Source organism: Maribacter sp. Asnod2-G09 (genome assembly GCF_045063795.1).
In the GTDB taxonomy this organism is placed as follows: domain Bacteria; phylum Bacteroidota; class Bacteroidia; order Flavobacteriales; family Flavobacteriaceae; genus Maribacter.
In genome coordinates, this window is the sequence record NZ_JBEFOA010000002.1 from 757,461 (window position 1) to 840,200 (window position 82,740).

Genomic DNA, 82,740 nt, shown 5'->3' on the forward strand with positions numbered 1-82,740 from the left:
CAAAAGACAAAAGCCAAAAGCCAAAAGCCAAAAGCCAAAAGCCAAAAGCCAAAAGCCAAAAGCCAAACGCCAAAAGCCAAAAGCCAAAAGCCAAAAGCCAAAAGCCAAAATAAGAAGTACAAAGTATGTTTTAACTTGAACTTGAACTTGAATTTGATTTTTGAGTTTGAGTTTGTATTTTAATTTTCCAACAACCAACAACCAACAACCCACAACTAGCCAATGAGTTTCAAAAACCAGATAGAATTTCTTAAAGAATTACAGAAAAATAATTCTAAAGAATGGATGGATGCCAATCGTAAATGGTACAAACAAGTACGCGATGAATATATCGATTGGCTTGATAGTATGAATAGAAGACTATCTGCTATTGATGATGAATATTATGATACGCCCGGTAAAAAGGGAATAAATCGTATTAATAATAATCTAATGTTTCATCCAAATAAACCGGTGTACAAAGACCATTTCGGAGCGGGATTTGACAAGAAACCAAAGACGGCAGATTTCTATTTTGAACTGGGAATTGAACGTTGCATTTTTGCAGGCGGATTATGGCGACCTGAGTCAAAAGTATTACGAAGTGTTCGTGATGCTATTGATTATGATGGCGAAGACTTTGTCAAAATATTGAATAAGAAGTCCTTTAAAACTCGTTTTGGCGGACTCTTTGAAGATGCGAAACTAACAAACGCACCTAAAGGATTTGCCAAAGACCATAAACATATTGAATTACTCAAAAACAAAACCTTTGCAGTTTTTCATGAGTTTGATACCAAGGAAACTAATAGGGCTAATTTTGAAGACGAGTTAATAAACGCCTATAAAGAAATGCTTCCATTTAGGCGTTATTTGAATAAAGCGATTACAGTTTAATTATTCAGCATCTGCAGCAGGTATCCACCTTGCTTTTAAATCTGGTTGAGTCATTAAACTATCTAAAGGAAACATTGGTCTCTTAATTCTTTTATATCCTAAACGATTAAGGTCTTGATCCACTCCGCCAGGAGTAAGAGCCATAGTCCAATCGCCACGCATGTTGTATAATTCTGGCACTAGATACCCGATTTTAACCACAACAACATCAGAATTTTTTGGGTCTAATCTTAAATTAGTAAAATCACTCAAGTGGTGATAAGGCTTCCGTTTTTTGGTAACGATAACATCAATATTTCCAACCTTAACGACTACTTCAACTTCTGCATTGGTATCACCTTCTTTGATGGCGGTAATAGTTCCATCTAACAAAAGAGGACCAGCAAATCTATGATCTACGGCTGCACCGGCTTCCGCTTTAATTTTTCCGCCAACACCTATTTTCATTGCTTTTGCTACGAATTCTGGTCCTGGTATAGAGGCATAGATTAACGACTTTCCATTTTTAGATTTAAATTCTGGTCTAGCCAAGAGCTCTTTCAAAGTCCAAGTTACATCACCTGAACCACCAGCGGTTGGGTTATCGCCCATATCACTAATCATATATGGTTTTTTATCACTTGCCAAGGCAAGTTTTAAGCTTTCATCTAATGTCGTTGTAGGTGCTACAAATTCAAATTCATTACGAACATCCCAAAAGCTTTGAGCCAATTTCTCGGCACCTTTTTCAACCTTTTCTTTATTATCACCGGTAACCATAACGACTGCATGGTTACGAGGTTCATCCGCCCAAGCATAACCGATCCAAATAGCGGCATCAATAACGCCGTCTTGATCGGCAACTGTAGGCACTTCTGCATAAAGACTTTTACCAGGTTCTATACGGGTACTTGTTTTCTCTCCGGGTAAAAGTATCGGTACAGGAACCCACGCTTTAAAAGCAGGTTTCCCTTTGCCACTTTCTAATCGTTCAATTAAATTGGTTACTGCTCTCTTTTTAGATTCTATTGCATCTTCATGTGGCGCCATACGGTAACAGGTAATTAAATCGGTATGCTGAGCAAGTCTTTCCGATACATTTCCATGCAAATCCATCGACGTAGAAATTAATACATCATCACCAATAACTTCACGAATACGAGCAATCAAATCACCTTCGGGATCATCTAAACCAACAACACTCATTGCCCCATGAATATCAAAGAAGAGTCCGTCATACGGCATATTCTCCTCAAGCATTTTCAAACTTTTAGTCACCAAAGACTCATAAGCTTCACGTGTTACGGTGCCACCAGGTAAAGATTTACCAACAAGCGTAGGTACCCATTTGGCTCTTTTTCTATTTAAAGAATCTGGTTGTAGAAAAGGGTATCTTGTAAAAACAGAATCTCCCACTTTTGCGTGAAAAGCCTCTTCTGTAGAAAGGGCAGGTGAGAAGGTGCTACTTTCAATACCTAAACCGGCAATAGCAATTTTTGGTAGTTTTTTGCTTTCTTCTGATGACTTATCGTCTTTACAAAAAGTTGTACATATTAAAAGTAAAATGACGTAAATGTAGAATTGTTTCAAGGTATTCGAAGTTTATGTTAGCATTGAAAAGATAAATAAAAAGAGTTTTAAATAGCAAGAGTTTTTGCCGGATAACCGTTTTCAGGCTATTAAGGTGATCTTATGGAACATGTAATCAATTTATTTACGATTTTCATTGCACTAGTTTATCTTTATAAACGAATTTAAAATTCAATTGAATTGAAAAACGGAAGCATAAAAGACGTAGAAAAAAAACTACTTTCTGATAATTGGTATACGCTAAATAAATATACGTTCAGCTATCAACGACCTGATGGCACTTGGGAAAAACAAGAACGTGAAGCTTATGATAGAGGTAATGGAGCTGCTATTTTGCTGTATAACTCTAAAAAACGGACCGTTGTGCTTACCAGACAATTTAGAATGCCCACGTATGTAAATGGTAATGAAGACGGAATGATGATTGAAGTTTGTGCGGGACTTCTAGATGGTGATAACCCTGCAGATTGTGTTCGTAAAGAAACGGAAGAAGAAACAGGTTATAAAATCAGTAACGTACAAAAAGTATTTCAAACTTATATGTCGCCAGGTTCGGTGACCGAGATAGTGTATCTTTTTGTGGGGGAGTATGATGAAAGTATGAAAGTCAGTGATGGCGGTGGTGCAGACGATGAAACCGAAAATATTGAGGTATTGGAGTTAGATTTTAATGAGGCTATGAAGATGGTGGCTAGCGGAGAAATTAAAGATGCAAAAACCATTATGCTGCTACAACATGCAAAGTTAAATTCGTTAGTTTAAAGCTTGGTAACCGACTCTTCTACTATGGATAAAATCTCTAAGGTCGGATTCGGAGGTGGCTGTCATTGGTGTACCGAAGCAGTGTTTACGGCACTTAACGGTGTAGAGAAAGTAGAACAAGGCTTTATTGCTCCAAAAGAAAATACAGCAGATTTTTCTGAGGCTGTAATTGTTCATTATAAAGATGAGGTTATAGCGTTGAAAGATTTAGTAGCTATTCATTTAGATACGCATAGAAGCACCGAAAATCATTCTATGCGGAATAAATATAGGTCCGCAGTTTATTTCTTTAAACAGAATGATGAGCTTTTGTTAATGGGAATTATGACTGATTTACAGCAATATTTTGATAGTCCGTTAATAACGGTAATACTTCGGTTTGGGGAATTTAAATCATCTGAAGAACGATTTCATAATTATTATTTTAACGATACCGAGAAACCTTTTTGCAAAACGCATATAACCCCTAAAATTAAAATGTTGAAAGAGAAATATGCCCAACATGTGTCACCGCAAGTTCAATAGTTAATAGGTATCTCTAAGTGTTTGAAGCATTTGTTCAAGTCTATTTCGTTCTTCTGATGTAGATTGTTTAAAGTGATTGTTCATAAAACTGAAAATCAACACTTTTCCTGAGTTTGCAATCAAGTATCCGCTAAGGCAATAGTTATTACTTAGGCTTCCAGACTTTGCAAATACATAAGGTTTCTCATCTCCGGCAAACCTATTTTTTAAAGTACCCGATAATCCCCCGGCAGGGAAAATAGAAAATAAACGTTCTTGAGGCACCAGTGTATAAAGTTGGTCTAAAACCGAGACCATGTTCTGCGGTGTAAACAAATTGTATCGCGAGAGTCCCGATCCATCTACCCACCTAGGTTCTTGATTTAAATTTTTTAGTTCATTTTCTAAAATATAACTTCTAGTTAGTTTTCCATTTAAGGTGTCCGTGAGAACACCTGCAGATACGAGTAAAAGTTGTTCTGCAATAAAATTATCGCTTTCGTGCATCATGCGCACATAAAGCGAATGGGTATTACTACCGTACAATGTTTGCTTTTCGCCTACAGGCATTGTTGTAGCGATACCAACCTTTTTGGAAAGCAAATTCTCTAAAATTGATTTTGTAGTCTGATTACTTGTAATAAACGGAGTTTCTAATGTATCCTTTCTTGTCGGTGGATAATAAAATAAATTTGAAGTCTCATTTCTATGGTTCTTATGAGTCAATTCTAAAACACTGTCCTTGAAATAAGGAGGAGATACGATGAGCTTTGGATTCTTATAAGTCATTACCACATTACCATTTATAGGTAATGCACTTTTCTCTGCAGAATAATACCATTGGTAATCGTCCCAAGCCCAACCTGGTCCGTACTTTTCATCTTGAAAATTGTTCGACGCAAAAACTAGATTACTTTGATTCTGAAGAAAATTTAAAGCCGTTGCGTCTTTTATATAAGGATGTAAAAACGACGGATCACCAGTACCTTCAAAATATAAGGTATCATTTGTGGCAATATATTTTAAAGCCGGTATTTGAGCTGGCAAGGTTTTAAGTGCTGCGAAAAGTGTGAAAATTTTGGTGTTACTTGCAGGTATAAAATACTTATGACTGTTATTGGTGTATATCGTGTCTTTAGTTTCAGCATCGACAACCAAAACACCTGTAAACTGATTTTTATAAAACGCTGATGACAACTGTTTGTCAAACGATTTTGAAACCAAAGACTTCTTTGAACTACAGGCAGATAGTAGCAAAAAAGTAACTGCTAAAAAGTGAAAATTCTTCATGAATTCGAAATTACAAAATTGCATACTTACGAATGCGATAAAAATTTAACATGTAAGTAATTACTTTAACTTTTTGTATACAATATTACACTTGCATTTCTGTTTACCTTTATACAACAACAAATCTATTAATCTAACAACAACATGTCTAAGTCTATGCTAGAGTATAGTAAAACAGTACTTAAAAAGGTTAGTTTTGATACCTTACTATTTTGTAAAGAGTTGAAGAAAGCCTTAACGACGTTACTACCCGAAGAGGTGGAAGAGTTAAAAGTCTGGTTAGAAAGTTTTATAACCGATAAACCAGAATTACATCAAAGTTTAGTTTATTTAAAAGCATAATAAAGAGCCACGTAAAGTGGCTCTTTTTTTTTACGCAACCTATAGCTTTATTTGCATCTTATATTAAAAGATACGATGGCTATTAAATTTACGGTTGCGATATTTTTGTTATTCTTAATGCAATGTCAAAATGACGACATGCCTTTTGATGACACACCTATTGACGATACTAGTTTGGTAGGTGAGTGGTTGTTGACAGAATCATATGTGAGTCCTGGTGGTGCCACAGAGTGGAAAGATGCTGAGGAAGGCTATCGCTATTTCTTCGATGAATTCGGTAATTATGAAAGAACTGATTTTAATAGAAGTCTATTAGATTCAGGCGATTATGAAATTACGGACAAAGAGCTTTATCTATACTTTGTAATTGAAGGTGAAAAAGATACCTTAGGATATAGCGCAGACTTCAATAAAAGTAAAACCAGATTAACAATATCAGCATCATACCCAGCTATATGTATAGAGGGTTGCTTGTACCGATTTAAAAAGCAATAGGTATTACTTATGTAACGGACTTATAATCTTTACATCTTGAAAAGCAATTGCACCACGAACAATACCGGTAATTACATCTCTTAAAGCTTCTGTAATCTGAACCTTTAGTTCTTTTTTGTGGTAGATAAGACTTACTTCTCGTGCAGGTGAAGGTTCTTTAAAGTACTTCAAGTTTTTCTTTTTGACATCGTCAAGCTCTAACGTATTTAAATAGGGTAGAAGTGTCATGCCTAAGCCTTCATTAGAAAGGTTGATAAGTGTTTCAAAACTTCCACTTTGTAAGCTAAAATGTTCACCACCAATTTTCGGTGTTTTACAAAGGTTCAAAACACCTTCCCTGAAACAGTGCCCGTCTTGCAGTAGTAATATATCTTCAATATCTAAATCATCTGGCGTAATTTGAGTACTGTTTCCTAAACGATGTTCTTTAGGTACGTAACCAACAAATGGTTCGTAATACAAAGGTCTTTCAGTAATAAAATCTACCTCTAGCGGAGTTGCGGCAATAGCGGCATCAATGTGACCGTCTTCAATATTCTTGATTAAACTCTCTGTATTTTGCTCCTTAATTATCAGATTTACTTTCGGATATTTCTGAATAAAATTCTTCAAAAACATCGGTAATAAGGTGGGCATTATGGTAGGGATGATCCCTAATACATAATCCCCACCAATATATCCTTTTTCTTGCTCTACGATATCTTTAATACGTGCCGCCTCATTTACAATATTCTTAGCTTGCGCTACAATTTTTTTACCGACTTCGGTAATAGTAATTGGTTTTTTACTACGATCAAAAAGAAGTATATCTAATTCATCTTCAAGCTTTTGAACTTGCATGCTCAACGTTGGTTGCGTTACAAAACTCTTCTCGGCAGCGAGTGTAAAGTTTTTGTATTCGGCAACGGCAAGCACGTATTGTAATTGGGTAATGGTCATGTATATAGTATAAGGCTATAAAATTACTAAAAACCATTATTATAACCTATTGACAATGCTTGTTCAGTAGTTAATTAACCATTAAAATCGAAGGGTCAATTGCATATCTTCTTTTTCGACAGTGAACTTCGCATCGCTAAATGTCGGTGGACCCATTGGCATAGAATTACCGCTCATAGCATAATCTTCTTTTGGCATTCCGTTGGTTTCAAAATCCATCGAATTATTATCATTCGCATCATGTAGAACAGAAAACGCGTAATCACCTGGTTGTATGTTTTCAAAGGTTAATATTAACTCGCCAGCTTCAGCTTTATCATGGCTGGTTTCAAGTCCTTCAGCTTTCATGAAAGTCGCTTCGTTATGTAATGCACTTAATACGTGCCCTTCATCATTCAGTACATTTTCAATAACAACAGTCAGTGTAATGCCTTCTTTTTCTTGAGCGTTCATAGTAATGGTCATTGCGAATACAGTAATAGTAAATAGTAACTTTTTCATTTTATAAGGTTTTAAAGATTAATTGATACTTCAAAGATGCCTTATGAATACGCTTTTTGAAAAAGGAACTAACTCAATTGTAGAATTGTATTACTGAATTGTAATAGATCAATGATAGTGCAGTAAAGTAAATAGTTTAAAAGGAGTACAGGGGTGTTATCTTCTTTTGGTGATAAAATAATCGAGACCGAATTTACCCGAACCAAAACCCATAAAGAAGAGACCTAAACAGAAAAAAGTAAATGTGGGCATAATACTCCATGAATTATCCCAAGGTCTAAATACTATGGTAGTAAACATAGTTACGGTAACAAAGAAGGCTGTTATTCTCGTATTTAAACCTAAAATTAATAAAATACCACCTAGTGCTTCTGTAAACCCTGCAGACCAAGCAAAGAATTCGGGCATATAAGAAAATGGTATACCGAATTGTTTGACCAATTCAACAAACCAATCAGATACTTCTAAAAATCCGAGACCCGTAGATTTTGGAGTCCAAGGCGTTCCAAATTTATTGACGGCAAAAACAAAGGCAAGTAAGTATCCGGTAATTAATCTAGGTATTAGTACTAGAATATTTGGCATCAATGCATCTATCCTAAAAGGGGTAATCAACTTTTTTAAAGGAAGTAGTTGTTGATAGTACATTGATTTGGTTTTTGGTTACCTAAACTTAAATAAAATAGAAGTTTCCAGAAATGATAAATATCAATGTTTAAGATATCAAAATTTAATATTTTAAATGGGAGGTTTGATTTATTTTATCTTAATACTCTCAATTTCAAGAGTAAAGTCTTCTTTAACACCGTTCTTAATGATAATGGCAATTTGAGCCAGGTAATCCCCATGATAGTTGGGCAGCTTTAATTCTTCACCTCTAAAAACAGCTTCCATTTCAGTAAACGGAATTTCAATAGTTTGCCACTCTTTACTCGATTTGAAATCATAACTATAAGTGTGTCGTTGATGCTCGCCAGATTTACAGCGGAAAGCATATTTTTTTCCGTCGCCTTTAATGCGAATTACGAAAGCCGAAAAAGCATCTACAGGTATACGTTCCACATCATGTCTTACAAGGCAGAATCCGCCATTATTATCTAAAGAAACATGTCCGCTGAAAACACCGTTACCTTGCATATTAATTTGCATGAGTCCCATTGACAGACCTCCCATAACATCATCATTGACAATATGCCATTGTTTGATATTACACTTTTTATTGAATTCAAAAATTGATTTTAATTCGCTCATAATTGCAAGTGTTTATAAGGTATACCTGTGCAATTAAAATTAGTGGTAAAGCAGCTATAATAAACACTCTAAGCCTATTTATTTTAGCTGATATGAAAAACAATTAGTCCATTCGTTTTTTCATCTCATCTGCAACCGCTTTTTCAGGAACGCCTTGTTTTTCAAGTTCAGATATAATTTTAGGGTGATCATGGCTTCTTCCTTGAGATAGTTTATTTACAGCTTGTATATCATTGACTAAAATTTCAAATCCTATAATACCATTTACTTGACTCATGGTTTTTTTAGACATATCATTCAATGAAATAGGATGCTCAGATTTTTGCTCGTATTTATCAACAAGTGCATGTAAAGCGGTAAGTAACTCTTCTGAAGTTTGAATTTTTACGGTACCATAAACATGAACGGCTATATAGTTCCATGTAGGTACTTCTTCATGTTGATACCATGATGATGAAATATAGCCATGCGGACCATTAAAAATACACAACACTTCATCACCATCAATCAAGTTTTTACTTTGCAAATTCGCTTTGGCAATATGACCGATTAACACATCTTTACCGTCTGAATTCTTTGATAGTTCTAGTGGAATATGCGTGCCCCAAGGTTTCCCTTCAATAGTATTGATCAAGATACCGAAACTATTATTTTTTAAAAAGTCGTGAATCTCTTTAATGTCATTATTTTTATAGTGTTCAGGTATAAACATGTGGTCTGGTTTTCTATGTAAATATAACCGTTTTATACAAATGGTTTTAGAACCAATTTTTTAATGTTTCGTGTTACATAATTAACGAGATACTGATTAACTTGTGTAGGAATTTAAAAACAAGAATATGCCCTTTATAACAAATACAAAAGCAAAAGAACAAGTAGATATATTTTACGAAGACTACGGAAGCGGACAACCAGTGATTTTAATTCATGGATGGCCTTTAAGTCGTAAGTCTTGGGAACAACAAGTATGGAAGATAGTAGAGGAAGGCTATCGCTGTATATCGTACGACCGTAGAGGATTTGGAACATCATCTTCGCCATGGGATTCTTACGATTATTCTGCCTTGGCAAGTGATTTAAATACAATCATAGAAGAACTAGATTTGAAAGATGCTGTTATCGTTGGTTTTTCAATGGGTGGCGGTGAAGTAGTTCGTTATTTAACCGACTATGGTTCTAGTAGAATAGCTAAAGCAGTACTTATTAGTTCTATTGTTCCACTAGTAAAACAAAAACCAGATAACCCCGCGGGAGTACCAGAAGAAGCTTTAGACGGAATTATTGATGCTTTACAAAAAGATAGGGTTGGCTTTTTGAAAGAGTTCAGTAAAGGATTCTACAATTTTGAAGAAAACAAGGGAAAAAGAATTAGTCAGGCGCAATTAGATTACGATTTTACTATCGCTTCTTTTGCATCGCCTAGAGCAACCATACAAGCAGCATTGGCTTGGATGCATACTGATTTTAGACCAGAGCTAAAGAATGTAACTGTACCAACGTTAATAGTTCATGGTGATGCTGATGCCACAGTGCCAATCGAAACTTCAGCTAAACAAGCACATGAAGGTATTAAATACAGTACTTACGAAGTAATTAAAGGAGCACCACACGGACTCAATGTTACGCACCCCGATGAGTTAAATGAAATATTGATTTCTTTTTTGAAGAAGTAAGTAGAAGTTATAATGAATTAAAAAAATCCCGATTGTGATTCACAATCGGGATTTTTTTTATGAAATTGTGAATCTATTCGGCATCTTTATACTTTTCGAACCAAGCTAATACACTTGCAATTTTAGCAATTAAATTACTAGGTCTGTTGGCAATACCGTGTCCCGCGCCAGGTATACGCACCATAGCCGTTTCTACACCTTCTAATTTTAATGCGGTATAGAATTGTTCAGATTCTGCAATTGGTGTTCTGTAATCTTCTTCACCAGTAAGCAACATTGTTGGCGTAGTAACATTCGCAACGTACATTAACGGTGAACGTCTAAAATAATTTTCTGGATCTTCCCATGGTTTTTTGCCGAACCAGTATTTAGAGAAAAATGCAGCACCATCAGCATAAAGCACAAAGCTTGTCCAGTTAATTACTGGCTTGGCAACTACGGCAGCTTTAAATCGGTCTGTTTTACCAACTATCCAGGCAGTCAGTACTCCGCCGCCACTACCACCGGTCACGAAAAGATTATCGGTATCCACATATCCTTTTTCAATAACAGCATCAACACCGCTCATTAAATCATCATAATCATGGTTAGGGTAGTCATGGTGTATCAAGTTGCCAAATTCTGCTCCGTAACTCGTACTTCCTCTAGGGTTGCTGTACAGTACTACATAACCTGCCGCAGCGTAAGCTTGTATTTCTGCACTATACACAGAACCATAGCTCGTAAATGGTCCGCCATGAATTTCTAGAATAAAAGGGTACTTTTTATTCGGATCAAAGTTTGGCGGAGTTACTACCCAACCTTGTATTTTTTGTTGGTCAAAAGAAGACTCCCACCAAATCTCTTCAGTTTTACCTATATCTCTAAAAGAATAAAGGTCATCATTTACAAAAGTCAATCGTTTAGAACCTTTTTTATCGCCAACCCCTAAATCAGAAGGGTGCTCTGTATTACCTAAAGTATAGGCGAATTTTGAATTATTAGAAACCGTAAAATCACCGGCATTGTATGGTCTACCTAAAGAGAGTCCGCCAAGACCTTCAACAAGAGTAGTCACTTTTCCATCCAACGTTATATGTGCTATTTTTGTAGCTCCTTCCGTATCATATTGAAAATAAAGTCCCTTACCATCATTAGCCCACTGTGCATTGGCAATGTCCCTATCAAAACTGCCAGAAAGTAATTTTGAGTTGCTACCATCGGTGTTCATTACATAAAGGTTCGTAATTTGGTAGCCTTGCAATTTGTCATCATTACCGGTGTAGGCAATCATTTTACCATCAGGAGAAACTTTAGGAGAACCATCAGGTCCATATCTAGATGTTAATGGAGAAACTTCTGCTGTAGCAATATTTAAAGCATAGACCTCACTATTTGCAGGTTCAAAAGCCTCATCAGGGTTAAAATTTGCCGAGAAGTATAAAGTTCTATCATTTTTTGCCCAAACAGGAGCACCGTGGTCAAATTTTGTTGTCGTTAATTGTTTTGGAGTTCCGCCATCAATAGACAATGTAAAAATTTGACTATGACCGCCTTTTATATAACCTTGTCCGTCACCTCTGTAATTTAATTTATCAATATATGTCGGTGGAGTATTCCATTTTGCGCCTTCAGGCTTTGCAGGTAGTTTTACTATAGACTCTTCAGCTTCTGGTACAAACATGGTAAATGCTAAATAGCGATCATCATTAGACCAGCTAACAGCGCCTGGTGCTTTTGGTGTATTTGTTAGCGGAGCAATTTCTTTTGTATCCATCCACATGACATACAACTTCATCTTCTCATCTTCTTTATTCGATTTATAGATGATTTTTTTACCGTCGTGAGACCAACGTGGGTAATAATCGTTTTGGTTGCCAGTAGTCAATGGTCTGTTTTGTGAACCATCGTAATTAACCATCCAAAGGTTCGATAAATTTCTGTCCGTCATGATATCCTTAAAATTTCGAACATAGATGATTTTACTTCCATCTGGAGATATCTGAGGGTCAGATACATACTCCATATTAAAAATATCGGTCAGCTCAAGATTCGAAGAAACCTGTGCAGTTGCAGATACTGTAAACAATAAGAGAAACAGTGTTTTAATAATAATTTTCATAGTGTTAAATTTGGTTTGAAATGATGCTATGAAGATAGCGAAATACTTAAAAAAATGAATCGCTATTTTGCAGAATTGAGTAAGTATTAACATTCAGTTTTTTAATCCTTTTTGTATTTTCACAATATGGAAGAAAAAGGATTTTTACATCAAATTCATCCTGTACTGCCGGTTTGGGATGTTGTTGAGGCGCTAGACTTTTATGTGAATAGATTGGGCTTTAGAATTGCTTTTGCCGATGATGCTAAAAACCCTAAATACGCAGGTATATTAAGGGATGATATTGAAATTCATTTGCAATGGCACGATAAAAAAATGTGGGAAGTGGAAATGGACAGACCATTGTTACGTATTGTCTCTCAAAATATCGAAGCCTTATATAATGAGTATTCTAGGGTAGATGTTTTTCATGCACATACCCTGTTACGGGAAACAGCCTGGGGTACGCGTGAGTTTGCTTTTTACGACCCATTCAAAAACGGATTGACATTTTATAGAGATGTGTAGCGTGTTATTAAATTGAATATCAGGATAAAAATATAAAAATGAAGGTATTATTTATTGGAGGAACGGGAAATATAAGCACACCAAGCAGTAGATTGGCAGTAGCTAAAGGAATAGAATTATATGTATTAAATAGGGGAAAAGCCAAAGTTGAGATTGAAGGTGCACATTCTATTATTGGAGACATTAACAAACCGGAAGAACTTACAGAACTTAAGAAGCACGACTGGGATGTTGTGGTGAACTGGATAGCTTTTACTCCCGATGATATTGAGCGCGATATTGAATTATTCAAAGGGAAGACCAAGCAATATATTTTTATTAGTTCGGCATCTTGTTATCAAACCCCTTTAAGTTATCCTGTAATTACGGAATCTACTCCGCTATATAATCCGCTTTGGGACTATTCTGAGAATAAAATACTATGTGAAGACCGATTACAAAAAGCGTATAGAGAAGAAGGATTTCCAATCACGATTGTTAGACCTTCATTGACCTATGATACTGTAATACCAATTGCAATTGGAGGATTTGATAAATACAACACGGCACAGCGAATTTTAGATGGAAAGGAAATTATTGTTCACGGGGATGGTACATCGCTATGGACGGTTACCCATTCAGACGATTTTGCAAAAGGTTTTGTGGGATTATTAGGATTACAAACAGCAATCGGTCACGCATTTCACATTACTTCAGATGAGGTTTTAAGCTGGAATATGATTTATAAAATCCTAGCGGATGCCTTAGGAAAAGAAGCAAATGTAGTACACGTAGCATCAGATTTTATATGTAAAGTTGAACCATCATTTACAGGAACGTTATTGGCGGACAAAGCAGAAAGTGTTTTGTTTGATAATACTAAGATTAAAATCTTTGTGCCTGGTTTTAAAGCAACCATTCCGTTTTCCGAAGGAATTAAAAGAACTATTAAATGGTTGAAAGAGAATCCTAAGCATCAGAATATAGATGAAGAGACAGAAGCTAAGATTGAGAATGTATTAAAGGTTTATAAGGGGTTGTAGCGTTTGAAGTTTAATTTTTAGAATAATTCATCATCCGTATTACCCACCCCTTAATCCCCTCCAAGGAGGGGAGGTTTTCGTTTTTGTTTGTGAGTTTCGACCAAATTTTGAAGTCTAAAGGTATGTTGATGATTTTAGTAATAAAGTTTAATTCAAGCAAGAACTATTCCCCTCTCGGGAGGGGCTAGGGGTGGGTGTCGAGTGTACGATTTCACAACCAATCAGTAATAATTTCAGAGGCAAGAATATAATTAAACCTCTTTATTTTGACTTATCACTTAGACTAATTCATCATTCGTATTACCCACCCCTTAATCCCCTCCGAGGAGGGGAGAGTTACGTTTTTGATTACGAACTAGAAGTGCCTTTAAATCTAGGGTTACAGTGTCAATTTTGTAAATATTTTAAAATGTCAGCAGGAGCTATTCCCCTCTAGGGAGGGGCTAGGGGTGGGTTCCTAAGTGGTTACATATGCCTTAGACTGGGGTATGGTAGCTACAGTTTAAAATATTCTCTAGACTATAGTTTAATTTACTTTCTCTTGCATATAGAATTTTAATCCTTAGATGATTCTAAGTACCCCATAATAAACTGCTGTTAATAGCAGTAGTATAAGACTAATTGCTAAAAACCGAATAGATCTTTGCACGTTTCTAAATTTCCAAGCCGATATTTTAGAATTGATGTATATCTGTTCCCCTAATTGCTCAAAAACCTCTTCTTCATTGATACTGACATCATAAAACTTCTTTGAAAATTCTTTGATGGTACCAAACTTGGTAATGACATCACCAAAATAAAACACATTATCACTGTAGTTCCCTTCAAGTTTCGGAATAAAGCAACGTACACTGTAAAAGATAGAAATTACAGTAGCTATAAACCATAGCCCAATTAGTATATAGAACAATATGGCATTTGAAACAGAATGCATTACTGGAGCAGCACTTTGGTAGATGAAGTTTAGAATAATACCGTAGAAAGAGAGTATAAGTCCCGCCTTCAATTCCGAAGCCTTTATGAGTCCCGATACATAATTAATGGTGCCCCAATAATGATCTACTAATTCTTCTGCATGTCCCTTAGATTTTAATTCATCTAACAGCCCTTTCTCGAAAGCCGTTAAGGTATTTTGAACTTCCACTTTTGTAGTTTTTTCCTTTTTATTGTGTGTTGGTTTAGTCATGGCTTTTCGTTTAATATCACAAGCTATTCTATCACATTGTATACGGTAAGCGGTTGCGATTTGTTTTTCATATTGATACTTCCTAAGTTTTCACATTTAAAGGCTTCTTTCACTTGCTCATAACAACTTTCACAGATAATAATTTGATTTTCTTTTGCCGCATCTTGCAACCTGGCGGCAGTATTTACCGAATCTCCTATAACGGTGTAATCTAGACGCTTAAGAGTAGCCGAACCAATATTTCCCGAAATCATTTCACCACTTTTAATACCGATAGAAACTTTTGGTTGGTACGTTTCTTTGCCTTCTTCTTTAGGTAGGCTATTGACTTGATTTCTAATGGCCAATGCGGCATCAATGGCACGATCCAAATGGTATTCTCCTCTAAAAACGGCCATAACAGCATCACCAATAAATTTATCTATGATTCCGTCCTGCTCCATGATTTCTTTTACCATGGCATCGAAATAGGTGTTGAGCATGGTCACTACGACATCGGGACTCGTGGTTTCGCTAATTTTTGTGAATCCGCATACATCAACAAACATTACGGTACCCTCAATACTTTCGTTAGCCATTATTTTAGACTCGTACTCTTGACCTCCCATAAAATTGAGTACATTCTCATCTACATACATTCTAAGAATATTATTCTCTTTTATTGCTTGTAAAGTCTTTCGAATTTCCATGGCATGTTTCAAGGTTTTCTCCATGGTCAATGTAAGATCTTCAAAATTGATAGGTTTGGTAATAAAATCGAAAGCACCACGATTCATGGCAACACGAATATTTTCCATATCTCCGTATGCAGAAACAATGACCGCTTTAATTAGCGGACTAGATTCATGTAACTCAGAGAGTAAGGTTAGACCGTCCATCTCTGGCATATTAATATCGCTCAAAACAATATCTATTCCGGGATTTTTATCCAGCTTTTCTAGTGCGTCTCTACCATTAATAGCAAATACAAACTCGTATTCGTTTTGCCGTATTTGCTTTCTAAATTTCTGTTTGATGAGTATTTCTAAATCTGTCTCATCATCTACTACCATTATCTTTGCCATAGTCTTAGGTTAAGGTTATCAGCTTATCTTTTAATAATGAAAAATCTAAAGGTTTGGTTAGAAAATCATCGGCACCCAAGTTTTTTGCCATTGTTCTATTTTCATCATCGCCGTAAGCGGTAATCATCATAACCATTGGTGGTGGTTTTACATAATTCTTTTTAATGTTATCCAATAACTCTAAGCCACTCATCCCGGGCATATTTATATCAGATAATATAAGCACAGCTTCATGTTCCATTGCTTTCATTAGGCTTAAAGCTTCCTCTCCAGAGAATGCGAAAACAAATTCGAGCTCCTCTTTTTTTATTTCTTTTCTAAAACGCTGTTGAAAAAGCACTTTTACATCTTGTTCATCATCTACAACTAATATCTTCATAAGTTGGTCTTTTTGTTATTTTCAAATAATTTTAATGGGGAACATTAAATCATTTATTTCATTGGTAACGCGATAGTAAAGGTGGTACCTTCTCCTTGTTTGGTATCAACAGTTAATTCACCGCCGTGAGCTTTTACAATATCATAACTTAATGATAGTCCAAGTCCAGTGCCTTCGCCAGAAGGTTTGGTGGTGAAGAAAGGTTGAAATATTTTGTCCATTACCTCTTTAGGTACTCCGTTACCATTGTCAGATACTTTGATGAGTACCATATTATCCTGTTTTTCTGTACTTACAGAAACGGTAGGATTGTAGACTTTTGGGTTTTCTTCTTTTTTCTTTTTAACAACATAAAAAGCATTGGTAATTAGATTTAAAATTACCCTACCCATATCTTGGGACACGATATTTAACTTACCGATGGAGTCATCAAAATCGGTATTCAATGTAGCATTAAAGGTTTTATCTTTTGCTCGCAAACCATGGTAGGCTAGGCGAAGGTATTCATCTGATAAATTATTGATATCGGTCATTTCTTTTTGACCGGTACTGCTTCGGCTATGTTGTAGCATCCCTTTTACAATACCATCGGCACGTTTACCATGAAATATAATTTTGTCTTCGTTGGCAGAAACATCTTTTGCCAGGGCTTTTACTTCATCATAATTTCCATTAACTATTTCTTCCTCTAGTTCTTCAAGAAGTTCTTTGTTTACTTCAGAGAAGTTGTTTACGAAGTTTAGCGGATTTTGAATTTCGTGTGCAATACCAGCGGTAAGTTCACCCAAACTTGCCATTTTTTCGGATTGTATTAATTGAGATTGGGTGGCTTTCAGTTCTTCTAAAGATTGATTTAATTCTAATGTTCTTTCTTTAACTAGTTGCTCTAAAGTATCTTTTTGTTGGGATAAAATGGATTCTTTTTCTTTAGATAATTTTTGAACACGTTCTAAATTTAACCTTAGATCTTGGCTACGTTTTCCAAAAGCATAACCTAAATAAATAGCTAAAACAACATTGGTGAGCATAAAAGCAAAAGGAATAAATTTCTCTATGCGCTGCTCTACTAAACCCATATATAAACATAGTATTAAAGTCCAAAAGACAAGTTCAATACAGCTAGAACTCAAAAATAAAAAGCTGGCAATTTTATTTTTATTCCAAGATTTTAAACTTAAACGTATTATAGCAGCATAAAATAAAATTGACCAGATTGGAGCCAACACGTCAGGGTCATATAAAAAATAACAACCTATAGTTAAAAAACATAAAACACTAATAGTTTTAAAAACAATGTCTATAGGCTGTTCTAAAATTTTATAAAAACAGAATAAAAGAATAAGGCATGATATAAGAATGCAAGTGTCAAAATAAAACGTTAGCCAAAAATAAGTACCAGTGTTAGGATAGAATGACAGTACTCCTAAAGTAAATAGAATTAAGAATAATAAAGAAGCAGCAAAATAACCGTTAATTCTCTCTTTAGGAAAGAAGATGAAAAACGATAGGAAAATAATAAACATTAAAATAGCAAGACCTAGTGAGATATTATAATTATTGATAAATTGTCGATAAAAAGCTACACGGTAATTCTTTACAAGGTCAGTTGAATTGGCATTACGCAAAGACGATAAATAAATTCTAAATAGTCCGTTATAATGGAAATAGATAGGGTATTTGAATTGGGCATTGACAAAACGTACAGCTAAAATTTGTTCTTTGCTTTTCTCTATAGGTATATGAAGTATTTGTCGAAATGGATTATTGTAAATAACTTCATCTTTGTTTGAACTTACGTTACCCAATTGGTGAATTAGTTTGCCATCTAAATAAATTTCTGAAGCTCCTTCTTGATATATATTTAAGACTAGAGCATCATTTAACGACTGGTCTGCCATAATACGTTTACGAAACCATACAATCTCACCTCTATCTGCAATAACGTTTTTACCATCAAGAAGATTTAAGTTTCTACTAGAGAATTCATTCCAGGTAGAATCATCAAATTCTGGGTTAGCCCATGACATATTATCTCCTTTTTGATAACGCCAATTGTCACCAAGAATCATCCATTTATCAGCAACAGTAGTATCTGTAATGAGTAACACTTTGTCTTCTTGACTAAAAACTGTCAACGGTAGTAGAAAACCAATAATGTATAATATATGTTTCATTATCATTTAAATTATGGGAAAAATGATTTTAAAAGTGGTTCCTTCACCTTGTTGTGTTGTCATCAGCAATTCACCACCATGTCCCTTAGTAATAATATCGTAGCTCATGCTTAATCCCAAGCCGGTACCTTGCCCAGTAGGTTTGGTGGTGAAAAAGGGTTGGAATATTTTCTCTTTGACCTTTTCTGGAATACCATCACCATTATCAGAAACACTAATGGTGATATATTCATCAGACTTTTTGGTACTGACAGTAACTATGGGTTTAAAACTATCATCTCTTTGTTTTTTCTCGTTTACCGCATAAAAAGCATTGGTAATCAAATTGAGAATTACCCGCCCCATGTCTTGTGGTACAATGTTTACTTTTCCAATGCTCTTCTCAAAATCGGTTATGAGTTCGGCATTAAATGATTTATCCTTTGCCCGAAGACCATGATAGGCCAAGCGCAAATACTCATCTGCAAGGACATTGATATCAGTTGGTTCTTTTGTGCCGCTGCTGCTACGACTGTGTTGTAGCATACCTTTCACAATATTGTCCGCGCGTTTACCGTGATGGTTTATTTTTTCTAGGTTTTGTTTGATATCCAACGAAATAGCCTTCACTTCTTCAAGATCTCCTTTATCCAATTCCTCGTTCATTTCATCAATAAGTTCATTACTTACTTCAGAAAAATTATTGACGAAGTTTAGCGGGTTTTGAATCTCATGGGCAATGCCGGCTGTGAGTTCTCCGAGACTCGCCATTTTCTCTGATTGGATGAGTTGAGATTGGGTGGCTTTTAATTCTTCTAAAGATTGATTTAATTCTGATGTTCTTTCTTTAACTTTTAATTCTAACTTTTCATTTTGAGAAGTAGTAAGCGCACTCTTTTCAGCTTCAACCTTTACAAGTTCCATTGCATTTTTACGCATATTCTCATTTTTCTCTCTCATGCGATAAGCGACAAATGCCAACATTCCAAAATAAAAAATTCCCTTACCAATTAAGTCACTATTTACAGAAACTAATCTTAAACTAAGATGATCACCAGAAGCGAGCCATCTAAATATAAGTCCTAGAAAAGAAATAGTAAAAGATAAAAATAAACTAAACATGACTACCCTGACAGACATTACTTTTTTTCTGGATTTTAATGCGAAAATGAGTAAAAATATGGCAATCCCTATTACCGTAATTAGGTAGGAATAAGAACTGAAATACATTGCTAAAGATGCTATTATACAGAATAGAATCAGCCATTTTTGAAGGTTTCCATATAACATCCTATAGCCCAATAAAAGACATAATATAGGGAAGAAGAAAAATAAAATATTACTTACATAATCTAATGTAATCATGATGTTAGAAGGTAGGGTGAAAAATAAACTATCTCCACCAAAGAATGCCGATGCAATGGTTTCTAGTAACATTACAGTGCAAAAAAGAGCTATAATTAATAACTCCTTTTCATCTCTAATTAGAATATAGAGAAGCCAGAAAAGAATTGAGAATATAAAAGAGCTGATCAAGTCAAATAAAGCTTTAAAACTCAATAAACTCATATAGTCAAAATACGCGTTGGATACAATTCTTGTTGAACCCACTAGAGCTTTGGTTATGTTTCCATAAGTGCTATAGTCAACATAATGTATCGTTAATGTATGTACTGTATCAGGTTCTAAAAATACTGGGGTTCTTATTTCAAAATCTTGAATGTGTTCTTTAAATGAGGCTCTATCGTTCCCTTTTTCGCCAAATTGGCGGAACAACTTTCCATTTAAATAAATATCCTCTGCAGCATGATCTTCTTTATCTAAATAGAGAGGAAGCTTTGCTATAGCACTATCAATAGTAAACTGCAATCTGAACCATCCTTCCAATTTTCCAGAATTATCTACCATATCATTAGTTATCTCAGAAGGACTTAATCGTTCCCAGCCAGCTAAATCAATCTCTACAGGAGATAAATCTTTTTCATTGCCCGATTTAAAAATCCAACCTTCTCTATTTTTCAACGTTAAACCAAATAGTGGATCTACATCTGCTTTCGTAAAATGTATAATGGTATCGAGTGCCAATCCATTATTATCTACCGGGTTTTCTTGCCCACTTGCCGTAAATAGCATACAGAATAATAGCGTGATGAATAGTAGGGATTGTCTAATCATTGATTTTTAAATTATTAGTTGAACCTAGTTCAAAAATGGTTCTAAAGAAATTAGAGGTAGAAGAACGAATTAAAAACACCTCTTTAACCGAGGTACCGTTAAAACAAGTGTTATAATTAAAAATGGTAGCATAGGATTTTACATCGTCATTTAAATAACTTGGTAACCATGTGTTATAATCTTCTACGATTTGTTTTTCCCTTTTTACAGCTAATTTCATGCACAAATTGGTGGTTGGTTTAATAAAATAGCGCTGATTACAACTTCATACTCGTATTTAATTTTTTTGAATTAAACACAAGCCAAATAAGGCTACACATCAGGGGGTGATGAGCAACATATTGTAAATCAGAAAAATAAAGGGGAATTTTACACCCTTAAAGTACGTAATAACTTTTACTTTCAGAGTATTTTATTGAGAATCTTAGATGCAAGAGTTGAACTAGAATCCTAAATAAGGAAATTAGCATGTAAAAGATACTACTAGATTGAACTTATGTAATAACAGTACTCGGTATCAACTCCTCAACAATTTCACCATTTTTTAAATACACGTAATAAGAGTGGTTTTCTTCATTCAAAGAAACGGAGGTATGAACTTCACCATCAATGAAATGAACAGCAGAATGGTCGTCGCAGGCGTAACCATCCGATAGTTTACCTGTTTTAATATTATCGAAATACAAAGGTCTACGTGAAGTTTCAGAATTGTAATGTGGACAGTGGCTTTTGTCAATAAACGCCATACCACCAACAATACTTAATTCTTTAGGTCTAGAATCTGTGGTTCCGCCATTAAACCAACATAAAGATCCTGCACTACCGCCTCCCATGACAACTCCGTTATCATAAGCTTTTTTAAGGGCAACATCAATACCTTGAGCTTTCCAGATGGCCAACATATTTAAGGTGTTGCCGCCACCAACGATAATGGCATCCATTCGAGAGATAATTTCCTCGAAAGAATCTTTTTGGTCGTATGAATTAATCCATACAGATAGTACATGCGGAGTAACATCTATTTGAGAGCACACATCATAGAAAGAAGCAATATATTGTTCATCTTCACCGCTAGCTGTTGGTATAAAGCAAATATTTGGTTTTTCCTTACCTGTAGCTTTTGCGATGTAATTTAAGAATGGCACGGTATGACGACCGCTGCCATAAATAACCATTTGCTTTTTCATAATGTAGTGTGTTAGTATAAATGAAATTCTAACAGAAGCTATTCGCTTCTGCTAGAGTCATTTCTTTTTTTAGGTCTGCTTGTGTTTCTATTGTTCTTTCCACGAAAGTTGTTACCACCAGGTCTGTTACGATTTTTGTTACGAGAATTGCCTTGCTTTTTTTTAGGAGGCATTGGTTGGTCATCAGAAGGCGTATCCTCATCCGTAAATTGATGCTCTGGCATGCGAGGTATAGGTTGCTTTATTAGCTTTTCAATATCACGTAAGTAAGCTCTTTCTTCTTTATCACAAAACGAAATTGCGATTCCGCTTGCATTTGCCCGTCCTGTTCTACCAATACGATGTACATAGGTTTCAGAGACGTTAGGTAAATCATAATTTACCACCAATGATAAATCTTCAACATCAATACCTCTTGCAGCAATATCTGTAGCTACCAATACTTTCAACGAACCATCTTTAAAACTACCTAAAGCTTTTTGTCTTGCCGTTTGCGATTTGTTACCATGTATTGCAGCAGAACGAATACCAGCTTGGTCTAATTTCTTTACAATTTTATTAGCACCGTGTTTAGTTCTTGAAAATACAATAAGCGTATTCTCAGGTTTTTCATTAATAAGGTGAATAAGAAGTTTAGGCTTATTCGCTTTACTAACAAAATATACACCTTGCTCAACCTTCTCTGCGGTTGCTTGTTCAGGTTTAATAGTAACACGTTCAAAATCACCTAGCATTTTACGAGAAAGCTCTACGATATCTTTAGGCATAGTTGCCGAGAAGAATAGCGATTGTCTTTTAGCTGGTAATTTTGCAATGATTTTTTTGATGTCGTGAATAAAGCCCATATCCAACATTTGGTCGGCTTCATCTAAAACTACATGCTCTAAATCTTTAAAAGAAATAAAACCTTGGTTCATTAAATCTAATAAACGACCAGGAGTAGCTATTAAAATATCAACGCCACCTCTAAGTGCATTTACTTGTTTACCTTGTTTTACACCGCCAAAAATAACAGTATTACGTAAGCCAGTATATTTACCGTAAGCCGTAAAGCTTTCAGCAATCTGTATGGCAAGTTCACGAGTAGGAGTAACAATCAGTGCTTTTATCTTTCGTTTGTTTTGGCTTAAACTGATTCCTTCATATAATTGATGAAGTATTGGAATACCAAAAGCAGCTGTCTTACCAGTACCTGTTTGTGCAACACCTAAAAGATCTTTGCCTTTAAGTAATATAGGAATTGATTGTTCTTGAATTGGAGTAGGGTGAGTATAACCTTCGGCTTCTAAGGCCTTTAGGATTGGTTCGGCTAGGCCGAGTTCTTTAAATGTCATAAAAATTTTAATAAGTTGCAAAGGTACGCTTTAATGTGGAAGAAATAATATAGTGGTTGGAGTTGGTATTTAGTCTCAAGTAATAAGTATTAAGTAAGAAGCTAGAAAATAGAATATAGAGAATAGATTTTTTTTGGATGGATGCTGGTTGAAAGGTTGTGGTGAGAAGTAATAAGTGCAAAGTATTAAGTAGGAAGTTAGAAAATTGAGAATAGATTTATTTTGAATGGATGCTCATTGATGGGTTGTGGTTAGAAGTACAAAGTATTAAGTACAAAGTATAAAGTGGGAGGTACGAAGTTGAAAGTACAAAGTGGAAAAGAGAAAATAGAGTAGAGAGGAAAGATTTTTGAAAATGAAAATTTAGCAAAGCTAAATTTTTCCAACAACCAACAACCAACAACCAACAACCAACAACCAACAACCAACAACCAACAACCAACAACCAACAACCAACAACCAACAACCAACAACCAACATCTATTTTCTAATCTCTATACTCTCTTTTCTGTTTTTTAAAACTTCTTTTGTCGCTTAACGACACCAATTATCGGTAAGTTGTTTTTAGGTGTGATGTCGTTTATCGATGCGATTTTACACTTTACCCGAACTTGTGTCAAGTAACGATTATTAGGGGTTTTTCAGCGATTCACGACCTAGCAAAACAAGGCCTGCGGCGTTCTATTATTGTAACAAACGCAAGTCATGAAAACAATAATAGCAACAATCTTTATCATCTTTTTAAGCTTCACAGCTCAAGCACAAAACAATACTGAAGAAGTAAAGGTTGAAACTATTGAAATGAGTATTGTTACAGAAACTGTGAATGAGGTAAAAGCTGAATCTAATACAGAAGTAGCTAGACTATACAAATTCAAAAACTCAAGAATCAAAAGAGATTTGAACTTTTTGACTAAAGCTAACAAGCCTAAGATGGCTTAATTTCAGTATTCAGTATTCAGTATTCAGTGTTCAGTGTTCAGTTGCCAGTTACAGTTTATAGTATTAAGTATTAGCTACAAAGTACAAAGTATAAAGTAAAAAAGAGAAAATAGAGTAGAGAGGAAAGACTACAGGCAATAACAATTTAGCTACGCAAAATTTTATTTTCCAACAACCATCAACGGACAACCAACAACCAATTAAAGTCCTGCCATTGCAGCTTCGGCACAGCGTTCTCCGTCCATAGCGGCAGATACTATTCCACCAGCATAACCACCACCTTCACCACAAGGAAAAAGACCTTTGATAACAGGGTGCTCTAATTTTTCATTTCGTGGAATACTTACGGGAGATGAGGTTCTAGATTCTACTCCTACAATATTGGCTTCAGCCGTATAATAGCCATGCATTTTATCTCCGAAGGCTTTAAAACCTTGGCGTAATCTACTACCTATAAGTTTTGGTAATAGTGAATGTAGTGGAGCAGAGTTGAGTCCGGGTTGATACGAAGTCGGATTTAAATCTACAGATAGATTTCCTTCTACAAAATCAGTTAATCGTTGTGCGGGTGCGGTTTGTGTTCTTCCGCCAGATGTAAATGCTAATCGTTCCAAAGCCTTTTGATATTCTAATCCTTTTAATGCTCCGAATTTCTCGTATTTAGGAATGTCTTTATCCACATTTATTTCAACTACGATACCCGAATTTGCATACAGGTTATTTCGTTTCGACGGAGACATGCCATTAACGACAACCTCACCAGGAGCTGTTGCAGCGGGAACAATGAATCCGCCAGGGCACATACAAAAAGAGTACACTCCGCGATCTTTCACTTGTTCCACCAAACTATAAGATGCCGCAGGGAGCAATTCGCTACGATCACCAGAACAGTGGTACTGAATACTATCTATAATATGTTGCGGATGCTCTACACGCACACCCATGGCAAATGATTTTGCTTCAAGTGCAATATCTTTTTTATGTAGTAAATCGAAAATATCACGAGCGGAATGTCCTGTAGCAAGAATTACTCGTTCCACAGCCATTTCATTTTTCTCGTTTAAAACAATTGCTTTTAGCGTATTATCTTTAATAACGAAATCTGTCACTTTAGTATTAAAGTGAATTTCACCACCATGATGCTGAATTACTTCACGAATATTCTGAACAATTTTAGGGAGTTTGTTTGTTCCGATATGCGGGTGTGCATCTACCAGAATCTTGTCGGTAGCACCATGAAAAACCAAGCTTTCAAAAATGCGACGTACATCGCCACGTTTAAGACTGCGTGTATATAATTTTCCATCAGAATACGTGCCAGCACCACCTTCACCAAAGCAATAATTGCTTTCTGGGTTTACCTGATGGTCTTGATTTATAGCTTTTAAATCTCGCCTACGATCCTTGACATTGTTACCACGTTCCAAGACAATAGGTTTGTAACCCATTTCTAAACAACGTAATGCAGCCCACATACCGGCAGGTCCGAAACCTATAATGTGAATTGGTTTTGCATTCGATACATCTTTGTATTTAAAGTTTAGCGTATCGCTTGGGGCAGGCTCATTAATATAAATAGCCAGTTTGTAATTAAAGAAAATTTTAGGCTTACGAGCATCTATAGACTTTCGAAGCACCTTAATTTTAAACGTACCATCTTCGAGTCCTAAGTACTTTGCCGCGCGAATTTCTAATCCGTTAGGTGTGCCTTCTTCTTTTAATGTTAACCGCAACTGTACATTTCTGACCATGCTGCAAAATTAAACGAAATTATATTAGTGATTTCATAATCCGTACATTCCTTTTAAGGTAATTTGAATCATAGTTTTATTTGGATATTTCTTTCAATGCCTGTTTAAATGAGTTTGTGGAGCGTGTAATATCAGATGCTGTTGTTGCCCAAGAGCAGATGCTAATTCTAATCACTTTTTTGCCTTTCCATACCGAACCGCCAGCCCAACATTCTCGTAATTCTTGAACCCTTTGTAGCACCTTATCGGTTAGTGTATTTGTTTCACATTGAATCAATACTTGATTGAAAACAACATCATTAAGAACTGAGAATCCGTCTACAAGTGTAATTTCATTGGCAAATTGGTTGGCTCTTGCGTGCATCGTATATATCATTTCATCAATACCATTTTTGCCTAAGTATTTCATTGTTGCCCACAGTTCAATAACTCTAGCTCTACGTGACATCTCTGGGGTGTAGAACATGCCATCTCGTTTTTCACCTGTAATAATATAGCTTCCGGTCATATGTAGGGCAGACCTTAAAGCCGCCTCATCTTCACAAAGTATAATACCACAATCATACGGAGTATTAAGGGTTTTATGTCCGTCAACTGCCCAAGAGTTGGCGCCTTCAATTCCATAAGTCAAATGTTTTAATTTGTCTACGGCACCGGCCCATAGACCAAAAGCACCATCAATATGTACCCATGATCCTGCCTTTTTTGCAATTTTACATAGCTCGGAGAAATTATCAAACGAGCCGCTATTAACGTTACCGGCTTGTAGAATTAAAATAGTTCTATCATCTAATTGAGGTAAATTATTCAGCTCTAATCTACCTTGGTCATCAACATCTACCCATTCAATATTTTCTTTACCAAAACCTAAAAGTCCTATAGCCTTAAGAATAGTCGAATGTGCATGCCTACCTGTAACAATTCTCAGTTGAGGAGCATTGAACAATCCTTTATCGTTAATATCCCAATTTAGGTTAGATAGTAATCTAAAGCGAGCAGCTGCTAATCCGCATATATTAGCTGTAGATGTTCCGCTTACAAAACCGGCAACTGTACTTTCAGGAAGATTGAATATATCTTTTAGCCATTTTTCTACAACAGTTTCTAATGCTGAGCCAATAGGGGAGAGCACATGCATAGCTGGGGCTTGATCCCAAAAGGTGGATATAACTTTTGCCGCTAAACTTACTGGGATAGCTCCGCCAGAAACAAAACCAAAATATCTTGCTCCCGTTGTGGTCACCGTTGCAGGAGAACCGTATTCATTTAAAAACTGGATTACATCATTGGCATTGGAAGAATTTTGCGGCATAGATTCATCAAATTTATCTAAGTCAGCTAATGCCTTTTCTGTTGGATATACATTCCTTTCAAAAACACTTTCCAAGTATTCTTTTCCAAATTCTTGTGCTTTTTCAAAGATGATTTTCTCGTCCAATTCTTTATACATCTGGTTTTGCTGTAAGCTTGTAGTGTGCATTTTTATATGTTTTTAGAATAGTTACTGTTGATATAATTCAAAGTTGAGCAAAATAAAAATACCATAACAGATTCAGTTTTTGTAAATTTAACCAGTACAGATAAAAACTACTTTGAAATCAATAGCCGGTAAAAGTTATAAATACATTGAAATTGCCACTAGCATAGAACAACAAATTTATGACGGAGTTCTTAAGGTAGGCGATAAGTTGCCTTCTTTGCGTGTATTGCAGCAAGAATACGGCGTTAGTATAAGTACCGTATTACAGGCGTATTATCATTTAGAGGCAAAAAGCTTAATTGAGCCGAAACCAAAATCTGGATATTTTGTTATTTTTTGTTCGGCGGATATTCTAAAGAATCCTGCGAAGAGTAATCCGAATCAATCATCTGTACAGAGTAGCGCAACCGAGATAATTGTTGATTTTTTTCAGAACCTAACAATTGAAAAGGGTGTTGATTTCTCATTGGGTGTACCATCAAAGGAGTTATTGCCTGTTGCCAAATTAAACAAAGTAATGCATGAAGCAATTATCTCGTTGCCACAAGGAGGTAGTGCACAAGGCGATATTTTAGGTCGTGAAAATTTACGAAGACAAATAGCTAGAAGATCCATTTTATGGGGAGGGAAGCTTACCAAAGATGATGTAATTATAACATCTGGCTGCACGAGCGCATTATCATTTTCTTTGATGACCGTAACAAAACGAGGAGATACCATTGCAGTGGAGAGTCCTGTATATTTCGGACTGTTACAACTTGCAAATACTTTGGGCTTACGGGTTCTAGAACTACCAACAGGTCCCCTGTCAGGTATAGATTTAAAAGCTTTAAAAAAAGCAATTGAAAAGAATGATATTAAGGCAATTGCGATAATTTCTAATTTTAATAACCCTATGGGGAATACTATATCTGATGATGGTAAAAAGGCATTGGTAAAAATTATTCAGAAACATCGTATTCCGCTTATTGAAGATGATATTTATGGAGATATATACTATGGGGATAGTAGACCAACCACATGTAAAACTTATGATGATAGCGGTCTTGTAATATTATGTGGGTCTTTTTCTAAAACACTGGCTTGTGGTTATAGGGTAGGTTGGGTAGTACCGGGTAACTATTTTGATGAAATAGTGAAACTAAAACTCTATTTATCATCTACAAGCTCAACAATTACTGAAGAAGCTGTGGCGTTATTTTTAGAAAAAGGTAGATATGATCATCATTTAAGAAAGTTGAGACATACGTTACATTCAAATAGTTTAAAATTTTTGAAAGCCATTATTACTTATTTTCCGAAAAATACACGTGTTAGTAAACCAAAGGGAGGATTTCTATTATGGGTAGAACTATCGAATAGTATTAATACTGAGGTACTCTATAAATTAGCTGAGTCTGAAGAAATACGATTTTTTCCAGGAAAAATTTTCACACTTCAAGACCAATACACCAATTGCTTACGACTTAGTTACGGGTTAGTTTGGAATGAAGAAATTGATAATGCTTTGTACCGTTTAGGGATGCTCGTTAAAAACTATGAGAAATTAAAGAATTAAGCGTTTATTTGTTTGTTGTTGATCTGTTTTTCCACAATAGTTCTAAAAGTCAAATTCACTCTTGGATTCTTGCTTTTAGTTGTAGGTGGCAGTCGGTGAAGCCAATTCGTTTGCGTTTCATCTTTCATAATCAACAAGCTGCCATGTTCTAAAACCAATTCTACTTTTTCTTTAGTTTCTTTATGTTTAAAAGCGAATTTACGTTCATCTCCAAAACTAAGAGAGGCAATGGCTCCGTTCTTTTTTAAGTCCTTTTCGCCGTCACTATGCCAAGCCATACCTTCGCTACCATCATGATATAAGTTTAGCAGACATGAGTTGAATGTTTCTCCCGTTTCTTGTTCTATTTTATGTTTCAGTTCTAGCAATTCCGCCGTCCAAGGTAACGCCTGTTTTGTAGTATTAGAGTAGGTGTATTCGAATGGCTTTTCACCATACCATGCAACTTTACGTTTGGTAATAATCTTCTTTCCAAAGATGATAGCTTCATCATTCTTCCAAACAATGTTATTGAGTAGTATGTCTAGGTAATTTTCAGCTTCCTGTTGGGTAAGTATTTTTCCGTAGTAATTGACAGTTCCGCCCTGCGGAAGCAAATTTTTACTGTGGTCAACCTTTATATCAAATAATTTCATTTTCTAATTCAAACTGATGTAGTATTACAAGCTAATAAAATTTTAACGCTTTAAAAAACAAAAGCGAATAGCTAACCTTTTTTAATAGGATTATCTACTCGCTTTTATAATTAATGAGAACTCTGTTGATATATACTAATTGCTTTTAAGTAAGTTCTTAATCACCTGGTTCCATTTTTCTATAGACTGAAACTCTCCGCTCAATTGATAGTTTATTTCAGCATTATAGAATTCAAAAACGGTATCGGCTTCATTTGCTTTTTTCGAAAAAAGATTCAAAAGTAAACGCTCGGTTATTTTCTCTTTTCTTGCATACGATTTGCCGATGTTGGCAATTTCAGACGTTTTGATAGTAGATAAATCGGCATATTGCTGATTTAAAACTTCGCCGGATTTTGAAATAAAGAATACGAACTTTTTTTGTGCATCAACGCCTATGGCGTAGTGACCAAAAATTTCATGTTCTGTAGTTTGACAATTATGTTTGTTAGCGATATCATTTAAAGATGACATCATTTCCTTTTCTTTCGTTTTTCTGCTTCTGCTTGTTACAACAAAAGGCATTGCACAAAGTGCAACAGATGCTAAACCAATAGCGGCTATTCCTAATTCCATTTTATAATTTTTTAAATGAACTCATCTTGACTTTTTGTTTGGAACCGAGAATTAAGGCTTTTGTGCCGTAATGAAGTCATTTTTTATTTACATAGCCATAGCTATGGAACTCAAAAATGACAAAATTAGGGTGCAAAATGTATAATTCGTAGGTAAAACAAAAAGTCAAGATGAGTTCAATATGATATATTGATTTCTGTATGATGTTTTAAGTAGCATCATATCAAGCAGTTATATGTGGTTATCAAAACCATAACCTTTAAAAAAATGGATTACCAGAAACTATGAAATGGGAAGATGAGGTCAGACTTTCTATGTCTGATCAATAACGTATTCGCGTATAGTTGGTATTGCTTAAACCTTGCTACAAAACCTAATTCACTATAATTTATTTGTGAATTAAAACTTGTAAATGGCAGCTTGTAATTAGGTGATGATACTTCGGCAACATCAGAAACTGAAATTTCAGATTGCTGTGCATGCGGAGATAAAAGCTTTGAAGACTCAGAAAAGTAGGTTCTCTCATCACCATTGTCACTTAAAACAATCTCATTAGAAAACGGTAACGTATTGGCAGAACTATATATACCGAAACAATAAATTGTAACGAGTAATAGAACTTTGAATATGTTATTCGTACTTTTCATATTATGCAATAACCGCTTGGTCGAGAATTAAATTTACTTCTTTCAAACTTTCTTCATTATCTAAAAGCAAGACTAAAGTATCATTCGCTTCAATAATTGTTGATCCACCAGGTCGAACAAAGGTTCCATCTCTTTTGATCATAACAATGAATGCAGCTCTTGGAAAATGCAAATCTATTATACGTTTATCTACTGCGAAACTATTTGGCAAAATTATAACTTCTTCCATAGCAGATTTTGGCAGATTAAGAATATACCTATCATTTTCAGCTATAGGTTTTACTTCATCGGGCAAAGCTACATTCAGCCATTTTGCAAAAATAGACAACGTAGTACCTTGAATTAGTACCGAAGAAACCGATATAAAAAATACAATACTGAATATTATGTTCGCCTTGTCAATACCTGCCAATAGGGGATAGGTGGCAAATACAATTGGTACGGCACCACGCAAACCCACCCAAGAGATATAGAATCTTCTGCCTATTTTCATTTTAAAGAACATTAAGCTGAGAAAAACACTTACCGGTCTTGCGATAAGTATTAAGAATACTGAAATCAGTAATCCGATACCTAAATATGGCACGATTTGAGATGGGAAAACCAGTAGTCCCAACGTAAGGAACAATACAATTTGCATTAGCCAAGCCATACCATCAAACATCTTTAAAATGGTTGATTTATGTATTAAATCTTGATTACCTAAATACACCGCACAGATGTAAATCGCTAAGAATCCGTTACCGCCAACAGCATCTGTTGCTGAAAATGTAATGAACATAAGCGCGATCACCAATACCGGATATAGGCCTTCAAAGCCTAGTTTAATTTTGTTGATGATGATCTCGCTCAATTTTCCGAATGCGAATCCGCCGATTCCACCTAAAATCATTTGTTTTAAAAACAGCGGGATAATAGATAGTACGCTTAAATCTTGATTTATTACCAGCGTTAAAAATGCTAGCGTCAGCACATATGCCATTGGGTCGTTACTACCACTTTCAAGCTCTAAAGTAGGTCTAAGGTTACTCTTTAGTGCCAAATTTTTGGAGCGTAAAATAGAGAATACCGCAGCAGCATCAGTTGAAGAAACAATGGATCCCAGCAGCATACTTTCATAAATGGTAAAATCGGTTACATAGTATACAAATGTTCCCAGAGTTAGCGCTGTAAGCAATACACCGAGAGTAGAAAGCATGATGCCTTCTTTCAAAATTGGTTTTACGGCTTTCCAATTGGTATCTAATCCACCAGAAAATAGAATAAAGTTTAAAGAAACGATACCGATAAATTGAGCAAGCTTAGGATCGTCAAATTGAATGCCGCCAATGCCGTCAGAACCTGCCAGCATACCAATAGCCAAGAAAAGAATTAATGTGGGTACACCAAATTTGTATGATGTCTTACCAACTATAATACTGATAAACAGCAAAATAGAACCTACAAGAAGTATGTTTTCGATGGTAAGATTCATTGGTGGTTATTAATCTTGAATTTAACGCAGTAAAGTTAAATCATTTATCAAAAAACCAATGCGAATGTTAAGGTTTGGCACAATGTTAACATGTTGTGCTAATACCCGAGCTTCATTGGGAATTTAATTAGTTTTTCTAACTAGGGCAGTTGTAATATTTATGAGGTAAAATAACTGTATGAAAATGACCAAAAATAAAGTACTAATTACAATTTGCTCAAGATCATGATGAAAAACAAAGTGAGAACCTGGGCTGTCTTGATGTATGTCAGGTGATATAATCGGAATTAACAGAAGAATAAGAAACCCGATAATTGTGATTAATAAATGTATCACGGTCAGCCAATTTAAAAGTTTTCTGTTTAACTTAATTATTACCCAGTAACCAAAACCAAGAATACCGAAAATAATAGAAATCGACACAGCTAAATTGATTAAATCGATTACTAAATAGGTGTCATGAATATTGATGTCGAGTGTTTTATCAGGTTTAATAAATCCGATTAATAGTATTACGGGAATAAGAACCCAGAATACTAAATGTGGTGATTGAGTGATTTTCTTCATTTATCAAATGTAGTATTAATCTTAAGGTCAAGTTAATGATTATAAAGGTCTTCCCAATTTGTGTTATAAATCGATATTTATAAATACATTTGCATGTATCAATATATTAAACACATCATGGAGCTAAAACAAGTAGAGAAAATATCAAAAGCGTTAAGTGATGTAAATCGTTTGAAATTATTGCAGTACATGCAAATGAACCAAGGTAAGGTAGAGTGTACTAGAGCCTGTAATTTGTTAGATTTAGCACAACCTTCTATTAGTCATCATATTAAGAAATTAGTAGAATCAGGATTGATAAATCAACATAAAATTGGTCGTAATTATAACTATTCACTGAATCATGAGGTGTGGGATAATTATATATTACGCTTGCAAAATCTGTAGTTTTTTCAATAGATATATAGATACTTTTAAATATATAAATGAATTTAATAGTATGAAAAAAATAAAATATTCCATATTAGATTTAGCCATAGTATCTCAGGGTAGTACATTGAAAGATACTTTTGATCATTCGGTAGCTTTGGCGCAAGCTGCTGAAGAAGCTGGCTATACACGTTTTTGGTTGGCAGAGCATCACAATTCCGTCGCCATAGGTAGTAGTGCAACATCAATTTTAATAGGTAAGATAGCTGAAGAAACGAAAACCATTCGTGTAGGTTCTGGCGGAATAATGTTGCCTAATCATTCCTCTCTAATAATAGCAGAACAGTTTGGTACTCTGGGTATTCTATATCCTAACCGAATAGACTTAGGCTTGGGTCGCGCGCCAGGAACAGATCAGTTGACGGCACAGGCTATTCGATCAGATTTTTACCAGGCGGCACAGTCATTTCCTCTAGAGGTTGAAAAAATACAACGTTATTTTTCTGTGGAAAATGCCGATGCAAAAGTGCGTGCTACTTTGGCAGAAGGGGTAGAAGTACCAATATACATATTAGGTTCAAGTACCGATAGTGCTCATTTGACGGCTAAAAAGGGATTGCCCTATGCATTTGCGAGTCACTTCGCAACAACACATTTAATGAATGCGTTGAAGATTTATCATAATGAATTTCAGCCGTCCAAGGATTTAGAAAAACCATATACGGCTGCGGGAGTGAATATCATTATTGCAGATACTGATGAAGAAGCAGAACGCATTTCTACATCGTTATATAAAATGATTATTGCCCTTTTGACGGGTAATAGAACATTTATGCAACCACCTGTTGAGATGACAGACGATTTGCGAGAATTAAGTCAGAACCCAGCTGTGCAGCAAATGTTGAAATTCTCATTTATAGGTAGTAAAGAGACCGTTAAAAAACAAGTACAGCAATTTATATCAGATACTCAAGTAGATGAATTGATTGCGGTGACTAATATTTATGACGGACAAGACCGTATAAAATCTTATCAAATGTTTGCAGAGATTATGAAAGAATTGAATGGAGAGAACAGTTAAGTTCTCTCCATTTTTAATCATTTATTTCAACGGTAGACTGTCTTTCTCTATTAACAGTAAGCTTTGTAACATCTGGTCTAGAATAATGCCCTACAGAATCAAAGTTTTGGCGTTCTTCTAGCACTCTATTAAAATCGATGGTTGCGGTAATGAGTCCTTCTTTATCAATTACCGGAGGTAAAATCCATTCTCCATCAGGTCCGGCAATACAAGAGCCTCCGTTTGCCAGAGTATCTGGGCAGTTTTTAAGAATAGTATCTAAATGTGGTGTGTCTTTAGGGAAATCGGTTTTGCTCATTAAACTAGAAACGGAAACTACGAATGATCTTGATTCCCTTGCAATAAATCGTGTAATATCAGCGGTATTATAATCGGAACCCGGCCATACGGCTATATGCAAATCTTCTCCCAAACCATATAAAGCGGTACGTGGAAGAGGCATCCAATTTTCCCAACAATTGAGTCCGCCAACAGTAAAGTTTTTTAGGTCGTGAACCCGTAACCCATTACCATCACCAGGTGCCCATGTTAATCGTTCTTCATAGGTTGGTTGTAATTTTCTATGAACCGATTTAATTTCACCATCACTATTGATATAAACTAGCGAGCAGTAAATACTGTGTCCGCCTCTATTTTTTGCTCGTTCCATTAATCCTAAGTAGATGGCAATCTTATGTTGCATTGCAAGAGCACAAATGTCATCTAATTCTCCCGTTTCAATTTGAATGGAATTTTTGATATAATGGGCATGAATTTCTTTCTGAACTTTAGAATCAAACTGAGCACCATCGGTCATGGAAACCCAAAAAGGATAGCCAGGTAATAGAGCTTCACCAAAAACTACAAGCTCACAATCATCTTCACCAGCTTTAATGATATAATCCTTGATTTTATCAATAGTCTTCTCTTTATTTAGCCAAACCGGTGAGATTTGAGCCATACCTATTTTAAGGTTGTTTTGTTCTGGAGTATCTATAATTTTAGTCATTACTGCTATTAGTGTTTAATTTAGTTTGAAGCTGTTTTTTAAATCGTTGTGCGAAAATATGATTAGGGTCTAATTCAAGTGCTTTATCAAGGTTTGAAGTTGCTAAAGACAAACTATCCATTTTTAAATAAATACTACCGTATAACACATAAGGTTGAGGTATATTCGGGTCATTGATCTGGGCATTAAATTGGTCGGCAATAGCGAGTGCTTTTTTGAAATTCCCTAAATCAGATTCCAAGGTAGCTGCATAGCTAATAAAAAATGGTATTCTCTTTTGTTTGGGTGTAGTAAGAATGTGTAACGAATCTAAGGCTAATTCAGGTCCGTAAATAGCATTCAATACCTCAATGTATTCTGCCTTTATATATGATTCGTTGGGGTGTTTATGTATAAAAGTTCTATAGTTTTTTTCGGCTGTTGACAAGAAATTTGATAAAAAATCTTCATCTAATTTTACGTTTTGTCCGCGTGCATTAAATAGCTCTAGCGTAATCATGGTAACTTCTAAAATCAGTTGGTCGTCTTCACGAACCTTAATTTGAGAATTGTTTAGGTCGTTTAAAATTTCAATTCTTTCTTTGAGATCTGTAGTATTTTTACCAACCAACGCCTGCCCAACAATAAAAGTAGAATCGAATGCTATGGCTTTTCTAAATGCTTTTTCAGATAGCGTCCATTGACCATAATCTAGAATATGCTTCCAACCTTTATTAAAGTAAAAAACAGCAGAATCGTTTTTAGCGCCGTAAGTGTAAACGGCTGGTTGGTTAGATGATTTATTTTGTTTTTGCTGACATGAAGTAAACAATACAAAAGCTAGTACATAAAGGGAATACTTCAATGACATGGAAAATAGGTTTAATCGAAAATATTGTTTTTAATTTCATTCGAGCCATTCCAAGATCTAAAATATATTACCGAATCGGCTTGACCTACAATTTTTATTAAATCATCAATAGCTTCTGGTATATATTGAGATTTGTGGCAATCTGATGCGGTATGCCCAAGCAATAAATCTTCCTCATTGAATGGTATTCTATAGGTTAGAAATCTCTTTTGAGTTCTTTTTAAATTATCGTTTAACCATTGTACTAAATCAGTATTAAAGTTGACATTCGTGTTACTTATTTCTTTCGGATACCCGTAATACAAAAGGTTTTGTAAAGATTCTGATGTTTCTCGTTGAAAAACCTCGGTAACCACGTTACTAACAATTCTATGGTCTGGGTGACCGTATTGGCCACCAGGTCCAAAACTAATTACAGTATTGGGTCGGTATTTCGTAAAAAGGCTATCAATTTTTTCGTCTAAAGAATTAATGTTCTCTTTTTGCGCTAAATCTCCGTCTATATAACTAAGAAATATCGGTGGATTAATTCCTAAGGTTTTTGTAACGCATAAGGCTTCTTCTGCACGTATTTCTGCCAATAATTCACCCGCAGGAATATTTGCATGAGGTGTAACTCCTTTTGAGCCATCGGTAACAATCACCAAGTGAATATTTACCCCTTCTTTTTGATACTTCGATAGAATAGGGGATATAACAATCTCATCATCTGGATGAGCAAATATCGCCATTAGGGTTTTGCCGTTATTGGAAGAGATTTTATTTTTAATTGATTTCTTCTCATGATTACCACAGGAAGATAATAGAAGAATAGTTAAAAGAATTGGTAATAGTTTTCTCATTGTGTTGGTTAAGAATGATAACGTTCAATTAACGAATTAATTCAATCAACTTCAAATTTAATTCCTCTGTCAATTCGGGTATGGTACTTATATGATCCGTATTGGTTTCCCAAAATATTTTTGGCTCTTTAGCTGCTTTAAATATGCTCATACCTCTTTCGAAGGGTACGGCTCTATCATTAATACTATGTATAATAAGTTTAGGAGTATTCGTTATTTGAGTAATATCACTAATGGCGATATAATCTTGATTATAGTTATTAGGGTCATTTGTAAATGATTTTAAATAAAACGCTCGAAAATTATCTGTAATAAAACTATGTGCAGATTCTAAAGATCCGTCGAGTACTAAAGCGTCAATTTTAGTCTGGTTGTCTTTGGTCAACTTAACAGCTAATTGACCACCCAAAGACATGCCATATACTATGGTTTTAATACTGTCGTTTTTTGTCCGGTGCAAAAAGTCAACAAAAGCCGTTTCTGTGTCTTTCATTACACCTTTATAGTTCGGAATGCCATTTGACTTTCCGTAACCTCTCCAGTCGGTCGAATACACTCTAAAGCCATTTTCAATTAGTGGTTTAATTAATTCTTGACCTTGACTGGTATTTCCGCTATTTCCTCGGATTAAAAAAATATTTGCTTTAGCTTCTGATGAAGGGTTGAACACATAGCTATGAATTTTAATAGAATCATCTACGGTAAGTATATGTTCTGAATAGTCAAAATTATTCAAAAGTTCAATTTCTGTAGAAGGCCTATAGAAAAGTTTAGACTCGTTATTTTGTACTAATGCCTTTATATAGGGGTCAGATTGATAAAGAAAAAGTCCGTAAGCAGTTACTACAATTAGTAGAACTAGAAGTGTTCGAATGATAATTTTGATTGGTTTTTTCATATTGGGTGCAACGTATTTGTAGATGTTTTGTTGTTATCGAAAGAAGTTTTTTAGATTCCTAATGGTCATAGATATAGGGTATATTCAATTGTATTGTAGTTTTACCTTTTTTGATATCAATTTAGTCCTTCGGTAAGCATTAAATTTTTACATCAATTTTTACTACTTTAACTGACTACTAAATAATAGCTACATGAAGTGTTTAAAGTATTTGATGGTATTTGTATTGTTTACGGCATGTAAATCATATGAAATAGGTAAAATAGACACTCCAAAAGGAGAAATTTTGATATGGTTGCATGAAGAGACTCCCAATCATAAAGCAAGTTTTATAGAACTAGCGAATTCAGGTTATTGGGATTCGCTGACTTTTAATAGGGTGATTCCAGATTTTGTAGCACAAGGTGGTTGCCCAGATACTCCTGAAGGTTTTAATGATCCCGAATATTTATTAGCGCCAGAATTTGATTCAAAACTTACACATACCTATGGTGCAGTAGGAGCAGGGCGAGATGGAAATGCTGAAAAATTATCGGCTCGTTGTCAGTTTTACATCGTACAAAATAAAGATGGTCTACATCGCTTAGACGGTGACTACACAGTTTTTGGTAATGTTTTAAAAGGAATGAATGTTGTAAACGAATTAGTAGGTGTACCAAAAGATTCTACTGATACACCGATTACACCATTACCATTAGATATTTCAATAGTAAAGATTTCTGCGAAAAGGCTAAAAGAGCTACGGCTAAATAATAAATAATAGAAGTTTAAAATATTGTAAGTTTCTGTCTTCGCCCGAAGCTCAAGTTTCTTGCCAGCGCGGATCACTTAGATATGTTCGGGCGGGTTTTAATCTATGTTTCTTGTTCAGAGATAAATCCGTTCCCGATAGTTATTGGTATTGGCGACTCCACACACACACACAGCTTAGCTTTAAAGCCATAGGTCAGCATTAGGTATAGCTTGTGTTACTACTAGTTTTTAATCGAAATTAGACCAAGTTCCTCGATTCAAATTCCCTCTTAACTTCTCATCGTATAATCTATTAGCTACGAATATTGTCACCCAAAATCTATCTTGCTTATAAAATTGGTCATATGTCTTTTTTGGGTGTATTTGAATAACTCTATCTTTATCAAACCATGTTAACCTAGTTCCTTCAGCAAAAAGTTTTTCTCTACCTGTTGAATTAGAAGAATCCTTTATAATAGGATTTCCGTATAATGAATTAAGTTTCGAAATCATTTTATTATAAGCAATACTATCGGTATTCTCATTTTTAGCATAAAAGATTAAGAATTCATTTTTAGAATTGGTTAAAGCTCCAACTTTCGAGAAATATAAATTGTAAAAAACAGCTAACTTATCAGCAGAAGAAGACCTTTCATGAGTGTATTCAGAAATTTCTTCTAAATCACCTCTAATATCATATTCATATTCTCCAATTTGATAATGCTCATAATTTGCATCATCAATATCAAAAAAAGAATCTACATTAAAGTTGTTATTTAGCTTTTCAAGATTTAAAATATCTTTTTTGAATTTAAAATTAGTTTGTCCATTACATCCAGTAATAATGGATAACATTACAAAACTTAAGAATATTTTTTTCATTTTTTAAATTATTGGTGGCATAAAAATATATAGACCTTTTGGTAAAGATCGAGACCCTTTTTACGTAAAGCTTTTGCTTGGCTTAGTTTATTTATGACGGAATATTCAAAGCTCTATTGATGATAATTACTTCTTTGTTATTTATTCCTCTTTCTGTAGAAGGGTAAAGTATTACCGCATAGTTGTTTTCAGTAGTTTTGTTAACGCTAGATATAATAAGTCTATCGTTAGGCATATGAAGTATTTTATTAGAAACTAACTCTTTAAAACCGTTGATGTCTTTACTATAGAAGAATTCTAATAATTTATCTTTTTTAGTCGTAAACCAACCATTACCAAACTCACCGTTAAACACCGTAACATAAGTGTCATCTGCTATTTTTACAGGTCTCCAAGTGTTATAAAAACTATTTTTAATGTCAATTAATTCTTGAGAGGTAATAACACCAGATTTAGATATGGTCTTAATAGTAACGACTCCTTTTTCATTGTATAAGAGATAAGAATCATCATTAAAAGATAGATTTAATATTTGATTAAAATATTGAGGAGCTATTTTTATAGTTCTTTTTTGTAGTTCATTTCCTTTTGCATCTATTAATCTATGCAACCAACTATTATCTTCATAAGCTAAAAGATGAATTTCATTATCATTAATAAATATGTTATTATTTCGGGGAAGAGAAATTTTTACATTGTGTTTTTTCTTTATTAAACCTTCTTTAAACTCCATCGAAAGTAGCTTGTCAGGTTTAGTATCTGACCATAAATCTGCAAAATGAAAAACTGAATATTCATTTGATATCCCTATAAAATCACCTACAAAAGGTCTATTACCTTTTTTGAGTACAATTTCTTCTCTATTAAATATAGGAATACTAATTTCTAGCTCTTTGTCTGGATGATATGGTATAATGGAAACATAATTTTCTAATGCAGGACTATGAAATAATGTGGGTAAAATACCATCATCTTCTTTGTAATTTTCATCGCTACCATCAATGTCTATGACACTATATATTAAACTAAATAGACCCTCGTCATCACTATCAACGTAGTTGGCTAAAAGACTCTTTTCTTTATAATTAATACTCTTTTTTGCCGAAATGCCATATTCAGCGGTTAGGGTAGTTATTTTACCGAATTCAGAATCTTCAGTCACGTTAGAAAAACAATTCGTTTTTTTAAGATTTTCCATTTATTTCCTTTATTAATGCCAATGGTTAAGATATGAAAAGTTAAGATGTTTTTTAGTGATGTATTTCAACTTGGTCACAAGCCAATCTATTGAATTTTGTTTTACCAAGCCAAATTCATTTAAGTCAAAGGCATTGCTAGTCTTCGATTTTCGTTGGGTTGTTTTGCACTATTACAAAAGATAATTATATAGTAAGGTGTTTAGAAAATTTTCTTTCTACTTATTACACGAAAACCAATAGCTTTATTCATCTTCTTTTAATTCAATTTTACTAGTAGTTGTAACTGTGGTTTTAATTCTGTCATTAATACTTTTTTCAATTACAAATACTAGCGTATCTGCGACAGCTAAGTTATTCTTCTCTTCTTTGAAACTAGTCATATAATCTTCAGATAATCGATAAGATTTTCTGTCATCTCGTTCTGTTTTGTTGATGTCAATACGGTGAGGAACACCTTGGTAAACTAATTGTTTAGCACCATTGCTATTTTCGAACCGATTAGCTTCTTCATTAAAGCACTCTAAATCTACAGAAGTAACCTCATCAGAAAAACCAATTATCTGAACATAATACTGGTACTTTTTTGAAAAATTTTTCCATTTTTCCATTTCTGGCGGAATGTTATTTTTTATGATACTATCTGTTTCTTTACTATTAGAATCAAAGTCTTCAGGTAAAGAATTTAAGAGTTCATCTCCAAAGGCATTCCAATCATAACTATCAAATTCTTTTGCTTGATACGTAGCAATCTCTTTTTGAAAATAATATTTACCCGAAGCCCAAAGTGTCACCATACCACCAGGCGCAATACCAACTCCAAATTCATAACCATAAACATCAGATCCACCATATGGACTAAATGAGTGCATTTTTGATTTTTCTAACTTAAATAAACTATCTATTGTTTTATGCGGAAGCTCAAAAGTGCCTTTATATATTTTACGTTCACGAAGAGAAACCCAATGGCAGGATAAGGTATATGGCGGAGGGAAATTTTCAAATTCATAATTACCTGCAAACCCCCAGTATGCATTATCTTCTTTATAGTCCTCGGAAATAGTTATAGATTGATTTTTATTTTCAGTCATAAGTTCAAATCTGCCCATAATAGGGTGGTGCTCTGCCACACCAATACTAAAAGAGTAATTTTCTCGAGAGTAGGTTTGGTATGATATCATTCTCCATACATGTAATGCAATAAGAATAACGGTAATGACCAAGAACGATAAAGTAAGTTTGTGTATTCTCATAATTAATGCTGAAAAGCTGCTGCAAGCCCTGTTAAAAATGCTATACCTAGTGCCACTAGTAATGAAATTACTACGGCTATAATACCAAGAATTTTAAACACTTTTTTATTTTTAGAAGTATCGAAATATGCTATCAAAAACAGCTGAATTGCAACTACTACCCAAAATAAATTGAAAAAATACAAGAGCTGGTTTTCGTGGTTTTTCATTTCTAATAAAAGCGTAAAAAGCAATATGGTGTTTATAGTAGCGATTAGAAATGTCAAAGAGCTATTAAATTTTGGTGTGGTTTTAGTCATATTTTTAATTAAAATAGGTATGTTCTTATTTACTTATAGATTAAATTTCGACATATTTTTTGTAAAATTATTTTAGTTCACATTTTACGTCTGCCATATATCCGGCTTTCTGCTCTATCCATTCGTTTAAGTCTAAAGTATCATTTTTAGACTTTATAAAAACCCTATTCCAAGATTTTTTTAGAATTTGCCCTTGGGCAATATGTTCTTCGGTAGTTCTATCTAAAATTATAACCGTATCATTTTGTTTACCATTAAAAAAGACATGATTATTTCTCCCATAATAATCTTCAATATCAAGCATACATAGAAAACTGCCTATAATCCCAAAAAATAGAATTAGAAAAATTATCGTTAATTTTAAAGAGCGTTTATAAATCAAAAATATTATTAATAAAAGAAAGAGAACCAATGCAACTATTGACATTAATGATATGTATTAGGGTTGTGCTTAAAACCATTTTTTTTATTTAAAAGTAATTATAGAATACTAATCTCCATCCAATAAGTATATTTCAGAAAGCAATAAATGCTCATTAGAATTGATAAAGCATAATTTTTTTATGTAAATAGAATTATGCGCTATTGATTCGTTATTGAATTCGTAGCAATTTCCTTTAACATCAAAATAATCAGATTTCCTTCTTGTACTTTGGTTTGTATAAGTCTCTGGGGTATTAAAGAAGTCTATTTTTTGATTTCCACTTAAATAGAATGTATTTACGTTATTCTCTATTGAATGATTAATAACAACCTTAATACTATCTCGTTCTAAAAATTGAGCTACGTATTCAATTAATGAAGGGTCTTGCTCACTAAAACCTTCATTTATTCTTTTTGATGCAAAGTATATATTAGAATCATTTTGTTCGTTTTTAAAATTTGTTTGTAAAGCGTTATTGTCGATACTGTTTTTACACGACAATATCGATACTAATAAAATCCCTAAAAGTATCTTTGTTACATATCTCATTTGAATGTATTTTCAATAGTACGTTTGCATTTCAAAAGTTAGTAAAGCATATGCAAATTGTTGTAGCATATATGCTTAATGCTTTAAGGTATTGAGTTTTATTTCTTCTAAGGTTTTTTGGTATTCAGCAAGATTTTTATGGTCACTATCAATAGCCAGTTGGATCGCTTTAGATTCTAATTCAATGGCGCTATCCTTATCACCTAGTAAGTATGCTAAATGGGCAAGCGTATCGACGTAAAAATGGCTCTCAGGCGATAATTCAATTGAAATTTTTGACCATTTTTGTGCTTTCAGAAGTAAGCTCTTATCGGTATTTCTTTTTGTTACCACATCCCAAGCCATTGCATTACCTAAAGTCGATAAAAGATACTTCATATCATCGATGTAAATACATTCGCATGATTTGTAAAATGTCATTAACTGTTCCGTAAAATTATCTTCTAAAGGAGCTACTTCATTTACCAAAGCATCAAATTTCTCAATACTTAATTTCTGATTATTATATAAATAGATATAATAGTAGAAAATGGAATAGTATTTTTCAGATGCTATGTTATTCAAATTCTCATAAATGGCGGTTACCAAAGCCGGATGCATATCTTCATCTCCATGTCTACTTTTAAGTATTTCTCTAATAGTAGCATATTGGTTTTGACTAAACCGCTCTGAAGATTTAGTATGAATTTTTGATGTTTCAACAGGAAATCTAGAGAGGTACAAACAAAATTCATAATATATTTTGGTAGGCGCATAGTTTCCTTTTTCACCCGCTATATCATCGAAAAACGACTCTACAGTTATGAAATCAAAAGCTAGTTTAGCATAATCAAAATCAATAGCGGTATCATTTTTATGCTCTTCTACCAGTCTATCTAACTCTTGTCTAATATCTTTATAATCAATTTGCGGATAGAAGTATTGAACATTTGTCTTAAACCCAGGATAAGCATTTTTATTTTCCCCAATTACATGTATTTGTGATTCAATGATACTCTCATCAGCACTTTTTACTCTCTTGGTAATGGCTACATCAATTATATCATGATAGCGCTGCTTACCTAAATCTAAGAAGTCTTTGGCAGTTGTACTTTTTGCTTTTAATTTTCTTTCTAGTTTATTTAATTCTTTGATAGCTAAAAGATTTTCTGATAATTCTTGATCTATACCATGGTACTTGTAGTAGAAACTTTCAGTATTAACATCTTCGGTATATATAATATCTAAATCGCTATTTAGTGCAAATACTTCATCAGTACTCTCTGGTCTATATTTCGAAAGTTCAGTTAAGTCTTCTGGCTTTATATAATAAACTAAAAACTTATCATAATTATGATCACTTAAATATGACTTTTCAGCACCACTATAAATGCCATCAAAAATGTCATGAAAATAGGCGACATCGTTATTTCTGAGTAAAGAATTAAAAACTAATAATACTTTAGATTCGTCTGCTTTTACAGCTGCAACAGCTTCCTTTAAATGGTTGAATTCATATTTCTTATATTCTTCATTTCTAGGCGCAGGACTAATGGTCATTACAGGCTTGTAAACATATTTAGGATTATTAAACTTTTTATAAACTTCTTTTTTAACCTCTGCAGGCACTTTCCAATTAGGAAAAGAGTCTATTTTAGTACGTTTTACATATGTTGAAGGTGTAAAAATTGAGGAGAATGCTTTACTGTCTATGTCAAGTATCTTTCGAGTACTCCCATATATTTCTGCCACGGCAAATTTTGAGTTGAAGATATTATTTTTATCCCGTATAGTTCGGTGGTCTACATAAGCATTGGCCGCATTTTTTGAAAGCGTAAATTGATTCATGAGGTATGTTGCTTTTTTCTTTTCGTTATTAGCGGTTACCTCTTCTTTTAAAATAAATTGTATTTCTGTTATTCTTGGTATTTTTACACTTAAATAACCGTTAAAAGCAAACGGTTCAACATTTTCAGTATTAAAAAATAGTGTTTCGAAACTTAAATTTAAATAGGTGAAGTTTTCATCTCCTTTGGCTTTATAGCCCAGGTAATAATTTTCATCTTTTGACTCTAAACCTCGTCTGTAAAAATTAACGGTAATACTGTCTTTAATATTCTCAGAATAATCTTCTGTAACATGAAAGCCTTCAACCTCATAACCAATATCATCTAAATAGATAACTGTTTCTCTACCAGTGTCAAACTTACCGTGTGTTCCCTCTTTTACTATAATGTTGTACGTATTGTCTTCTTTAAAATGAAATTCTGCACCACGGGTACTAGGTGAACCGTAATATATTTTCTCTTCTTGGGCGTAAGCATAGAAAACTGAACAGAAAAGCAGTAAAAAAAATAATTGTTTTTTAATTAATGACATTCTTAAGATTATATGATTTATTTAATACAACGTTGTAAATATGCCAAGTAGTGCAGTTTGTCAGCAATTATTTTTAATTGGTAGCTACTATCAATAAAGTACAGCCTTTAGATGAAACACTACTTTTTTTATTTATCGCGCATGGCGTTGTAATTAGTTCTTATTGCTGGTAGATATAAGTAGTGGTAGATGAAACTACGTGTGGGTTTAGTTCTACTCTTGTCTTGTCTAGAACCAAATTGAAATATTAGCGGTCGTTATGAAAAAAGCAAAAGTTTTGTTTTACTTATTTAAGATGTTAGAATCTTTATCTTCTTTCAGAATATTTATTTTTAGAAAATGAAAAAAAGTCTTTTCATCGCCACGTTGAAAAAACCAAAATAATATGGTAACAAGAAGTATCATCGTTGCTAATTCAAAAAATCCGAAAGCTAATGTTATTGTAAATAATGAGATATAAATTAAAAATTCATATCTAAATTTAGTGTTCATATGAACTCTTAGTAGATTATTTCTTTTTTCAATTTGTATATACGCCTCAAAAGGTTTTAAACCATATTTATTAATAAAAGACCCTAAATTTGAATTAAACACTCCAATCTTAGTAGCGTCAACCATTAGTAAGTTTTCATTTAACCATTTAATTTCATAGCTTTTTTCATGAGCAAGTCTTTCTACTAATTCTTCTTTTGTAATACTAACTTCAAAAATATCTTTTAAAATAAATCTCGAACTAAAGCTTTTACTAAATTTATTTAGTTGTTCATCAATGCCTTCAAAATTTTCTATTTCATTGAATATAGGTTTTTGTAGAAAAGTTGACAGTTTATTGGCAACTACAAAGACTTTTTCGCGGTTATTAAAAGTAGCTATATTATATCTTTTGAGATTTTGCATTACGATAATCAATTGAAAATTAGTAAATAATGCATTCATAGTTCCTGTATTGCCGGCTGGGATTTTTCTCCTTTCTTGAAAACCTATAATTTGAATCCCGAGTATCTTGTCTAATTTCTTTTCTTTTTTTATAAAGTCTTTATGGCTTAATGCAAACTTGCCTGTCTTTTTATTAAAATAACGTTTCGTTTTATAATCTATATAACCTATTAAGAAGCCAACAGAAAGAATGAAACCTATAAAAATATAAATGGTATAGAACCAGAAAGAGTCTGGCATATTTAGGTCTGTTATGAAAACATCATAAAATAAGACACTCCATAAACCAATTAATAATATTTGTAAACACAGAACCAATATTTTGCTAACTACTGCCGGTTTAAAGAATACCTCATTTTCTTTTTCTATATATCTTGTATTGCCATCACTAGCTTTTAGAGGTGTTTTTTTAATTGTATTTTTTTCTTCGAGCTTCATGTTTTTACTTACATCTAGCGTTTAGTATAAGAAATGTAGAGTATAGGGTAATCACTTCATTTTGGCTTGTCAGTTAGCTAAAATTGATTTTTTTTAAAATGCAATAAGCTATACTTACTAGACTTTTTTGTTTAACATAAACGTCTTATTTTATTCTAAATTGTTGGCAATTGTACCTTGTTTAAATTATTCAGGTTTTGTAAAATTACCTGTTGTACCATTTAAATCTCAAGTAAAACAATGTTGTTACGTACCTCAGACCTTTGTAGTTAATACCTTGGCTTTATTTTCTATTCATTGTCACCTATAGTATTTGCAAAATTTGTGCAACTTCTTTTTTCCATTTTTTTTCGTCATTAATTTTTATTGAAATTTCGTCACCTGTAATGTTCAATTGCTCAAATAATTTCTGGGAATGTGGAAACCCAATTTTTTTTCCAACAGCGCAAAATAATTCCAAACTATTATCTTCTTCAATTACTAAATCAAAATAGCTCCATAAAATATCCATAATAAGTAAATTCCAATTTAAACCATAGTCTTTGTAAATCTTATCTTCTTCAAGTGAAAAATACACGATTTTACTCATCGTATTACTTTCAAATAAAGCGTAAAAGGTATCTCCACAATCAAAAATGGGTGTTATTTCGAAATTTGAAAATATTGTAAAATGTGTCATTGTAGGAAAATAGAAATAGGAAGCTTTTGGCTCCATAACTACAAATTCTAATTCATCAATATCACAGGTATTATTTAAAAAAAGTTCTGGAATATTAAATTTTAATAATTTTGCTTTTCTCTCTTCTATCGATGTTAGTTTCATAGTGTAGATAACGTTTGTGCTAAGTATAATAAGGTGGCAAAGGTGCTTTTCGTTTCCGTCTAAGCACGAAGTTAAATGGTGTTATACGCCTGTACTGAAAAGGTGCTTTCGGGCAGGTTTTATTTTCTATTGTTCAATTTAGCAATTTTATAAATATACACAGACCTTTCGATTTTGCTCTAAAGTCAGTATAGTGTTTAGTTTTTGTTTTAGATAGTTTTTTCTTACTATAAACCGTCAAATATTCCACCAATAAATTCTCCGATTCCTTCAAATAAGCCATCAAAAATTTCACCAAAATCTAACCATGATGCATCGAAATCTATATCAGGTATATCAATCCAATCGGCTGTTGTAGAAACGGACAAGCCACTTAACATTTCTGTTTTCATTTCTACATAATCGCAAATTTCTCCGGTTGTTTCGTGATACTTGTCAAAATCTGTATGAGAAGAAAAAATACTGATAGCCCAGCACGAGAAATCAATAACATGAATTCCATCATACCATTTACTTTTTCTATGTGCTTTTTTAACTTCTTTTGGTTTATAGAATTTCTTTTTTCCGTTTTCTTCAACTAATATTTTTCCAATATCAGTTATATATTCTTTTTTATTTATTGGAGCAGGAGCACAAGACATTCCCATATTCTTCAGTTTTGTTGGTGTAGTTTAATTATTTGCAAATGTTGGGTTGAGCGTAGGTAAGGAAATTGTTCGCTTCTGTTTTTGCGCTATCCAGAACTTTTTATCTACGTTTATTTTTTACTATTAAAATCTCAATTCAAATAGATATGGCGACATTTTAAATATGGTCAAGTCATTTGATAAAACTCTCGATCTTAAATAAGTTACAGCTGTTTTTATGCTACTTCTATTGTCTTACCAATTATCTGCAATAAAGGCTGCATTTTTTTATTATAAGGTCCAATTTCTCTTATAATTATGTCAGTTATTACTAATTGACCATTTACAATTTTAGCAGTAGTATAATAATATTGGGTTTCATGGTCTACTTTAAAGCTTTTGGTGATAAAATTATCTGTAATTTTTAAATCCTCGTAAGGCTCGTATTCACCTTCCGTTACAAATTTGTCGTATAACTCTAATTTTAAATCTTTAAAAAAAGAGCTATTAATTTTTGGTTCAGTTTTATTCTGGTTAGCATAATTAGCTATCGACATTTGTAATGTTCCATCATCAGTTTTAGCTCTAAACCTATCACTCTCATAGGGAATCCATTTTACAGGTAATCGAATTATATAAAAATTATCTACCAAGTGCTTTTTTAAATCAACTTCAAATTCAAATCCTTTTTGGTCAGTTTTTTTTTCCTTTTTAAATAAATCAAATAATCCCATGTTTTTTATTTTAATGATATGTAACACTTAGTGCAATTAAGGTAGGGCAGAGGACAAGCATTGTCTTTCGAATTCTCACCAAACCAAATTTACATATTTTGCTTTTATTTTTTTCTATATGCCAAATTGAAAATTTGGCGACCTCATAAAAAAGCCAATCTTTTTAATTAAGCTTAAACCGCCCTATTTTATTCGCGTTGTTGTGGTTGGTGTTTTTTTACGTACAGTACTTTTCAATCAACAGTTTTTCTATTCCAAAGATTTTACCTAGTATCGCTAAAGTTGAAATACCTATTTTTTGAACTATGGAAGGAAATTTAGGAGAAAAAGCATCCATCATATTTAATCCAATTGCTGCATGGAAAATATTATTTGGAAGACCATCATTATTTGTTTTTCCATCATTAGTTAATCCATACATAATTCGTAGAGCATTTATCATTTTTTTTGGATTTAAAATTTCTACATCGAATATTACTGTTTTAGCAGACCTATTGAAAAAAAAATGATTGGTTAGAGGTGATATTGAAAATTCGTTCCCAGCTCTTAAAATTGTTTCACTGTTATTAATAGCAATATTTAATTCACCTGAGATAACTCTGAATGTTTCATTTATTTTAGTGTGGTAATGAAACTGAGTTTGTCCACCTCCAGACTTCAGAAATGTTCTAAATGTTAATTTGTGTTCAGAATTCTCTATAATTTCTATACGGTCTTTAATAATAGGGTTAGAAAACTCTATTTTGCTGTTTCTCATTTAATTAGAAAGTCTTTTTTTATCTATTTTGGGTATTTCTTTATCAATCCTTTTTGCTAATTCAGGCAATTTTCTAGGCTCAAATGGCAAGTAGGGTAGGCAAGGGAACTTTTCGTTTCCGTCTGCGAACGAAGCTAAAGCTTATTGTTTAGTTTTCTTTTTTCTTGTCCAAAGCTAAATCCATAAGATTTAGCGACTTTATAAATATACACAGACCTTTCGGTTTTGCCCTAAAGTCCGCATTACGTTTAGCATTGATGAAAAAGCAGCAAGTCGAGTATCTTTAAAGTTCTCTAAAACAATAAGATATGAACACTCAACAAACTGCTTACCCGAAGTTATACATTGGTATCGATATTCACAAACGAAGCTGGAATCGAACCGATCACACATAGGAGTGCGAGCAAGTTATATTAAAAGAAAAAAAGGTGGTTTAAGGCAAAAAAGAAAATATTAATTAACTTTAAGAAACTGGACTAAGGCTTTTCATAGGAGGTTTTGTTAGCACCAGTTTTTATTCAATCAAGGCTTTTTTCAATACCTCTTTATTTACGTAATTACGATTATCTACAATCCGATAAACGTTCTGTTTAAATGTTTCCAATTCCGAAAGCGCTTTTTCAAGTCCATTCACAAAATCAGATTTGTTCAAAACCATTTTTACTAAAATATCTTTTTCTTTTGGACTGTCATCATAGTATTCAGAGAGTTCAATTTCGTTTCCTTTGATACGATAAAAAACGGATGGATGTCCAATCCAGATTTCTTTCCATTTTTTGGATTTTTCTGAAATGATTTTCACCCAATTTTGGTAATCATTTAATTCACTACAACATTGATGCTCGATAATTAAACTTTCGCTTTCAATTCTTAATCCCCCATCAAATGGAACGATTTGGTCTAAATAATTTTCTGATTCAATTTCCTCAATATGAGTATCAATAGTTGCTTTCAGTAGTTCGTCCGTAACTTTTGATAATATCAGCTCATTATTAAACTCATCTACTTTAATTAAGGCGCCTATTTCTGTAGCTTTTTTATATAGTTCGGTATAGTTGAATTCTTCTTGAATAGGGTTCGAGTATAATGTGAATTCCATTTTTTTCAAAATTGGTGCTAACGGTCTGAGCTATGAACAGTACGGGAGCAAATTAGCGTTTGCTTTCCGCCACGCACATAGCGGAATCTTTTGGTTTTGTTTTTTCTTTTTACTGTCCAGAGCAAAATCCCAAAGATTTTGCGGACTTCATAAAAATACACAGACCTTAGCGTTAAAAACCTAAGCCCGTATTGTTTATAGGTTGTGTTAGGTGTAGTTTTATTTTATCGTTCGGTTTGGAATATTAATACTCCACCATCAATGATTGAAAATACATTACAATTATTAGATTCTAATTTTAACATTGAGCTAAATGGATTAACATTAATTGAATTAGCTAAAGTCCATAAAATCCAATGACTTGGAATGTATGAGCTACTCATTCGATACATTGGTTCACTTAAAAAGTGGTAGGCATTATATCCATTTTCCCCAGTTCCTTTTTTTATAAAAGCAGACATTCGGTCATCTATTTCAATTGAGATTCTTTCAGAATAATTTAAATCAGTTATATCAGAAATTGATTTTCCTGTCCTAAATAAAATATTGGGATTTTTAAGTTCGTCGGTAAACGCGATACTTTGAATATCTTCAATAGCTTTTAGTGTTTCCGAAATGATTTGGTCTTTATTAAGTTTTTGGTTGAATTCTTCAATTAGTGCATTTCTTAAATTAAAAGCATTATTTCCAATTTCTATTCCTTTAGGGAACGACTTAAATAATTCTAAGAATTTTGTTTTATCTAAATCCCAAATATCAAAATGTAAATCAAAATCACAATCTACTTCCACGTCAACATTTACAGGTTTTCCCATAATCTGTCTCCATTCATTTTGCCATATTTTATGTTGCTTTTTCATTTTTTAAATTACACCTAACAATAGTATATATAACATTGATGTTATATGTACCTCCAATATAGAATATATATAACATATGTTATATATATCTTTTATAAATTTTTAATGATCAAGGAGATTCTAATTCCATTATAAACAATAGTTTCAGTTAGCCTAAAATACAGTTCAGCTACTAGAAAGTACAATTCAGAATATATTTTTATTTTTTGAGTAGAAAAGGCTTCATGTTTGCTTTTATCTAGGACATTTTCAGAAAGACGTATACGTCTAAAAGGAAATCCCTAATTTTAAAAATTAGAAAGCAATCAATTTAAGCTTACAAACATGAGTAGTTTTTTAAAGGTAGTAAGGACAGCAATAATCATAGCCTTGGTTATGGAACTAGTTCGGTTGCTTCTATCTGATTGGGAAAGTATAACATTATATGGCGAATTACAATTTACTGGTATAGCCTTGCTGTATTCTTTTGTGCTATCTTTGGTTAATATATATTTCAGCGACTATATCTCTCAAAAGTATACATGGGAGAATGAAACGCAAAAACGGTTATGGTACGGTGCCGCCGGCTCTATTTTACTTACTGTATTGGCGTTTGGTGCTGTACGCGCGTTTACTGAAATCTATATATTTGGTAAAAGTTTTGAACAGTACGTAGCCGGAGAAAGGATACAATATTACTTCTATGCGTTATTAGTTACCCTAGTAGTTTCATTGTTTTTACACGCTTTCTACTTCTATAAAGCCTTACAAGATACCAAGGTAAAAGAACAAAAAATAATAGCAGGTTCAGCATCTGCAAAGTTCGATGCTCTGAAGAATCAGTTAGACCCTCACTTCCTTTTTAATAGCTTAAATGTATTGACCAGCCTTATAGAAGAAGATCCTATGCAGGCGCAAAAATTTACTACTTCGCTATCTAAGGTGTATAGATACGTATTGGAGCAGAAGAGCAAAAATCTTATTTCTGTTGACGAAGAACTAAAATTTGCAAGAACCTATGTGCGACTTCTAAAAATGCGTTTTGAAGATAGTATCGTATTTGAAATCCCTGATGAGGCACTGGATCCTGAGGCTAAAATAGTACCATTATCCCTACAGTTGTTATTAGAGAATGCAGTGAAGCATAATGTGGTAACCTCTTCAAAACCACTACATATTAGAATATATGAAGAAGACGGGTACTTATACGTGGTCAACAATTTACAAGAAAAACAAGTAGTTAAAAAGAGCAGTGGTGTGGGGTTACAGAACATTCGTCAGCGTTATGCCATTCTTACCAAAAAGGAAATGCAGATTTTTAAGACTGCTAAAGAGTTTAAGGTGCGTTTACCTATGCTTACAAATGCAATTTCTTTTCGAGAAACACAAGACTCGCATATAAGCGCTAAGCGCTATGAAAAAGCAAAAGAAAGGGTAGAACTCATTAAAGGATTCTATGGTAACCTTACTTCTTATTGTATTGTTATACCTTTTCTTGCCTATATAAATTTTAAGACTACCAGTTTTGTTTGGGTTATTTTCCCTGCTATGGGTTGGGGTATTGGTTTAATTGCTCATGGTTTAAAAGCATATGGTTATAATCCGTTATTTGGTAAAGGCTGGGAAGAAAGAAAAATAAAACAGTATATGGAAGATGATAGATTCTGAATGAATTTTAAAGGGAAACACTATGAAGCTAACAAAAAAGATAAAATCAGCTATAAACGATAGTGTATTATGCTGGTTGGCAACCTCTTCTGCCGATAACATACCTAATGTGTCACCCAAAGAAATATTCAGTTGTTTTGGAGATAATATGATTATAGTAGCAAATATAGCATCACCACAAACAGTTAAAAATATTCAACAAAATAAACACATCTGTATTAGCTTTATAGATATTTTAAAGCAGAAAGGCTTTCAATTGAAAGGAGAGGCTAAAATTATTACAGCAGCAAGTAATGAGTACGCTAAGATGGAAAATGTATTGTTGGTGCTAACCGAAGGCAAATTCCCTTTTAGTTCAATAACGAAGATTAGTATTGCCAGTGCTAGGCCTATAATTGCTCCTAAATACATACTGTTCCCCGAAACTACAGAAGAGGACCAGATTGCCAGCGCAAAGAAAAACTACGGATTTTAAGGTCTCTCAATAGTCTAAGAACATGCTTTCTACAATTCAGTCGTAAAAAATTACAACTGGGTATTTCATTTTTTCAAAACCTGTACGATCTGCCGAAATTTGAAGTATAGAAATAAATTAGTAATCACTAAAACTTTAAAAAGATGGAATCAAACTTCACAACAGACAGCAATTATAAGTATGAAAAGGCAAAAGAAAAAGTACAAGCTATAAAAGGCTTTTACGGTAATTTATTGGCCTACTGTATCGTCATACCATTTTTAGCATATATCAATTATAATACAACAAGTTTTCTTTGGTTTATTTTTCCGGCACTTGGTTGGGGATTCGGTCTATTAATGAACGGACTTTATGCCTTTGACTATAACCCATTATTCGGTAAGAATTGGGAAGAAAGAAAGATCAAAGAATTCATGCAAGAATAATAACCTAAAAGACTAAAGATCATGGAAAACACAAAATATACAAGAGCAAAAGCAAGAGTTGAAAAAATTAGAAAATTTTATAGAAAAGTAGCGTCGGCTATCGTAACCATTATAATTGTAGCGACAATCAATTATTATTTTAATGAATGGAGGAATGCCTGGTTTCTTTGGGTAGTATTCGGTTTAAGTATTAGCTTATTTTTTAAAGCAAATAAAATCTTTAACTTGAATCCGTTTACGGGCAGAGACTGGGAAGAAAGAAAATTACAAGAGTTTTTACAACAAGAGGAAAATACAAGAAGATGGAGCTAAACGAATTTGAACAATCGGATAAATTATTAAGAGCCCAAAAGAAGGTAAAAGAGATAAAGGGGTTTTATATTCACTTACTTGTTTACGTACTCGTAAATCTGTTTATTATGACAATTACCATTATGGGGATTATGTCTGGCGGAGCTTCGTTCACAGAGGCTTTATTTAACATCGGTACTTTAACTACTCCGTTTTTCTGGGGAATAGGTTTGGCATTTCATGCCGCTAAAGTATTTGGATATAGTCCTTTCTTTAGCAAAGATTGGGAGCAGCGCCAAATCAATAAATATGTAGAGCAAGATGAACGAGATGCTGAAAAATATAGATAATATGAAAACTGAACGAGCAAACGATTATCTTTCTAATGGAGAGGACAGTAGTTTTTCTAAGTATGAAAGAGCAAAAGAGAAAGTGGCAAGTATAAAGCGCTTCTATAATCATGTATTGGTTTTTCTGATCATAAATATCATGTTGTACTTCTTAAGACATAAGTTCGTTTTCATTTTAGTAAGTAAAGAAGCATTCGGTAATCCTGAGTTTTTAGAATGGATAAACTGGAATGTCTACGGTACAACCATTGTTTGGGGGATGATACTGGCTATTCATGGAATTATTGTTTATGGCAATATCTCAGGGTACATGAAGAGGTGGGAGGAACGTAAGATTCAGAAATACATCAATTCATATAACGATTAAAGCATACAATTCTAGTAAACCATAAAACCAGACCATGAAGACCATTATAATAGAAGATGAAAAACCGGCAGCACGCAGGTTGGGTAGAATGTTAGATAGTTTAGATTTGACCGTTTCTACAATGTTACATTCTGTAGAAGAGGCTATAGATTGGTTTCAGACCAATGAACACCCAGATTTAATCTTCTTGGATATTCAATTATCGGACGGACTCTCATTCGAGATTTTTGATGTTATAGAGGTTCACAGTGCTATCATCTTCACTACCGCTTTTGATGAGTATGCCCTTAAGGCATTTAAGCTGAATAGTATAGACTATTTATTGAAACCTATTGATGATGAAGATCTAGAGCAGGCGGTCAATAAATATAGAAAGCTGTTTAAATCTGCCAATGAGCCTAGTAAAATCGCTTTAGATTTTGAAGATATCAAAAAATTATTGGTAAATCCGCTCGAGCGCGAGTATAAAAAGCGATTTACAGCGAAGGTAGGTCAGCATTTAAAAATTATAAATGCAGAAGATGTTGAGTCTTTTTATAGTGAAAACAAAGGTACATACGCGGCTACTAAAGATGGTCGCAATTATTTATTGGATACTACATTAGAACAGTTAGAAGAGGAATTAAAACCACAGATGTTCTTTAGGGTCAGTAGAAAGTTCTTTGTGAATATAGATCACATTAAGGACATTGTTTCATACACCAATTCTAGATTACAGATCAAGCTAAAGAACAATCCTGATCATGAAATTATAGTGAGTAGAGAAAAGGTGAAAGACTTTAAGCTTTGGTTAGAGTAGAATAATTAATATTTTGATATTAAGTTATTTACGATACAAATCTTCTTCCTCGTCAATTCTATTTTCATCAAATGCCGATGGTAATAGTTTGGGAATCAGTTTAATGAATATCGGAAGTAAAATAGCTCCGCCAGGTAGTATGAATATAGCCAAAGAAGGAATACTTTTAAAAATATCTAAAAGTTGATTCTGTACTTTTTTCTTTTCTTCATTACTTAAATCCCTAACTGTAGATTTTGATAACAGGGCAACTAACTCTGCACTTTGCGAAAGCTCTTTAAGCAGGCGTTTACTATTGCGTAGAATCAACTTCTTTACAATTTTACCCATACTGTCGTAAAACTGTTGTGCTAGGTTCTTCTCCTTTAAATAGGGTATAACATCGACATTCATTTTAAAGAAGTCGGTAACATCGGTAATAGATGATGAAATTATAGATTTTTCAAAACCGAGATCTTTTCCTATTCCGAAAATAAAATCAGATTCGGTATAATCCAAAGAGTGATCTTCCCAAACCGTAAGGCAAGCCATATCTAACAGATAGCGATTCTCCCAATTCTCTTTATTTAATAAAAGTCGTTCTCGATAAGAACCATCAAAACTGCTCTCGGCACAATTAATATAGGTTAACGAAGAAGCCAATAACTGAGAAAGTTTATTGTCGTTTCTATCAATTTCTTTTGAGCTAAGAGCGTCATAGGTAATATTGATAGCTAAATATTCTATTTCTGCTGCTTTTTCTATTAAAGCAGAATGTTTATTTAAATAATGCTTAAAAAGCAAAACATCTATAAATAGGAGGGAGTTGGTAATAAGGCTATTAAAAGTTTTACTGATAATATTGTCTTCAATATAAATTCTTGAAGTCATTAGTTTTTCAAGCTTGGCAGATGTTTTACTTCCAGTAAACCATTTATCAAAAAAACCTGCACGGCTAATATTCAGTATTTCATAAAACTTAAATACCTCTTCTATAAAAGTGCTATAGTCATTACCACCCTTAATTCTATAGGTAAAGAACAGTGCGTGTAGTAAATTTATTTTCGCCTTTTCATCTTCAGATAAGGTATGCTCCAATTCAATGAACTCTGGTATACTAGAATTTAGCCCATATACGAACCCGCTTTTTTTAAGCGTATCATACAAAGCTTCAAAGGTGGGGAAAGCGTCTTGGTGTTTTTGAACAACCGAACCATATTTCTCGATCCAACCAGAGGAAGACGGGTTCATATCTTAATTATTTAAGACTGCAAAGTTAGCTAATTATTACTTCATACTAATTTATAAATAGTTGCTTCTGGTCTGTAATACTGTTTTTATTGATAGTTCTCATTTTATCCTTAAAAATAAAATTTAATTTTTTTTAAGAAAAAATGAACCTTCTCTTTTTTGCTGCGTAAGTAGGGGTGATTCTAATCTAAAAAAAAGAGATAATGAAAAAATCAAAATTATTTATGGGACTTGGGGCATTAGCCTTAGTAGGAGTTCTTTTAGTGGCAGCAGATCATATTGATGCGCCAGGTGCTATGGGAACCTCGGCAGACATTGCCGATTTTTATGCTTTTGAACCTACAGAAGGTTCAGACAATACTGTATTCGCAGTAGACCTTCAATCTAATGTATTACCAGATTTGGCTTATGGTACATTTGATGAAAATGTATTATTAGAAATCAATATTGATACCAATAATGATTTGGTAGAAGATTTAGTAATACAGGCAATACCTAGAGATGGTAAAATGTATTTCTTTGGTCCAGTTGCACCAAGCGAAACAGGATTAAATGGTGCTATAATGGTAGACGCTCCATTAGGATCGGTAGACATTTCTGCTGAAACTGCTATTGTAGAAACTACGGCAAACGGAGTTTCTTTATTCGCAGGTCCAAGACAAGATGCTTTTTTCTTTGATTTCTTTCAATTCAATGAAGTTATTGGCGGTACGGCCCCTTTAGGTTTTAAACCAGCTGGTGATCTAAATTCTACGGACGACGATGATGAAACAGCAGTTGATACTTTTGACGGTTCAAATACGATGTCTATAGTTGTAGAGCTTCCAAATAGTCTTTTAGGTAGTACAACAGGTCAGAATGCACTTGGTTTAGAAGTATACAAAACTTGGGTAACAACAAACGTTAAACAATAATTATAACCTTATAAAAATATAACGATGAAATATAAAAATATAAAATATACGTTTTTGTCTCTTTTAGCAGTGGTAGCCTTGGTTTCCTGTAGTGATGATGATGACAATACACCAATAGTTGTTACAGAAACATGTGACGATGGTATTATGAACGGAGATGAAACCGGAGTAGATTGTGGTGGCTCTTGTACACCATGTGAAGAGGCAATGGCGCCAGATTTCACAGGAACATATGCACAAGTTGATTTTATGGGTAGACCGGGTATCAACACCGTATTAAGTGCAGATGGTACTATTAAAGATGCTCATAACGTGTCTATTCCTTCAGAAATGGCAGCTACTTTTCAAGCAGATTTTGAAGCAAGGTTAGAAGCATATCATGATGTATATGCAAATATATTAGGAGCTGATCCAGCTGCCGTAAATTATGAGAACAACATTTTAGGTTTAGATGCACCAACATTAACAGGTTATTTAGCTGCCGATGTTTTAGAAGTAGCTCCAAACTTACCGACTACATATTTTAACCCAGGTACAGATGCAGATGATGATGGTAGAATTTTGGTTCCAGATGGTGATGAAGTTGCATTAACAGGTAGAACTCCACAAGATGATGTTATTGATGTGTCATTGATATTACTGTTCGGTGGTATGGAAGGTGATCGTTTTAGCGGTCAAGATACCGATGGTGATGGTGTTGCAGATTTACCAAGATTAACCTCAGATGGCGTTGGGCTAACCGCTACTGTAGGTACAACGTTCCCATACTTGGGAGCACCAGAATAAGAAGTTGCTTTCACCTTATCTATTGATAGGTTAGATAAGACAGGCACATCCCTAAATTGTTTATGAAAAAGAAGGGGAAGGGGAGTTGAAAAACTCCCCTTATTTTAAACGATCCACAAAAAAACAACCTTATGAAATTATTGAAGCTTGTAATAGTAGTGATACTGGTATCATCCTGTGGTACCAAAAATCAGGACGCAATTGCACATAAAAAAGATTACAACAAATTTTTAGTTTCCAACGAGATTAAAACAACATCAAAATATTTTGACCTTTGGAATTCTAAAATAAGACCAGACAGCATGCAACTTACCAGTTTCGGTGTGGTAGGTGGGGAGTACAACAGATACTTTCAGCAAACTGGCGATATTGAATTTTTAAAGAAAGCAGAAAAGAGTTTAAAAAAAGCCGTTGATATTGCAAATATTGGGAAGCCTGGTTTTTATAGGTCTCTGGCTAGAAATTATATATCACAACACCGTTTTAAAGAAGCATTGCAATTGGCAGATTCTGCAGCGGCAATTGGTGGAGATAAAAGTGAGACCCAAAGCTTGTACTTCGATGTTCATATGGAGCTAGGTAATTACCCATTGGCAGAAAGCTATTTGGACAGTTTAAAGAATATGTCAGATTTCGGTTATATGATTCGTTTGGCAAAATGGAACGATTATAAAGGCGATTTAGATACGACCATAAGTTTTATGGAAAAGGCTAGAACCAAAGCCGAATTGTCAAAGAATAAAGACTTAATGCTGTGGAGTTATACCAATTTAGGTGATTATTATGGTCACGCAGGTAGAATTGAAGAGTCGTACCAGCAATATTTGAAAGCATTAGAAATTGATAACAATAACGCATATGCTAAAAAGGGAATCGCATGGATTGTATTTTCAAACGATAAAAATTCTGAAGAGGCAATTCGCATTCTAGACTCCGTGACGAAGACTTACAATGCTCCAGATTATTTCTTGTTGAAGGCAGAAATTGCCGATTATGCAGGTGACGACTTAGTGCGTACCAAGAATTTAGACGAGTACTTCACCAGAGTAAAGAATACAGCCTATGGCGATATGTATAATGCATACAACCTAGGTTTATATATAGGCGAGACCAAGCAATATGATAGCGCACTACTGTTGGCTCAACGAGAAGTGGATAATAGACCAACGCCAGAATCTTACAGCTGGTTGGGGTATAGTCTTCTAAAGAACGGAGACAAAGTGAAAGCAATGGAAATTATGAACACCTACGTATATGGTAAAACATTTGAACCTGCATTGTTATACCAAGCTGCTGAAGTATATAAAGCGAATGGAAAAGAAGAAAGAGTTAAAGAATTAAAAGGAGAATTAATAGGGGCTATTTATGAATTAGGTCCCGGTATGGAAAAGCAAGTCCATGATTTGTAATTGATTGCCCAATTATATTCATTTCATGTTTGTTTTAGGTTGGATTGTTTTATTTCAACGTCACGATATAAAGTCGTGGCGTTGTTATTATTACGCATTTCATCGAAAATTTGGTTTTTTTTAACAGGCGCATAGATGAAATGCATATATTTATCGACCAAATACATTTAAAATGCCCCAGCATCTTAAATAAGTGAACTAAAAATAGTAACCAAGTAAACCAATTAGTGTTATGGAATACCTACTCTTTACATTATGGATTAGCTTAATGATTTTAATGGTTGGCAAAACAATATTTGCCTACAGGTCTTTACAAAAAACATTGGACCGTACCAATAAGGCTAACTAAATCAGTTTTCTTAGTAATACCGGTAGTAATAGCAGATCTAGTATCAATGCTGTTACCAAGGTTACACTTATAATCAACCCTATAGTTACACTAGGTTGATGTATAGAAAATAACATTACCATAAATCCGAAGAAGAGGATAATGGTTGTAATAACCAATGCTCTACCGGTTTGTGCAAATGTTTTTTCAAGTGCAGCCTCTTTATCCAATCCTTGGCTAATACCTAGCTTATATTTTCCTAAAAAGTGAATGGTATCATCAACGGCAATACCAAAGACGATAGCAAAAACTACAGATAGTGAGGCTTCTAATGGTATACCTAAGAAACCTAACATACCACCGGCAAATAATATAGGTAGTACATTTGGTACTAGTGATATTAGAAAGATTTTAATGTCTCTAAAGACAAAAGCCATAATTACTCCAATCAATAATAATCCGTAAAGGAGTCCTTCTAACAAACTACTTCTAATATATTCAGAGTTTTTATCGAGCAAAATACTTTTACCTGTCACCTTTATGGCAACAAGAGAAGTGTCTAATTGCGTTTTAGCAAAGTCATCTATATCGCTGTAAACCACTTTAAGCTTATCAGTACCAATATCTTGCAGTCTACCATTGATACGGGCAATGCTTTCATCTGCATTTATAAACTTAGCAAGTTGTTTACGTCCTAATTTACGGGCATCTTTCTGATACTTTAAAAATGTTTTCTCATCACTAGGTAGGGTAAAATATGCAGCGCTATTTAAGTTGTTCGCTTTATTAAATATTTTATATGGTAGATTGGCAGACTGCACGTTGCCAATACTTTTAAATGTTTTTAAATAAACTAGAAGTTTTTCTATTTCCTGAGCTACTTTAAAATCCGTCACCTTATTACCATTAGTACTCATAACGGCAATTTCTAAAGGTCTGAATCCTGAAAAGTTGTTTTGAAAGTAATCAAAGTCTTTGGCTATATTACTTTCTGCAGGCAGCGTATTTTTTAATTCTTGATTGGTTTGTACCATGTAAATACCTAACACACAAAGGGCAGTGAAAACAACTGTACCTACTATAATGGATTTGGGATAGTTCTTTGTAAACGTGTTCACTTTCAAAAGATAGTTCACCCAATTCTCAGAGATACTTTTACGGCCGATCAAAGATTTTTCGGGTAAAAAGATCAATAAAGAACCCGTTAAGAAAATAACCGTTATATAAGCGACAAGTACACCGATAGCAGCGTTTATTCCAAATTCTTGAATACTTACCAATCTAGAGGAAAGCAAGGTGACAAAACCTACGGCTGTGGTTATAGAAGTTAGTAGGGTGGTCATACCTACTTCTTTAAGAGAAGAGGTAATTGCTTTATATCTTGGTATACCAGTTTGTAATTTTCTAATGTAACTATCCGTAAGGTGTATAACGTCAGAAGTACCCACAATAAGCATAAGTACAGGGTAGAATGCAGCCATGGCATTGAGTTCTTTACCTAGCCAACCCAATAGCCCCATAAATAACAAGAGCGACATTGCTATAGAAAAAACAGATATTAAAACCACGGGCATACTTCTGTATACCAGTAAAAGAATTATGAAAACTAAAATAGATGCTACTATAGTGGTTGTAAGTACCTCGCTCTTCTGCATTTCAACAATAGCTTCATAAAAGAAGGCTCTGCCTAAAATATGGTAATCGGGTAAATTGTGTTCTTTTAGAGAGGTTCTTATGCTATTTAAAAGAAGTTCGGACTGCTTGTAATCTAAGTTATCTTCGGTCTGTAGAGCCAACACCAAAGAGGTTCTTTTTTCATCAACAAGTACATTTATAAAAAGGGAATCCTCTTCAATTTTTTTCCAATCTTTTTGGTATTGGGAGGGGTCGTCAATATGAATGATGGGTAAAGTGGTATAACCAAAAGAAGTTTTAAGCGGGTAAGAGAGTGAGGTTAATGAACTACTTTCTAAAACATATTCGAAAGTTTTACTCTCTTCAGAAAATGCTTGAAAACTTTTTAGAAAATCTTGTTGTAATACATCTGGCTTGTTCTTAACGGCAATTAGTAGAAAATTGTCATCAGTACCAAACTCTTCTACATATTTGTCATAAAAGGCTAGATCAGGATCTTCTTCTGGGAAAAACTGACTAAAATCGAAAGAAAACTGTAGCTCATCCAACTTAGAAGCAGCTAATACGCCTAACAGGACAAACAGAACAATGAAAAGCTTTTTGAGAAAGCCAAAGTTAACCTTCATAGAATGTATAAAATCTATTTCGGTTGCAAATTTACCACTCTACATTGTAATCGTGGTAAAAAGAAACAATTAAGAGCGAAGTAAATTTAATTAAAACATATCTTTCGCTCTTAAGTGTCTAGTTCAAATTATAGATCTATGAAATTATCAAGATATAATGTCCAGTCATAATTGGTATATTCAATATCCACACCTTTAGTAGAAGGTATAATTTCGTTTTCTTTTAGAATTTTCTTGATACCGCCTTTTCCGCCAAAATCGCCTCTAAACCAACTGAAAAGCGAAGTAACTTTAACCACATTTGTTTCGCTATTGTATTCACTGGTTTTCTCTAAAAGTCTTTTGGTACCTTTTTGTAATTGTTCTTGTAAACGTTCCCATTCGTAAATAGCCACTGGCGGACAATCTTTAGCGCCACAATTAAGGGCAAAATGTACATTAAAAACAGGCTTGTTTACTCTCAATTTACGTTCAAATTTACCTGGAAACCACTTGCGTATATAGCCTAAGCCGTATTCCCATTGCGATTTTCTAATAATACCATGTTCTATTTTAGCAAATGAGACCATTTCACCAGCAATTTTTATTTGCTCTAATTTGAAGAAACTACCACGATCATCATACAATTCCGGATTTTTCTGTAAGATAACCTGAATGTAGCCATTATAAATGTTCAGCCAAAAAGCCAATCGCTTATCATTGGTATCTAAAGCGTTGTCTAATTCTTCAATAGATGTGTTGGCAAGAATATCTTGTATTTCTTGCGTATCTTTTTCATCTATTATTCGTTGTAAAAATGATTCGGATAATTCGTTAAAATCTGTTTTGGTTTCGGCTTCTGCTTGTGCCTGAAGATTGGTTTTTGCTGTGCAGGATAAAGCAAATAACGTAAGAAGAAAATAAAATTTAAGTTTCATAGTACTATTTTAGGTTACCTATAACTACGTAATTATAGTCTAAAGGTTCGTGCAAGCTTGGTCGAATATTTATTTAATAGATTACAGTAATTTATTTTAAAAGTTTTAAGGTGGTTTTAAAACTATTTTTCTCAATTTGCGTAAGTAAGGCGTAAAACTAGATACTATTCAGGTATTGTTTTACTTTTTAATATATATGCCTTAGCTATTGCCATGATAAGTATTATAATCCCAGCCCATAATGAATATGATAACTTGCAACGACTTTTTAAAGTTGCTTGTTTTATTGAGCATGAAAAGCTCTTGGAAATTATAGTTGCCGTTTCCCCAGGTAATTCTGATACCATTGAAAAGCTAGACTGTAGTCAGAAAGTTAAAATATTACATTGTAAGAATAAGGGTAGAGCAGCTCAAATGAACGAAGCTTCTCAAATTGCTTTAGGCAATACCTTTGTTTTTTTACATGCTGATGTAGTACCACCAGCGGGATTTGTTGATGATATTCTCATTAGTTTAAAGAATGGATATGATGCAGGTTTTTTTTCATATAAATTTGATAAAGACGCATGGTACTTACGGGTAAATGCTTCGTTTACGGCTAAAGACGGTTTATTTACCGGTGGCGGAGATCAATGCCTTTTCATTAAAAAAGATGCTTTTAATCAGCTGGGTAGATTTGATGAGGAGCAAGTATTGATGGAAGATTTTGAATTTTTCCGTCGGATGAAAAAAGAGAACGTACCGTATACAATCGTTAAAAATGACTTGATTGTTTCTGCTCGTAAGTATGAGTCTAATTCGTATCTCAGGGTAAACCTTTCTAACTTTCTTTTAGTGGTACTTTTTAAATTTGGGTATCCAGGTAATAAACTCAAAACACTTCATAATAAATTGATACGCACCCCATACAATGGTTGAGATTATAAACGGAATTCAGCAAATTGGGATAGGCGTTCTCGATGTAAAGAAAGTATTTAATTGGTATAGAAAGCATTTGGGTTTTGATATTTTGTTGTTTGAAGATGAGGCAGTTGCTTCGTTGATGACGAGGTATACCAATGGTAAGGCTGAAAAACGAGAAGCCTACTTATCGTTAAATATGACGGGTGGCGGCGGATTAGAAATTTGGCAGTTTAAAGATCGGACTCCTACTGCTGCTATTAATCCAATTCAATTTGGGGATTTAGGTATTTATGCAATGAAAATTAGATGTGAAAACCTGATTGAAATGCATTCGTATTTGAGGGATTTAAAAGTGTCTAGTCTCTCAGAAATCAGTCAGTCTTATCGTTCTAGTTTCTATTTTACCGATCCTTTTGGTAACCGGGTTCAAATGGTTGAAGATCATTATGTTTTTTGTGAGCAATCATCTAAAAATGGGGGAGTGCTAGGCGCTGTAATTGGCGTTAGTAATATGGAAAATTCAATTGAATTTTATAGTTCAATGTTAGGGTATTCATTAAAAACATACGATACTATTGAAACACTTGAAAACGATAGTACCACAGGAAAATATAGAAGAGTAATTATTTCTCAAGAACGAAAGTCCGTTGGCGGATTCGGAGACCTTCTAGGTCCCACACAACTAGAACTTATTCAGGTTTTAGATAGAACACCTATTAAGATATTTGAAAATAGATTGTGGGGAGACTTGGGGTATATACACTTGTGTTTTGATGTATCAGGTATGAGTTTGATTAGGGAAAAAGCTAAAACCAATGGTTATCCTTTTACCGTAGACAGTGCCAATAGTTTTGATATGGGCGATGCAGCGGGTCATTTTAGTTATATGGAAGATCCTGATGGTACGTTGATAGAATTGGTAGAAACGCATAAAGTCCCTATTCTAAAATCATTAGGATTGTTCCTGAATCTTAAAAAGAGGAATCCGCATAAAACCTTACCGAAATGGTTGGTAAAAAGTTTAAGTTTTAGTCGGGTAAAAAAAGATAAGTAATCTAAAACATTTGCCGTTTTAGTTCTTACTGGTATTCCTGATCAATCCTATTCCTGAGAAGAAAAATATAGCGCCTAATACGCCAAAAACGATTAATTGTTTAGTGGTACCAGTGCTATTACCAAATAAAATTGCAGTATAAACAAGTCCGCCAATACCTAATAGGGTTAAAACGGTTCCGAAAAGTTTCTTTAAATCCATGGTGGCAAAATAGTAAAAAAAATGGGCAGTTTTTAAAAACTGCCCATTATACTTTAAATTTTAATGTATTATGAACTAGCTACAACACCTAGTGTATATAATTGCTCTAGGTTTGGCGATTCACTTCCACCTGCCGGCTCTAATGTAATACCAAATGCTTCAGAATCGTTCGGATTATTCAGCGCAAAGACTTTGTTCTCATCGGTAGCAAAATCTTCTAGCAGCCCCATACTAGTAGGGGTAAGCGGAGAAAGTTTAAGAGACCAAACTTGGTATACAAAACCATCTGGTGGTTCAGGTAAACCTTTGGCATCTATGAAAACTTTTTGGTCTTCCTTGTTCCAATATGCTTTGGCGTAAGAAGTAGGTGATACTGCTTGACCACCTAATGCAATTACACTAATGTTTTGGTCACGCAGTGTATTCAAAAGTTCTTGAGTTTGTTCTAAAGAAGAATCGGTATCTGCAATTTGCTGTTCCAAATCTACATTTTGTTTTTCAACAACCTCTATATTAGATTTTAAATCTTGGTTCTGCTGATACATCCAAAATAGACCAACGGCCAATAGAACAGATGCTGCCCAACCAATATATGATAAGAACGGTGAACTACGCTTCTCATTAATATCAACTACCTTAACTTCACCGTTAATTCTATTCATTAATGCTGCAAATGAATAGTTATAACCAGGTGATGCCTTTCTTGACAACTCTAATATTGAAGCTTCAATAGCTTCAATTTCTTTCTGAATTTGAGGATACTCTTTAGCGTAGTTGGCAATTTCCAGATTTTCCTTCTCTGAAAGCGTACCGGCTACGTAAAGCTCCAAAATTCCCGATGCTATGTATTTTTCTACATCCATACTATCTTACGGCCATATTTTCCCTTAGTTGGGAAATGCAACTTCTATTTCTTGTTTTTACAGTACCGATCGGAATTTCCAATTCTTCGGCAGCATCTTTTTGAGTGTATCCTCTAAAGTATAACAGTTCAATGATCTGTACACATTTTTCCTTTAAATTTTTAACGAGGTTTCTTACTCCCTTGGTGTCCACATTAGAAGTTTCTTCTTCTTCCTTGTGCTGTAAAATATTTACGAAGTAATCTGCACTAAGGTTCTTTTTTTCATTTTTATACGACCTACTGCGTATTTCATCGATAGCAGCATTTCTTGCAATGTTCAATACCCAGGTAAAGAATCTTCCTTTAGATGAGTTGTAACTTTCACAGTTGTTCCATATTTTAATGAATACATCTTGACAAATTTCTTGGGAACGTGCATCGTTCTTAACGATGGTGTTTATTACACCACAAATATTTTCGCTATACATGCCATATAGCTTTTCGAAAGCCGATTGGTCTTTCTTTTTAAACTGATCAACCAAAAGGTCTAGTTGCATACGTAATTTTTTAAAACGGTTAAAAATAGAAAAAGCTGTTCCAAGAACAGCTTTTATTAAAAAAATTATTAACCCTATTCAATTATACCGGCACAACTTACACGTGCACCAGCAGCACCGCTGGGCTGTGAAGTATAGTCGTCCACCCCTTGGTGTACAATAACACCTTTGCCCAAAATATTTTTGTTTTCATCATCACAGCCAATACACCATTCTTCTGTTTCAAATTCAACTTTTGCATTACCATCGGCATCTGCGGTAAAGTTACCAATATCACCTTTGTGATATCCTTCAGAAGCTCCCCATTTACCATGTGGTTCATTTGTTGGGTTCCAGTGTCCGCCAGTAGAAGATCCATCTGCAGCAGTGCAATCTGCCGTTTGGTGAATATGAATGGCATGCTCGCCTTCAGATAAGCCAGATAGCATGGCTACCATTTCTACTTCGTCATCATCTTGGGTAAAGGTTACTTCACCTTTTACATTACTATCGCTTTTTGGTTCCAGCATAAATTTCACGACAGTTTCCTCATCGTTCATTTCTGCTTTAGCCTCATCCATTAGTTCTTCAACTTCTTCTTTAGCTTCAGACGCCTCTTTTTTTACCTCTTTGCAACTAAAGACAGCTAATAGTGCCAATAGTGCTAATTCAATTTTAAATATTTTCATTTTGATAGTTTTTATTGTGAATAGGAAAATTATAATTTAAAACAATCAATATCAAATATTTACATGATATGAGCAATCCTTTTAATCTTTAGGGCAAAAAAAAGAGGTACTGAAAAGCACCTCTTTTTTAAATATGATAAAATTGAATTTTTATTTTGTCAATAGCACTTCTGCTTTAACGGCAACCTCGCTCCATGTTTTACTGACACCATCTTTACCTGTATGCAAAATTTCACACGCTTTGTTTATAGATGCAACGGCATCCATAGCATTCCAATTTGCCAAATCCATAGTACCTGTGAAGGTGATTTTATCATCACCGTTCATTTCATATGCAAGCGGAATGTTTTGTGTTTCTCCGTTCAAGGTAACATCAATAGAACCTTGGTCTCCATCAACTTTAAAAATACCAGAGATTAATTCTGTATCCTTTAATACGCCAAAGAAAAACTCTAATAGTTTAGGGTCTCTTGTTCCCGTTGGGTCGTTAGTGAATAAGCTACTAACTGGAATGCTAAACTCGGTTCCATTTAAGGCTTCCATAGCAGTTGCACCGCTATTTGTTTTTGTGAAGTTTATCTTTTTAAACATGCCACCAACAGGTACTTTATCTGTTGTCTTGTAAGCGGTAAAACTTACTTTTGTTGAATCTTGTACTAAGCTGAACATTTCAGTTGCTTCGCTTGTTGCTTCAACGCTTTTAGACTCTTCACTTTTTTTAGCGTCTTTACAACTTGCAAAAACGATTAAAAGTGCACTAGCGAATGTAAGTGCTATTTTTTTCATGATAATGTGTTTTAATTATAGTATAAATTTACTTCTTCTTTTTAAAAATGCCACGTAAATCTGTGTTATAAAATAAGCCTACTTGAAAACGGTCAAAATTAGTCTCGCTAAAGTGATTTTTTAAATACCCAAATTGCATACTTAAATCTTCGGTTACATTAACTCCCAAGGCAGCATACGCACGATTTTGACCAAAGGCATCGTCTTGTAGGTTGATAAAGATCTCATCATAGAAATTCAGGAAAAAAATATCGGTTAGGGGTAGGGTCATTTGAATTCTGTAGCGAGCTCTGTGTAATGTATTACTGATGCCGGTGGCGTTGTTTTGAACAAAGCGTTGCTCTAAACGGTAGCGATGCTCAAATTTAAATTCCCATACTTTGTTTTTTAGAATAAACTGCTCAAAAATGCGATGCTCTGAAATAGCATTATTTTCAAAAATGGCATCATCACCAAGAACATCAAATTCCCTAAAGGTAGGGTCGGTATCAATAAAACCGTACCCCAAAGTGGCAATAGCATTAGGATTAATATGATAATTTACTCCCGTACGCAGCAACAACTGATTAAAGTTAGATGCCATCTCATAATATCTAAACTGCGCTTCGGTATGTATACTCCATTTTTCGGCAATTTTATTGGTTCCAAAATACATGAACCAACTACCAAAATCATCTTCACCGGTTATTTCACTTTGCGCGTTTGTATAAGTAATGGTTGCTAATAGTACCAGTGCGGTAATAACTTTCTTCATTCTTTAATTTAAGGTGTAACTCTATTTTTAGATTTATTCTTCACCCGCCTCAATTGGGGTGTCTTTATCTTTCTTTAAATACAAATCTAAAAAATCTAAAACCCTACTGTAGGCTTCAATCTGATTTTCTTTTTTGACAAAACCATGTCCTTCATCTTCAAAAAGAACATATTCTACAGGAACTCCGTTCTTTTTTACCCCTGCAACAATCTCATCAGATTCAACTTGTAACACACGTGGATCTTGCGAACCTTGCAGTACAATTAAAGGTTTGGTTACCTTATCGGTATGGAAAAGAGGTGAGATTTCTTTTAAACGAACAGAATCTGCACTGTAGGGGTCTCCCAATTCTAAATAAAGAGCATCTTTAAAAGATTCCCACCATGGTGGTATACTTTTTAGTGTTCTTATCCAATTGGTTACTCCGAACAAATTAACACCAACTGCAAATTCTTCAGGAGTGTATGTCAATGCTGCCATGGTCATATAACCACCATAAGAACCACCTATGATTCCTATTTTATCGGCATCGATTTCTGGTTGAGCCGAAAGCCAGTTTTTACCTTCAACACAATCTTTTAAATCTTTATCGCCATGGTTTAAATCATCCATTTGGTAAAACGTTTTTCCATAGCCGCTACTACCACGGTTGTTTACAGCAAGTACGGCATAACCATGATTGGTAAGGTATTGAATGAAAGAACTAAAATTTTGTCGACTTTGTCCGCCCGGTCCTCCATGAACCCAAACCAAAGCTGGTACTTTTGCATCGGCATTTGCTTGGTGAGGCTTATAGTAAATGGCAGGTATTTCTACTCCGTCAAAAGACTTATAACGCACTACTTCAGCAGAAACAAGATCATCTATCTTAATTTCAGGATTTAGAACATCTGTTAATTGCTTTTGTTCTTCCGTTTCTAGGTTATAGACATATAAATTGCTTGGAGTATGCGAGCCACCTGCATAAAAACGCATCCATTTTTCGTCTTTTGAGAAATCTACATTGGTTATTGCCATGGCATCAAACTCAGGTAAATCTATATTCTCCATAGTGGCTACATCCATCACTTCAATAGTGTTCTTTGCATCTTCATTGATATAGGTGACCAAATAACTGCCGTTATCTGTAAAGTAACTACCTAAAATATCCCAATCACGGGTAATCACTTTTTCGGTCGCGCCAGATGCAATATTATACTTCATTAAGTATGAAAACTCACTGCCTTCATCTGTGGTATAATAAAGTTCATCGCCAGAGGGAGAAAAATCTTGACTACTATTTGCACTTTGCGTTTTATTGATCTTAATTTTCTTCTTTGTGGATAGGTCATATAGGTATAAGTCTGAATCGTTGGTATTTAAAGATTTACCCAACGTCAAATATTTTTCATCCTTACTAAGGTTTCCAATTTCATATCCTTCTTCATTCTTAAAAATTAATTTAGGCGAATAATTAAGAAAATCCATTTGATACAGATCCATGTATTTAGCATCTCGCTTGTTCGATGTAAAAAAGAAACTTTGGTCATCTTCTGCCCATCCTTGAAAACTAGCCCTAGCACCTTTGGCAGGCGTAAGATCTGTAAGACTACCATTTAGATTGCGGATGTAGATATGGTATATTTCATCACCATTACCATCCATACTAAAAAGCATTCGCTCATCTCTAGGGAAATAGGAAATCGCAAAAATAGAAGCACTGTCAGATTGTGTTATGGGCGTTAACTCACCACCTGTGGTAGGCACGGTATACATATTATAAATACCAGACCTATTACTTGAAACCAATAATTTAGAATTATCACGATAAAAACTACCACCAGAAATAGCTTCATTATCCATCATTTGTTTAATGGAATATTGATCAGGTATTTTGGTGATTTCTACCTCTTTTTGCTCTTCCTTTTGAACTTCTTTTTTTTCTGTACAACTCCAAATAAGAGCTATGGCAAAACAAGCGAATAATTTTTTCATAATTGATGGTTTTAAGTGAGTATGCCTAATATTATGAGAATTATTTTAAACTAAAAGTATCTACTTCCTTGAACGGAGAAAGCTCTAAGCTTTCCATAGCTGATCTGTAAGCTTTCCATTTAGTAGAGAAAAATGAATTCGTTTTCTCTAGAGCTCCTTCTAGTTCCTCTTTTGCAAATTGCATAAGCTGCTTTTCTGTAGCTGTCATACCTGCTTGTCTAGAACCAACATAACGTCTTGCAATTTGTAAACGCTGCATTACCGTCATCTCTTTGCTACGGGTAATACCTTGTCGCTTATCAACTTTGCCTAAATAGATTGCAGTTACAGAATCTATTTGTTTGATGATATCTTTAGAAGCATCTATCTGCTCTTTGTATTTTTTATCATCTTCCTTCTTTAGTTCTTTTTGAAACTTTTCTGCTGTTTCTTTACTTTTTGCTAATTGCTGTACGGCATCCGCAGCTTTTTGCATGTATGATTCTAGAACTTTTCCGTTGTCATACGCTTCGTTGATAGCTACGGTAGAAACGTTTAAACGAGGGTCAGAAGCTATTGTGATTTTAGTTTCTTCTACCATGTCACCATAAAGCATTTTGATAGTGTAAGTTCCTGGTTTTACATCTAAACCGCCAGATTCTTTCTTTTTGGTAATTACTTTTCTTGAAGGTCTGTCCGCACCTTTTTCATCCATTCTCCAGTAAATTCTATGGAAACCTGCTTTTTCTGGAGTCTTGTATTTTAAGGTGCGAATTAATCTATCGCCATCGTAAAAATCGAACTGTACGGAATCTTTCTTTTGAACTCCTGTTAATTCTACCTTCTCTGTTTTTTCTTCGGATGTCTTTTCGGCATTTTTCTCTTTCTTATCTCCCTTTGGATTTCCTTTTTTAGCAGCTTTCTTACCTTCTTTTAGATAATATGTAATCATAGCGCCAGACTTTTTGTTTTCACCTTGATACAGTCCGTCGCCACCGAAACGACTTCCTGTTGGTTGTTGATAAGCTGCTTGATATGCCGTTGGAGGCGTAAATAATTCAAGGTCTTTATTTAGAATGGTTGCATCAGCAGCCAAAGCGCGTAAGGGACGAATATCGTCTAATACCCATGCAGCTCTACCAAACGTACCTATCACCAAATCATGCTCTCTTGGGTGAATAGCTAAATCTTTTGTAGAAACCGTTGGGAAGCCTTCGGTCCATTTTTGCCATTTTTCACCTGCATTGAAAGAAACATATAAGCCATCATCGGTACCTAAAAATACCAAATTCGGATTCTTAGGATCTTCTATGATTGATAACGTATAGCTTTCTACATCAGAAGCATCAACAATTCTTGTCCAGCTTTTACCATAATCTTTAGTGCGGTATGCATACGGAGTGTAATTGAATCTTCTATAATCATTAGCGATTAAAAGTGCTTCCCCTTTATTACGGGTAGATGCTTTTATCTGAGGAATCCAGCTTCCTTTTGGTAAGCCTTTAATATTTGCGGTTACCTCTGTCCAAGTTTCTCCACCATTTTGAGTGTAATGTACACGACCATCATCAGAACCTGTCCATAACATATCTTTTTCAATAGGTGATGGCTCAATTACCAAAATAGTGGTGTGGTTTTCTGCTCCCGTTGCATCCATGGACAATCCGCCACTTTCGCTTTGCTTTTGCTTTTCAGGATCGTTGGTAGTTAAATCTGGAGAAATAAGCTTCCACGTTAATGCCTTATCTGTACTCTTGTGTACAAACTGACTACCAAAATAAAGGGTGCTATTATCAAAAGGGTCTTGACTAATAGCCGAATTCCAGTTAAAACGAAGTTCAGTTTCAGCATCTGGTGGAGTAGGGCGTACGATGTAATTATTACCCGTAACATGATCAAAACGTTGTACGTTACCTTGCTGACTCATTGTATAACCATATCTAGAATCTACAGGATCAGGTACCACATCAAATCCATCACCGAAACTTATTTCTTGCCAGTAGCTATTACGAATTCCTTGAGCTTTCCAAACATAAGCAGGTCCTCTCCAACTACCATTATCTTGCATACCACCGTATACATTATAAGGATATTCATTATCAGTTGCTATATGGTAAAATTGCGCAACCGGTAGGTTACCAACAAAACGCCATGTTTTCCCACCATCTTTTGAAATGTTTAATCCGCCATCATTACCGTCCATCATAAACTGTCCGTTTTCTGGGTGAATCCAGAATGCATGGTGATCAGGGTGAACACCGTTATCTGCACGGTAAGCAGGCATCAATTGTGTAAAGTTCTTACCACCATCTTGCGAAACGTTGACGTATGTAAATACCGAGAAAACTCTATTTTCATTTTCAGGATCTACATATATTTCGGAATAGTAGAAAGGTCTATTACCGATATCATTCTTATCATTGATTTTCTTCCATTTAAATCCGCCATCTTCAGATTTGTACAGCGCATTCTTTTTGGCTTCCACTAAAGCGTAAATAACATCTGGCTTTCCAGGAGCAATGGCAACACCAATTCTACCCAAATCGCCAGCAGGCAGACCATCTTCTTCACTAAGTTTTTTCCAATTCTTACCACCATCATGGGTAATGTATAGACCACTACCAGAACCACCAGAATTAAAGAACCAAGGCTCACGCTTATGTTCCCACATGGCAGCGATAAGTTTATTTGGGTTGGTTGGGTCCATAATAAGATCAGCAACCCCCGTTTTGTTATTTACGAAAAGCACTTTCTCCCAAGTTTCGCCACCATCAGTAGTTTTAAAGACTCCGCGTTCAGGGTGCTCGCCCCAAGGAGAACCGATTGCACCGACATACACGGTATTCGGGTTCATTGGGTCAATTTTAATTCTATGAATATGTCTCGTTTTTTCAAGACCCATAGATTTCCAGGTTTTACCGCCATCCAGAGATTTATATACTCCGTAGCCACCATTCAAACTATTTCTAGGATTACCTTCTCCGGTACCTGCCCAAATTACAGACGGGTTACTTTGCTGAATGGCAACGGCACCAATAGAAGCAGTTACTTCTTTATCAAAAATAGGATCCCATTTTATACCACCAGAAGTAGATTTCCACAATCCGCCAGAAGCGGTACCTACATACATAATATCAGGATTGGAATTCACGACATCAATACTGGTAACACGACCGCTCATACCACCGGGACCGATGTTACGGGGTTTCATGTCTTGTACCATGTCCATTTTAAATTCTTGTGCAGAAACGAAAAAAGATGCAAAAAGCACCAGCAAGGAGAGTAATCTTGAAGTCATTTGAGTGGTTTGTTAGTTATGTGCTTAAAAATAGCGGAAAAGAAAGGGAAGTATTCTTAAAAGGATGTTAACAGTATGCGGTTTTGAATTATCCGTAATTCTTTAACACTTTTGCGGTTCAGTGTTCAGTTGGCAGTTTTCAGTAACAGTTGGCAGTGTTCAGTAGGCAGTATCAGTTGGCAGTACCAGTTCTCAGTGTTCAGTTTTCAGTAGGCAGTACCAGTTTTCAGTTGCAGTTATACTATGTGATTATCGTAAACGTCTTTGCGAGGAGCTTTTTTCGACGTTGCAATCTGTTTAATTAATGATTATTGGTTACAACATTGTCTAGTTCACTGAGCGTAGCCGAAGTGAGAGTCCTCCAGTCCCTTCGACTGCGCTCAGGATGACAATTCGCTTACAAGAATGTCAGTTCGAGTGGCTTTTTAGTTGTAGCATAGCGGAAACTACAAAGTTGCCTGCCTGCCGGCGGGCAGGTATCGAGAACCATTGGAACACATAAAGGTTCTCGATACTAATTTCTCGTTCCTCGAAATTCACTCGAACTGACAACACGTATTTAGGTCACTGAGCGAATTTCATTAGGCAGCATCAGTTCTCAGTGTTCAGTTTTTTTTATTCGTCTTTGCGAGGTACGAAGCAATCTGTTTAAGTGGAACACTGATAGTTCTCGACTGCGCTCGAACGGACACGATTTTAGTCAGGTCACTGAGCGAAAGCGAAGTGACAACCAACAACCAACAACCAACAACCAACAACCAACAACCAACAACCAACAACCAACAACCAACAACCAACAACCAACAACTAAATTTTTACAAAAATCCCAAACAACTCATTGCATTGCCTAGGCTTTATAGAGTTATAACAGGGATCGAAAGTGATCGTTTTAAAATAGGGTGATAAATAATTGGTATAGAGATCTTTGTTTCCACCAAATGGGCGTTTTTCCATGTTGTCGGTTAATGGAATATTAAACCAGAGTCCCACTAACTTACCAGTTGGTTTTAGTAGTTCAGCAATGTGTTTGGCATAGGTATTTCTATTGGTGTCAGTGGGCACAAAAGAGCAGAAAAAAGTCTGTTCTAGTATAAGGTCGTACTGTCCTTTGAACTCGAAAAAATCTGCTTGATGCATATTCTCGTCCGGGAAATCGGGATTCCTTTTTTTGAATTCCTGTAACGGAATTTTAGAGATATCTAGAATATGAACATTTTTAAATCCTGCTTTCCACAGGTATTCCGCTTCATACGCATTTCCGGCTCCCGGTATTAAAATCTGAATGGTCTTGTCTGTTAACTGATCAATGTATTCTTTAATAGGGGTAGAAGGGTAGCCAATATCCCAACCTGTTTGTTTTTCGGTATAACGCTGTGTCCAATAATTTTCTTCTTCTTTCACTGTGGTATCATGATTATCTGCGATAGTAAATTTATACAGATTTGTTGGGTTTTGGCAAAGTATGTACAAAAGCATACCAACGACCATACATAGATTGTAGCAAACAATTGTAATCCTTATCTTTCGAAACTACTATAGACCAACTAACTAAACGTATGAAATATTCTTTTTTGACCGCCTTAACGGTATGCTTAACTTATGTATGCACGGCACAAACGAATCCTAAATGGGCGCGTTACCCAGCAATTTCTCCCAATGGAAGCACTATTGCATTTACTTATAAAGGCAATCTATTTACGGTACCGGCAGAAGGTGGTGTAGCAAAGCAGTTAACCTATCATTCTGCACATGATTATAAAGCAGTTTGGAGTAAAAATGGAAAGAAGATAGCATTTGCCTCTAATAGATATGGCAATTTTGATGTTTATGTGATGGATGCCCAAGGCGGCGAAGCAACACGATTAACCTATCATAGTAATGACGAAACTCCCTATAGTTTTTCTGCCGATGATTCAGAGGTGTTATTTGGTGCAAATCGGTTAGATATAGTGGAGCATCGCCAATACCCAACAGGTTCGCAGCCCGAATTATATAGCGTTCCTGTAAATGGTGGGCGAGTTGGTCAAGTATTGACCGTCCCAGTAGAAGATGCACAAGTAAATACCGATGGTAGCAAGATGGTGTATCACGATAAAAAAGGATATGAAGATACCTTTAGAAAGCATCATACTTCTGCTATAACTAGAGATATTTGGTCGTATGACCCATCCACCGGAAAACATAAACAACTTACCACTTTTAAAGGAGAAGATCGTAATCCGGTATTTTCAAAAGATGGCAGTGCCATTTACTATTTAAGCGAGCAAGAAGGTACGTTTAATGTCTTCTCCATGTCGTTGACGGGAGCACCTGAAATTGCTGCACATACCAGTTTTAAGACACATCCGGTACGCTCGTTAAGTATTGGTGACAATACTTTGGCATTTGGTTATGATGGAGAAATTTATACGCTAAAAGCCGGTGAAGGTGCTAAGAAAGTAGAAATAATAGTAAGAACACAAGAAGACAGTAATCCTATAAAATATGTATCTGTAAACGGTGGTGTTCAAGAAATGGATATTGCACCTAATGGTAAAGAAATCGCTTTTATCAGCAGGGGAGAAGTCTTTGTAACCTCGGTAGATGGTTCTTTGACTAAACGTATCACCAATACCCCAGAACAAGAACGATTTGTAAAGTTTATGCCCGATGGTAAATCTGTTGCATACTCTAGTGAACGCAATGGTAAATGGAGCATATTTACATCTTCTAAAGTCCGAAAAGAAGAACCTTATTTCTTTGCGGCAACGTTATTCAAAGAAGATACATTGGTTACTTCAAAAGAAGATATCTATCTGCCAGAATTCTCGCCAGATAGCACCTATATTGCCTATGTAGAAGGTAGAAGAACGATAAAGGTGAAGAACTTGAAAACGAAAGAAATTACTACTTTAATGACTCCTGATAATGTGATTCACATGAGAGACGGTGATCAGTACTATCAGTGGAGTCCGGATAGTAAGTGGCTGTTGGTAGATTGGAGTGTTTCGTTGAATAATACCGAGTTACTGTTGATTTCTAAAGATGGTAAACAGCGTAAAAATTTGACTCAAAGCGGTTATTATGATTTTTCACCTAAATGGGTGAACGATGGTAGTCAGATTATCTATTTCTCGAATCGCGACGGACTTAAAAGTTATGCGACCAGTGGTTCTTTTGAAACAGATGTGTATACCATGTTCTTGAACCAAGAGTCTTGGGATAAGTTCAATAATACAAAAGAGGAATACGATTTGTTGAAAATGATAGAAGAGGCTGCCGAAGAAAAAAAGGACGAAGCCAAATCTGATGATAAAAAGAAGAATGATAAAAAAGACGTAAAAAAGGAAGTAAAAACGGTGAAATTCGATTTGGAAGATGTAGAACGCAGAAAAGCGCGTTTAACCATACACTCTTCTAAACTGTCAGATGCCATACTTTCTAAAGATGGAGAAAAAATGTATTACCTGACCAAGTTTGAAAAAGGCTTGAACCTTTGGGAAACAGAAATACGTACTAAAAGCACCAAAATGCTAATTGCCTTAGATGCGAAATCAGGAAGTTTACAATGGGATGCCAAGAAAGAGCAACTGTTCTTATTATCTGACGGTAGTATATCTAAAGTTTATGTAGCTACTAGTAAGACAGAACCGGTAAAAGTAAAGGCAGAAATGGTTTTAGATGCCGATGCAGAGCGTAAGTATATGTTCGATCATATTTGGTTGCGTACCAACGGTATTTTCTACACTTCAAATTTTCACGGTATAGATTGGAAAGCGATGCGTACCGAATACGAGAAGTACTTACCGCATATTGGTAATGGTTTTGAATTCTCTGAAATGGTTTCAGAAATGTTAGGGGAGCTGAATGTGAGTCACGCCGGAGGTCGTTTCTCTGATAATATCGAAAACGGAGATCAAACAGCTTCGTTAGGTTTTTTCATGGATTACGATTATAAAGGTACCGGATTGAAAATTACGGAAGTCATTAAAGGCGGACCATTAGATAAAGCAGGATTCGATATACAACCAGGTACTATAATCGAGAAAATCAATGGTGTTACCATAGGCGAGTCTACCGATGCCGCTTTCTACTTAAACCGTATAGCAGGTAACTTTACCTTGTTAGATATTGTCGATGAAAAAGGTAAGCACAAACAGCTAACCGTAAAGCCTATTTCTTTACGCGTAGAAAACGGATTACTTTATGACCGTTGGGTGAAAAATAATGAAAAAGAAGTATTGGCAAAAAGTAACGGTACATTGGGCTATGTACACATACCAGGCATGAGCGACGGACCATACCGTACCATTTATGAAGAAATGTTGGGTAAATTCAATGAGAAAAAAGGAGTTATTGTAGATACCCGCTTTAATGGTGGTGGCGACTTGGTGGCAGATTTGGCAATGTTCTTTACTGGTATACCATTTTTATCGTATGAAACAGAAGCTAGGGTAGTAGGTGGCGAACCAACCTCTAGATGGACAAAACCGACCTTGGCGATGTTCAATGAATCTATGTACAGTGATGGATCTTGTTTTGCAAGTGGCTATGTCGATTTAAAGATCGGTAAAACAGTGGGTATGCCGGTACCGGGTACCTGTAGCTTTGCCGGTTGGGAGCGTTTACCCAATGGTGGCGTCTGGGGCGTAGTACCTGTAAGCGCTAAAAACAAAGCAGGCGAATGGATGGAAAATAACGAAACCGACCCAGAAATTATTGTGAAAAATCAACCTGATATCATCGCAAACGGTATTGATCAGCAGTTAGAGAAATCTATTGAGGTGTTGATGAATGAGGTGGAGTATCCTTAGAATTTAGTAAATAAGAGACGATTACGATTGTGCATATATAATAGTTGGCAATAATTATGAAAAATCACTTCCGAAATTTATGGCTCTGTTTAGTTGTACTACTTCTTTGCAGTAAAATCTACGGACAGACAGAAAAGTCGAAGTATGTTTTTAAAATGGACGAAGCCTCTGCGGAATTTGAATCGGAACTGAAAGCTAAAAAAGTTGATACCATTCTGAAAGCGTTCTATCATTTTGATAATGGACGTGGGAATAAGGCAACGAAAATATTTTTCTGGACTAAAAACGGAAATAGTTACGTAAAAGCAATTAGGACAAAAAAGAACAATAGATATACGGAATCTGATATAAACGATTGTCCTGAATTTAATAACATTTTGGATTTCTTTTCAAAAAACGAATCTGAAATAAAATCGACCGAACCTGAATCTGAATTATGGATAAGTCATAACTATGGATATTCGATAACACTCGAATTAAATGATTCAGAGTACAATACCTATTTGCGAGATGAAAAAAGGCTTTACGACAAAGAACATTTTAAATCTAAATGGATAAGCTTAATTGACATTATTGCAAAGGCATATATTGATAAATAACTATTACCAAAAATGTGTATAATTTATTGCTAGTTATGGCCTACTTACGAAAGTCCTCGCGGACTTTCTATCTGTGATTTATTTGCTAACCTTAATGCTAAATCACGCAACTACTCATACACAAGACCGTTGGGTGTTGTTTGACAAACCCGAAAAGAATATAAATTCAGAATGAAAAAACACAACTACGAAATAAAAGTTGAATGGACAGGAAACGAGGGAAACGGAACTCTTAATTACAAGTCTTATAACAGAAACCATACGATCATAGCTGATGGAAAGTATAACGTTATTAATGGTTCGTCTGACCCTTCATTTTTAGGAGATAAAACAAGATACAATCCAGAAGACCTTTTTTTATCTTCCTTGTCTGCCTGCCATATGCTTTGGTATTTGCATTTATGTTCTGTAAATAAAATTATAGTAACTGAATATATAGATAACGCTACAGGAATAATGGAAGAAACAAAAAATGGAAGCGGAAAATTTGCTGAAGTTACACTTAACCCGAAGGTAAAAGTTACAGAAGAAAATATGATTGTAAAAGCAAATGAATTACACGAAGAAGCTAATAAAATGTGCTTCATCGCAAATTCTTGTAACTTTAAAATTGGACATATACCGAATACAACAATTTAATAAAAACGGCATAAAGTAAGTTGTTTAGATTATAGCTAATTTGTGATAAACCAAAAGATTATTGCCTATTTAAAAAGAGAAAATTAAGAAAAAAGAATAAATACTCGGAACTGTGTTAATTTGAAAAGTTTGTGTCTTTATAGACGCTTCGTTACATACACAAGACCGTTAGCAGTAATAAGAAAAAATCATAGAACTAATAAAGAGCATATGAAAATAGTAAAGAAAATTGGGAAATGGTTTTTGATTTTACTGGGAGCAATTGTCATGTTAATTTTAGTTGTATTGCTAATAATTAGAATCAATAGTTCTGGAGAAGAAGAACCTTTTTTAGACGAAAAGGGAGATGTACTTCCAAATAGTATTGCCATGCACGAAGACATGACAATAAATGGAGTACCTCAAAGGATTACAATTAGGGGAAAAGACAAAAATAATCCTGTACTTTTAATTGTACACGGCGGACCAGGTGCACCAATTTTACCAGTCATTTATAAACTGGCAGGGGTTGATTTGGAAGATTTATTTACGGTATGTTATTGGGATCAAAGAGGGGCTGGACTAGCTTATAATGACAGTATACCTGATTCTTCCATTACCTTAAACCATATAGTGGATGATGGTTTACAATTATCAGAACATTTAAAAAAGACTTTTGAAAAGGATAAGATTTACATTGAAGGTTTATCGTGGGGCACAGCTGTAGCTGCTTATATGGTTCAAAAACAGCCTGAGTTATACTACGCCTATATTGGTAGTGGTCTTATGGCGAATCAATCGCTTTCTGAAGAACTATCTTATGATTTTGCAATGTCAGAAGCTGAGAAATATAATGACACTCTTTCTATTACTCAATTAAAACAAATAGGACGACCACCTTATTCGAATAATATAAACAATACCGTAACAGAGGCCTTTGAAATAGAACGAAATATTGTGCTGAAATATGCACCTTTTAAATTAGACACCGATTATTCATTTCTTAAAGATATGTTTATGGATAATGGCTTGACGTTTAAAGAAAAATTTACCGATATGCTGAATAGTCCTGAATCGTACTATCCAGCTTCCAAAATTCTAGAATCAACCGCAATTGATATGAATTTAATGCGTGATATCCCAGAATTTAAAGTGCCGGTCTATATATTACAAGGAGACAATGATCATTTTACTGAAACATCTGTGGCAAAGACTTATTTTGATTCTATTGTTGCACCATCTAAAAAATGGTTTCTATTTGAAAATGGAACACATGGTGTGCAGATTGAATATCCAGCAAAATATCGTTCACTATATATCAATGAAATATTAAATAATTAATTTTTAAGAAGACGGAAACGAAAAGTTTCCTTACTACCGCACTACGCTTAGCCGAGACGTTACCACGTATTTGGTACGATATACAAACATCCTTTACAGAGTTATAGAAACATCGTTTACACTTTTTAAGTTGCATTTGAAACCAAAATTCAGATGCTATGCCTTGGAAAGAATCAACGATTATGGAACAAAAAATTGA

At 34.5% G+C, this 82,740-nt stretch carries 82 protein-coding genes and 1 pseudogene; 29 read left to right on the forward strand and 54 right to left on the reverse strand.

Features of this window, described 5'->3' with window-relative positions; genetic code table 11:
* Positions 1-198: pseudogene (locus ACJJVT_RS03390) on the reverse strand (hypothetical protein); the annotation flags it as partial.
* A gap of 24 nt (positions 199-222) precedes the next feature.
* Between ACJJVT_RS03390 and ACJJVT_RS03395 the strand changes: the two are divergent.
* Positions 223-876, forward strand: a complete 654-nt coding sequence (locus tag ACJJVT_RS03395) for a DUF2461 domain-containing protein (RefSeq protein ID WP_405396482.1) — start codon at positions 223-225, stop codon at positions 874-876.
* Here the strand turns inward: ACJJVT_RS03395 and ACJJVT_RS03400 are convergent, their stop codons facing one another.
* Positions 877-2,409 carry a M81 family metallopeptidase gene (locus ACJJVT_RS03400; RefSeq protein WP_405396650.1) on the reverse strand — a complete coding sequence of 511 codons (1,533 nt, stop codon included), beginning with the start codon at positions 2,407-2,409 and terminating at the stop codon, positions 877-879. It lies immediately after the preceding gene.
* 216 nt (positions 2,410-2,625) lie between these two features.
* On the opposite strand from ACJJVT_RS03400, the gene nudK reads away from it, so the two are divergent.
* The gene (gene nudK, locus ACJJVT_RS03405) at positions 2,626-3,207 is read left to right on the forward strand and encodes a GDP-mannose pyrophosphatase NudK (RefSeq protein WP_405396483.1); all 582 of its coding nucleotides are present in this window, start codon (positions 2,626-2,628) and stop codon (positions 3,205-3,207) included.
* Between the two features lie 24 nt (positions 3,208-3,231).
* On the forward strand, positions 3,232-3,732 hold the full coding sequence (locus ACJJVT_RS03410) for a peptide-methionine (S)-S-oxide reductase (RefSeq protein ID WP_405396486.1): 501 nt from the start codon (positions 3,232-3,234) through the stop codon (positions 3,730-3,732).
* Here the strand turns inward: ACJJVT_RS03410 and ACJJVT_RS03415 are convergent, their stop codons facing one another.
* Complete coding sequence (locus ACJJVT_RS03415) at positions 3,733-5,001, reverse strand: D-alanyl-D-alanine carboxypeptidase/D-alanyl-D-alanine-endopeptidase (protein ID WP_405396488.1); 1,269 nt, start codon at positions 4,999-5,001, stop codon at positions 3,733-3,735. It lies immediately after the preceding gene.
* Positions 5,002-5,145: 144 nt separating this feature from the next.
* Between ACJJVT_RS03415 and ACJJVT_RS03420 the strand changes: the two genes are divergently transcribed.
* Positions 5,146-5,343 (forward strand): hypothetical protein, encoded by a 198-nt coding sequence (locus ACJJVT_RS03420; RefSeq protein WP_036155302.1) that lies wholly within the window; start codon positions 5,146-5,148, stop codon positions 5,341-5,343.
* Positions 5,344-5,418: 75 nt separating this feature from the next.
* A complete protein-coding gene (locus ACJJVT_RS03425) occupies positions 5,419-5,838 on the forward strand; it encodes a hypothetical protein (protein WP_405396489.1) in 420 nt (139 codons plus the stop codon).
* 3 nt (positions 5,839-5,841) lie between these two features.
* On the opposite strand, the gene ACJJVT_RS03430 is transcribed toward ACJJVT_RS03425, so the two are convergent.
* The 5 genes from ACJJVT_RS03430 to ACJJVT_RS03450 all read right to left on the reverse strand — a co-directional run bounded on the left by ACJJVT_RS03430 (position 5,842) and on the right by ACJJVT_RS03450 (position 9,241).
* On the reverse strand, positions 5,842-6,777 hold the full coding sequence (locus ACJJVT_RS03430; RefSeq protein WP_405396490.1) for a LysR substrate-binding domain-containing protein: 936 nt from the start codon (positions 6,775-6,777) through the stop codon (positions 5,842-5,844).
* Positions 6,778-6,858: 81 nt separating this feature from the next.
* A complete protein-coding gene (locus tag ACJJVT_RS03435; protein ID WP_405396492.1) occupies positions 6,859-7,278 on the reverse strand; it encodes a DUF2141 domain-containing protein in 420 nt (139 codons plus the stop codon).
* Positions 7,279-7,434: 156 nt separating this feature from the next.
* The gene (locus ACJJVT_RS03440; protein ID WP_405396494.1) at positions 7,435-7,926 is read right to left on the reverse strand and encodes a DoxX family protein; all 492 of its coding nucleotides are present in this window, start codon (positions 7,924-7,926) and stop codon (positions 7,435-7,437) included.
* Positions 7,927-8,034: 108 nt separating this feature from the next.
* On the reverse strand, positions 8,035-8,529 hold the full coding sequence (locus tag ACJJVT_RS03445) for a CIA30 family protein (protein WP_405396496.1): 495 nt from the start codon (positions 8,527-8,529) through the stop codon (positions 8,035-8,037).
* Positions 8,530-8,632: 103 nt separating this feature from the next.
* The gene (locus tag ACJJVT_RS03450; protein ID WP_405396499.1) at positions 8,633-9,241 is read right to left on the reverse strand and encodes an FMN-binding negative transcriptional regulator; all 609 of its coding nucleotides are present in this window, start codon (positions 9,239-9,241) and stop codon (positions 8,633-8,635) included.
* A gap of 127 nt (positions 9,242-9,368) precedes the next feature.
* Here ACJJVT_RS03450 and ACJJVT_RS03455 point away from each other — a divergent pair, with 127 nt between their 5' ends.
* Positions 9,369-10,202 carry an alpha/beta fold hydrolase gene (locus ACJJVT_RS03455; protein WP_405396500.1) on the forward strand — a complete coding sequence of 278 codons (834 nt, stop codon included), beginning with the start codon at positions 9,369-9,371 and terminating at the stop codon, positions 10,200-10,202.
* Between the two features lie 73 nt (positions 10,203-10,275).
* On the opposite strand, the gene ACJJVT_RS03460 is transcribed toward ACJJVT_RS03455, so the two are convergent.
* The gene (locus tag ACJJVT_RS03460) at positions 10,276-12,303 is read right to left on the reverse strand and encodes a S9 family peptidase (RefSeq protein ID WP_405396501.1); all 2,028 of its coding nucleotides are present in this window, start codon (positions 12,301-12,303) and stop codon (positions 10,276-10,278) included.
* Positions 12,304-12,429: 126 nt separating this feature from the next.
* On the opposite strand from ACJJVT_RS03460, the gene ACJJVT_RS03465 reads away from it, so the two are divergent.
* Together ACJJVT_RS03465 and ACJJVT_RS03470 are read left to right on the forward strand one after the other, a co-directional pair.
* Entirely contained in the window at positions 12,430-12,810 is a 381-nt protein-coding gene (locus ACJJVT_RS03465) for a glyoxalase superfamily protein (RefSeq protein WP_036155285.1), read from the forward strand.
* A gap of 38 nt (positions 12,811-12,848) precedes the next feature.
* The gene (locus ACJJVT_RS03470; RefSeq protein WP_405396505.1) at positions 12,849-13,832 is read left to right on the forward strand and encodes an SDR family oxidoreductase; all 984 of its coding nucleotides are present in this window, start codon (positions 12,849-12,851) and stop codon (positions 13,830-13,832) included.
* A gap of 562 nt (positions 13,833-14,394) precedes the next feature.
* Here the strand turns inward: ACJJVT_RS03470 and ACJJVT_RS03475 are convergent.
* The 8 genes from ACJJVT_RS03475 to ACJJVT_RS03510 all read right to left on the reverse strand — a co-directional run bounded on the left by ACJJVT_RS03475 (position 14,395) and on the right by ACJJVT_RS03510 (position 23,310).
* Complete coding sequence (locus ACJJVT_RS03475) at positions 14,395-15,018, reverse strand: Pycsar system effector family protein (RefSeq protein WP_405396507.1); 624 nt, start codon at positions 15,016-15,018, stop codon at positions 14,395-14,397.
* Positions 15,019-15,041: 23 nt separating this feature from the next.
* Positions 15,042-16,082 (reverse strand): adenylate/guanylate cyclase domain-containing protein, encoded by a 1,041-nt coding sequence (locus tag ACJJVT_RS03480; RefSeq protein ID WP_405396508.1) that lies wholly within the window; start codon positions 16,080-16,082, stop codon positions 15,042-15,044.
* Between the two features lie 4 nt (positions 16,083-16,086).
* Positions 16,087-16,461 carry a response regulator gene (locus tag ACJJVT_RS03485; RefSeq protein ID WP_405396511.1) on the reverse strand — a complete coding sequence of 125 codons (375 nt, stop codon included), beginning with the start codon at positions 16,459-16,461 and terminating at the stop codon, positions 16,087-16,089.
* A 53-nt stretch (positions 16,462-16,514) separates the two neighbouring features.
* Positions 16,515-18,635 carry an ATP-binding protein gene (locus tag ACJJVT_RS03490; RefSeq protein ID WP_405396513.1) on the reverse strand — a complete coding sequence of 707 codons (2,121 nt, stop codon included), beginning with the start codon at positions 18,633-18,635 and terminating at the stop codon, positions 16,515-16,517.
* A 6-nt stretch (positions 18,636-18,641) separates the two neighbouring features.
* A complete protein-coding gene (locus ACJJVT_RS03495) occupies positions 18,642-20,789 on the reverse strand; it encodes an ATP-binding protein (RefSeq protein WP_405396514.1) in 2,148 nt (715 codons plus the stop codon).
* On the reverse strand, positions 20,782-21,009 hold the full coding sequence (locus tag ACJJVT_RS03500) for a hypothetical protein (RefSeq protein WP_405396516.1): 228 nt from the start codon (positions 21,007-21,009) through the stop codon (positions 20,782-20,784). The genes ACJJVT_RS03495 and ACJJVT_RS03500 overlap by 8 nt, the downstream gene beginning before the upstream one ends.
* Before the next feature lie 274 nt (positions 21,010-21,283).
* Complete coding sequence (locus ACJJVT_RS03505) at positions 21,284-21,976, reverse strand: Type 1 glutamine amidotransferase-like domain-containing protein (RefSeq protein ID WP_405396518.1); 693 nt, start codon at positions 21,974-21,976, stop codon at positions 21,284-21,286.
* 38 nt (positions 21,977-22,014) lie between these two features.
* A complete protein-coding gene (locus ACJJVT_RS03510; protein WP_405396520.1) occupies positions 22,015-23,310 on the reverse strand; it encodes a DEAD/DEAH box helicase in 1,296 nt (431 codons plus the stop codon).
* A gap of 705 nt (positions 23,311-24,015) precedes the next feature.
* Here ACJJVT_RS03510 and ACJJVT_RS03515 point away from each other — a divergent pair.
* Positions 24,016-24,252, forward strand: a complete 237-nt coding sequence (locus ACJJVT_RS03515; protein WP_405396523.1) for a hypothetical protein — start codon at positions 24,016-24,018, stop codon at positions 24,250-24,252.
* Positions 24,253-24,452: 200 nt separating this feature from the next.
* Here the strand turns inward: ACJJVT_RS03515 and ACJJVT_RS03520 are convergent, their stop codons facing one another.
* Both ACJJVT_RS03520 and ACJJVT_RS03525 read right to left on the reverse strand, forming a co-directional pair.
* Positions 24,453-26,003 (reverse strand): NAD(P)/FAD-dependent oxidoreductase, encoded by a 1,551-nt coding sequence (locus tag ACJJVT_RS03520; RefSeq protein ID WP_405396525.1) that lies wholly within the window; start codon positions 26,001-26,003, stop codon positions 24,453-24,455.
* 76 nt (positions 26,004-26,079) lie between these two features.
* Positions 26,080-27,483, reverse strand: a complete 1,404-nt coding sequence (locus ACJJVT_RS03525) for a pyridoxal phosphate-dependent decarboxylase family protein (RefSeq protein ID WP_405396527.1) — start codon at positions 27,481-27,483, stop codon at positions 26,080-26,082.
* A 112-nt stretch (positions 27,484-27,595) separates the two neighbouring features.
* On the opposite strand from ACJJVT_RS03525, the gene ACJJVT_RS03530 reads away from it, so the two are divergent.
* Entirely contained in the window at positions 27,596-29,041 is a 1,446-nt protein-coding gene (locus ACJJVT_RS03530) for a PLP-dependent aminotransferase family protein (protein WP_405396530.1), read from the forward strand.
* On the opposite strand, the gene ACJJVT_RS03535 is transcribed toward ACJJVT_RS03530, so the two are convergent.
* The 5 genes from ACJJVT_RS03535 to ACJJVT_RS03555 all read right to left on the reverse strand — a co-directional run bounded on the left by ACJJVT_RS03535 (position 29,038) and on the right by ACJJVT_RS03555 (position 32,979).
* Positions 29,038-29,676 carry an alpha-ketoglutarate-dependent dioxygenase AlkB family protein gene (locus ACJJVT_RS03535; RefSeq protein WP_405396532.1) on the reverse strand — a complete coding sequence of 213 codons (639 nt, stop codon included), beginning with the start codon at positions 29,674-29,676 and terminating at the stop codon, positions 29,038-29,040. The genes ACJJVT_RS03530 and ACJJVT_RS03535 overlap by 4 nt on opposite strands.
* A 135-nt stretch (positions 29,677-29,811) precedes the next feature.
* A complete protein-coding gene (locus ACJJVT_RS03540) occupies positions 29,812-30,291 on the reverse strand; it encodes a hypothetical protein (protein WP_405396535.1) in 480 nt (159 codons plus the stop codon).
* Positions 30,292-30,563: 272 nt separating this feature from the next.
* Positions 30,564-30,938, reverse strand: coding sequence for a hypothetical protein (locus tag ACJJVT_RS03545; RefSeq protein WP_405396537.1), 375 nt, complete (start codon positions 30,936-30,938; stop codon positions 30,564-30,566).
* 1 nt (position 30,939) lies between these two features.
* Complete coding sequence (locus ACJJVT_RS03550) at positions 30,940-32,412, reverse strand: potassium/proton antiporter (protein WP_405396539.1); 1,473 nt, start codon at positions 32,410-32,412, stop codon at positions 30,940-30,942.
* A 123-nt stretch (positions 32,413-32,535) separates the two neighbouring features.
* On the reverse strand, positions 32,536-32,979 hold the full coding sequence (locus ACJJVT_RS03555) for a hypothetical protein (protein ID WP_405396541.1): 444 nt from the start codon (positions 32,977-32,979) through the stop codon (positions 32,536-32,538).
* 117 nt (positions 32,980-33,096) lie between these two features.
* On the opposite strand from ACJJVT_RS03555, the gene ACJJVT_RS03560 reads away from it, so the two are divergent.
* Entirely contained in the window at positions 33,097-33,366 is a 270-nt protein-coding gene (locus ACJJVT_RS03560; protein WP_405396544.1) for an ArsR/SmtB family transcription factor, read from the forward strand.
* 52 nt (positions 33,367-33,418) lie between these two features.
* On the forward strand, positions 33,419-34,429 hold the full coding sequence (locus tag ACJJVT_RS03565) for an LLM class flavin-dependent oxidoreductase (RefSeq protein WP_405396546.1): 1,011 nt from the start codon (positions 33,419-33,421) through the stop codon (positions 34,427-34,429).
* A 13-nt stretch (positions 34,430-34,442) separates the two neighbouring features.
* On the opposite strand, the gene ACJJVT_RS03570 is transcribed toward ACJJVT_RS03565, so the two are convergent.
* From ACJJVT_RS03570 to ACJJVT_RS03585, 4 genes are read right to left on the reverse strand one after another with little or no spacing between them, the layout of a single operon-like run.
* Positions 34,443-35,417 carry a carbon-nitrogen hydrolase family protein gene (locus ACJJVT_RS03570; protein WP_405396548.1) on the reverse strand — a complete coding sequence of 325 codons (975 nt, stop codon included), beginning with the start codon at positions 35,415-35,417 and terminating at the stop codon, positions 34,443-34,445.
* Positions 35,410-36,267 (reverse strand): hypothetical protein, encoded by an 858-nt coding sequence (locus ACJJVT_RS03575; protein ID WP_405396550.1) that lies wholly within the window; start codon positions 36,265-36,267, stop codon positions 35,410-35,412. Before ACJJVT_RS03575 ends, ACJJVT_RS03570 begins: the two co-directional genes overlap by 8 nt.
* A gap of 11 nt (positions 36,268-36,278) precedes the next feature.
* On the reverse strand, positions 36,279-37,109 hold the full coding sequence (locus ACJJVT_RS03580) for a PIG-L family deacetylase (protein ID WP_405396553.1): 831 nt from the start codon (positions 37,107-37,109) through the stop codon (positions 36,279-36,281).
* A gap of 28 nt (positions 37,110-37,137) precedes the next feature.
* Positions 37,138-38,007, reverse strand: coding sequence for an alpha/beta hydrolase (locus tag ACJJVT_RS03585; protein WP_405396555.1), 870 nt, complete (start codon positions 38,005-38,007; stop codon positions 37,138-37,140).
* A gap of 193 nt (positions 38,008-38,200) precedes the next feature.
* Here ACJJVT_RS03585 and ACJJVT_RS03590 point away from each other — a divergent pair, with 193 nt between their 5' ends.
* Positions 38,201-38,767, forward strand: coding sequence for a peptidylprolyl isomerase (locus tag ACJJVT_RS03590; RefSeq protein WP_405396558.1), 567 nt, complete (start codon positions 38,201-38,203; stop codon positions 38,765-38,767).
* A 221-nt stretch (positions 38,768-38,988) separates the two neighbouring features.
* Here the strand turns inward: ACJJVT_RS03590 and ACJJVT_RS03595 are convergent, their stop codons facing one another.
* The 14 genes from ACJJVT_RS03595 to ACJJVT_RS03660 form a co-directional block, all read right to left on the reverse strand.
* Positions 38,989-39,621, reverse strand: a complete 633-nt coding sequence (locus ACJJVT_RS03595; RefSeq protein WP_405396560.1) for a hypothetical protein — start codon at positions 39,619-39,621, stop codon at positions 38,989-38,991.
* A gap of 91 nt (positions 39,622-39,712) precedes the next feature.
* The gene (locus ACJJVT_RS03600) at positions 39,713-40,819 is read right to left on the reverse strand and encodes a hypothetical protein (RefSeq protein WP_405396562.1); all 1,107 of its coding nucleotides are present in this window, start codon (positions 40,817-40,819) and stop codon (positions 39,713-39,715) included.
* A 243-nt stretch (positions 40,820-41,062) separates the two neighbouring features.
* Positions 41,063-42,070 carry a DUF2931 family protein gene (locus ACJJVT_RS03605; protein WP_405396565.1) on the reverse strand — a complete coding sequence of 336 codons (1,008 nt, stop codon included), beginning with the start codon at positions 42,068-42,070 and terminating at the stop codon, positions 41,063-41,065.
* Between the two features lie 2 nt (positions 42,071-42,072).
* Complete coding sequence (locus ACJJVT_RS03610; protein ID WP_405396568.1) at positions 42,073-42,369, reverse strand: hypothetical protein; 297 nt, start codon at positions 42,367-42,369, stop codon at positions 42,073-42,075.
* 67 nt (positions 42,370-42,436) lie between these two features.
* Positions 42,437-42,673, reverse strand: a complete 237-nt coding sequence (locus ACJJVT_RS03615) for a hypothetical protein (RefSeq protein WP_405396570.1) — start codon at positions 42,671-42,673, stop codon at positions 42,437-42,439.
* Between the two features lie 186 nt (positions 42,674-42,859).
* The gene (locus ACJJVT_RS03620) at positions 42,860-43,342 is read right to left on the reverse strand and encodes a hypothetical protein (protein ID WP_405396572.1); all 483 of its coding nucleotides are present in this window, start codon (positions 43,340-43,342) and stop codon (positions 42,860-42,862) included.
* Between the two features lie 75 nt (positions 43,343-43,417).
* Positions 43,418-45,700 carry a hypothetical protein gene (locus ACJJVT_RS03625; RefSeq protein ID WP_405396573.1) on the reverse strand — a complete coding sequence of 761 codons (2,283 nt, stop codon included), beginning with the start codon at positions 45,698-45,700 and terminating at the stop codon, positions 43,418-43,420.
* A gap of 282 nt (positions 45,701-45,982) precedes the next feature.
* Complete coding sequence (locus ACJJVT_RS03630; protein WP_405396576.1) at positions 45,983-47,074, reverse strand: hypothetical protein; 1,092 nt, start codon at positions 47,072-47,074, stop codon at positions 45,983-45,985.
* 304 nt (positions 47,075-47,378) lie between these two features.
* Positions 47,379-47,897, reverse strand: a complete 519-nt coding sequence (locus ACJJVT_RS03635; protein ID WP_405396577.1) for a hypothetical protein — start codon at positions 47,895-47,897, stop codon at positions 47,379-47,381.
* A 227-nt stretch (positions 47,898-48,124) separates the two neighbouring features.
* Positions 48,125-48,544: a hypothetical protein gene (locus ACJJVT_RS03640; RefSeq protein WP_405396578.1), complete on the reverse strand. Its 420-nt coding sequence runs from the start codon at positions 48,542-48,544 to the stop codon at positions 48,125-48,127.
* Between the two features lie 215 nt (positions 48,545-48,759).
* Complete coding sequence (locus ACJJVT_RS03645; protein WP_405396581.1) at positions 48,760-49,257, reverse strand: hypothetical protein; 498 nt, start codon at positions 49,255-49,257, stop codon at positions 48,760-48,762.
* A 217-nt stretch (positions 49,258-49,474) separates the two neighbouring features.
* Positions 49,475-50,014 carry a cupin domain-containing protein gene (locus ACJJVT_RS03650; RefSeq protein ID WP_405396583.1) on the reverse strand — a complete coding sequence of 180 codons (540 nt, stop codon included), beginning with the start codon at positions 50,012-50,014 and terminating at the stop codon, positions 49,475-49,477.
* Positions 50,015-50,528: 514 nt separating this feature from the next.
* A complete protein-coding gene (locus ACJJVT_RS03655; protein WP_405396585.1) occupies positions 50,529-51,113 on the reverse strand; it encodes a hypothetical protein in 585 nt (194 codons plus the stop codon).
* Positions 51,114-51,337: 224 nt separating this feature from the next.
* Positions 51,338-51,973, reverse strand: coding sequence for a hypothetical protein (locus tag ACJJVT_RS03660; RefSeq protein WP_405396588.1), 636 nt, complete (start codon positions 51,971-51,973; stop codon positions 51,338-51,340).
* A gap of 324 nt (positions 51,974-52,297) precedes the next feature.
* Here ACJJVT_RS03660 and ACJJVT_RS03665 point away from each other — a divergent pair, with 324 nt between their 5' ends.
* From ACJJVT_RS03665 to ACJJVT_RS03695, 7 genes are all read left to right on the forward strand, one after another.
* Complete coding sequence (locus ACJJVT_RS03665; RefSeq protein ID WP_405396591.1) at positions 52,298-53,620, forward strand: 2TM domain-containing protein; 1,323 nt, start codon at positions 52,298-52,300, stop codon at positions 53,618-53,620.
* 22 nt (positions 53,621-53,642) lie between these two features.
* Positions 53,643-54,095 carry a pyridoxamine 5'-phosphate oxidase family protein gene (locus ACJJVT_RS03670; RefSeq protein WP_405396594.1) on the forward strand — a complete coding sequence of 151 codons (453 nt, stop codon included), beginning with the start codon at positions 53,643-53,645 and terminating at the stop codon, positions 54,093-54,095.
* 143 nt (positions 54,096-54,238) lie between these two features.
* Positions 54,239-54,520 (forward strand): 2TM domain-containing protein, encoded by a 282-nt coding sequence (locus tag ACJJVT_RS03675; protein WP_368389755.1) that lies wholly within the window; start codon positions 54,239-54,241, stop codon positions 54,518-54,520.
* A gap of 21 nt (positions 54,521-54,541) precedes the next feature.
* Complete coding sequence (locus ACJJVT_RS03680) at positions 54,542-54,832, forward strand: 2TM domain-containing protein (protein WP_303599807.1); 291 nt, start codon at positions 54,542-54,544, stop codon at positions 54,830-54,832.
* Complete coding sequence (locus ACJJVT_RS03685) at positions 54,823-55,161, forward strand: 2TM domain-containing protein (protein WP_303599808.1); 339 nt, start codon at positions 54,823-54,825, stop codon at positions 55,159-55,161. Before ACJJVT_RS03680 ends, ACJJVT_RS03685 begins: the two co-directional genes overlap by 10 nt.
* Position 55,162: 1 nt before the next feature.
* Positions 55,163-55,528 (forward strand): 2TM domain-containing protein, encoded by a 366-nt coding sequence (locus ACJJVT_RS03690; protein WP_405396597.1) that lies wholly within the window; start codon positions 55,163-55,165, stop codon positions 55,526-55,528.
* 34 nt (positions 55,529-55,562) lie between these two features.
* The gene (locus ACJJVT_RS03695) at positions 55,563-56,327 is read left to right on the forward strand and encodes a LytTR family DNA-binding domain-containing protein (RefSeq protein WP_303599811.1); all 765 of its coding nucleotides are present in this window, start codon (positions 55,563-55,565) and stop codon (positions 56,325-56,327) included.
* Positions 56,328-56,351: 24 nt separating this feature from the next.
* Here ACJJVT_RS03695 and ACJJVT_RS03700 read toward each other — a convergent pair whose 3' ends face one another.
* Positions 56,352-57,557, reverse strand: coding sequence for an LETM1-related biofilm-associated protein (locus ACJJVT_RS03700; RefSeq protein ID WP_405396598.1), 1,206 nt, complete (start codon positions 57,555-57,557; stop codon positions 56,352-56,354).
* 203 nt (positions 57,558-57,760) lie between these two features.
* On the opposite strand from ACJJVT_RS03700, the gene ACJJVT_RS03705 reads away from it, so the two are divergent.
* From ACJJVT_RS03705 to ACJJVT_RS03715, 3 genes are all read left to right on the forward strand, one after another.
* A complete protein-coding gene (locus tag ACJJVT_RS03705; protein ID WP_405396599.1) occupies positions 57,761-58,471 on the forward strand; it encodes a DUF4331 family protein in 711 nt (236 codons plus the stop codon).
* Between the two features lie 24 nt (positions 58,472-58,495).
* Positions 58,496-59,257: a DUF4331 family protein gene (locus ACJJVT_RS03710; protein WP_299800077.1), complete on the forward strand. Its 762-nt coding sequence runs from the start codon at positions 58,496-58,498 to the stop codon at positions 59,255-59,257.
* Between the two features lie 131 nt (positions 59,258-59,388).
* The gene (locus ACJJVT_RS03715; RefSeq protein ID WP_405396602.1) at positions 59,389-60,666 is read left to right on the forward strand and encodes a tetratricopeptide repeat protein; all 1,278 of its coding nucleotides are present in this window, start codon (positions 59,389-59,391) and stop codon (positions 60,664-60,666) included.
* Between the two features lie 345 nt (positions 60,667-61,011).
* Here ACJJVT_RS03715 and ACJJVT_RS03720 read toward each other — a convergent pair whose 3' ends face one another.
* Together ACJJVT_RS03720 and ACJJVT_RS03725 are read right to left on the reverse strand one after the other, a co-directional pair.
* Positions 61,012-63,255 (reverse strand): RND family transporter, encoded by a 2,244-nt coding sequence (locus ACJJVT_RS03720; protein ID WP_405396604.1) that lies wholly within the window; start codon positions 63,253-63,255, stop codon positions 61,012-61,014.
* A gap of 128 nt (positions 63,256-63,383) precedes the next feature.
* Positions 63,384-64,172: a DUF547 domain-containing protein gene (locus ACJJVT_RS03725; RefSeq protein ID WP_405396606.1), complete on the reverse strand. Its 789-nt coding sequence runs from the start codon at positions 64,170-64,172 to the stop codon at positions 63,384-63,386.
* A gap of 213 nt (positions 64,173-64,385) precedes the next feature.
* On the opposite strand from ACJJVT_RS03725, the gene ACJJVT_RS03730 reads away from it, so the two are divergent.
* Entirely contained in the window at positions 64,386-65,090 is a 705-nt protein-coding gene (locus ACJJVT_RS03730) for a glycosyltransferase (protein WP_405396607.1), read from the forward strand.
* A complete protein-coding gene (locus ACJJVT_RS03735; protein ID WP_405396609.1) occupies positions 65,083-66,129 on the forward strand; it encodes a VOC family protein in 1,047 nt (348 codons plus the stop codon). The genes ACJJVT_RS03730 and ACJJVT_RS03735 overlap by 8 nt, the downstream gene beginning before the upstream one ends.
* A gap of 18 nt (positions 66,130-66,147) precedes the next feature.
* Here ACJJVT_RS03735 and ACJJVT_RS03740 read toward each other — a convergent pair whose 3' ends face one another.
* From ACJJVT_RS03740 to ACJJVT_RS03780, 9 genes are all read right to left on the reverse strand, one after another.
* Positions 66,148-66,330 carry a hypothetical protein gene (locus tag ACJJVT_RS03740; RefSeq protein ID WP_299317897.1) on the reverse strand — a complete coding sequence of 61 codons (183 nt, stop codon included), beginning with the start codon at positions 66,328-66,330 and terminating at the stop codon, positions 66,148-66,150.
* A 68-nt stretch (positions 66,331-66,398) separates the two neighbouring features.
* A complete protein-coding gene (locus ACJJVT_RS03745; protein WP_405396611.1) occupies positions 66,399-67,193 on the reverse strand; it encodes an anti-sigma factor domain-containing protein in 795 nt (264 codons plus the stop codon).
* Between the two features lies 1 nt (position 67,194).
* Entirely contained in the window at positions 67,195-67,731 is a 537-nt protein-coding gene (locus tag ACJJVT_RS03750; protein WP_299800069.1) for an RNA polymerase sigma factor, read from the reverse strand.
* A 74-nt stretch (positions 67,732-67,805) separates the two neighbouring features.
* Positions 67,806-68,399 carry a superoxide dismutase family protein gene (locus ACJJVT_RS03755; RefSeq protein ID WP_405396613.1) on the reverse strand — a complete coding sequence of 198 codons (594 nt, stop codon included), beginning with the start codon at positions 68,397-68,399 and terminating at the stop codon, positions 67,806-67,808.
* Between the two features lie 150 nt (positions 68,400-68,549).
* Complete coding sequence (locus tag ACJJVT_RS03760) at positions 68,550-69,185, reverse strand: hypothetical protein (RefSeq protein WP_405396616.1); 636 nt, start codon at positions 69,183-69,185, stop codon at positions 68,550-68,552.
* 28 nt (positions 69,186-69,213) lie between these two features.
* On the reverse strand, positions 69,214-69,939 hold the full coding sequence (locus tag ACJJVT_RS03765; protein ID WP_303599823.1) for a DUF2490 domain-containing protein: 726 nt from the start codon (positions 69,937-69,939) through the stop codon (positions 69,214-69,216).
* Positions 69,940-69,972: 33 nt separating this feature from the next.
* On the reverse strand, positions 69,973-71,913 hold the full coding sequence (locus ACJJVT_RS03770; RefSeq protein ID WP_405396618.1) for a S9 family peptidase: 1,941 nt from the start codon (positions 71,911-71,913) through the stop codon (positions 69,973-69,975).
* A 40-nt stretch (positions 71,914-71,953) separates the two neighbouring features.
* The gene (locus ACJJVT_RS03775) at positions 71,954-75,190 is read right to left on the reverse strand and encodes a hypothetical protein (protein ID WP_405396620.1); all 3,237 of its coding nucleotides are present in this window, start codon (positions 75,188-75,190) and stop codon (positions 71,954-71,956) included.
* An 807-nt stretch (positions 75,191-75,997) separates the two neighbouring features.
* Positions 75,998-76,666: a methyltransferase domain-containing protein gene (locus tag ACJJVT_RS03780; protein WP_405396622.1), complete on the reverse strand. Its 669-nt coding sequence runs from the start codon at positions 76,664-76,666 to the stop codon at positions 75,998-76,000.
* Positions 76,667-76,746: 80 nt separating this feature from the next.
* Here ACJJVT_RS03780 and ACJJVT_RS03785 point away from each other — a divergent pair, with 80 nt between their 5' ends.
* From ACJJVT_RS03785 to ACJJVT_RS03800, 4 genes are all read left to right on the forward strand, one after another.
* Positions 76,747-79,983, forward strand: coding sequence for a S41 family peptidase (locus tag ACJJVT_RS03785; protein WP_405396623.1), 3,237 nt, complete (start codon positions 76,747-76,749; stop codon positions 79,981-79,983).
* Between the two features lie 56 nt (positions 79,984-80,039).
* A complete protein-coding gene (locus ACJJVT_RS03790) occupies positions 80,040-80,582 on the forward strand; it encodes a hypothetical protein (RefSeq protein ID WP_405396625.1) in 543 nt (180 codons plus the stop codon).
* A 171-nt stretch (positions 80,583-80,753) separates the two neighbouring features.
* Positions 80,754-81,221: an OsmC family protein gene (locus ACJJVT_RS03795; protein ID WP_405396627.1), complete on the forward strand. Its 468-nt coding sequence runs from the start codon at positions 80,754-80,756 to the stop codon at positions 81,219-81,221.
* 210 nt (positions 81,222-81,431) lie between these two features.
* Positions 81,432-82,541 carry an alpha/beta fold hydrolase gene (locus tag ACJJVT_RS03800; protein WP_405396628.1) on the forward strand — a complete coding sequence of 370 codons (1,110 nt, stop codon included), beginning with the start codon at positions 81,432-81,434 and terminating at the stop codon, positions 82,539-82,541.
* The last annotated feature ends 199 nt before the right edge of the window (positions 82,542-82,740 follow it).

What these genes read in the sequence shown, in the direction of transcription:
- ACJJVT_RS03395 (WP_405396482.1), top strand. Translation starts at nt 223, where the DNA reads ATGAGTTTCAAAAACCAGATAGAATTTCTTAAAGAATTACAGAAAAAT.
- ACJJVT_RS03410 (WP_405396486.1), top strand. Translation starts at nt 3,232, where the DNA reads ATGGATAAAATCTCTAAGGTCGGATTCGGAGGTGGCTGTCATTGGTGT.
- ACJJVT_RS03415 (WP_405396488.1), bottom strand. Translation starts at nt 5,001, where the DNA reads ATGAAGAATTTTCACTTTTTAGCAGTTACTTTTTTGCTACTATCTGCC.
- ACJJVT_RS03420 (WP_036155302.1), top strand. Translation starts at nt 5,146, where the DNA reads ATGTCTAAGTCTATGCTAGAGTATAGTAAAACAGTACTTAAAAAGGTT.
- ACJJVT_RS03425 (WP_405396489.1), top strand. Translation starts at nt 5,419, where the DNA reads ATGGCTATTAAATTTACGGTTGCGATATTTTTGTTATTCTTAATGCAA.
- ACJJVT_RS03430 (WP_405396490.1), bottom strand. Translation starts at nt 6,777, where the DNA reads ATGACCATTACCCAATTACAATACGTGCTTGCCGTTGCCGAATACAAA.
- ACJJVT_RS03435 (WP_405396492.1), bottom strand. Translation starts at nt 7,278, where the DNA reads ATGAAAAAGTTACTATTTACTATTACTGTATTCGCAATGACCATTACT.
- ACJJVT_RS03440 (WP_405396494.1), bottom strand. Translation starts at nt 7,926, where the DNA reads ATGTACTATCAACAACTACTTCCTTTAAAAAAGTTGATTACCCCTTTT.
- ACJJVT_RS03445 (WP_405396496.1), bottom strand. Translation starts at nt 8,529, where the DNA reads ATGAGCGAATTAAAATCAATTTTTGAATTCAATAAAAAGTGTAATATC.
- ACJJVT_RS03450 (WP_405396499.1), bottom strand. Translation starts at nt 9,241, where the DNA reads ATGTTTATACCTGAACACTATAAAAATAATGACATTAAAGAGATTCAC.
- ACJJVT_RS03455 (WP_405396500.1), top strand. Translation starts at nt 9,369, where the DNA reads ATGCCCTTTATAACAAATACAAAAGCAAAAGAACAAGTAGATATATTT.
- ACJJVT_RS03460 (WP_405396501.1), bottom strand. Translation starts at nt 12,303, where the DNA reads ATGAAAATTATTATTAAAACACTGTTTCTCTTATTGTTTACAGTATCT.
- ACJJVT_RS03465 (WP_036155285.1), top strand. Translation starts at nt 12,430, where the DNA reads ATGGAAGAAAAAGGATTTTTACATCAAATTCATCCTGTACTGCCGGTT.
- ACJJVT_RS03470 (WP_405396505.1), top strand. Translation starts at nt 12,849, where the DNA reads ATGAAGGTATTATTTATTGGAGGAACGGGAAATATAAGCACACCAAGC.
- ACJJVT_RS03475 (WP_405396507.1), bottom strand. Translation starts at nt 15,018, where the DNA reads ATGACTAAACCAACACACAATAAAAAGGAAAAAACTACAAAAGTGGAA.
- ACJJVT_RS03480 (WP_405396508.1), bottom strand. Translation starts at nt 16,082, where the DNA reads ATGGCAAAGATAATGGTAGTAGATGATGAGACAGATTTAGAAATACTC.
- ACJJVT_RS03485 (WP_405396511.1), bottom strand. Translation starts at nt 16,461, where the DNA reads ATGAAGATATTAGTTGTAGATGATGAACAAGATGTAAAAGTGCTTTTT.
- ACJJVT_RS03490 (WP_405396513.1), bottom strand. Translation starts at nt 18,635, where the DNA reads ATGAAACATATATTATACATTATTGGTTTTCTACTACCGTTGACAGTT.
- ACJJVT_RS03495 (WP_405396514.1), bottom strand. Translation starts at nt 20,789, where the DNA reads ATGATTAGACAATCCCTACTATTCATCACGCTATTATTCTGTATGCTA.
- ACJJVT_RS03500 (WP_405396516.1), bottom strand. Translation starts at nt 21,009, where the DNA reads ATGAAATTAGCTGTAAAAAGGGAAAAACAAATCGTAGAAGATTATAAC.
- ACJJVT_RS03505 (WP_405396518.1), bottom strand. Translation starts at nt 21,976, where the DNA reads ATGAAAAAGCAAATGGTTATTTATGGCAGCGGTCGTCATACCGTGCCA.
- ACJJVT_RS03510 (WP_405396520.1), bottom strand. Translation starts at nt 23,310, where the DNA reads ATGACATTTAAAGAACTCGGCCTAGCCGAACCAATCCTAAAGGCCTTA.
- ACJJVT_RS03515 (WP_405396523.1), top strand. Translation starts at nt 24,016, where the DNA reads ATGAAAACAATAATAGCAACAATCTTTATCATCTTTTTAAGCTTCACA.
- ACJJVT_RS03520 (WP_405396525.1), bottom strand. Translation starts at nt 26,003, where the DNA reads ATGGTCAGAAATGTACAGTTGCGGTTAACATTAAAAGAAGAAGGCACA.
- ACJJVT_RS03525 (WP_405396527.1), bottom strand. Translation starts at nt 27,483, where the DNA reads ATGCACACTACAAGCTTACAGCAAAACCAGATGTATAAAGAATTGGAC.
- ACJJVT_RS03535 (WP_405396532.1), bottom strand. Translation starts at nt 29,676, where the DNA reads ATGAAATTATTTGATATAAAGGTTGACCACAGTAAAAATTTGCTTCCG.
- ACJJVT_RS03540 (WP_405396535.1), bottom strand. Translation starts at nt 30,291, where the DNA reads ATGGAATTAGGAATAGCCGCTATTGGTTTAGCATCTGTTGCACTTTGT.
- ACJJVT_RS03545 (WP_405396537.1), bottom strand. Translation starts at nt 30,938, where the DNA reads ATGAAAAGTACGAATAACATATTCAAAGTTCTATTACTCGTTACAATT.
- ACJJVT_RS03550 (WP_405396539.1), bottom strand. Translation starts at nt 32,412, where the DNA reads ATGAATCTTACCATCGAAAACATACTTCTTGTAGGTTCTATTTTGCTG.
- ACJJVT_RS03555 (WP_405396541.1), bottom strand. Translation starts at nt 32,979, where the DNA reads ATGAAGAAAATCACTCAATCACCACATTTAGTATTCTGGGTTCTTATT.
- ACJJVT_RS03560 (WP_405396544.1), top strand. Translation starts at nt 33,097, where the DNA reads ATGGAGCTAAAACAAGTAGAGAAAATATCAAAAGCGTTAAGTGATGTA.
- ACJJVT_RS03565 (WP_405396546.1), top strand. Translation starts at nt 33,419, where the DNA reads ATGAAAAAAATAAAATATTCCATATTAGATTTAGCCATAGTATCTCAG.
- ACJJVT_RS03570 (WP_405396548.1), bottom strand. Translation starts at nt 35,417, where the DNA reads ATGACTAAAATTATAGATACTCCAGAACAAAACAACCTTAAAATAGGT.
- ACJJVT_RS03575 (WP_405396550.1), bottom strand. Translation starts at nt 36,267, where the DNA reads ATGTCATTGAAGTATTCCCTTTATGTACTAGCTTTTGTATTGTTTACT.
- ACJJVT_RS03580 (WP_405396553.1), bottom strand. Translation starts at nt 37,109, where the DNA reads ATGAGAAAACTATTACCAATTCTTTTAACTATTCTTCTATTATCTTCC.
- ACJJVT_RS03585 (WP_405396555.1), bottom strand. Translation starts at nt 38,007, where the DNA reads ATGAAAAAACCAATCAAAATTATCATTCGAACACTTCTAGTTCTACTA.
- ACJJVT_RS03590 (WP_405396558.1), top strand. Translation starts at nt 38,201, where the DNA reads ATGAAGTGTTTAAAGTATTTGATGGTATTTGTATTGTTTACGGCATGT.
- ACJJVT_RS03595 (WP_405396560.1), bottom strand. Translation starts at nt 39,621, where the DNA reads ATGAAAAAAATATTCTTAAGTTTTGTAATGTTATCCATTATTACTGGA.
- ACJJVT_RS03600 (WP_405396562.1), bottom strand. Translation starts at nt 40,819, where the DNA reads ATGGAAAATCTTAAAAAAACGAATTGTTTTTCTAACGTGACTGAAGAT.
- ACJJVT_RS03605 (WP_405396565.1), bottom strand. Translation starts at nt 42,070, where the DNA reads ATGAGAATACACAAACTTACTTTATCGTTCTTGGTCATTACCGTTATT.
- ACJJVT_RS03610 (WP_405396568.1), bottom strand. Translation starts at nt 42,369, where the DNA reads ATGACTAAAACCACACCAAAATTTAATAGCTCTTTGACATTTCTAATC.
- ACJJVT_RS03615 (WP_405396570.1), bottom strand. Translation starts at nt 42,673, where the DNA reads ATGCTTGATATTGAAGATTATTATGGGAGAAATAATCATGTCTTTTTT.
- ACJJVT_RS03620 (WP_405396572.1), bottom strand. Translation starts at nt 43,342, where the DNA reads ATGAGATATGTAACAAAGATACTTTTAGGGATTTTATTAGTATCGATA.
- ACJJVT_RS03625 (WP_405396573.1), bottom strand. Translation starts at nt 45,700, where the DNA reads ATGTCATTAATTAAAAAACAATTATTTTTTTTACTGCTTTTCTGTTCA.
- ACJJVT_RS03630 (WP_405396576.1), bottom strand. Translation starts at nt 47,074, where the DNA reads ATGAAGCTCGAAGAAAAAAATACAATTAAAAAAACACCTCTAAAAGCT.
- ACJJVT_RS03635 (WP_405396577.1), bottom strand. Translation starts at nt 47,897, where the DNA reads ATGAAACTAACATCGATAGAAGAGAGAAAAGCAAAATTATTAAAATTT.
- ACJJVT_RS03640 (WP_405396578.1), bottom strand. Translation starts at nt 48,544, where the DNA reads ATGGGAATGTCTTGTGCTCCTGCTCCAATAAATAAAAAAGAATATATA.
- ACJJVT_RS03645 (WP_405396581.1), bottom strand. Translation starts at nt 49,257, where the DNA reads ATGGGATTATTTGATTTATTTAAAAAGGAAAAAAAAACTGACCAAAAA.
- ACJJVT_RS03650 (WP_405396583.1), bottom strand. Translation starts at nt 50,014, where the DNA reads ATGAGAAACAGCAAAATAGAGTTTTCTAACCCTATTATTAAAGACCGT.
- ACJJVT_RS03655 (WP_405396585.1), bottom strand. Translation starts at nt 51,113, where the DNA reads ATGGAATTCACATTATACTCGAACCCTATTCAAGAAGAATTCAACTAT.
- ACJJVT_RS03660 (WP_405396588.1), bottom strand. Translation starts at nt 51,973, where the DNA reads ATGAAAAAGCAACATAAAATATGGCAAAATGAATGGAGACAGATTATG.
- ACJJVT_RS03665 (WP_405396591.1), top strand. Translation starts at nt 52,298, where the DNA reads ATGAGTAGTTTTTTAAAGGTAGTAAGGACAGCAATAATCATAGCCTTG.
- ACJJVT_RS03670 (WP_405396594.1), top strand. Translation starts at nt 53,643, where the DNA reads ATGAAGCTAACAAAAAAGATAAAATCAGCTATAAACGATAGTGTATTA.
- ACJJVT_RS03675 (WP_368389755.1), top strand. Translation starts at nt 54,239, where the DNA reads ATGGAATCAAACTTCACAACAGACAGCAATTATAAGTATGAAAAGGCA.
- ACJJVT_RS03680 (WP_303599807.1), top strand. Translation starts at nt 54,542, where the DNA reads ATGGAAAACACAAAATATACAAGAGCAAAAGCAAGAGTTGAAAAAATT.
- ACJJVT_RS03685 (WP_303599808.1), top strand. Translation starts at nt 54,823, where the DNA reads ATGGAGCTAAACGAATTTGAACAATCGGATAAATTATTAAGAGCCCAA.
- ACJJVT_RS03690 (WP_405396597.1), top strand. Translation starts at nt 55,163, where the DNA reads ATGAAAACTGAACGAGCAAACGATTATCTTTCTAATGGAGAGGACAGT.
- ACJJVT_RS03695 (WP_303599811.1), top strand. Translation starts at nt 55,563, where the DNA reads ATGAAGACCATTATAATAGAAGATGAAAAACCGGCAGCACGCAGGTTG.
- ACJJVT_RS03700 (WP_405396598.1), bottom strand. Translation starts at nt 57,557, where the DNA reads ATGAACCCGTCTTCCTCTGGTTGGATCGAGAAATATGGTTCGGTTGTT.
- ACJJVT_RS03705 (WP_405396599.1), top strand. Translation starts at nt 57,761, where the DNA reads ATGAAAAAATCAAAATTATTTATGGGACTTGGGGCATTAGCCTTAGTA.
- ACJJVT_RS03710 (WP_299800077.1), top strand. Translation starts at nt 58,496, where the DNA reads ATGAAATATAAAAATATAAAATATACGTTTTTGTCTCTTTTAGCAGTG.
- ACJJVT_RS03715 (WP_405396602.1), top strand. Translation starts at nt 59,389, where the DNA reads ATGAAATTATTGAAGCTTGTAATAGTAGTGATACTGGTATCATCCTGT.
- ACJJVT_RS03720 (WP_405396604.1), bottom strand. Translation starts at nt 63,255, where the DNA reads ATGAAGGTTAACTTTGGCTTTCTCAAAAAGCTTTTCATTGTTCTGTTT.
- ACJJVT_RS03725 (WP_405396606.1), bottom strand. Translation starts at nt 64,172, where the DNA reads ATGAAACTTAAATTTTATTTTCTTCTTACGTTATTTGCTTTATCCTGC.
- ACJJVT_RS03730 (WP_405396607.1), top strand. Translation starts at nt 64,386, where the DNA reads ATGATAAGTATTATAATCCCAGCCCATAATGAATATGATAACTTGCAA.
- ACJJVT_RS03735 (WP_405396609.1), top strand. Translation starts at nt 65,083, where the DNA reads ATGGTTGAGATTATAAACGGAATTCAGCAAATTGGGATAGGCGTTCTC.
- ACJJVT_RS03740 (WP_299317897.1), bottom strand. Translation starts at nt 66,330, where the DNA reads ATGGATTTAAAGAAACTTTTCGGAACCGTTTTAACCCTATTAGGTATT.
- ACJJVT_RS03745 (WP_405396611.1), bottom strand. Translation starts at nt 67,193, where the DNA reads ATGGATGTAGAAAAATACATAGCATCGGGAATTTTGGAGCTTTACGTA.
- ACJJVT_RS03750 (WP_299800069.1), bottom strand. Translation starts at nt 67,731, where the DNA reads ATGCAACTAGACCTTTTGGTTGATCAGTTTAAAAAGAAAGACCAATCG.
- ACJJVT_RS03755 (WP_405396613.1), bottom strand. Translation starts at nt 68,399, where the DNA reads ATGAAAATATTTAAAATTGAATTAGCACTATTGGCACTATTAGCTGTC.
- ACJJVT_RS03760 (WP_405396616.1), bottom strand. Translation starts at nt 69,185, where the DNA reads ATGAAAAAAATAGCACTTACATTCGCTAGTGCACTTTTAATCGTTTTT.
- ACJJVT_RS03765 (WP_303599823.1), bottom strand. Translation starts at nt 69,939, where the DNA reads ATGAAGAAAGTTATTACCGCACTGGTACTATTAGCAACCATTACTTAT.
- ACJJVT_RS03770 (WP_405396618.1), bottom strand. Translation starts at nt 71,913, where the DNA reads ATGAAAAAATTATTCGCTTGTTTTGCCATAGCTCTTATTTGGAGTTGT.
- ACJJVT_RS03775 (WP_405396620.1), bottom strand. Translation starts at nt 75,190, where the DNA reads ATGACTTCAAGATTACTCTCCTTGCTGGTGCTTTTTGCATCTTTTTTC.
- ACJJVT_RS03780 (WP_405396622.1), bottom strand. Translation starts at nt 76,666, where the DNA reads ATGCTTTTGTACATACTTTGCCAAAACCCAACAAATCTGTATAAATTT.
- ACJJVT_RS03785 (WP_405396623.1), top strand. Translation starts at nt 76,747, where the DNA reads ATGAAATATTCTTTTTTGACCGCCTTAACGGTATGCTTAACTTATGTA.
- ACJJVT_RS03790 (WP_405396625.1), top strand. Translation starts at nt 80,040, where the DNA reads ATGAAAAATCACTTCCGAAATTTATGGCTCTGTTTAGTTGTACTACTT.
- ACJJVT_RS03795 (WP_405396627.1), top strand. Translation starts at nt 80,754, where the DNA reads ATGAAAAAACACAACTACGAAATAAAAGTTGAATGGACAGGAAACGAG.
- ACJJVT_RS03800 (WP_405396628.1), top strand. Translation starts at nt 81,432, where the DNA reads ATGAAAATAGTAAAGAAAATTGGGAAATGGTTTTTGATTTTACTGGGA.